Source organism: Sphingomonas mali NBRC 15500, assembly GCF_001598415.1.
Lineage (GTDB): Bacteria > Pseudomonadota > Alphaproteobacteria > Sphingomonadales > Sphingomonadaceae > Sphingomonas > Sphingomonas mali.
On sequence record NZ_BCYX01000001.1, the window covers coordinates 1 to 114,859 of the forward strand.

The following is a 114,859-nucleotide window of genomic DNA, read 5'->3' on the forward strand; positions in this document are numbered from 1 at the left end:
GGGAGGGTGAGGGTCTTCTTACTTCTTCTGTTTCGGCACACGCTTGGAAGAAGAAAGAAGACCCTCACCCAACCCTCTCCCGTAAACGGGAGAGGGCTTAAAACGGGGAGGGCTTTATGTTCATCGGTCACTATGCGCCGGCCTTCGCGGCGGCGACATCGCCCAAATCGCCGCGGCTCGGCGCCTTGTTCGTCGCCGCGCAATTGGTCGACATCGCATTCTTCAGTTTCCTGATCCTGGGCGTCGAGAAGATGCGGATGCTGCCCGGCGCGACGGTGATGAACGCCATGGACCTGTACGACATGCCCTGGACGCACAGCCTGGCCGGCGCGATCGGCTGGGGCGTACTGTTCGCGATTGTGGTGCGGTTACTGCGCGGCAGCTGGACCGCCGGCCTGATCGGCGGTGCGGTGGTGGTCTCACACTGGCTGATCGACCTGCTGGTCCATCGCCCCGACCTCACGCTCGCCGGAAGCCCGCCCAAGCTCGGGCTTGGCCTTTGGAACCATCCCTGGATCGAAATCCCGCTGGAGCTCGCCTTCGCGTTCGGCGGGCTGTGGTTCTTCGTCAGCCGGACGCGAGCGATCGGCACGATGGGCAGATGGTCGCCTTGGGCGCTGGCTGTCGGCATGGCGGTGCTCCAGGCAGTCAACTGGACCACGCCGCAGCCAAGTGAGGCCGGCCCTGCCCCGGCGTCCACTGGCTGGCTGGGATTGTTCGCTTATGCCGTGCTCGCTCTGCTCGCCTGGTGGGTGGCGCGGACGCGACGTTTGGCGTAGCCCATCCCCAAAATCGGGGAGAACCGGATGTCGCTGGTCGCAGAGCTCAAGGGACTGAATCGCAAGCAGGTCCATTCGATCTGGGCAAGCTATCTCGGCTGGACGCTCGATGCGTTCGACTTCTTCCTGTTGGTCTTCATGCTCTCGGCGATCGCCAAGGAATATGGCACCGACATCAAGACGGTGTCGGAAGCGACCTTCCTGACGCTCGCCGCGCGACCGTTCGGCGCGTTCGTGTTCGGGTGGATGGCCGATCGATTCGGGCGGCGGCCGATCATGATGATCGTGATCCTGTTATTCTCGCTCTTCTCGTTCGCCTCGGCCTTCGCCTGGTCACTGGCCAGCCTGTTCGTGATCCGCACCCTGTTCGGCTTCTGCATGGGCGGCGAATGGGGAATCGGGGCCAGCCTGGTGATGGAGTCGATCCCCATCAAGCTGCGCGGTCCCGTCTCCGGCCTACTGCAATCGGGCTATCCGACCGGCTATTTCCTCGCGAGCCTGATCTATTTCCTGCTGTTCGACACGATCGGCTGGCGCGGCATGTTCATGGTCGGCATCGCCCCCGCTATCCTGGTCTTCCTGATCCGGATGCATGTCGAGGAGAGTCCGGCTTTCGAAAAACGCCGCCACGAACGGCCGGCCAACCCACTCCGCGAGCTCAGGAAGCATTGGAAGATTGCGCTCTATGTCGTTGTATTGATGACGGCGTTCAACTTCTTCAGCCACGGCACGCAGGACATGTATCCGACCTTCCTCGAGAAACAGCACAAGTTCGATACGCACATGGTCGGCCTGCTGGCGATGGTCGGTAATGCTGGTGCGATCGTCGGAGGCATTTCAGTCGGAATTTGGTCTGAGCGAATCGGCCGCAAACGCGCGATCATCATCGGCAGCCTGCTGGCGTTGCCCGTGATCCCGCTCTGGGCGTTCAGTGCGACTCCATTGATGCTCGGACTCGGCGCCTTCCTCATCCAGATCGCGGTGCAGGGCGCGTGGGGTATCGTGCCCGTGCATCTCAACGAGCTATCGCCGCCCCTGGTGCGCGGCATGTTTCCCGGATTCGCCTATCAGCTTGGCAATCTGATCGCATCGCGCAACCTGCCGATCCAGGCCTCGATCGCGCAGAGCCATGGCGGCAATTTCGGGCTGGCCATGGCGATCGTCGCGGGCATCACGGTGGTCGTACTGGTGGCGTGGACCGCGATCGGGCCCGAGCGCACCGACGTGGATTTTCTGACGGAGAAGACGAATTGAAGGCGACGATCTGGCATAACCCGCGCTGTTCGAAATCACGCGAGACGCTGGCGATCCTGCAGGCGACGCCCGGCATCGAGGTCGAGATTGTCGAATATCTCAAGCACCCGCCGTCGCGGGACGAGTTGGCCGCGCTTTATGCCGCGGCCGGGATGACCCCGCGCGAGGGGCTGCGCAAAGCCGAGGATGGCGCCAAGGCGCTCAAACATGCCGACGACGATGCGATCCTCGACGCGATGGCCGCCGATCCGATCCTGATCGAACGCCCGCTGGTTGAAACGCCCAAGGGCGTGCGGTTGGGACGGCCACCCGAAAAGGTCCGCGAGATCCTCTGATCGCAGAACGTTCAGGCCTCATTTAGGCGATCGGGCGCACGCTTCGGGCTATAAAGTCAGGGAGGGAAGCCATGACGCCGTTGTTGCTCGCCGTATTCCTGATGGCTGCCGACGGTCCGCCGCCGGTCAATCCGCAGATCGATTATCAGGGATTCCAACGACTCGCGGCGCGAGTCTCGCCCGAGCGCGCAAAACGCCGCATCACGCTCATGCGCTTCATGCAGATGGCCGCGACGGGCGGGGCGATCATTCTCGACGCACGATCGGCCGATGCATTCGCGCAGGGGCATATCGCTGGGGCGATCAACCTGCCGCTGACCGATTTCACCGCGCCGGCGCTCGCCGCAGCCCTGCCTGACCGTAACCAGCCGATCCTGATCTACTGCAACAACAATTTCTCGAACGACCGGCCACCCGTGATGCTCAAGTCGGCCGCGGTGTCGCTCAACATCCAGACCTATATCAACCTGGCCGCTTACGGGTATCGCAACGTCTACGAACTCGGCGAGACCGTGGATTTCGATGACCCGAAAGTGAACTGGATAAAAGGCTGACGCCGGGCGCGCGCAGCCGATCGGCCACACGCGCCCGCGATCGTCAGTTCGAGGTGGTCGTGACGGTCGTCTTCGTCTTGACCGTCGCTGGCGCCGCCCTCCGGACGACGTGACGTCTGGTCACCACGCGCTTGCGCGGAGCCGCCTTGGTAACGACCTTGGTTGCCGGCGAGACCGTTTCGGTGGTTATCGTCGTGCTGGTCGGCACGGGCGGTGGCGGCGCGGCGATGACTACCGGTGCCGGCGGCGGCGCGTTGCGCGCCGCATTGGCGTCGGCTTCAGCAGCAGCAGCGCGGGCATTGGCGTCGGCCGCCGATCGCGCGGCGTCCGCGGCAGCGGCCTCGGCCGCCTGCTTGTCGTCTCGGGCGCGCGCGAGTTTGGCGCGCTGCGCCTCGCCCAGCGCCTGATCGGCGAGCGTCGACGCGCGGTTGGCGTCGGCGATCGCGTCGGTCTTCTTATCGCGCGCCAAATCCTCCTGCGCGGTGCGCAATGCCCCTTGCGCCTCGGCGAGCAACCGGGGCACCTCTCCCGCGGCGCCGACCTTACCGGCGGCATCGACCTTGGCCTGCGCGGCGGCAACGGCCTCTCGCGCCCGGTCCTTCTTCCCCTGCCCAAATGCCGGCGGCACGGCTATTAGTGCGACCCCGGATACGCACGCCAGAATGGTTGGGAAACGCATGTTACTCTCCTGTTCATGGAACCGCCGCACAACGATCGTTACGATGGGGTTGTTCCGAAACGGTCTGGATGGGTGACGGATGCGGCCGAGGCCGCTAAGGGCGTGCGGCATGACCGGAATCACGCCCGAAATCGTCGCCGAACACGGCCTGTCGCCCGAGGAATATGAGCGCGTCCTGCACGCGATGGGGCGCGAACCCAACCTGACCGAACTGGGTATCTTCTCGGTCATGTGGTCCGAACATTGTTCGTACAAATCCTCGCGTATCCATTTGAAAAAGCTGCCGACCAAGGCGCCCTGGGTGATCCAGGGTCCGGGCGAGAATGCCGGCGTGATCGACATCGGCGACGGCCAGGCGGCGATCTTCAAGATGGAGAGCCACAACCACCCCTCGTACATCGAGCCCTATCAGGGCGCTGCGACCGGAGTCGGCGGCATCCTGCGCGACGTCTTCACCATGGGCGCGCGGCCGGTCGCCAATTTGAACGCCCTGCGCTTCGGCCGCCCCGATCATCCCAAGATGCGCCACCTGATCGCGGGCGTGGTCCACGGCATCGGCGGCTATGGCAATTGCGTCGGCGTGCCGACGGTCGGCGGGGAGGTCAATTTCCACGCCGCTTATGACGGCAACATCCTGGTCAATGCGATGACCGTTGGCGTCGCCGAGACCGCCAAGATCTTCTATTCGGCGGCGTCGGGCATCGGCAATTCGATCGTCTATGTCGGCTCCAAGACGGGACGCGACGGTATCCATGGCGCCACCATGGCGTCGGCCGATTTCTCCGAGGATTCGGAGGAAAAGCGGCCGACGGTGCAGGTCGGCGATCCGTTCACCGAGAAATTGCTGATCGAAGCGTGTCTGGAGTTGATGGCGTCCGACGCGATCGTCGCGATCCAGGATATGGGCGCCGCCGGGCTGACCTCGTCGTCGGTCGAGATGGCGTCGAAGGGTGGCGTCGGGATCGAACTCGACATGAACGCGGTGCCCTGCCGTGAGACTAGCATGACGCCCTACGAGATGATGCTGTCGGAGAGCCAGGAGCGCATGCTCATGGTCCTCAAGCCCGGCCGCGAGCCCGAGGCGGAAGCGATTTTCCGCAAGTGGCAGCTCGATTTTGCGATCATCGGTACGGTGACAGATACCGGCCGGATGGTATTGAAATTCAACGGCGAAACGGTGTGCGATATCCCGCTCGGGCCGCTTGCCGACGACGCTCCCGCTTATGATCGGCCGTTCGTACGCACCACGCCTCCGGCCGATCTGACCGACGAACCCGAATGCGAAGATCTGACCGGCGATCTGATCAGGGTGATGGCGTCGCCCGACATCGCCAGCCGCCGCTGGATCTGGGAACAATATGACCACATGGTCGGCGCCGACACCGTCCAGCGTCCCGGTGGCGACGCCGCGGTGGTTCGCGTCCATGGCACCAACAAGGGCCTGGCGATCACCACAGACTGCACGCCGCGCTATTGCCTGGCCGATCCGTTCGAGGGTGGAAAGCAGGCGATTGCCGAGGCTTATCGCAATATCTGCGCAGTGGGTGCGAAGCCGCTGGCGACGACCGACTGCATGAATTTCGGCAACCCGCAGCGGCCCGAGATCATGGGCCAGTTCGTCGGCTGTATCGAGGGCATGGCCGAGGCGTGCACCGCGCTCGACTTCCCGATCGTGAGCGGCAACGTGTCGCTCTACAACGAAACCAAGAATGACGATGGCAGCGGATCGGCGATCCTGCCAACGCCGGCGATCGGCGGCGTCGGCCTCCTGCAGGATTATACCAAGAGCGCGACGATCGCGTTCAAGCACACCGGCGACGCGATCCTGGCGGTCGGCGAGCGCGGCGGTCATCTCGGCCAGTCGATCTGGCTGCGCGAGATCCATGGCCGCGAGGATGGCCCCCCGCCCCCGGTCGATTTGAAAGCCGAGCGCCGCACTGGTGAGTTCGTCCGCTCGGCGATCGAGCGCGGGCTGATCAGCGCGTGCCATGACGTCTCCGACGGCGGCATGGCGGTGGCGCTGGCCGAAATGGCACTGGCGAGCGGGATCGGCGCGATGATCAACGAAGCGCAGCCGTTCGGCGTGGCGGGATCGTTCTTCGGCGAGGATCAAGGCCTCTATCTGGTCACCGTGCCCGACGAGGCGCTGGCCGAATTCCTGGCCGACGCCGCTGCCGCCGACGTCCCGGCCGATCCGATCGGACGGACGATCAAGGACCGGCTGATCTTCGAACTCGATGAAGGCGATTGGTGCGTCAGCATCGCCGACTTGCGCAACGCGCATGAAGGCTTTTTCCCCGAGTTGATGGGCGACACAATCGTCTGATTGGGCGTCTGATTGGGCGCCTGATCCGGCACCCGATCGGCGGCTGGTCGCGTGGGACTGTTGTAGTACAGCAGGTTGGTGATAGCGTCGGCGTCATGGCATCGCCCGACGCTTCGTCTTCGCACCCCAATGCGGCTCCAGCGGGCTATTCGGGAACCCCGCTGGCGAAGAAGTTGTCGCTCGCGCCAGGCATGCGTGCCTGGTTCCATGCCGTGCCCGATAGCGTGCGCGCGGAGATCGATCTCGCCGCGATCGGCGTTATCGACCTGGATGCTCCGCTCGAGGGCCTCGACGCCGCGCACCTGTTCGTCACCGAATGCGCCGAGTTGGAACGGCTGATCGCCCAGCTGCGCACCATGATCGCCCCGGCCGGACAGATTTGGGTGTCGTGGCCCAAAAAGGCCGCCAAGGTTCCGACCGACATCACCGAGGACGTGATCCGCACCGTGGCACTGCCGACCGGGCTGGTCGACGTGAAGGTGTGCGCGGTCGACGCAATCTGGTCGGGGCTCAAATTGGTGATACGCCGCGAATTGCGGTGAAACAGGGAGAGGGATGATGGGAACCGGCCGTAAGATTCTGCTGGCGACATTGGTCGCCGGCACGCTCGATATCCTGTCGGCGTGCGTCTACACGCTGATTGCCGGGCGAGCGCCGATCAACATGCTCAAGGGGCTGGCGAGCGCCATCCTGGGCGACGGCGCGGTCAAGGGCGGGCCCGGCGTGGCTTTGGTCGGGCTATTGCTGCATTTCGCGATCATGGCGGTGATGGCGGCGTTCTTCGTGATCGTCGCCGATCGTACGCCAATCCTCAAGTCACGCTGGCTGATCGCGGGTATCGCTTACGGCATCGGACTATGGGCGGTGATGAGCCTGATCGTCTTGCCGCTGCGCTTCGGCTGGCACCCGTTCACGGCGTTGGGGCTGGCCGAGCAGTTCTTCAGCCATAACGTTCTGGTGGGCATCCCGATCGCCTGGTTCGCGAAACGGTGATCGACCCGCCGGCGAGCGACGGCGCGGCCGTGCCGCTACGGCTGCGCACGCTCGACGCAGTGCGTGGGGTCGCGGTGATGGGCATCTTGCTGCTCAACATCATCGATTTCGCGATGCCCGGCTATGCCGAGATCGACCCCAGCTTCTACGGCGGGTCGACCGGCGCAAATTGGTGGGAATGGGCGATCGCCTATGCGATTGGCGACGGCAAGTTTCGCGGGCTGTTCACGATGATGTTCGGTGCCTCGACCCTGCTGATCGCCGACCGCGCATTGCTGAGCGGCCAGCGGCCGGCCAAGGTCCATTATGCCCGGATGGCGACCTTGTTCGTGTTCGGCATGGTCCACGCTTATCTGATCTGGGCGGGCGACATTCTAGTGCTCTACGCGCTGACTGGGATGATCGCGTTCGTCGGTTGGCGCGTACGGCCGCGGATGCTGGTGACGATCGGCATGTTGCTGCTGGCGTTCAAGTTGGCCGATGGACTGGTCGCCTATCAGCATCTCGAGACCGCGCGCGTGGCCTCGATCCAGCCAAATCCCGATCCGACCCTGGCCGCCGACTGGCGCGCGTTCCGGCAGCAATCCGACCCGCAGCGCGACGGCATCGCGCGCGAACTGGCAGGCTATCGCGGATCCTATAGTGACGCGCTCAAGGTGCGGACGCAGACCGCAATCTTCTTCCAGACGATCGTCAACCGCATCGCCTTCATCGACACGCTGGCGTTGATGCTGATCGGCATGGCGCTGTTCCGCTGGGGATTCTTCTCCGGCGCCTGGTCGCGGCGCGCTTATTGGCTGACGGCGGCCGCCGTGCCGCTGGCCTGGGCGGCCTATGTTCCGCTGGTCGGCTGGCTCGATGCGACGCATTGGGCGCCGCTGACGATGATCGCGACCGAGGCGATCCAGCTCAGCTTGCTGCGGCCCTGGCTCAGCCTGGGCTATGCCGCCTTGGTCATCCTGTTCGTGCAATCGGGGCGCCTGCCTTGGCTGGCGGATCGCTTCGCCGCCACGGGAAGGATGGCGTTTTCCAATTATCTCGGCACCTCGATCGTCTGCACCTTGATCTTCAATGGCTATGGCCTGGGCTGGTACGGCTATCTGCAGCGCTGGCAGTGCCTGATCGTCGTCGCCGGGATGTGGCTGTTGATGCTCGCCTGGTCGAAGCCGTGGCTCGATCGATTCGCCTATGGTCCGTTCGAATGGCTGTGGCGCAGTGCGGCGCGCGGACAATGGCAACCGTTCCGACGCACGGGGCAAGTTGCAAACGTGTCGCAATAGTATTGCGAATCGATCTCACTATCGCTAACTCGATCGCAACGAGCGCGAGGGATAATCGGTCTCATGATGGTGTGCGTCTGCAATGCGATCCGCGAACGCGAAGTGCGCGAGGCCGCGCGCAACGGGTCGATGACGGCGTGTCAGGCCTATCGCTCGCTCGGCCGTCAGCCGAAATGCGGTCAGTGCGTGCCGTTCGCGCGGTCCATTATCGATGATGAGCGCGCTGCTGCGTAGCGTTCGCAACTCGAGAAAAACCGCAGAAATCCGCCATTTTTTGGACTTTTTCCGACGGAGCCGGCAGTCTATAGTCGCGCCCGAAGAACAATGAAGGGCAAGACTATGAAGGGCGATCCGCAGGTCATCGATTTCCTGAATACCGCGCTCAAGAACGAACTGACCGCGATCAACCAATATTGGCTGCATTACCGCCTGCTCGATCATTGGGGCGTGCAGAAGCTGGCCGAGTTCGAGCGCCACGAATCGATCGACGAGATGAAGCATGCCGACTGGCTGTCGGAGCGCATCCTGTTCCTTGACGGCCTGCCCAATTTCCAGCTGCTCGGGCGCCTCCGCATCGGCGAGACGGTCGAAGAGGTGTTGAAGTCGGACCTCGAGCTCGAAATGGAGGCGTTGCCGCTGCTGCGCGACGCAATCGAACATTGCGAGAAAGTGCGCGATTATGTCAGCCGCGACCTGTTCCGCCGGATCCTCGACAGCGAGGAGGAACATGTCGATACGCTCGAGCGCCAGTTCGACATGATCGAGCGGATGGGGCTGGAGAATTACATCCAGCTCAACGCGAAATCAGCGGAAGAAAGCGAAAGCTGACCGACAGTCAGATGGCGCGGCGGCCGAAGGCGGTGGGGCGGCGTTCGACCAGCGGGTTGGCCTCGCGTTCGAGCATCGCGAGCGTCGCTTCGAAGGTCGGGCGCAGCTTGACGACATGTTCCAGCGCCTGGTCGGGCGCATCGCGCGTTTCCACGCACTGGCGCCCGATGACTTCGATGGCTTCGGCGATCGCCGCGAGTTGCTCCGCCCCGAACTGACGCGACTCGCCCTTCAGCGTGTGCGCCGGCAGCACGATCGCGGCGGCATTGCCGGCGCGCATCGCGTCCTCGATCGCTGCGACCGATTTGACGCCATCTTCCTTGAAATAGCCGAGAATGCGGACGAACCCGGCGCCGAGCTCGCTTCGGGCCGCCTGAAAAGCGCTCCAGTCCACTATTTGCCCGCTATCGATCGTCACCACGTCCTCCACCCGTATCGGCACGCCCCCGCTGCCCCGATGTGTCCGATGTAGCTGGCGCAGGTAAACGACCGGTTGACGGAATTCGCAGCCGTCAGCCTCTAAGATCTTGGAGCCGTGCAACTTTCACGAAATTATGTTCAATCCCGATCAAATGGATTCTTCGGCGCGCGCAGCGTCAACCGAACGGGGACTGCGCCGAAGCCAAGATCCCGGCGCATCGAGTTGACCAAATAGCGTTCGTAGCTTGCGGGAAGCTGATCGACGCGCGTGCCGAAAATAACGAAACTGGGTGGGCGCGTCTTGATCTGGGTGACGTAGCGCATCTTGATCCGCTTGCCGCCGGGCGCTGGCGGAGGATTGGCGTCGATGGCGCGTTCGAACCAGCGATTGAGCTCGCCGGTGGAGACGCGCTTCGACCAGGCCTCACGCGTTTCGAAGGCAGCGCCGAGCAACTGGTCGATGCCCTTGCCGGTCGCGCCCGACACGGTGACGACGATGACGCCCTTCACCTGGCTCAGACCGTCCTCGAGCGCTTTCTTGACGCCATTGAACAGCGACGAGGCATTTTCGGCGATGTCCCATTTGTTGAGCGCGATGACCAAGGCGCGCCCTTCCTGGAGGACGCGATCGGCGATTTTGAGGTCCTGGGCCTCCAGCCCCAAGGTCGCATCCAGCAGCAGCACGACGACTTCGGCGAAATCGACCGCGCGCAACGCGTCGGCGACCGATAGCTTTTCGAGCTTGTCCTGCACCTTGGCGCGCTTGCGCATCCCGGCCGTGTCGATCAGCCGCACCGCGCGCGGGCCGTTCTTCGGATCGTGCCAGGTCCAGTCGATCGCGATCGAATCGCGGGTGATCCCCGCTTCTGGACCGGTGATCAGGCGATCCTCGCCCAGCATGCGATTGATCAATGTCGATTTGCCGGCATTGGGACGGCCGACGATCGCCAGCTTAAGCGGCGCGTCGGGGCTGTCGTCTTCCTCTTCCTCGAACTCTTCCGGCTCGGGAACGAACGGGACCAGCGCCTCGAACAGATCGGCCATGCCTTCGCCATGCTCGGCCGACACCTGGACCGGATCGCCGAAACCGAGTGCGAGCGATTCGATGATGCCGGCCTCCGCCGCGCGTCCTTCCGCCTTGTTGGCGACCAGGATGACCGGTGTGGTCGAGCCACGCAGCCAGCGCGCGATTTCCTCGTCGAGCGGAACGATCCCGGCGCGGGCGTCGATCAGGAACAAGGCGACGTCGGCCTGTGCCACCGCCGCCTCGGTCTGTTGCCGCATCCGGCCGGGCAAGGTCGCGGCTTCGAGATCCTCGTAGCCGGCGGTGTCGATCACGCGAAACTCGAGGCCGAGCAGGTTCGCGTCGCCCTCGCGCCGATCGCGGGTAACGCCGGGCTGGTCATCGACCAGGGCAAGCTTCTTGCCGACGAGCCGGTTGAACAGCGTCGACTTGCCGACATTGGGACGGCCGATAATGGCGACGGTGGGTAAGGACATGCAGGGCGCTGTAGGGCGTGTGCACGCCAGCGGCAACGCCCTGAACGGGGCGACGCTTACGCCGCCCCGTTCCGATCACTCAGCGATAGGCGGAAATTCGCCCGCGCCCGTCCAGCACGTAGAGTGTGTTGTTGGCGACCACCGGCCCCAGGCCGAAGCCGTCCTTGCCGGGAATCGTCTGGCCGACGGTGCCGTCGCTCGGCGAGGCGAACACCATGTCGCCCAGCGAATTGACCAGCACCAGGCGGTTGCCGGCAAGGACCGGACCGTACCAGGTCAGCGGGTTCTTCTTCTTTTTCTTCTTTTCGACCTGGAAGGCGCGCAACTGGCTGATCCAGCGGATCTTTCCGGTCGAACGCTGCAGGCAATAGAGCTTGCTTTCGTCGGTGACCACGAACAGCCACTCGCCCGCCAGCCAGGGCGTCGAAATACCGGCGAAATTCTGCTCCCACAGACGCTGACCGGTAGCGAGATTGGCGGCAATCAGACGACCGCCCTGCCCCAATGCGTAGACATTGGTGTCGTCAATCACCGGATCGGCGTCGATATCGGCAAGACTGGACACCGAGGTCGAAATGCTGGTGCGCGACAGAGCGTCGCCCCAGATGGCGCGGCCATTCTCGACGCGATAGGCGTTGAGCTCGCCCGACGAAAAGCCGGCGACGACCGTCTGGTGCGCCACTGCCGGCGCAGCGACGCCGAATACGCCCTGGGTTTCGAGACTGCCCGAGGCCGACCAGACTTGCTGCCCGTTGGCGGTCGACAAGGCGTAGAGCTGATTGTCCTGGCTCAACGTGTAGAGCTGGTCGCCGACGACGGTCGGCGATCCGCGCAGCGGCGGCCCCGGCTTGGCGCGCCATACTTCGGAGCCGGTCTTGGCATCGAACGCCACAATGTCGCCCAGGCCATCGGTCGCATAGACGCGGCCATTGTCGTAAGTCGCGCCGCCGCCGAACCGTGCCGCCTTGCTCTTCTCTGCCTTGGCGATCGGCACGGTCCACAAGGACGCGCCCGAATTGGCATCGAAGGCGTGCAGCGCGCCGTCGACATCGACCGCGTAGAGCTTGCCGTCACCGATCACGGGGGACGCCGCCAGCCGCTGCCGGTTCGATCCCGCCGGGATCGTCACCGTCCACACGCGGGAAACGGATCCGCCCAGCGCCAGATGGCCCATCGACTTTTCGGGATTGCCGCCGGGCTGGGCCCAGTCGGTATTGGCGACAGGTGCCGGCAACAGGACGTCGAGCCCCGAAATCGCCGGATCGACCTTGGCGTCGCTTTCCGACACCAGGATCGGCACGCGATCGCCGAGCACGGGAGTCTTCTTTCCGCCGCCCTTGAATGCGCCGCACGCGCCGAGCGCGGTCAGCGCCACCAGCGCAATCGGCATCCTCCACTTGGTCGTCATGCTGCTTACTTGCCCTTCTGAACGTTCGTACCGGTATCGAGAGCCTGGGTCGCCTGAACCGCACGTTGACGGATGCTGTCGGGAACCTTGTCGCTCTCCGCGATCAACTTGAACATCGCGCGCGCTTCCGCCAACCGGTTGAGCTTGAGATCGGCCATCGCGATCATCTCGCCGGCGCTGCCGAGCCAGGCCGAGTCCGAGGTCGCGAGCGGCTTCAGCCGGTCGATCACCACCTGCGGCGCGAGCGCGTCGAATTCGGTATGGGTCTGGCGGATCGTGGCGAGGTCGCGGATCGGCTGCCCGACACTGCTATCACGCGCGACTTCGCCATATTTCGCCGCGGCTTCCTTGGTCTTGCCGGCTGCGAGCAGATCGTTGCCTTGCAGCATCTTGGCCAGCGCGCGATAGCCCGGCGCGCTCTCGCCGGCGAGCTTGTCGATCGGCGCCTTAGCCGCCTGGGTATTGCCGCTGGCGATCGAGTCATAGGCCTGTTGCAGTTCGATCGCCTGCTTTTCGGCAGCGCCATGGCTCCATGCCCGCCAGCCGAGCACGCCGGCGAAAATCGCCAATGCGGCCACGATCAGACCAATGATCACGCGACCATAATTCTTCCACACGCCCACGATCTGATCGCGGCGGAGTTCCTCATCGACCTCGCGCAGGAAAGCTTCGTCGGTTTTCGGCGTCACAGCCAAGGGGTAGGCTCCAATTGGGGGCAAAAATAAGTCGGCGGACCTTAGGGACCGCGTTCGGCTCTCGCAATGGCCGTGATCGGCGACTGTTCCTAGGGGGGTCCCTTAGCGGCGCGCCACCCAAAAGCAACGCGCCTTGGGCGGTCAGGTCTTGGGCAGATAGGTCTGCTCGACCCCCGGGAACGTCCGATTGCGTACCTCTTCGGCATAGCGTGTCACGGCATCGGTGATGCGGCCGGCCATGTCGTCAAACTTCTTCACGAAACGCGGCGTGCGCTCGAACAGGCCGAGCATGTCCTCGGCGACCAGCACCTGACCGTCGCAGGCCGCCGATGCGCCGATCCCGATCACCGGAATGTCGGTGGTTTCGGTGAGCGAGCGCGCGATCGGTTCGATCACCCCCTCGACCACGACCGAGAAGGCACCGGCCTCTGCAACCGCCCGGGCGTCGTCCTTGATCTTGGCTTCTTCCTCCTGGCTACGGCCGCGCGCGCCGTAACCGCCGAGCGTGTTGATCGCTTGAGGCGTCAAGCCGATATGCGCCATCACCGGGATGCCGCGCTCGGTCAGGAAGCGAATGGTCGAAGCCATCGCGGCGCCGCCTTCCATCTTGATCGCGGCGCAACCGGTCTCCGCCAGCACGCGGCTGGCGCTGGCGAAGGCCTGTTCGGGTGAGGCTTCGTAGCTGCCGAACGGCATGTCGACCACGACGACGGCATGATAGCTGCCACGCACCACCGCCGCGCCATGCGCGCACATCATGTCGAGCGTGACCGGCAGCGTCGAGGGCAGGCCATAGACGACCTGCCCGAGCGAATCGCCGACCAGCAGGATATCGCAATGCGGATCCAACAGCTGGGCCATGCGGACCGTGTAAGCGGTTAGCATCACCAGCGGTTCCTGCGTCTTTCCCTCGAACTTGCGGCGCTGAATGGCCGGCACGGTGAGTCGCTTCATCGGCGCCGGCGTCGGGTTGGCGCGGCTGGTCGAGGTGTCGATCGTGAAGGTCGTGGACATGGCGGGCTCCCTAGCCAGTTCCGCATCGCATCGCCAGCGCCCACCAACGCGAACGACAGCCGCGCTTGACTTAATGTTATATATATTTAACATGATGGCGACTGATTCGTACATGAGGTCAAAAATGCCGTTCAAGGAAAAGATCGCCTGGATCTCGGTCGTCACGACCGCGATCGTCTGGGGCGGCTATTTCACCTTCGCTTTCCGGACGATGATGACGGGAGGCGTGCCGCACCCCTCTATTTACATGGCCGCGTTCACCGCGGCACTGATCCTCCAGGCCCTGCTGGCCGCGGCCGCCACGATCGTCGTCGCGATCCTGGCGCCGAAGGATGCCAACGCGCCAGCCGACGAGCGGGACAGGGAAGTCGCGCGCCGCTCGTACGCCATCGCCTATCCTGTGCTGATCAGCCTGATCGTCTGCGTCACCGTGACGGTCTATTTCGGCGCCACGCCCTGGGATCTGGTCAACGGCATGATGGCCGCGATCGTGATCGCGGACATCGTCCACTATGGCGCGCAGATCGTCGGCTACCGGCGGGGAGCATGACCATGGCCTATCGCGAAAAGACCGCCTGGCTGACGCTCGTCTGCATGATCGTCGCTTATGTCATCTATTTCTCGCTGGTCCTGTCAGGGCAGGTCGGACCCAGGCTGCTCGATATCGTCTGGACGTTCGGCATCGTCGCCTCGATCCAGGCGATCGTGGTGATCGTCGGCCATGTCGTGCTGGCTGTGAGTAGCGACGCCGACGAACGTGCTAGGCCCGACGAACGCGACCGCGCGATCGCCCGGCGTGGAGGAAGCGCCAGTTATTACGTCCTGCTGGTCGGAACGATCATCGTCGGCGTGGTGATGCCATTCAGCGATCCGGCACCCAAGATCGTCAACAGCGCGTTGCTGGCGATCGTGCTGGCGGAAACCCTTCGCCATGTCCTAATCGTGACGAGCTATCGGAGGGGCTGGCATGGCTAAGCCGCTTCCCGGCCGGGTGGTCAATCAGATCCGCTTGCTGCGCTTCATGGCGAATGAGATGACCCAGGCCGAACTGGGCGAGCGGATCGGCATGACTCGCCAGACGGTGGCGGCGATCGAGGCCGGCAAATATTCACCCACGCTCGAGGCCGCGTTCCGCATCGCTCAGGTGTTCGGCAAGCCGCTGGATGAGGTGTTCCAGTGGGAGGGCTGAGCGCCCTCCCCCGACGTCACCTTCCTATCCAGCCTTTCTTCGCCGCCATCCCCGAAAACCAGATCGCGAACAGGCCGACTACGGCGATGAACACCGGAAACGGCACCACCTTCGCCGCACCTTCATGCGCGATCAGGTCGGTCATCGCGAACGTATAGCCGAACTGGACGATCACCGCGATCAGCGAGATCCAGAACAGGATGATCGCGCGGCGTTCGCGCAGCAGCAAGGCAAGGCCGCCGAGCAATCCGCCGAACGTGGCGACGGCGTAGACATAATTGTACCAGCTGGGCAGTGAGCGGTAGAGCGCCTGGTGATAGGGCGTCTGTTCCCACATCGCCGAGGCGGCACCCAGGCGGAACTGCTCGACGCAGAAATAACAGCCGATCGCGTTCCACAGCACCAGCAGGATCGCGACGATCCAGAACCAGACCGGCGGCTTGACGGTTTGAGCCATGTTTCCCCTCCCTATTTAGGTGGTGGAGACTGCGCCCGGATGCGCGCGCTGGCAAGCTTAGCCGATACCGGCCGTTTGCCAGGCGTCAGGCTTGAACCCGGCGGCCAGCACGCCATCACCTTCGACGATCGGGCGCTTGATCATCGATGGCTGCGCCAGCATCAGCGCGATCGCCTTATCCTGGTCGAGATCGGCCTTGTCGGCATCGGACAGCGCGCGGAAGGTCGTGCCCGCGCGATTGAGCACGGTTTCCCAGCCCAATGCGCTCGTCCAGCGACGCAGCGACGCTTGGTCGACGCCCAGCTTCTTATAGTCGTGAAAGGCATAAGCGACGCCGCGACCGTCGAGCCAGGCGCGGGCCTTTTTTACCGTGTCGCAATTGGGGATGCCGTAAAGGGTAAACATGGCGCGTTCCTATGCCCGTCGCGCGATGCGCCAAAGCGTAAAGAGCCCGATGCCCGCCCAGACCACGTTGAGCACCGCCGAGGGGATCGCGCCGTTATAGCCGCTATTGACGACGAAGCACGCCGCGCCGACCAGGTTCATCCACTGATAGAGCCGCGATTGTCCGCCGACCCGACCCGCGGACAGCAGGAGATAGGCGACCAGGATCAGCACGGCGCCGGTCCAGCCGATCGTTTCGATAATGATGCGTTCCGCCGTCATGCGATCCGCCGATGACGCGGTTCGTCGCTTCCGTCCAGCCGTCACCGTTAAGTCGGCATTCAGGGCCGATTGACTGATATGCTGTCATAAGACGATATAACGGTAAGGGAGGATCGGCATGGGACGGCTGAGCTCGGCGACGCTGACATTGTTGCTGGCGGGGAGCGCGTTTCCCGCCGCCGCGCAGGATCGCGCCGACGACAATGCGGTGACGCAGGCGGAGGACGGGTTCGGCTTCAGCGTCGGGCGCGAGACGATCGGCATCTACACGTCGAGCAACGCGCGCGGCTTCTCGCCGACCGCGGCGGGGAACGTGCGGATCGACGGCATGTATTTCGACCCCGCGATCGCGCTGTCGAGCATCATCAACGATTCGACCAGCATCAAGGTGGGTCTGTCGGCGCAGGGCTATCCGTTCGCCGCGCCGAGCGGGATCGTCGACCAATTGCTGCGCCGTCCCGGCGACAAGGCGGCCGCCTCGATCGTGCTCAACGCCGACAGCTACAGTTCCTATGGGTTGGAAGTCGACGGATCGCTGCCGGTCAGCAAGCGGCTGTCGGTCGGCTATGGCGCGATCGTCGGGCGCACCGCATTCCCCGACGGCACCGACAATTTCAATCACAGCCAGGGGCTGATCGTCCGCTGGCGGCCAGCGCCCGGCGTGGAGATCATGCCGTTCTGGACATTGACCAACGATTACAATGACGAGGCCGGGCCGTTCTACGTGCCGGCGGGCAAATATCTGCCGCCAAAGCCCCCCGCGCATAGCTTTGACGGCCCCCAATGGGCCGATTTCCGCTATACCGGGACCAATCAGGGACTGCTCGCTTCCTATGCGCCGGGCAAGACGTGGCTGCTCCGGGTCGGCGCGTTCCGGTCGGTGTTCGATCAGAAGAAGAGTTACGCCAATCTGTTGGTCGACCTGCAGCCTGACGGGACAGCGGACCGCCTGCTCATCGCCGATCCGCGCGCGAAGAACGTATCGCTGAGCGGCGAGGTCCGGCTGACGCACAGCATCGTCGACGGGCCGCGACTCCATGTGATCCATCTCAGCCTGCGCGAACGCGACGCGCGCCACCAGTTCGGCGGATCGGACGACGTCGATCTGGGTCCGACCCGGATCGGTGTCGAGGAGGATTCACCCAAGCCGAATTTCATGTTCGGCGCGTCATCGCGCGACCGCATTCGCCAGGCGACCCTGGGCGTGGCGTATGACGGGCGCTGGCGCGACATTGGCGAGATCAGCTTCGGCCTCTCGCGCGCCGATTACCGCAAGACTACCTGGCTCCCGGGCGTCGCGCCGATCGTGTCCCGGTCGCGGCCATGGCTCTACAACGGAACGGCGGCGGCCTATCTGTCCAAATCGGTGTCGCTCTATGCCGGCTATGCCCGCGGACTGGAGGAAAGCGGCGTCGCGCCGCCCAACGCGGCCAACCGCAACCAGCCGCTCAACGCGATCCTGACCGAACAGAAGGATGCCGGCATTCGCTGGACGGTGACGGGGAACGTCAAGCTGATCGCCGGGCTATTCGACCTGCGGAAGCCCTATTTCGGGTTCGATGCAGCCAATCGCTACACCCAGGTCGGCACCACCCGCAGCCAGGGGGCGGAAGTGTCGGTGTCGGGCAATTTGACCAGGACGCTCAACGTCGTCGCGGGCGGGTATTTCCTGCGCGCCCGGGTCACGCGCGATCCCACCGCGCTCGGCACGATCGGCGCGCGCCCCGTTGGCTTGCCGGGGCACCTCGTCAATTTGAACCTCAACTGGAAGACGCCGGTGCTCGACGGGCTGTCGCTCGACACCACCTTGCTCCAGCGCGGCAAGGTGCCGTCGACCACCGACAATCTCGTCTCGTTACCCGCGCGCGCGCAGCTCAACCTTGGCGGTCGCTATCGGTTCAAATTGATCAACCGCGATGCGACCCTGCGCATGCAGGTGACCAATATATTCGACAATCGTCCCTTCAACGTCGCCGGACCCGGCATCTATGGCGCAGCCGCGGGACGGTACCTCACCGGCTATCTGGCGGTGGACGTCTAGTCCACTGCCCCGCTCCATCGGCGCGAAGCGTCAGGAGACGCGCGCAGCGGCGACGGGTGAAGACGCCGCCGTGGGCCGCGAGCGCGCCAGGAAATAAAACGCGGTGACGTGAGTAATCATCAGCAGCGGCACATAGAGGATCGGGATCGCATAGGCCGCGCCCAACTCCCCCGCATGCGCCGGGAGATCGGCCTGGATCGCGTGGCTATAGGCAAGCACGAGATCGACCAGGCCGACAAGGTTGAACGCGACAACGAACAGCCAGAAGACGGGCCGGATCCGAACCGTCGCTAGCGCGAGCATCGCGAGCAGGCCGGTGGCAAGGTCGCCATAAGCGGCGGGGATGGCAAAATGCGCCGGCAGGCCGTCGCCGACCACGCCCGGCACGATGAAGGCGAGCCCGAAGAAGCGGAAGCTGTGGAGCGTCGCGATCGCACGGTGCGCCGCCACGCGATCGATCGATTTGAGCCAGGGCAGGACATAGGCGCCAAAGCACAGCAGCCACGCCACGTACCCGACGAAGAGATGCGTCTGAAAGATATGGGTTATCGACATGGCGATCTCCGGTCCTGAGTCGATTGCGGCGGGGTCGACCGCCGCTGTCCGGTTGAGGTGGAGGTCGCATCTATGGTCGCTTTGCACGAGCGACTATGGGCGATAATCTCGACGATCTATGAAGCAGAACTTCACAGTCCGGCATGGTGCGCTCGACGGGGTCGAGACATTTCTGAGCGTCGCCCGCTATCGCAGTTTTCGCCGCGCTGCCGCTGCGCTCGGTGTCACGCCGTCGGCCGTCAGCCAATCGGTGCGGACGCTCGAAGCGCGGATCGGCGCGGCGTTGCTGACCCGGACCACGCGCAGCGTCGGCCTGACCGAAGCCGGCCAACGCTTCCTCGACCGGGCTGGGCCCGCCTTTGACGAGCTCGTCGCCGCCAGCGAAGCGGCGCGCGATCTGGGGCAGCGCCCTACCGGATTGTTGCGCCTCGCCGTACCCCGATCCGTGGTGCCGTTGATCCTTGAGCCGGTGATCGCGTCATTCTGCGAGGCCTATCCCGAGATAGAATTGGAGATCGCCGCGAGCGACGAGATGGTGGATATCGCTGCTCGCGGTTTCGATGCCGGCATCCGCCTCGGCGAACTGATCGCGGCCGACATGATCGTGGTGCGGCTAACGCCGCCGTTCCCGTTCCACGTCGTCGGCAGCCCCGATTATCTGCGCGGGCACAAGCCGCCGGCCCGAGTGGAGGACCTCCGCGATCATGCGTGCCTGCGCCTGCGCCGTTGGAACGGATCGATCGCGCCTTGGACCTTCGCCGTTGGTAACGATGTAATCGAAGCGGCGGTGTCGGGGCCGCTGATCGCGCACGATTACCCCACCCTTCTCGGTGCCGCGATGCAGGGCCTGGGGCTCGCGCAAGTCCCTGGCCCGATCGCCGAGGCAGCGATTGCGGATGGCCGGCTACAAGCGTTGCTGACGTCTCAGGCGATCATGACGCCGGGCGTCTTCCTTTATCATTCCGGCAAACGTCAGATGCTGCCGAAACTCCGCGCATTCATCGATCACATGAAAGCGCCTCGACGCATGGCGGCGGAGGGCGGTTAGTCGCGGAACGAAAGGGCTGCCCCAATCAGCTGTCGATCCGGTAATGGATCGGCTTGAAGGTGCCGCCGTTCGAATCCGGCGCCGAACAGGCGGTCAGTCCGATGACGAGGTCGATCTCCGCCCGGAAGGTAATATGATCCCCGGCCTTGCTCCGCGGCGGCAGCACCTTCAGTTTCCCTGTCCGTCCATCGACCGGCACGTTCATGAAGCAGTTGAACGCGACCGGGATGCGGTCAGGCCCGATGCCATAAGGCGCCAGTGCCTCGGCGAGATTGCCGAAACAGCCGCGATGCGGCGGCAGATCGGGATAGAAATGGTGGAAGGTATCGATCGAACACGGCGTCAGCAGGAAATCGTGGCACCCGACCGTATCCTCGACGATCGTCAGCATCGCGCGCGAGCGGTTGGAATATAATTCATGCCCGGTCGTCAGCGCGATCGTCTCGGCATAATCGAAGGTGCGGCCCGATGAGATCACCTCGTCCACATCCTCGGCGTTGAACGCGAGCAGATCCGCCACTTGCTCGCCCCTGGGATCGATCACCGTCAACAGCGCGCCGCGAGGCAACGGGAAAGCGGTGCCGCTCCGTTCCGGAATGACGATCTCGCTGCTCATTTCGCCTCGCCGCGATATTCGAACGGAGGCTCCCAATCCTCATCCACCGCGCGGCCCGAATATTGCCGCGCCTCGCTGACCTCTCCATGACGCGCCAGCATCGGATTGCGCGACCCGGCAAGATTGTCGTCCCGCACCAGGATCTTCTCGCGCAGCCCTTCATATTTGCCGGCCTCGCGCAGCCGCTCGAATTGGTCGTGGAGGTTGAAGACGAGGGTCGGCTGCTCGAACCGGCGAGCCGGACGGCTAGCCTTGGGATGAAGGCCGACGATGAAGAACGCCTCGCCCCCGAAGCTCAGCGAGAAATGCGGGTTGCCGGGATCGGCGCTGACACGTGAGTCATAGGCCTGACCGCGCCAGACGTCCTTGTCGTGGAGCGACTGGACGCGATCCCATAGCGCGCGTTCGAACGCTTCTTCGTCGAGATTGACGGGGCCCTGGAAAACGACGGCGAAGCTCTGGAATATCGCCGGATCGTCGCGATACGCCCCGGTGAAGCGCAACAGCGCCTCATGGATGCGCAAATCGTCCCAGGCGCTGTCGATATTATCGCAGGCAAGAACCGTCAGGCGACCGCGCGCCAGCGCCGATTTCGCGCCGACACAGGGAAATGACGCGGCTTCGACATGAGCGAAAAGTTTGCGTTCCAACGCGTCCTGAGCGGTGTGAGTCCAATGAAACATGGGGGTAGTGAAGATCCTTCTGGAAATCGCTGGTCAAGGGATGCTCAACCGCCGGCCGGTCCGAGCACGGATGGCAGGTCTACTGGCGCCCGGCCGCTTCACCGTCAGTGCGACAGCGCATAGTGACCGAACGCCCATCCGCCCGGTAGGTTTCGGGCGATCTGATGTCGCTCAATACGATTACCGTGTGCGGTCCGCTGGTTTACCCAGCCAGCCGACATAGCGGCGGATCAATGGCTCGCCGTCGCCCCCTGCGCGCGCAACTCGAGATATTTGCGCGTGATGGCTGGCAGGCTCTCGTCGCAGAACCGCGCCATGGCGAGTTCCTCGTCCAGCGTTCGTTGCAGTAGCGGCAAGGCACTGCCGAACCCACCCGTCTCCGCGACGGTGATCAACGATTTGTAGCTCGCCACCTCGAAATTCTCGAAGGCGAAATTGGCGAAACTGTTCTTGAGGATTTCGTCGGGTGCCAAGACATGGCCCAAAGCGGCGAGGTTGCCGACCAGCCCCAGGGCGGTATCCTTTACCACCGACGCCTTCTCGTCGAGCGACTGCAGGATCTCGTCGAGCCGTTCGATCTGTCCCTCGGTTTCGACACGATGCGCCTTCAGCCGCTGCGCCACTTCGGGATAGTGGCTCAAATGATCGATCTGACGGTCCATCAACGCCAGCGCCTGGTGCTCCAAAGCGTGGGCGTTGCGCAGACCCACGACAAACACGTGTTGAACCACGTCGGCGCGTTCGAGTGTCTCAGCCATCATCTACTCCATCATCTGTAAAAAGGGGTTCGTTATTCGGCGGGTTCGCTGAGCAGCGTGGCGTCCGCCATGTCGGTCGCTCCGCCGAGATCTTCGTCGGTCATCCGGCCGGCACCCGGACCGGCCCCGAGGTCCGCGCCCGTCGTCGGATTGTGATCGGACCGCGATGCGGTCCGCTGCATCAGAGCCGCGGCCGCCTTCGCGTCGCCGTCGCCCAGTTCGACGCTGGCGTCGCCGCTACCGCCGTCGAGCGGAACGCTGCCGGCGACATCATCGACGCGATCCCACTGCTCACCCTCGTTCCAGGCGCCGTCGACATCGCCGTCACCCTGCGAGGTGTTGACGTACATGCTGGCATATTTGGCGAGCCCGGGAAGCTTGCCCGGCGGGAAGTTGTTCTCGATCGCGTACAACGCTTTCTCGAAGCTCTTCTGATGCGCGATCTCGCGCGTCATCAGGAAGCCCAGCGCATCCTTGATCCCCGGATCGTCGGTGATGTTGATCAGGCGCTCATAGACGATCTTCGCCCGGCTTTCCGCGGCGATGTTGGACCGCAGGTCGCACGTCGGATCGCCTCGGCTGTCAATATAGGCGGCCGTCCACGGCACGCCGGAGGAATTGGTCAGCGCCGGCCCCCCACCATAGAGGATCGCCTGGGTGTGGCTGTCGCCGCCCTTGGTCAGCGACAGATAGAGCTCGGCCTCTTCCATCGCGCCCTCGGCCAGTTGCGCCTTCACGCCTTTGTTGAGCATCGCGACGATCGACCCGATCACCTCGAGATGGCTCAATTCCTCGGTCGCGATGTCGAGCAACAAATCCTTACGACCGGGATCGTCGTCGCCAAGACCTTGCGTGAAATAGCGCATCGCCGCCGCCAATTCGCCGTCCGGCCCGCCGAACTGCTCAAGCAGCAACGAGGCGAGCACCGGGTTAGGTTCGGACACGCGCACTGTATATTGCAGGCGCTTATTATGCATGAACATGGATCGTACTCCTTGGTTGACTGGCAACCAGCCAAGAGCACGGACGTTCCGCGTTTTTTCGCGAGGCTAACGTGGGTTATAGCGATATTTCAAATGGATGAACCAACCGGGGACATATGGCTACCGGTCAGCCGAGACTGGCTGAATGCCGGGCAAGATCGACATAAGCGCCCCGGCTCAGGCCTCGATCGCGACCACATCGCGAAAATAGACGACGCCAATCGTGTTGCGCGCCTCGTCCTCGACCTCGATCTTGTGGTGGAGCACCAAGTGACCGCGCGCCTTGACCGATTCCGCAGCGAAATTGCGCGCCTCATCGGCCGCGCGCCGCATCGCCATCGAGGTGTCGGCCAATTCGGCCCCCTCCTCGTCCAACGTGATCTCGTCGTTATAGACGTTGAAATAATACCGGCTCATCGCGATGGTCAGAAAGCCGCTGCTGCGATTTGGTTTCATATCTTGCTCAGAATCAATGTGTTTCCGCTCGGCGGCTGCTGAAGGTACGTGTCCCGCGGAACGGAGGCGCGACCCGCCCGAGCGCGGATCAGGCGGCAATTTCTCGGAGCAGGGCCGCCAGTGTCTCGTCCGTTCCGGCCAATTCGTTTCGGCTCTGTGTCAACGCCTTCTCGGCGTCGTTCAGCCCGAGCGAGTGAGCGAGCGCGATGGCAGTTTCATAGCTGACACGCTCGGCCTGCACGCCTTTTCGGAACGCGCCGATCAGCGCGATATCGAGAAGAGGACCTTGCTCGATCATCGTCGTGTCGCGATGCGCGTCCTCCAGGATAGCGCGCAGCCAGATATTCTCTGCCCCCGCTATGTCTATGCGCAAGGAGGTCGCGATGGCCTGAAGGCGGCCCGCACGCTCGCGTCCCTGCCCGATCTCGGACTGCATCACCGCGGCAAACCGGTCATGCGCGATCCGGTCGGCGATGCCGCGGACCCGATCGGCCCAGACGCATTCGCCGTCATGAAGGTCCTGCACGGCGAGAACGAAGAGGGCGAGAGAAGTGGTGGCGAATTGGGTCATGCCTTTCCGAACGCGGCTGGCTCGGCCGGGTTGCGTCAGCGGATCACACCCTCGTCACCCGCAACGCGATCCAGGGCTTGCCAGGCAGCGCAACCTTCGGCCGCGTCGGGTCCTGCACGTCGTAGTCGTTCTTGCGCGCCATCTTGAACACGCCGTCGACGGGGGTGATGGTCATGTTCCAGGTGTCGATCACGTCGATCCGGTAGCTCTGTAGCGCCTCTTCGCCACGGCCGGGCAACACGACCTCCCATTCGGTCGGGCGGTCGGCGCCGAAATAGCGAAGGTAATAATGATTGGCCTTGCCGCCGAGATGATAGTTCCACCACGCCTGGATCGGCTCGATGCCGGGGACCGGCCCCTCCTCCATGATCTTGCGCAGAAAGGCGAGCCGCGGCGGACTGGTGCCGACCAGCTTGCCGCCCTGTCCCAGCCACGAGAAATCGGCATTGTGGTTGACGTCGAACGTCTCGCTATGGCCGACATAGGTACCGCCGATCAGTCCGTACCAGAAGCGTTCGACCATCTCCTCGCCGGTCAATTGGCCCCAGCGTTTGTCCGAATTCCCTTCATAGACCACTTCGTCGAAGATCACCGGCTTGAGCGCGAAGGCACGGTGCAGCTCGGCGCGAATGTCGTCGAGCACTGCCGCACCGTTCTGGATGCTGGCATGCGTGATCCAGGGCTTGCGCGCGTCATAATAGGTGTTGATCTGGTGGATCGAGCGCAGCCGGTCGTGGGGATCGGCGGCGACCAGCACCTGGAACAGATGATCCCAATCGTCCATCGTCTTGGTCTTGATGGCATCATATTCGTTACCCATCGACCACCAGACGTTGCGATAGGCGCCGAACCGCGCGGCGACGTAGCGCAGGTAACGCTGGTCATCGGCGCGTGTCATGTCGGAATAGCCGCGCTTGGTATCGTATGGGTGGTAGAGGATGACGTCGGCCTGGATGCCGAGCGCGCCCAGCCGGACGATCCGATTCTCGTAGCGGCGGAAATAGGCCGGGTCGAAGCGCGCGGGATCCCAGGCCTTCGGCCCGTCGCCCGTCCGCACGAACGGATTGGTCGCGACCGATTCCACGTTGGGAAAGACCAGCATGCGCATCTTGTTGAACGGCGCGCCGGCAAGCGTCTTCAGCGTCTCCGCGCATCGGGCGTCGGATTGCAGCGCCCAGGAATAGCTGGTCGTGCCGATCTGGCGGAACGGCGTCCCGTCGGCATATTCGAAATGATAGCCGTCCTTGGTGACGCGCACCGGGCCATGGTTGCCGGCGCTCGGCGCGATCGCCTCGAACGCGCCGGTGCGGCCGCTGAGCGTGGGCGCGTCGCTCTCGCTGGTCCAGCGCCAATCACCGATCTCGGGCGGGCTGAAGCGGATGCGATAGACGCCGTTGCCATCATAGAAGCCGGGCACGCGGATCGTCCGTCCACCGTCGGTGAAGGTCGCATGCAAGGTGACGTCGTCGAAGGGATTGTCGGTCTGCGGCCCGTCAAGCGCGATCTCGTACACGCCCCAGCGTTCGACACGCTTACTGGCCGAGCGCTTCGTTGCCGCCGATATCGGACCCGAAGCGGCAACCGCTCCCAGCACCATGGCATTGGCCAGCACCGCGCGCCGCGAAAGTCCCATCGCCTCATCCTCTCCTGGCGACCGAATTGTGGCTTCGGCCGGGTTTTCCGAGAGGTATCGGGCGCCTCCAGCCGAGTCAATTTGGGATTATAATATGATCAATTGCCGCGATGGCACGATCGACAAACCCGGTACCAACGCGCGAAGACTTGCGTCGCTCTGCACCGATGCTACACTCAGAAAATAATATTATCATACGCTTTAGACGGAGAGCATGCCAATGACCACGGGGGGCTCCGCGACAGGAGGCTGGCGGGACACGATCCTGGCGGGTCTGGCCAATTATATCGACGCCGGATCGATCGTTGCGGGCTCGGTGGCGCTGGCATTGTGGCAGGAAGCGTACGGGCTCAGCAACACGACGCTCGGCGTCCTCGGGGCATTCGGGCCCAACGCGATATCGGCCGGAATCGGCGCGCTGATCGGCGGGCGGCTGTGCGACCTGCTGGGCCGCAAGAAGATCTACCAATACGATATGCTGTTCTACGCGTTCGGCATGCTGTGGCTGGTGTTCGCGATCAACGCCTGGATGGTCGTGCTGGGATTCTTCCTGGTCGGCCTGGCGGTGGGTGCCGATATCCCGGCGTCCTGGTCGCTGATTGCCGAACAGGCGCCCGACGATTCGCGAGGCAAGCATAGCGGCGTCGCACAGGTGCTATGGTATCTCGGTCCGACAGTCGTGCTGCTGATGTTCCTCGTGCTCTCCCCGCTTGGGCTATTGGGCGCACGGATCGTGTTCGCGCATCTCGCGATCCTGGCGATCGCCCTGACCTTCCTGCGCGCGCGGATGCACGAATCGAAGCGGTGGCTCGACGCGCAAACCCAGCCAGCCAAGGACCAGCGCCGTGCCAAGCTCAGCGATTTGCTGACCTGGCCGAACCTGCGTTCGATGGGTTTCCTGATCGGCATGTACGGCATGTGGAACCTTTGGGCGGGGACCAACGGCTTCTTCTTTCCGTTCATCCTGCGCACGGTCGGCAATCAGAGCCAGTTTACCGCGGTGGCGGTACAGACGCTGAGCTTCTTCATCGGCATGATGTCGATCTACCTGATCTTCATGCAATTCTCCGACCGGGTGAACCAGCGGATGCTGTTTGGCATATCGGCGGTGATCCAGGTGGTCGGCATGTCGTTGCTGGCGATTTTCCCGCTCACGCTACCGATCGCGATCATCCACGTTTTCCTGATGGCGTTCGGTCAAGGTTTTGGCGCGCAAAGCTTTTTCCAGCTATGGAGCGCCGAAATGTTCCCGACGTTGCTGCGCTCGACCGCGCAGGGGGTCATGTTCGCGATCATCCGCGTGTCGCTCGGCATTTTCAGCTTCTTCGTACCGGCCCTGACCGCGACCGGCTTCACCACGCTCGCCTGGATCCTGGTGAGTTTCCTGGTGGTCAGCGGACTGATCGGATTCCTCGGCGCGCCGCGCAACGAGGGCAAGTCGCTCGAGGAAATCGAGGCAGGGATGAAAGCCGCGCGCTGACGCGCGCGAAGGAGGGGAGAATGAGCTGGGCCAAAGCGGCGATCGCGGCGCTGGCGCTGGCGACGGCGACCACCTTTCCGGCAACGGCGCAGGAGCGGACGCCGTTGCTCAAGGTGTCGGACAACGGCCGCTATCTCCAGGCCGGCGGAAAGCCTTTCTTCTGGCTGGGCGACACCGGCTGGCTGCTCCTCTCCAAGCTCAATCGCGAGCAGGTCGAGCAATATTTCGCGACGCGCGAACGCCAGGGCTTCACCGTCATTCAGGTCATGGTGCTCCACCGGCCGGAAATGGCGAACCCGCTGACCGGACCGGCCTTGGTCGATGGCGATGTCGCGCGGCCCCGGGTCACGCCCGGTAACGATCCTTCGAAGCCCGGTGAGTACGATTATTGGGACCATCTCGATTGGGTGGTCGACCGGGCTGCGGCGCATGGCCTGTACGTCGCGTTGGTGCCTGCCTGGGGCACGTTCGCGGAAATGCGCAAGCTGACGGTCGACAATGCGCCGATCTATGGCCGCTTCCTCGCCGAACGCTATAAGGACAAGCCCAATATCGTCTGGATCAACGGCGGCGATACCCATGCCGACATGGCGACGTTGACCTGGCGTGCGCTGGGCGAGACGATCAAGTCGATCGACCACACCCATTTGATGACTTTTCACCCGTTCGGGCGGACCGATTCCTCCTGGGTGTTTCATGACGCAGCCTGGCTCGATTTCGACATGTTTCAGTCGGGGCACCAGGACTATGCGCAGGACACCCAGCGCTGCGCCTATGGCGAGGACAATTGGCGCTATATCGAGGACGATTGGAAGCGCCGCCCAGCCAAGCCGACGATCGATGGCGAACCGAGTTACGAGAATATCCCGCATGGCCTCGATTTCGTGCAGTTTCCGATCTGGCAGGCAGCCGATGCGCGCCGTTACGCCTGGTGGTCCGTGCTGGCTGGCGCGTTCGGACACACCTATGGCGAGAACAGCGTGATGCAATTCTACACGCCGGGCGAGAAAGCCGCTTACTGGCCCAAGATTTCCTGGCAGGACGGGTTGCAGGCGCCAGGCGGCGGGCAGATGCGGTTCCTCAAGGACCTGATCCTGTCACGGCCCTATGTTGAGCGCGTGCCGGACCAGTCGCTGATCGTCGGCAACGGCACGCGCTATGATCGCGTCGCGGCGACGCGCGGCACCGGCTATGCGATCGCCTATAGCTATACGGGCAAGCCGTTCCGCGTGCAGATGGGCAGGATCAGCGGCAAGCGCGTGCGCGCTTCGTGGTACGATCCGCGTACCGGCCAGACACGGGCGATCGGTACTTTTCCCAATCACGGCAGGCGTCTGTTCACCCCACCCGGCACACCGGCGCCGGGCAACGACTGGGCGTTGCTGCTCGATGACGCGGCGGCGGTGGCTGTAAAATAGGGCTGCTATTCCCTGACACCGTACGCAACATTCGCGTTCGAATCCGACTGCGGCGCGCTTCCGGCTGAAGCCACCAAACAAAAAAGACGGAGGAAGCAGCCGAAACTGCTTCCCCCGCCCAGGGGAGGAAACGGGTTGCGAGGTTACATCTTGATCCGGAAACCGGCGTAGAAACGGCGGCCGATCGGATCGTAGATGGTCGAGGGATTGAAGTTGCCGACATTGCCGTAAAGCGGCGGCATCTTCACATCGAAGGCATTCTTCGCGCCGAGATAGAATTCCCAATTCTTCTTGACGTCGAAGCGGACCTGCACGTCGGTGTAGACCCTGGCGCCGAGCGTGAACAAGCTCTTGGGCGGCAATGATCCATCGGCCAGAACATAGGTGGTCTGGAAGTTTTCATAGTCCAGCATCTGCTTGCCGATATACTGGTTGGTGACCGTCACCCCGAACATGTCGTTCGACCAGTCGAGGGTCAGGACGGCCTTGTCCCGCGGGTTGCCGAACTCGCCCATCGTGTTGTCGTATTTGTCGCCCTGGAGCGGAACGACGCCATTCTTGAGCAGATGGGTCCAGCTGCCCTCGAACGTGGCCGTCCCGCCAAAGACCGCCTGACGATAGTTCAGCGTGAAGTCGAGGCCGCGCGTGAATGCGCCGCCGCTATTGACCAGCGTCGTGAAGATTTGCTGGACCGACCCGATGCTGAACGCGCCCGACGGCTGATCGCGCCGAGTGATGAACTGGCAGAAGTCCGAAATGCCCTGCACGTAACATTTATTGAGGATGGTCGTTGTCGACAGCCGGCTGATCGCACCCTGCAGCTGGATGTCGAAATAGTCGGCCGTGAAGGTCAGATTCCGCAAGGCATTGATCGAGCGCGGATTGATCACGACGCCGGCAGTGAAGGTCTTGCCGGTTTCCTGCTTGATGTTCGGGTTGCTGCCCGACACGCTGCCAACGCCACTCTGGTCCGACGGCGTCAGCGTGAACTTGCCGTTGGCGTTGATGTTCGCGACGACGGACGGGACGGCGAGGCAATTGGCGGCCGTCGCCCCGGTCGACGTCAGGGTAATGCCCTGACACGGATCGGTGATTGAGGTGATGCCCGACGACGCGGCCGAGAACAATTCGCCGATGTTCGGTGCGCGGACCGCATGCGCATAGACCGCACGGAAGCGGATATCCGAGGTCGGCGCCCATTCACCCCCGATGTTCCACGCCGAGAAGCTGCCGACGGTCGAATAGTCCGACAAGCGATACGCACCGCGCAAGGTCAGTGCCTTGAAGAACGGCAGGTCCGCCAGGATCGGCGCGACCACTTCGCCATAGGCTTCCTTGACGTTGAACGAACCCGACGTGTTCAGCAACTGAACGTACCCGTTCTTCGCCTGATTGCTCAGCGGGTCGAAGATGTCGCGGCTGGACTCGGTGCGATATTCGGCACCGACCGAGATCTGGAGCGGACCATAAGGCAGCTTGAACAAATTGCCGCCCAGGTTGAGCGATGCGACCTGCATCTCCTGCTTGGAGTCGCGGATGAGGTTGGTCTGCAGGTATTTCGCCGCGGCCGCCGAAATCTTCGACGAGCCATCGGGATTCAGACCATAAATGTCGACCGGGACGCATCCCGCCGCACGTGCATTGGCATCGACGCAGACGGCCTCGGTGAGGTTGCCGTTCTTATTGTAGTCGAAGATGTCCGGCATGACCTGGAGCGCGTTGGCGAGGTTGTAGAGGTTCGCCAGCCCGGTCATTTCCTGGTGCTGTTTGGTGTAGCTGTACTGGTAATAGCCATCGAGGCTCCAGCTGCCGCCAATGTCCCAGGATCCGCCGGCGGCGATCCGGAAATTGTCGCGCTCGGTCGGCGTCTTGCGTGATCCGAACGCGGTCGTCCGGATCAGCATGCTCAAGTCTTTCGACCCGATCGCATCATTGGTCGAGCGGTCGGTCGCGGCGTTGAAGACGGCGGTCGGCACCAACGGGTTATTGACGATCACCGTCGCCCCCGTGGTCGGATTGGTCACCGCATATTGGATCGGATAGAAACCGCCGGTCCCCGGGAACGCACCCAACGCGCTGTCGGTGCGCATTGGCGACGCTTCGCGCTCGCCGTTGGTGCGCACGTTCACATAGGTCGTCTCGAGGAAGACGTTGACCTTGTCGGTCACGTCGAAATTGGTGCGCTGGGCGAAGGTCAGTCGCTTCGACGGCGGCGCGATCTGGCCGTATTGCGCGGCGTTGAAGCCGTCGGTCGCCGCGTTGTAATTGTGGAACGAGCCGTCCGGGGCGATGATCTGGTTCGACTTGCCGCCGATCACGAAGGCGCCGCCCGGGCCGACGCTCGACGGAACATAGGCGCGCTTGAACAGATCCTGCGCCGCCTTGAGGTTGAGATCGGACTTGCCGGCGACGCGTTCGGTCGTGCCCAGGCTCAGCGCCGAAAGGCGGCTGAAATCACGATCGGCCGCGAAAACGGCGCTTGCCTGGTTCCAACCGACATAGGCCATCACGTTGCCGCGATCGCCGGCGAAATTGGTGCCGAAGGTGACATTGGCGTCGAGCTCGTGATTGTCGCCCTTCTGCGAGATGCCGTCCTGGACGTTGAGCTGAACGCCGGTGAACTTCTTCTTGTAGATGAAGTTCACCACGCCCGCGATCGCGTCCGATCCATAAACCGCCGAGGCACCGCCGGTCAGCACGTCGACGCGATCGACGAAGGACGGCGGAATCATCGACACGTCGACCTGCGCCGTGCCGGGTACGCCCGCCACGGTTCGCCGGCCGTCGATCAGCACGAGGGTGCGGTCGGGGCCGAGGTTGCGAAGGTTGATGGTCGCGAGGCCGGGGTCGGTATCGTTCCCGGTCGTGTTACGGCTCTTGCCCGGAATGCCGACCGCGGGATTGATCTGGAGGATATCCTGGACGTTGGTCGTGCCCTGCTTGCGCAGGTCTTCGCTGGTGATCACCTGAAGCGGCGACGGCGACGTCAGCGTCGGGCTCTTGATGCGGCTGCCGGTGACGACGATCTCGCCCTGTGGCGCATCCGTCGTATCCTGGGGAACGTCCGCGGTCGGTGCTGGCGCCGGAGTCTCCTGGGCGAATGCCGGGACCGCGATCATCGTCATCAGGCTCACACCGGCGAGCAGTGCGGCATGCGCAGCACGCCGTTCGAATCCTGGCTTCTTCAGATATACCTTCATTGTCCCACTCCCTATTTTCGACTTTTTCTTCGAAATCACACCAGCTTCCCGGATCTCCGCCCGGCGTTACGTCTCGCTCGATCCGGCCGCGCGCACCGCGCCGGCCACCGCCGCACGCCAGCGGGCAAGCAGGCCTTCGCGCTGCTCCGCCGACATTGTCGGATCGAAAAATTCCTTCTGTTGTTCGCCGCTTGCCGGCAGCTTCATGCCGATCCCGTCCGCCGCCAGCCGCGCCACGCCGAGCGCGCTCGCTTCCGGGATGGCGGGTCGGATTGTGCGCCGTCCGGTCAGATCGGCGAGCAATTGCATCAGCAGCGCGTTGCGCGCGGCACCGCCGTCGATCGACAATTCGGTAATCGCGGTGCCGAAATCGGCATCGAGCGCCGCCACGACGTCGCCGATCTGCAGCGCGATCGCTTCCAACGTCGCGCGCGCGATGTGCGCCGGCTGAGTAGCGAGCGAGAGCCCGGTGATCGTTCCGCGCGCAGCGCTGCACCAATGCGGCGCGCCGAGCCCGGCCAGCGCGGGCACGAAGACCACGTCGCCACTGTCCGCGACACTCTCGGCCAACGCCGTCAGTGCCGCTTCGTTGGGCAGCCCGAGCATGGTGGTGGCGAAGGCCGCGGCATGGCCGGAGACCAGGATATTGCCCTCGAGCGCATATTGGACGCGATCGCCGCGACTCCATGCGATGGTGCTCGACAGGCCATGCGCCGAGCGCAGCCGTTCCCCGGTCGCTGCCATCAGCGAACTGCCGGTGCCGATCGTCACCTTGACCCGCGGCGATCCGTCGGCACTGTGCTCGAACAAGGCTGCGTGGCTGTCACCCATCACCGCCAGGATCGGCGTGCCGTCGCGAAGCGCGGTCAGTCCCGGAGCGACGGTGCCGAACTCGCTGTCGGACGGCATCACTTTGGGCAACAGGCCGAGCGGCACGTCGAACAGGCGGGCGAGTTCGGCGTCCCAGTCGAGCGTGTCGATGTTGAAGAGTTGCGTGCGCGAAGCGTTGCTATGGTCGGTCGCGTGCACCGCGCCACCGGTCAGGTTCCACAACAGCCAGCTGTCGACCGTGCCGCAACGCAGGTCGCCGCGTTCAGCCCGCGCCCGCGCATCGGGAATCGTGTCGAGCAGCCAGGCGATCTTCGCTGCCGGAAACAAGGGATCGATCCCCAACCCGCTGCGCGCGACGATCTCCGCCTCATGCCCCGCCGTGCGCAAAGCGGCGCAGCGATCGGCCGAGCGGCGGCATTGCCAGATCACCGCGGGGCCGACGGGGCGGCCGGTCTCGGCGTCCCACAAAATGATCGTCTCGCGCTGGTTGGAGATCGCGACGGCGGCGATCGAGGCCGGATCGACCGCCGCCGCCAATTCGGCGATCAGAGCGGCAACGCCTTCCCAGATGTCCGACGCCGATTGTTCGGCCCAGCCCGGCTGCGGGTAATCGACGCGCATCGCCCGCGACCGCGACAGGCGCACCGAACCGTCGGACGCGACGAGCAGCGCCTTGGTGTTGGTCGTGCCCTGGTCGATCGCAAGGATGAGCCGGTCGTCCATCAGCTTTTCCCGGCGACCAATTCTTGCGCGGCGGCGGCGATGCCGGCGGCATTGAGCCCGGCATGGTCCATCAGCCAGGTCGCCGACCCGGTCGGCGCAAAACCCTGAAAGCCGAGCATCCGCATCGGCACCGGCCGATGCTGCGCACAATATTCGGCGATCGCGCCGCCCAGCCCACCGCGCGCCAGACCCTCTTCCGCGGTGACGATCGCGCCGGTCGCGGCCGCAGCGGCGAGCGCGTCGGTATCTAGCGGCGAGACGGTCGCCATGTTGACCACGCGCGCGGCGATGCCATGCCGCGCCAGTGCGGCCGCCGCATCGAGCGCGCGATGAACCAGCGTGCCGCTCGCGATGATCGCGACGTCGCCGCCCTCGCGCAGCGTTTCCGCCTTGCCGATCGCGAAGACCGCCCCGCTGGGCCGCTCGATCGCCGGGACCGGCATGCGGCTGATCCGAATGAAGATGGGGCCGTCATGCGCGGCGGCGGCCTTGATCGCCTCCGCCGTTTCCCATGGATCGGACGGCACGATCACGGTCAATTTGTCGATCGCGCGCAGCCAGGCGACATCCTCGATGCTGTGATGCGTCGCGCCGAGTTCGCCATAGGCGACGCCACTGGAAATTCCACAGAGCTTCACGTTCGCCTGGCTATAGGCGCAGTCGACCTTGATCTGCTCCATCGCGCGCGCGGTCAGGAAACAGGCCGCGCCACTGACGAACGGCACCTTGCCGCCGTTCGCCAGGCCGGCGCCGACCCCGACCATATTCTGCTCGGCGATGCCGACATTGACCAGCCGATCGGGAAAACGATCGCGAAACTTGCCGAGCTTGGACGACCCGACCGAATCGTTGCACACCGCGACGATGCGATCGTCGGCGGCAGCGAGCTCTTCGAGCGCGCGGACATAGGCGTCGCGGCAATCGAACATGCCGGGAAGATTGGCCGGGGCGTTCACTCGCTCTTCTCCGCTTCGAGCTCGGCGATCGCCTGGGCAAGCTGATCCGCATTGGGGACGCCATGGTGCCAGCCGGCCTGGTCGCGCATGTAGCTGACGCCGTTGCCCTTGAACGTGTTGGCGATCAGCACGCGCGGCTTGTCGCGCGGCTGCGCGGCATCGTCGAACGCCCTGAGCAGGGCGATCACGTCATGCCCATCGACCTCTACCACGTCCCAGCCGAATGCGCGCCACTTGTCGGCGAGCGGTTCGAGCGCGTTGGTCTCCTCCGTCCGCGCGCCCTGTTGCAGGCGGTTGCGGTCGACGATCACGGTGAGGTTGCCGAGCTTGCGATGGCCGGCGAACATCGCCGCTTCCCACATGCTGCCTTCCTGCAACTCGCCGTCGCCGGTCAGCACGAACACGCGATAGCCGGCGCCGTCGATCTGCCCCGCCACCGCGACGCCGACGCCGACCGGAAAACCGTGGCCGAGCGGCCCGGTATTGGTCTCCACCCCCGGCAGATAGACGCGATTGGGATGGCCGTTGAGCCGCGATTCGGGCTTGAGATAGGTGTCGAGTTCGGCCTCGGGAAAGAATCCCGCCCCCGCCAGCGCGGTATAGAGCGCACCGGTACAATGCCCCTTGGACAGGATGAAGCGGTCGCGATCGGGCGCGTTCGGATTGGCGCTGTCGATGCGCAGAATATCGAAATAGAGGGACGCGACGATGTCGCTGGCCGAAAGGTCGCCGCCGGGATGGCCCTGGCCGGCATCGACGATCATCCTGAGCAGCCGCTGACGCATCCAGTTGGCGCGCGCCCGGACGTGCGCGGCGCGCTCTTCCAGCGTATGAGCGTTCGCATCGGAAGACCGAAGCGCCTGATGGTCCATTGATTAACCTCTCCTGCGAAGGGTTATAAGTGTGATTATATCCGAACACAAGCCATTTGCTTACGTTTGCTTTCGTTTTTGCGGCCAAAAGACGAAGAGATTGACAAAAAGCGAAAACCCGACCTATCGAACTCGAAACTGGAAGCGAGCCAGCAGAAGACCATGGAGAGCCATGCCGATAAGGTCGCGTCGGGTGTCGAGCCCGGCGACAACAAGGAAGACCGGCCGGTGAGCGGGGGCTCGCGGTCGCGGCTGCTCGGCGAGGCGCGACGCGCTCGGATCCTCGACTGGCTGCAGGAGGAAGGCAGCGCGCGCGTGCGCACCCTGGCCGAAGCATTCGAGGTGTCCGAAGTGACGATGCGCCAGGATCTCGAGAAGCTCGAGACCGATGGCCATATCGTGCGCGAACATGGCGGCGCCTTCCTCAAGTCGGTGACGCAGCAGGTGCGCTCGATGGCGCTCCAGCATCTCGAGAATATGGACGCCAAGCGCCGGATCGGCCGCGCCGCCGCGGCGCTGGCGAACGACGGCGAGACGGTGATCCTGGACTCGGGCTCGACCACTACCGAGGTGGCCGCGCAGCTGATCGGCAAGCGCGACATGACCGTGATCACCAACGCGCTCAACATCGCGCTGATGCTGGGCGCCGAGCCGGGGTTCGAGGTCCATATGACCGGCGGCCATTTCAAGGCCCCTACCCTGTCGCTGTCGGGCGAGCGGTCGGCAGACTATTTTCGCGGGCTGTTCGTCCAGAAACTCTTCCTGGCAACCGCCGCCCTCGATCTCGAGGCAGGGCTGACCTATCCGGCGATGTCCGACATCGCCGTGAAACGCGCGATGATCGGCGCGGCGCAGACCGTCATCCTGGTCGCCGATTCGAGCAAGATCGGGCAGCGCTCGTTCACGTCTTTGGGCGGATTGGAACTGGTCCGCACGCTCGTAACCGACGAGGCGATCCGCGACGAGGACCGCGCGGCAATCGAAGGCATTGGCGTGGAGGTCATCGTCGCCTGAGCCTTTGGATACGCCGTATTCGTAAGTTTTCGAAACAATTAGGTGAGGATCGAACGTGAGCAAGCAACGGTACGGCGCCGGCATCTGGCATTTCGCGACCTATGTCGACCGCTACGCGACCGATGGCTACGGACCGCCACGCACGCTGATCGAAATGATCGATCTCGCCGGCCAGGTCGACGATCTGTCGGTGGTCGACATCAATTACCCCTTTCCCGGCGGCGAAACCTCGTTCGACAAAGTCGAGGAAGCGCTCAAGCGCAACAACCTCTCGGTGATCGGCATCACCCCGGAAATCTACACGCGCCAGTTCGCCAAGGGCGCCTTCACCAACCCCGATCCGGGCGTGCGCAAGCTGGCCAATGAGATGGTCAACGACGCCGCCAATGTCGTCCGCCGCTTCGGTGCCGATTACGTCAAGCTCTGGCCCGGCCAGGACGGCTGGGACTATCCGTTTCAGGTCGACCATAAGCAGCTGTGGCGGCACAGCATTGAGGGCATCGGAGAGCTTGCCTCGCAGAATCCCGACCTCAAGTTCGTGATCGAATACAAGCCGCGCGAGCCCCGCGTGCACATGAGCTATGACAGCGTCGCCCGCACCTTGCTCGGGATCGAGAAGATGGGCGTGCCCAATGTCGGCATCCTGCTCGATTTCGGCCATTCGCTTTACGGCGGCGAAAGCCCGGCCGACGCGGCGCAACTCGCGATCGACCATGGCCGGCTGTTCGGCATGGACGTGAACGACAATTTCCGCAGCTGGGACGACGATTTGATCGCCGGATCGGTCCACCCGATCGAGCTGTTCGAATTCTTCTACACGCTGCGCAAGAACAAGTGGGAAGGTGTGTGGCAGCTCGACCAATTCCCGTTCCGCGAGGATTGCGTCGCCGTCGCCAATACCGCGATCGACTTCCTCAAGATTGTCGAGCGCGCCCTCGACAAGCTCGATTTCGCGGCGATGCAGAAGGCACAGGACGAGCATGACGCGGTAACCGCGCTCAAACTTGCGCGCGAGGCGTTGTTCACCTCTTATTGAGGGGTGACGACGCCGCGCATCGCCGTTAGAGAAATAATATGATTATTTCTTCGGCCACAGATTTCCGGGAAGCGGCGCGGCGACGTTTGCCGCGCTTCCTGTTCGATTATGCCGATGGCGGCGCCTATGCCGAGGTGACGTTGCGCCGCAATGTCGAGGATCTGGCCGGCATCGCGCTGCGCCAGCGCGTGCTCAAGGACGTCGCGACGATCGACCTGAGCACCAGCCTGTTCGGCCGGCAGGTCGGCCTGCCGGTCGCGTTGGGGCCGGTCGGGATCAGCGGCATGTACGCACGGCGCGGCGAGATCCAGGCAGCGCGCGCCGCCCGGGCAGCGGGCATCCCGGCTTGCCTGTCGACCGTATCGATCTGCTCGATCGAGGAGGTAGCGCGGGTCGCCGATCCGTTCTGGTTCCAGCTCTATGTGATCCGCGACCGCGCCTTCATGAAGGACCTGATCGCGCGGGCAAAGGCGGCTGGCGCCAGCGCGATGGTCTTCACCGTCGACATGCCGGTCCCGGGTGCGCGCTATCGCGATGCACATTCGGGCATGTCGGGACCCAACGCGCCGCTGCGCCGCATGCTGCAAGCGATGGGCAAGCTGGCCTGGTCCTGGGACGTCGGTTTGCGCGGGCGACCGCACACGCTCGGCAATTTGCTGCCCGTGCTGGGCAAGGATAGCGGGCTCAACGATTATATGGGCTGGCTCGGCGCCAATTTCGATCCGTCGATCCAATGGCGCGACCTCGACTGGATCCGTGCCGAATGGGACGGTCCGCTGATCATCAAGGGCATCCTCGACCCCGAGGATGCGCGCGAAGCGGCGGCGATCGGCGCCAACGGCATCGTCGTCTCCAATCATGGCGGCCGCCAGCTCGACGGCGTGCTGTCGAGCGCGCGCGCTTTGCCTGCAATCGCCGACGCAGTCGGTGACTCGCTGACCGTTCTGGCCGACGGCGGCGTGCGCAACGGACTCGATGTCGTGCGGATGCTGGCGCTGGGCGCGAAGGGCGTGCTGCTCGGGCGGGCCTGGGTCTATGCGCTGGCGGCGCAAGGCGAGGCCGGCGTCGCCAAATTGCTGGAATTGATCGCCAGGGAAATGACGGTCGCGATGACCTTGACCGGGGTCAACCGGATCGACGCGATCGACCGCTCGATCCTGGCCGAGCCCATCAAGTAACGAGGAAACAGATGAAGCTTCTCGAGGGAAAGACGGTGCTGGTCACCGGCGGATCGACCGGCATCGGCCGCGCCGCAGCGATCGGTGCTGCGCAGCATGGCGCGGACGTCGCGATCAACTATGTGTCGAGCGACGACAAGGCGCATTCCTGCATCGCCGAGATCGAGGCGCTCGGGCAGCGCGGCATTGCGATCAAGGGCGACGTCGCGCTGCCCGAGACCGCAACCGATTTCGTCGCCCGCGCGGTCGCCGAATTCGGCCGCGTCGACGTGATGGTATCGAACGCCGGTATCTGTCCGTTCCACGCCTTTCTCGACATGCCGGTCGAGACGGTCGAGCGCACCTTCCGCGTCAATCTGCACGGCGCCTATTTCATGGTCCAGGCGGCCGCCAATCAGATGGTCAGGCAGGGCGATGGCGGCGCGATCGTCGCGGTGTCGTCGATCTCGGCATTGGTCGGCGGCGAGTTCCAGACGCACTATACCCCGACCAAGGCCGGCGTGCATTCGTTGATGCAATCCGCCGCGATCGCGCTCGGCAAGCATGGCATTCGCTGCAATTCGGTGCTGCCCGGCACGATCCTGACCGAGATCAACAAGGACGACCTCGCTGATGCGGAAAAGCGCAAGTACATGGAAGCGCGCACGCCGCTCGGCCGGCTCGGCATGCCCGAGGACCTGGCCGGGCCAATCGTCTTTTTGGCGTCCGACATGGCGGCTTATGTCACCGGCGCCGCGCTACTGGTCGATGGCGGCATGTACGTGAACCTGCAATAACGCTGCCGTGACCATCTGCATGCCCGCCCCCGACGAAGCGGTGCTCGCGCGCCGCGGGGAGATCGTTGCCGCGATGCGCGCGATCGTGGCGGGCGAAGGAGTGATCGACAAAGCCGACGAACTGCGCCCCTATGAATCCGATGCGCTGACGGCCTATCGCCAGCCGCCGATGGTGGTGGTGCTGCCCGAGACGACCGAGCAGGTCGCGGCGATCCTGCGCTGGTGTCACGCCAATCGTGTCAAGGTGGTGCCGCGCGGCGCGGGCACCTCGCTGTCGGGCGGCGCGCTGCCGCTGGCCGACGGCGTGCTGCTCGGCATGGCGCGGTTCAATCGCATCCTCGAGGTCGATTATGCCGACCGTTTGGTAGTGGTGCAGCCGGGTGTGACCAACCTGGCGATCACCCGCGCGGTCGAGGACGAGGGCTTCTATTACGCGCCCGATCCGTCGAGCCAGATCGCCTGCACGATCGGCGGCAATGTCGCGGAGAATTCGGGCGGGGTGCATTGCCTGAAATACGGCCTGACGACCAACAACGTGCTCGGCGTCGAATTCGTCACGATCGAAGGCGAAGTATTGCGGATCGGCGGACGCGGGCTGGAGCCGGCGGGCCTCGATCTGCTCGGCGTGATCGTCGGGTCCGAGGGGCTGCTCGGCGTGGTGACGGAAGTGACGGTCCGCATCCTGCCCCGGCCCGAAACGGCGCGCGCCTTGCTGATCGGCTTTCCCGAGGTAGAGGGCGCCGGACGCTGCGTCGCCGACGTGATCGCCGCGGGGATCATCCCCGCGGGCATGGAGATGATGGACAAGCCCGCGGTCCATGCCGCTGAGGCGTTCGTCCAGGTCGGCTATCCACTCGACGTCGAAGCGCTGCTGATCGTCGAGCTCGATGGTCCAGCCGCCGAATGCAACCATTTGCTCGAGGAGGTCGAGAAAATCGCGCGCGCCAACGGTGCGATATCGATCCGCATTTCGGCCGACGATGACGAGCGCGTCGCCTTCTGGGCGGGGCGCAAGGCCGCCTTCCCGGCTGCCGGACGGCTGGCGCCCGATTATCTCTGCATGGACGGCACGATCCCGCGCCGCCGCCTGCCCGATGTGCTGACGCGGATGTGCGCGCTGTCCGGGCAATATGGCCTGGGCGTGATCAACGTGTTCCATGCCGGCGACGGCAATCTGCACCCGTTGATCCTCTACGATGCCAACAAGCCCGGCGAGCTCGAGCAAGCCGAGGCATTCGGCGCCGATATCTTGCGATTGTGCGTCGAGGTCGGCGGCGTGCTGACCGGCGAGCATGGCGTCGGCGTCGAGAAGCGCGACCTGATGCCGGTGATGTTCTCGCCCGTCGATCTCGCACAGCAGCAGCGCGTCAAATGCGCGTTCGACCCCGAATTGCTGCTCAACCCCGGCAAGATGTTCCCCGAACTGCACCGTTGCGCCGAACTCGGTCGGATGCACGTGCATCGCGGCGCCCTGCCGTTCCCTGATTTGCCGCGCTTCTGACGATGGCCGACCCGATCCGCCCCGACAGCGCCGATGCGCTTGCGGCGATAGTCGCCGAGGCCGCGCGCGACGGGGCGCGGCTGCGACTGCGCGGTGGCGGCAGCAAGGATGCGATCGGCGCGCCAACCCCCGACGCGCGGATCGTCGACATGCGCGGCTTTTCCGGCGTGGTCGATTATGATCCGCCGGAATTGGTGCTGACGGTGCAAGCAGGAACGCCGCTTGCCGAGGTCCAGGCTTTGGTCGCCGACAAGGGTCAGATGCTGGCGTTCGATCCGTTCGATCACGGCGCGATACTCGACGGCGCGGTTGGCGGGGCGACGATCGGCGGCATCGTCGCGGCCGGCGTGGCGGGTCCGACCCGGGTCAGCCGCGGTGCGGCGCGCGATCATCTGCTGGGCTTCGTGGGGGTGTCGGGACGCGGCGAGCGCTTCGTCGCGGGCGCGAAAGTCGTCAAGAACGTCACCGGCTACGATCTTCCCAAGCTGATCACGGGAAGCTGGGGCCGGCTTGCCGCGATCACCGAACTGACCCTCAAGGTTCTACCCGCGCCGCGCCTGCGGCTGACGCTCGGGGTCACCGGCCTGGATCCCGCCGCCGCGATATCGGCGATGGCACGGGCGATGGGGTCGGCCGCCGAAGTGTCGGCAGCGGCGCATCTGCAGGACTGGAACGGCGCCCCGCTCACCGCGATCCGCCTCGACGGCTTTCCCAGTTCGGTCGAGGCGCGCGCGGCGCTCCTCACGCGGCTGGTCGACGGCATCGCGCCGCTCGCTGACGAAGAGGCCGCACGCCTCTGGCCCGCGATCACCACGGCGGCACCATTGCCGGCGGGCGTGCCCCTGTGGCGGATCATCGCCCCTGCGGCGCAGATGCCGAACGTTATCCCCGCGATCAACGGCGCGTGGCTGCTCGACTGGGCCGGCGGCCTGCTCTGGCTCGCGAGCGCAGACGATCCGCAGGCGATCCGCGCCGCTGCCATGCAAGCGGGCGGACATGCCATGCTCGTGCGCGCGGACGCCGAAACGCGCGCCATCGTGCCGGCGCTTCATCCGCAACCCAACATGCTCGCCGCGCTGGAGGAGCGCGTACGCCGCGCCTTCGATCCGGCGGGCGTGTTCGAGACAGGGCGCTTCTAGGTGCAGACGCAATTCTCCCCCGAGCAATTGGCCGATCCGGCAATGGCATCGTCCGAAGGAGTGATCCGCAAGTGCGTCCATTGCGGATTCTGCACCGCGACCTGCCCGACCTATGTCCTGCTCGGCGACGAGCTCGATAGCCCGCGCGGGCGGATCTACATGATCAAGGACATGCTCGAGAACGAGCGCGCCCCGAGCGCCGAGGTCGTCAAGCATGTCGACCGCTGCCTATCCTGCCTGTCGTGCATGACGACGTGCCCGTCGGGCGTGAACTATATGCACCTGGTCGACCATGCCCGAGCCTATATCAACGCGGGCTACACGCGCCCGTGGCACGAGCGGATGCTGCGCAGCATTCTGGCCTGGGTGCTTCCCTACCCTGCCCGATTCCGGGCCGCCCTGCGGCTCGCGCAAATCGGGCGGCCCCTGGCGCCGCTATTCGCCAAGGTAGGCGCGCTACGTCCCCTAGCAGCGATGCTCGCGCTGGCGCCGCGGCGGATTCCGTCCGCGCCGCAGAAACACGTTCTAGCGTCCACGACGCGTCAGCGTATCGCGCTGCTGCAGGGATGTGCCGAGCCGGTGCTGCGCCCAGAATTCCGCGCCGCGGCGATCCGCTTGCTCGATCGCGCGGGCTACGATGTCGTGCTGACACCCAGCGAGCAATGCTGCGGGGCGTTGGTGCACCATATGGGGCGCGAGAAAGCCAGCCTTGAAGCCGCCCGACGCAATGTCGACGCCTGGACGCGCGAGATCGAGTCCGGTGGTCTCGCGGCGATCGTCGTCACTGCATCGGGCTGCGGCACGACGATCAAGGATTACGGATTCATGCTGCGCGACGATCCCGCTTATGCCGAGAAGGCGGCGCGGGTCTCCAGTCTGGCGCGCGACATCAGCGAAGTGCTGATCGACGCCGAGCTGCCGCTGGGCGACGGCCGCGGTCTGACGGTCGCCTATCATGCCGCTTGCTCGCTGCAGCATGGGCAAAAAGTGACCGACGCGCCGAAGCGATTGCTGGCCGGCGCCGGTTATGCCGTCCGCACGCCGATCGAGGCGCATCTCTGCTGCGGGTCGGCGGGCACCTACAACATCCTCCAGCCCGAAATCGCCGGCAAGCTCGGCGACCGCAAGGCGGCCAATCTCGCGCGGCTCGACGCCGACGTGATCGCCACGGGCAATATCGGCTGCGCGATGCAGCTCGCTCCACGCCTCGGCATTCCGGTCGTCCACACGATCGAGCTGCTCGACTGGGCCACCGGAGGCCCCGTTCCACCGCAACTTGCAGGCCGCGACGCCCCTAAGAGCGGTTGACTTTAATAGTCATATTATACAATCCAGACGAACGATGCCGCTAAGGGCGTCACGGGGGAAGGATTCGGATGGGCCTGCCGAAGATCAAGCATGTTCGCACGTTCACCGTCCGGGGCGGCGGCGCCGACTATCACGACCAGGGCGATGGCCATTGGATCGACGACCATATTTCGACGCCGATGGCGCGCTATCCCGAATATCGCCAGTCGCGGCGGAGCTTCGGGATCAACGTACTGGGGACGTTGGTAGTCGAACTCGAGGCCGATGACGGCACGATCGGTTTCGCGGTGACCACCGGCGGTGAGCCCGCCGCGTTCATCGTCGAGAAGCATCTGTCGCGCTTCCTCGTCGGCCGCAGCCCGGCCGACTATGAGAAGATCTGGGACCAGATGTACTTCGCGACCCAATATTACGGGCGCAAGGGACTGGTGGTGAACGCAATTTCGGGCGTCGACCTCGCGCTCTGGGATCTGCTCGGCAAATTGCGCGGCGAGCCGGTCTATCACATGCTCGGCGGCGCGGTGCGCGACGAGCTGCAATTCTACGCCACCGGCTCGCGACCGGATATCGCCAAGCAACTCGGCTTCATCGGCGGCAAGCTGCCGCTCCATCATGGCCCGGCCGAAGGGCTGGAGGGAATGGAGAAGAACATCGCCCTGCTCGCCGACATGCGCAGTAAGTGCGGCGACGATTTCTGGCTGATGTACGATTGCTGGATGAGCCTCGACATCGACTATGCGACGCGGCTTGCGCAGCGCGCCTGGCACGAATGCGGACTGAAGTGGATCGAGGAGGCGCTGAGCCCCGACGATTATTGGGGTTACGCCCAGCTGAAGAAGAACGCGCCCAGAGGCCTGCTCGTCACCACCGGCGAGCATGAGGCGACACGCTGGGGCTTCCGCATGCTGATGGACATGGAATGCTGCGACATCATCCAGCCCGACGTGGGCTGGTGCGGCGGCGTCACCGAACTGATCAAGATCGCCAATTACGCCGATAGCCGCGGCGTGATGATGGTGCCGCACGGATCGTCGGTCTACAGCTATCATTTCGTGATCACGCGTCACAATTCGCCGTTCGCCGAGTTCCTGATGATGCACCCTGGGCCCACCGAAATCGTGCCGATGTTTGCACCGCAGTTGCTCGGCGAGCCTGTCCCGGTGAACGGCAAGATCCGCGCGAGCGAACTCGACAAGCCCGGTTTCGGCGTCGAGCTCAATCGCGAGATCGCGCTCCACCGTCCCTATCCAAACTAAGGAATAACAATGAAGCTCTGCCGTTATGGTGCCGTGGGCGCCGAGAAGCCCGGCCTGATCGATGCCGAAGGCCGCATCCGCGACCTGTCGGGCCTTGTCGCGGACATCGGACCGAACGAGTTGGGCAAGGACAGCCTCGCGAAGCTCGCGGCGATCGATCCCGCGAGCCTGCCGCTGGTCGAAGGTGACGTCCGCTATGGCGCCTGCGTGGCGGGCACCCGTCAGTTCATCGCGATCGGCACGAATTTCGCCGACCATGCAGCGGAGTCGAACCTGCCGGTGCCCGAGGAACCGGTCGTGTTCCAGAAGTGGGTGAGCTGCATCCAGGGGCCGAACGACCCCGTCACCATTCCGAAGGATTCGAAGAAAACCGACTGGGAAGTCGAGCTCGGCGTCGTGATCGGCACCGCCGCTTCCTATGTCGACGAAGCCAATGCGCTCGACCATGTCGCCGGCTATTGCGTGATCAACGACGTGTCCGAGCGCCACTGGCAGATCGAGCGCGGTCTGACCTGGGATAAAGGCAAGGGCTTCCCGACCTTCGGGCCGATCGGCCCATGGATGGTCACCGCCGACGAAGTGGGCGATCCGCAGAACCTGGCGATGTGGCTGTCGGTCAATGGCCGCAAGATGCAGAACGGCAGCAGCAAGACGATGATCTTCACCGTCGCGCAGATCGTCGCCTATTGCTCGCAGTTCATGACCCTGTTGCCGGGCGACGTCATCACCACCGGTACGCCGCCGGGCGTCGGCCTCGGCCAGAAGCCCGAGCCCTGGTACCTCAAGGCCGGCGACGTGGTCGAACTCGGCATCGAGAAGCTCGGCGAGCAGCGGCAGGAGTTCGTCGCCTGGGATGCGACCAAGTGAGCGTCTATGCCGGCCGCTTTGCCGGGCGCGCGGCGATCGTCACCGGCGGCGCGTCGGGCCTCGGCAAGGCCGTCGCCAAACGCATCGTCGCCGAGGGCGGCACGGTCGCATTGTGGGACCTCAACCCCGAGGCGCTGGCGGCCGCGAAGGACGAGGTCGGCGCTGCTGATATCCAGGCGCTCGACGTCTCCGATCCCGCCGCGGTCGAGGCTGCGGCCAAGGCCAGCGGCGCGGCGCTCGGCAAGGTCGACGTGCTGGTCTGCTCGGCCGGCATCACCGGCGCGACCGTTCCGGTTCACGAATTCCCGATCGACAGCTGGCAGCGGGTCATCGACATCAACCTCAACGGCCTGTTCTACTGCAACCGAGCGGTGGTGCCGCTGATGCTGGCGAACGGCTATGGCCGCATCGTCAATATCGCGTCGGTCGCGGGCAAGGAAGGCAATCCCAATGCCAGCGCCTATTCGGCATCCAAGGCGGGCGTGATCGGCTTCACCAAATCGCTCGGCAAGGAACTCGCCGAAAAGGGCGTGATCGCCAACGCGCTGACGCCGGCGACGTTCGAAAGCCCGATCCTGGCGCAGTTGCCGCAGAGCCAGGTCGATTACATGCGCTCGAAAATCCCGATGGGCCGGCTGGGCGAAGTGAGCGAGTCCGCCGCGATGGTCTGCTTCATGGCGAGCGAGGAATGCAGCTTCACCACCGCATCCACCTTCGACACGTCCGGTGGCCGCACGACCTTTTGACATGACCGAGCGGCCGCCCTTCATCGACGCGCACGTCCATCTGTGGGACCTGTCCCACATCCGCTATCCGTGGCTGATGCCGCCGTTCGCGGAGGACGGCCCGAACGGCAGCGTGGAGCCGATCGCCAAGGGTTACGGGCTCGACGATTATCTTGCCGATGCACGCGGCTGGGACGTACGAGGCATCGTCCATGTCGATGCCGGCGCCGATCCGGCGGACGCGCTGAAGGAGACCGATTGGCTGCAGGCGACGGCCGATGCGCGCGGCATGCCCAACGCGATCGTCGCCTTCGCCGCGTTGGACGACCCGAAGGTCGAGGCGTTGCTCGCCGCGCATGCCGGGCGCCGGTCGGTGCGCGGCATCCGCCATATCGTCAACTGGCACCCCGATCCGGTGCGCACCTATACGCCGCGCGATGTAACCCGGGACGAAGCCTGGGCAGCGGGCTTCGCATTGCTCGGCAAATATGGCTTGAGCTTCGATCTCCAGGCCTATCCCGGCCAGTTTCCCGCTCTAGCGCCGTTGCTCGAACGGCATCCCGACGTACCGGTGATGATCAATCATGCCGGCATGATGGTCGGGGAGAGTGGCCGTGAGGAATGGCGCGCGGGGATGCGCGCACTTGCCGCGATCCCGCATGTCGCGGTCAAGATCTCGGGCATCGGCTTCGCCTTCCGCCCGTGGACGATCGAGCAGATGCGCAGCTATGTGCTCGAGACGATCGAGCTGTTCGGCACCGACCGCGCGATGTTCGCCAGCGATTTCCCGACCGACAAATTGTTCGGCGGGTTCGACCAGCATCTTGATGCCTATAATGCCATCGTCGCCGATTTCAGCGACGACGAGCGCCGCGCCTTGTTCGCGGGCAACGCCAATCGACTATACCGCCTCGGCCTGACGCTCTGATCATGCGCATCGTCGATCTGCGCGCCGAATACACGATCGATCTGCTCGGTACCGATGTCAAGCGCCCGCGCCTGTCGTGGCGGATCGAAAGCGATCGGCCGGGTACCGTACAGGCGAGCTATCGCCTGCGCGCGGCCGACAGCGCCGAAGCGCTTACGGACGGCGCATTGCTGTGGGACAGCGGCGAGGTTGCGGGCTATGCGACCGTCGATATCGCTTATGGCGGCCCTACCCTTGCCCCCATGCAGCGCGTCTGGTGGTCGGTCGAGGCGACGGACGAGATCGGCGCCGCCGCATGCTCGGCGCCGAGCTGGTTCGAGACCGGCCTGACCGGGCACAATTCCTGGCACGCCGATTGGATCGAGGCGGAGGACGACAATGCCGCCGCCGACCGCGCCGCCGGGCTCGCCTGGGTGTGGAGCGAGACCGCGCTCGACGATCGCCCCCACGCCTTCCGCCTCGATTTCGAGGCGCCAGACGATCTGGTCCGCGCGGAAATATTGCTGGCGGGCAAGGATCATCTGCGCGGCGTCTGGATCAACGGCGCGCCGGCCCCGCTCGATCGGCATTTCGACTGGGACACCTACCTCCCCTTCTGGGGCACGCTCGCGCCTTATGCCGGCGACGTTCGGCCCGGTCGCAACAGCGTCTGCGCGCTGGTCGAGGCGGACACGACCGGCTTCTTTCCCGTCGACGGTGGCGCCTTCGCGGCGTTGATCCGGCTTCATCGCGCCGACGGCAGCGTCGAGCGCCTGGTCAGCGGGCCGGCCTGGAAGGTGCGCCCGAGTCCGCCCGCCGATTGGACGGGCGCCGATGCCGATACCTCGGACTGGGCTACCGCGCAGCCAAGCGGCGCGAATGTCCGCAACGATCCGCGACCTTCGGAGCCGGGGATGCTGCTGCGGACCGAGTTCGACGCGCGGGGACCCGTGGTCGCGGCGCGGCTCTACGCGACAGCGCTCGGGGCCTATGACGCACGGATTAACGGTCAGCCGGTCTCGGAGGCGTTGCTGGCGCCCGAAGTGACCGTCGCGCACGATCATATCCTTTACCAGACCTACGATGTGACCGACCTGATTGCTCCCGGCGCCAACGCGCTCGCCGCGATGGTCGGCGACGGCTGGTATGCCAGCCCGTTCGGCTGGCGGATCGAGCGCTATGGCTTCGGCCCCGCGCCGCGCCGGCTGCGCGCGCAACTCCGCATCGATTATGCCGACGGCAGCAGCGAGTGGATCGCCACCGGACCCGATTGGCGGATTGCGCCCTCACCTGTCCTGAAGTCCGAAATTTATGACGGCGAAACCTATGACGCTCGGCTGGAGCGCGCGGGTTGGGACCAGCCGGGGTTCGACGACAGTGGCTGGGCACAGGCAAAAGTCGGTGAAGCGCCCAAAGCGCGGCTCGTCGCGCAGACATCGCCTGCGCTGAAGGCTACAGGGACACGCCGCGCGATCGCGGTCAGCGAGCCGCAACCGGGGCGCTACATCTTCGATTTCGGTCAGAATTTCTCGGGCTGGGTGCGCATCCGGGCGACCGGACCGGCCGGCGCGACCGTCACCGCCAAATTTGCTGAGTTGCTCAACCCCGACGGCACAGCGGATCTGTCCAACCTCCGCCTCGCCAAGGCGACCGACAGTTTCACGCTCGCCGGGTCTGGCGAGGAAGTGTTCGAACCGCATTTCACCTATCACGGCTTCCGCTATGTCGAGATCGCCGGATATCCCGGCGTGCCGACGGCGGACGACATCGAAGGGGTCGTCGTCCACAGCGCATGTCGCGAAACCGGCAGCATGACTTTCGCCGACGCGCCTTTGCTCCAGACGATCTGGCACAACGCTTTGTGGAGCCAGCGCTCCAACTTCTTCTCGGTGCCGACCGATTGCCCGCAGCGCGACGAGCGGATGGGATGGATGGGCGACATCCAGGTGTTCCTCGACGCCGCGGCGTTCAACATGGAGGTCGATCCCTTCATCCGCCGCTTCCTGCTCGAAGCGCGCGCCGCGCAGCGGCCGGACGGCGCCTATCCGATCGTGGTGCCGCAGCCTCTGTCCTTCCCAGATGTGGTGACCGCGGGCTGGAGCGAGGCGGGCATCATCCTGCCCTGGCAACTCTGGCAGCGTTACGGCGACACCGCCGTGATCGACGAGAATTGGGCGGCAATGGAAGCCTGGATGGACTTCGTCGCGCGAAGCAATCCCGATCATATCTGGCGCAACGACCGCGGACTCGACCTCGGCGACTGGCTGTCGGTCGATGCGATCAAGCCCGACGACGAGACGACGCCGCGCGTGCTCTGCGCGACCGCTTATTGGGCCTGGTCGGCGGCATTGATGACAGAGATGGCAGAGGCGACCAGCCGTTTCGCCGATGCCGACCGGTATCGCGCTCTTCGCGAGAAGATCGGGCAAGCCTTCGCCGCCGAATTCGTCGCAGCCGACGGCACCGCCGGCAATGGCAGCCAGGCCAGCCAGGTGCTCGCCTTGTTCATGGATCTGGTGCCCGGCGACCGACGCGACGCCGCAGCCGATGTGCTGACCGCGGATATCCGCAAGCGCGGCATGAAATTATCGACTGGCTTTCTCGGAACGCCCTACATCCTCGACGTGCTGGCCGATGCCGGCCGCCTGGAGGAAGTCGCCGGACTGCTGCTCCAGACCGGCTATCCCAGCTGGGGCTATATGCCGGAGAAGGGCGCGACCACGATGTGGGAGCGGTGGAACGGCGACACCGGCGACCTGTCGATGAACAGCTACAACCATTATGCGTTCGGCGCGATCGTCGGGTTCTTCTATCGCCGCCTGGCGGGTATCGCGCCCGCCGCACCCGGCTTCCGCCGCATCGCCGCGCGGCCATTGTGGCTGCCGCAGATCGGCCGCGTGTCGGCGCGCTACGACTCACTGGTCGGCCCGATCGAGACGAGTACGGACGGCAATGCCGAGCAGTTGACGCGGTTCGCGCTGTCGATCCCCGCCAACACTATCGCCGAGGTCGAACTGCCTGCGGGCGATTGGCGTGACAGCGGCCATGGCCTCGATGCGCGTCCCGCGATCAGCGCGCTCACCAATGATGGCCAATCGATCCGCTTCGAGGTCGGCGCCGGACGCTACGATTTCACGATATAAGCCCTGAGAGGAACTACCCGTGGCCACGCTAGGACTCATCCACAATTCGCCGATGCTGGCACCCGTGTTCAACGAGATCGCCGCGCGGGTGATGCCCGATGTCCGGCTGCTCCACTTCGTCGATGAGAGCACGATCAAGAACACGATCGCGGCCGGCCACCTCCAGAAGGCGACGATGCGCCAGGTCATCCGGCTGGTCGGCTCGGCATTCGACGCGGGTTGCGATGCGGCGCTGGTGACCTGCTCGTCGATCGGCCGCGCGGTCGACATGGCCGCCGAACTCTACGACCAGCCGGTTCTGCGCGTCGATCGGGCGATGGCGGAAAAAGCCGTCGCGACCGGCAAGCGGGTCGGCGTGGTGGCAACCCTGTCGACCACGCTCGAGCCCACCGCAGAGCTGGTCCGCCGTGTCGCCGCCGAGCAGGGCAAGCAGATCGAGATCGTCGAGCATCTCTGCCAGGGTGCGTTCGACGCGGTGATGGCGGGCGACGGCGCGACCCACGACCGTATCGTCGCCGAAGGGCTGACCGAGGGCATGAAAGGCGTGGACGCGATCGTGCTGGCGCAGGCGTCGATGGCGCGTGTCGTCGCCAGTCTGCCCGAAGGCGCGGTATCGGCACCGGTCTATTCGAGTCCGGAGCTCGGCATGGAGCGAGCGCGCGACGTGCTGGCGAGCCTGGGCCGTTGAAGAAGCGCTACGCGGTCGTCGGGTTGCTCGCGCTCCTGTCGATCATCACCTTTCTCGATCGGATGGCGATCGCGGTTACCGGCACGTCGATCCAGAAGGATCTGAACATCGGCGCCGAGCAATGGGGCTGGATCCTCGGCGCTTATGTCATCGCCTACGCCGTGTTCGAAATCCCGTCGGGAGCGATGGGCGACGCGCATGGTTATCGCCGGGAATTGACGCGGATAACGATCTGGTGGTCGGTGTTCACCGCGGCGACCGCGGTGTGCCGCAACTTCTGGCAGCTCATGGGCGCCCGCTTCCTGTTCGGACTGGGTGCGGCGGGCGCCTATCCCAATATGTCGGGTGTGCTCTATCGCTGGTTGCCGGCGCGCGAACGCGCGCGGGGGCAAGGGGTGATCTGGGCAGCAAGCCGGTTCGGTGGCGCGCTGGCGCCGCTGTTGCTCGTGCCGATCAACAAATATTTCGGCTGGCACGCCGTGTTCATCGCGCTGGGCGCGATCGGGTTCTGCTGGGCGATCGCGTGGCGAAGCTGGTTCCGCGACCGACCCGCCGACCAGCCCGGCATCGCGCCGGAGGAAGTGGCCGACATCGGCAGTGACGATAGCGGCAGTCACCTCGGCACCCCTTGGCGTCGGCTGCTCGGCTTGCCGCAGCTCTGGCTGATCACGGCCGCCTATTTCTTTTACGCCTTCGGCAGTTGGTTCTTCTTCGGCTGGTTTCCGACCTGGATGGTCAAGGGCGCGCATTTCACCGAAGCCGAAATGGGCCTGTACGGCGCGATCCCGTTCCTGCTCGGCGTGGTCGGCAATCTCGCGGGTGGCGTGCTGTGCGACCGGCTGGCGACCCGGATCGGTATCCGGCGCGCCTACAAGATCATCGCCAGTATCTGCCTTACGCTGACCGCGATCCTGCTGGTCGCGCTCAGCCTCGCCGCCACCAAGACCGCGGTCGTATTGCTGTCAGGCTCCGCCTTCATGGTCATGGACCTGATGCTGCCGAGCGCCTGGGCGATGTGCATGGCGATCGGCGGGCGCTACGGCGGCACCGCGAGCGGGGTGATGAATACGGCGGGCAATATCGGCGGCTTCGTCTGCTCGGTTGCGTTCGGCCATGTCGTGGCGTCGACCGGCAATTACGCGCTGCCGCTTCAGGGCGTGGCAGTGATGGTGCTCGTCGCTGCCGGTATCTTCACGCTTGTCGACTGCACCAAAGGGTTCGATCACAAGATCGCGCCCGAAAAGGATCTGGTGGCCGCATGATCCGCAAGCTCTCTATCGCCATTGCCGGCGTCGCGTTGATCGCCGGCGCCGTTCCGGTCGCGCCATCATTCGCCAAGCCGCCGGCAGCCGCGCCTCTTCCCGTTGCCCAAGAACGGCTCTGGCTGGGATCGGCCTGGTATCCCGAGCAATGGCCGGAAAGCGCCTGGCCCGAGGATTTGCGGCTGATGAAGGGTGCCGGCGCCAATGTCGTCCGCATCGGCGAATATGGCTGGAGCCGGATGGAGCCGAGCGAGGGCCAATATGATTTCGGCTGGCTGGTCCGCGCCGTCCGGCTCGCCGCCAAATACGACATCAAGGTCGTGGTCGGCACGCCGACCGATACGCCACCCGCCTGGCTGACCGAGAAATATCCCGACACGTTGCAGGTCGACGGCAGCGGCAAGCGGCTGGGCCATGGCGGTCGGCGGCAATTCTCCATCTCGTCGCAACGCTATCGCGTACTCGCTCGCGACATCGTCACGCGGATGGCACAGGCGCTGAAGGACGAACCCAACGTCATCGGCTGGCAGGTCGGCAACGAACCGACTGACGAAAGCTACGACCCGGAGGCGCGCGCAGCCTGGGTCGCGTGGCTCAAGGCGCGTTATGGCACACTCGACGCGCTCAACGAGGCGTGGACGACCGCTTATTGGTCACAGACCTATAGCGCCTGGGATCAAGTGCCGTTCAATACCGACAAGGGCAATCCCGGCTGGATGCTCGAGCTCAAGCGCTTCATCACCGCGCAATGGGGCGAGTTCCACCGCAACCAGCGCGACGCGATCCGCGCGGTGGTCGGACCGAAGCCGTTCATCACCGTCAATCTGGGCGGCCTTGGCTGGGCCGACCGCTTCGATCGCTATGCGATCAACCGCGACCTCGATCTCGCCTCGTGGGACGATTACGTCGGCACCGGCCATCTCAAGCCCTATCGCAACGGCGCCACGCATGATCTGGTGCGCGGCTGGAAACGGCGCAATTTCTGGGTGATGGAGACGCAGCCCGGCTTCGTGAACTGGGCGCCGGTCAGCAACATCCTCTATCCCGGCGAGACGCGCGCGATGGCCTGGCAGGCGATCGGGCATGGTGCCGACGCGGTGCTCTATTGGCAGTGGCGCAACGCGCTGAACGGCCAGGAGACGATGCATGGATCGGTGGTTGGGCCCGACGGCAAGCCATTGCCGATCTATCCCGAGATCCAGGCGCTGGGCCGCGAATTCGCCAAGGCCTCGCCGATGCTGGCCGGCACCAGTCCGGTATCCTCCGTCGCATTGCTCCAGGATTATCCGAGCCGCTGGGCGATCGATTTCCAGCTCCACCATCGCGATTACGATCAGATCGAGGTGCTGCTCGATTATTATCGGCCGCTCAAGGATGCGCTGGGAGCCGTTGACATCGTCGAGGCGGCCAATGCGCCGCTCGACGGATACAAATTGGTCGTCGCGCCCAGCCTCAACGTCATCACCGATGCGATGGCGAAGCGGCTGGCCGATTACGTCCAGCGCGGCGGGCACCTGATCCTGGGTCCGCGATCAGGGATGAAGGACGCATTCAACCGCCTCGATCCGCAGCGCCAGCCCGGTCCGCTCGCCGAGTTGCTGGGCGGGCGCGTCGAGCAATTCTACGCGCTGGACGAGAAGGTCGCGGTCGGCGACGGCAGCGCCTCGATCTGGGCCGAGCAACTGACGCCGACGTCGCCCGACACGCGGATTCTGCTGAGCTATGGCAAGGCCAATGGCTGGCTCGACGGCAAGGCCGCTGTGATCACGCGCAACGTTGGCAAGGGCAGCATCACTTATGTCGGCGCCTTGGTCGACGACCATGTGATGGACGAACTGATCGGCGCGGCGGTGCGAGATGCCGGGGTGACGCGCGACTTCGCCGTGCCGGCGGATGTCGAGCTGATGACGCGCCAAGGCCAGGGGCGATCGATCGTCATCCTGATCAACCATGGCAGCGAGAGTCGGACCGTGGCGCTGCCGGAGACGATGGGCGACGTGCTGGCCGGCGGCCAGATGCGGTCGGTGACGTTGCCGGCGCAGGGTGTGGCAGTGCTATCGCGGTCGGTGCGGGGGAAGCCCTAGTTCCTCCCCGGCACGGGGAGGGGGACCATCGCGTAGCGATGGTGGAGGGGGCCCGCGACCGACTCATCGCAAGCGAAGAGGTTAGCGGATCGTGGGGCCCCTCCACCACGCGGCTATGCCGCGCGGTCCCCCTCCCCGTTCCGGGGAGGAATTTAGGAGCCGCTATCCTCCGAGCCTAACCGCTTCGAAAAATCCCTCGCCGCCCATCTGGCCGCCCTTCAGCACCAGTTCGAGCCCGTCTATCACCGGATCGGCGGCATGCGCGCGCACCAATGGCGCACCGCGCTCGATCGGGGCAGCCCAGGTCAATGCGTCGATACCCAATTGGGCGACGCCATGGCTCGACGTATCCCCACCGGCGAACAGGACGCGGCGCAATCCGGCCTGCCGTATCGCGGCACTCGCGACACGGCCCAGCGCGGAGCCCAACCGATCGCCTGCTGCCGGGGCGACCGCTCCGAGCGGGCCTTCCGCCGAATGGATCACCGCGCGGCCACCCTCGCTTAACGCGCCCCCGGCCGCCTGCACCAACCGTTCCTCTTCCGTGCTCTCGCCGCGCAGCAACGCGTCGACATCCGCGCGGATCGTGGTGAAGCCGTCGGTCGTGCTGCGCCCGATCTGCGCCGCCGTGGCCGGCGAGCAGCTTCCGCTCACTACCAGTAGCCGGTCGACCTCCTGCGCGCGTACGCTGCTCGGCTCGCCCGTGACGATCCCGACCGCCCGCCACGCCAGCACCAGCGCGCGCGTGACACCCGAACTGCCCACCGCGAATTTCACCTTGCGGCCGAGCAGGACCGCACCGGTCGCGACGAGATCGTCGACCGACAGTCCGTCGAACAGGATGCCTGCGGCGTCGCCCGCTTCCGCAAAGGCGGCGTCGGCTTCATCGGCGTGGATGCGATCGATCGGCACCAACGCGATCCGCGCGTCGGTTTGCGCCGCGAGATGCAGGACAAGATCCGCCTCGTGCATCGGCGTCACCGGGTGGCGCGACATCGTCGGATGGCGGTCGATGCGAAACACCTCCGCCCCCGCCGCCGCGAAGAGATTGCCGAACGCGACGTAGCGGCGAAGATGCGGCGCGCCGACAACGATCGCCGCCGGACCACCGAAAGCGGCAACACCGAGGTCCAGCGCGCGCCCGATCGAGCCGGTGTGCGGACTGGAATCGAATGTCGAACAGGTCTTGTAATGGATGATCGCAGCGTCGCCGAGGCTGGCGAAAGCGCGCGGCAGATGGTCATCCATCCAGTCGGGCGAGCGGCTGCGGCTGTCACCGGCAAGGCCAATCGCCCGCGCCTCGGGGAAGCGTGCACGCAATGCGGCATCGGGATCGCGCAGGAACAGGACCGCCGGTACCCCGCCCTCGGCGCATTGCTCGAGGACATCGGTCGATCCGGTAAAATCGTCGCCATAGAAAGCGTAGAGTGGCGTCACCCCCCGAAGGCCTCCAGCGCTGCGGCCAGCTCGGGCGCATCGCGCGCGGCGTCTTCCACCGGTACCCCCGCCACTGCCGCTTCCCATGCCTGACGCAGCGCGCGCACGCCCGCGGCCGGGCCGCCGGGATGCGCCATGATCCCGCCGCCCGCCGCGAACATGCAGTCGACCGAACCGAGCGCGGCGAACGTCGGCGCGGCCTGTCTGGCCGACTGGCCCGAGGAGAAGACCGGCATGATCTCGCAGCCGGGGTGCGGCGGATCGAACATCGGCGTCAGACACTCGCGCGCCGAGGCAATGACGCTCTCGTTGCTCTCGCAGAACTTGTTGTCGATGCCGTTGACATGGGTGTGGTCGATCCCGGCCAGACGCCACAATTTCTGGAAAGCGATATAGCTCATGCCGATCGCCGGCGAGCGGCCGAGCATGCCCCAGCCGTTGCGATGGCCGTGGATCGGGAGCTGGGAATGCGCGCGCAGCACCTTCATCGCTGGCAAGCCGATCGAATTCATGCTCGCCATGACGCAAGTGCCGCCCTCGGCGATGACATGGTCGTGGCGCGAGAGCATCTCGTCGATCTCGCCGGTCAGATTGGCGGCATACATGACCCTCTTGCCGGTGCGTTGGGCATGGTCGTTGATCACGCGCATCACGGCCGAGACCCGCGCGTCGAACGGGCAATGCGGACCGTCCGCCTGGAGCTCGTCATCCTTGATGAAATCGATCCCGGCCTCGACCAGGGTCCGGACTTGCTCGGCGGTCGCCTCCGGGGAGAGGCCGACGCTCGGCTTGATGATCGTGCCGATGATCGGCCGGTCGAATACTCCCGCCAGCCTGCGCGTGCCGGCGACGCCGAATTGCGGACCCTGATAGCGATTCAGGAATTCGGGCGGCAGCGTCACGTCGATCAACCGCAGCCCGGAAAACGCCTTGAGCTCGCTGAGATTGCCGTTGATCGTCGCCAGCAGATTGGGGAGCGACAGCCCCATGTTCGATACCGGCCAGGACAGAGTCACGCGCGCGGCGCGGCGCTTGGCGTCGCCCGATTTGGGCAGCCCCGACCCCGGGAGCGACGGTGCAGCGACCTCGCCCAGCTCGATCAGGTCCTCGACCCGTGCCGCATGCGCCTCGCGCAGTTCGTCGGTCTCGCCGGGCACGCGTACGAAGGTGCCGGTCGATTGCTCGCCGGCCATCGTCGCCGCCGCCTGCTCCAGCGGGAACGCCGTCTCGATCCAATAGGTCGCGCTGATCCGGGGTTCGGTCATCAGGCAGTCTTGAAATAGGTGTTGTAGCGTTCGGTATCGACGTTGAAGTACGGCACGAACACCAGATCGCGGCCCTCGACCTGCGCGCGATACGACTGGTTCTGGCCCGGCATCGGCTCGAGCGCGGCCGGCAAGGCAATGGTCTGGTCGCCGATCCCGGCCCAGGGATTGAGCCCGACATACATCACCGCGCCGCGCATCACCGCCGCAAGATTCGGGTTCTGGTCGTCGATCGGCAAGGTGCGCAACGGCTGCGGCAACGTCAGTTCGACCACGTCGCCCGCTTTCCATGTCCGGCTGACCGTTGCCAGCGTGCCGGGCGCAACCGCTTGGGGCGCGCCGTTGACGCGGAGCGATGCTCCTTTGGTCCAAGCCGGAATGCGCAGCTTCAGCGCGAAACGGCCATTGCCGGGCTTGCGCACCGTCAGGCGGATATGGTCGGTCGCCGGATAATCGGTTTCCTGCACGACCTCGACCGCGCCGCCGGGACGATCCCAGCGGACTTCGGAGCCGGCATACATGTTGACCATCAGCGCATTGTCGTCGTGGAAATAGAGGCCCTGGACATAGTCAGCGACGCCCTGGACCAACGTGCCCGAGCAGCATGGCCATTTCTTCTGGTAATAGAGCTTCTCGGCGTCACCGCCGTAGTTCGAATAATAAGGATAGTCGCCGTCGCTGTCGGGCAGTCGCGTCGCGAGCATCGTGTTGTAGAGCGTGCGCTCTAGCCCGTCGCCATAGACCGGCGCACCGGTGAAGCGGGTGAGGTAACGCGCGAGCTTCATGTCGGCGAAGCTGCCGCACGGCGTCTCGAAATGCGCCTTGGAGGATTTGAGGCTGGCGGCGAGCTTGCCTTGATGGAGAGGCACGAACTGCTCTTCCGGTCCCCAGCCGCCGCTGGCGAAACGCTGCGGCTCCATGAAGGTCCAGGCATTCTCGAGCGCCTTGCGGTATTTGGGATCGCCGAGATGGAGATAGGCCTGGCCGCCCGAGCTCAGCGCGATCGTATGGCTATAGGCATGCTTGGTCGGCAGCACGTCCTGGCCCGCCGCAAGCGGATCGAACCATTCCTTGTTGAGCAGATAGTGCACCGCCATCGCGCGATATTTGTCATCGCCGGTGATATCGGCGACGTGGAACAGATTCTCGGGCAGGACATAGGTCTCGTCATAGGGCGGGTCGACCTTGCCGACCCGGTCGCGCGACACTGGCGAGATATACGGCATGCATTTGTCGATGATCATCGGCAGCAATGTCTTGGCCTGCTCGACCCCGCTCAACCGATAGGCATCGACGAGTCCGACGACATATTTGTCCATGACATAGGCCGCCCACTGTTCCTGCGCCTTGGGTCCGGCATAGGGGTTCTTGGCGGCGATCATCGCCTTGCCGAAGCCATCCACCAAAGCCGCGACCTTGGCGTGAACCGCCTTGTCCCCGGTGGTAGCGCCGATCCGCGCGAGGCCCGAAACATATTGGCCGAAGGCGAGACCCGGCACGAAGCCATCGGCATCATACCAGCCGCCCATGTCGGGGCCCGGCGCCGGCAGACCGGCATTCTGACGGAAGACCTTGAGCAGGCGATCATTGTCGAGCGCGAGGTAATGCGCGGCGATATGGTCGTAATGTTGCTTGATCCGGCCACCGGTCAGGCGGACGGCGCCGTACGGGAATTCGTGCACCGCTTCCTTGCCGCGCAACACCGCCTGCTGTGCGGCGAGCGCCATCGGCGACGCGGCGAGCGATCCCGCAACCGCCGTCGCGCACGCCACGCAATGGACGAATTCGCGGCGAGACACGTCGGCCTTTTTCAAGCCTGTCATGACAATCCTCTCTATACACCGGCGGTCCGCGAACAGCGCAGCCAAGCCGGCCCCGCTCTTGTGTTATAATAGTATCATTTACACCGCAAGGCGGCGCAGCCGGGTAAAGGACTATTTCGTCGTCTTGCGCTTGCGCGGCGCGCTCGCGCGCTCGAGCCGGTCGAGACCATGGGTGATGATCGCACGCATCGCCTGTGCCGCGCCGGCGCCATCGCCAGCCTCGATCAGATCGACGATGCGGGTATGGCCCTGCACGCTCTCTTCGTGCACCTCCGCCTCCCGCACCGGCGAACTCAGTCGGAACGAGGCGAGCAAAGCAGTTTCGATCACCGCCGCGAGCGACCGCATCAGCACATTGCCCGAGGCGTAACCGACGGCTTTATGGAAATCGAGATCGGCATGGGCGAAGTCGCTCGCGCTGCTCGTCGCTTCCGCCATACGGCTGAGGCAGCCGCGCAGGATCGCTATGTCTTCCGGCGTCGCCTGTTCGGCCGCGGCCGCGGCCGCCGCCGGCTCGATCGCCATGCGGATCGCGGCGACGTCGCGGATGAAATCCACATCCAGCCCCTGGGCAACCTTCCAGGCCAGGATGTCGGCGTCGAAGAAGTTCCAATGTACGCTGTCGAGCACGGTAGTGCCCACGCGCGTCCGCGCGACGATCAGGCCCTTCGCGGTCAAGGTCTTGAACGCTTCGCGCAGGACGGTGCGCGACACGCCGAAACGCGCCAGCATCTCGGCCTCGGACGGCAATTTCGAACCAGGCGCGAAGACACCCGACAGGATGTCGCTGCCGATCGAGCGTGCGACCTGGTCCGCGTTCGACAAGGTCGCGTCGGCGACCCTTCCGAAATCAGGACGGGATTGCATCGTCATTGGTCTCCTCCGATCGCCCGGTGCCGGAAATCCGATCGGGGTCGTAAACCGTATGACAATAAGGGCCGGAACTCGGTGCGCGCAAGCGGCAGCCGCATGGCGGTCCGGATGCCGAGGACCCGATGACCGTCACCTCAGCTCGATCTCGTCGGCGAACACCACGCGGACCGGACCGAGCAGCCCCGAATCCACCAGCGGCTCGTCCTTGGCGTAGAAGGTCCAGGGCGAGAAAGTGACGCGACCGCCCGACGGCTTGGGCTGCCCGGCTTTGTACCAATCGGGGAACGCCGTGATCTTGCGCGCCATGATCGGTGTCTTCTTGCCATCGGCGCCGACGCGCTCGCCGATCGCCCAATCGCCATCGACATATTTGCCCTCTTCGGGCAGCGCGGCGTCCGCGATCATGCGGTTGACCCAGAGATCGGTGACCGCGACCGAGACCTTGTTGGCGCCGGCATGGACGACATCGGTGATGTCGACGCGATACGGTTCCTTCCACACCACGCCGAGATCCTTGCCGTTGACCGTCACCCCGGCGAGCACTTCGACACGGCCGAGGTCGAGGAAGACACGACGCCCCTTGCGCAACGCCGAGGCGGGAATGGCGATCTCGCGCTCGTAGGCCGCCGTGCCGGAAAAATGCCGGATGCCGCTATCGGCGTTGTGGCTGAGCGATTCCAGGCGCGGCAACGTGGCGGCGGCGGGCGCGCCCCTGCCCGGTTGAAACCGTACCGACCATGGTCCCTTCACGGCGATCGGATCGGGGACCGCGGCGGTGAAGCCCGCGCCGGTGTCGGTCGTGTAGTTGCCGCTCCGCCAGGCAAGGGCGTCGAGCTTCCCGTCGCCGCGCCGCGTCAGCGTTACCGACGAGGCGCCAGTCACGGGAAGCGACGGGCCCTTGGCCGCTTCCCCGGCAATCTCGGCCGGCGTCAGTGCGCGCGGCACGGTCGCGAGCGGAGTCGAATTGCCCTCGAAGAAATAGGTCACGCCCGTCGGCGATGGCGCGTCGCTGCCGCCAGCGAACACATGGCGTCCGCTCTTCAGGCCGGTGCGCACCAACTTGCCGTTGAGATAGAGGCTCGGCACGCCCTTGTCATAGACCAACGCGACATGCGTCCAGCCGCTGATCGGCGTGCGGCTGACCAGCACCGCCGGGACGACATCGGGCGAGACACGCTCGATCACCATCGCGCCGTTGCGGCCGATCGCGAGCCCGGCCACCGCCGTCCCCTCGCCGTATAGATCGCGGCCCGAGCGGGCATTGATCAGATAATTCTTGCCGGTTTCGTTGATGCGCCCGTCGATCTTCTCGTCGGGCATTACGCGGAGATCGACGTCTGGCTTGGCCCACAACGAAAGCGTGAAGCTATCCGAGGGCGCGGGCGCCGCCTTGACCGGCGCGGCGTCGAGATCGGCAACCCGCTGGCCGTCGCGCGCGATCCATTTGATGCCTCGCTCCGCGCCGGCCGGATCGAGCATGACGAAGGTGGAGCCGGCCGGCGCCAGGTCGAACGACACGGTCGTCCTGTCGGCACCACTTTCGAACAGAGCCGGGCGGGCGATCTTGCCGTTCTCGGCATCCCATAAGGCCGGCACGGCATTACCAACGCGGAAGGTGCATCGCACGGTTTCCGCGCGGCGCTGACGGTTGGCGACGAAATACATGTCGCTCGCGGTCAGTCGGCGATGGAGCCATACCACCTGTCCGTCGGGACTATCGGTCCGGCATTGCGCGTCGGGCGCTACCTTCATGCCGGCCAGCGCATCTCCGATGCTGGTCCCGGAAAGCACCCTGCCCTTGCCCACGGGGCGTGCCGGCGCCGCTGAGGGGCCGCTGCCCCAGAGCGCCGCCACCGCCGCGTCGAAGGCGCGATCGCCCTCGGACCTGCCGACGAGCGTGAGCGAATGTTGCGGCCTGGGACCCAGAATCGTCGCGCCTTGCTCGACCAGCGCGCGGAGGCGTTCGGCCAGCGCCGGGGTCATGCTCGACAAGGTCGCCGGCAGCACCAGCAAGGGGTAGCGCGCGCCGTTGGGCAGCACGATCGCGCCGTCTTCGACATGCGCGCGGGTCAGCAGCACCTCGGCATTCACCAGGTCGTAATTATAGCCCGGCGGCATCTGCGGATCGAAATATTGCCCGATCTTCGGATTGGTGTCGGGCGACACGTCGGGCCGGACATATTCCGCCTCGTTGGGGCTCTCCTCGCCGACGAAGTAAAGCACATCGGCGACATAGGTGCCCTGGCGCAGCAGATATTGGCTGCGCGCAAGATACTCCATCCACGGCTTCGATTGCGCGAACCAGGTGTTCGAGCGCTCGAGGTTGATCCCCCACGGCCCCATGCTCATCCCCGGCACGGCGTTGGGATCGGGCTGGTGCGCGTAGCGGTGGAAGAAGACCTGGTTGAACCCCTGCGCGAACATCTGGTCGCCCAACAGCTTCATCGCATAGGGATAGTCCTGCCAGCGGCTGGTCTCCGCTTCGCCGGTGAAGGCCTCGGCGGCGATCACCGGCTTGCCGTAGACGTGCGCCGCCGACGACACCATCTTGACCGTGCGGTTGTCGGTCCACGGCGTGCGCGTCCAGAACTCGGTCATCGGCACTTGCGCGCGGCCCGATACCTGGAGCTCGTCGAACGGGCCCGGCCCATAGCCCTCGACATGAAACCGCAGGCCCGCCGCGTTCGCATTGGCCTGCATCCGTCCATAATAATTGTCGGCCATCAGGTCGGCGAGCGTGCGGCGGAAATCGAACAGGAAGCGGTTGGAGGTGTCGAGATCGCCAACGATCCGCCCGGTCAGCGCCGGCAGATAGGGCAGCATCGAATAGCCGTTACGCTTTTGGAAATCGGCGGGCAGCGCGGCGGTCCAGTTCTGCAGCCCAGCCTCATAGCTGTCGATCTCGAGCATATCGAAGGTCGAGCCGGCGAGCGGTCCCGACGCCTTGACCAATCGGTCGACACTGTTCTTGAACTGAAAGTCGGTCGCCGCGGCGTCGAGCTTGTCGACTTCGAGCCCACGTCCCGAATCCGAGGCGGAGACGTTGAGGTGCCCGGTCGTGGTGTGTCCGAAACGCAGGATCGTCCAGCGGCCGCGCGGCGGCGTCCAGCGCAACGTCCCCGAGGCGTCGATACGCGCAGTGACGTCGACGATCTTCTTCGGATCGATCGCATAGCGGGCCATCGGGTCGGACGGCCGGGCCTCGGCCGCGGGCAGCATATGAAACAAATGCTCACCCTTATTGCCCCAATCGTCGATCCGCGGCGTGGCATAGAATAACGCTTCGGCGAGCCTGAGCTTGCTTTTGGGCGTGATGCGGAAATAGCGCGCGGTGACGGCAGGAAAATTGATGCTGCCCGGCGCTTCGATGCCGCGTTCGTGCTGCACCGGCGCGGAGACCTCGCCTACTTTCTTCCAGCGAGCACCATCGTCCGATGCCTCGATCGTCGCGCTGAACGCATGCGCGTCCACGTCCCCGCAGAGCGTCACTGCCTGCGCGGTGAAGGGCGCCTTCATCTCGATCACCAGTGGCGAGTCCGGCGTGATCTCCACCGCGGTGTGGAGATCGCGATCGGTCAGCCCGCTCGCCGCCACCGGTCCCGCCACGCGCATCGACGCGATCGCGTCGCGATAGACGCTCTCGTCACCGTCGCTCGCGGGAAAGGCGAGCACCGCCGCGTCCCGGTAGAAATCCTTCTTGGTATAGGGTTGCGGCAGCTTGATCGCGACGGGCTTGCCCCCAGCGATCGTCGTCTCATTCCAGACGATCTGCTGCATCGAGCGGTCGGGCGTAATCCACGGGCCGCCCGACGACGACCAGCCCGGCGCATTATGCAGTCCGACCTTCAGCCCCAGCGCCTTGGCCCGCTCCATCATATGCGTCATCAGGTCGAGCCATTGCGGACTGAGATAGTCGACCGGGCCCTTGGGCACATCGCTGCTGCCGTCGAACATCATCGCGCCGCCGAGCCCGGCGTCGCGCATCGCCGCGAGATCGGCGTCGATCCCTTCCCTGGAGACGTTGCCGTTCATCCAGAAGTAGAGCGTGTTGGGTCGGGCATCCGCCGGCGGATTGCGGAAGGTCGCCGGATCGGGATCGGCTGGCGCTGCCGCAGGCACCGGGGCGGGCACCGGCGCATCTTTCGCCCAGGCTGCCGCTGCCAGCGCAGCCATGGCGCACCCAGCCGCGAATCGCCCGATACCAGTCATTCCCGTCCCTCTCCCGATTGCCGCGATCACCTGCTGCCGCGACTGCGCAAACATCATATAAACATATTATTTGGCGCAAAGCCATGATTTCGCTAGGATGGTTGCCGTCGCGCCGGCAAGCTGGCGCGATGGATAGAACAGATAGCCAATATCAAAGGGATAGGATGTCGGGTCGCGGAATCATTGCCTTGCTGGCGACGGCCTTACTGGCGAGCGCGCCAGCCGCATCGGCGCCACAGCAATCGCCGCCCCCCTTTCCCGAACGCGCGACCGCCTTTGCAGCCCGTCCGGCGATCGCGGTCGGCACCGCCTGGTATCCCGAACAATGGCCCGAGGCGCGCTGGGACGTCGATCTCGCCATGATGAAGGCGACCGGGTTCAACACCGTGCGCATCGGCGAGTTCGCCTGGAGCCGGATGGAGCCCGAGGACGGCCGTTTCGACTTTGCCTGGCTCGATCGCGCGATCGCGGCGGCCGAGCGCCACGGCATGATGGTCGTGCTTGGCACCCCCACCGCGGCGCCACCCGCCTGGCTGACGCAGAAATACCCCGACGTGCTGCGCGTCGACGAGAACGGTACGCGGGCCGGCCATGGCGCACGCCGCCAATTCTCGTTCGCGAGCAAGCGCTATCGCGACTTCAGCCGCCGGATCGCGACCGAGATGGCGAAACGCTATGGCCACAATCCCGCGGTGGTCGGCTGGCAGATCGACAATGAGATTGGCCCGCCGTCGTTCGACGATGAAGCGCTTGTCGCCTGGCATGCTTTCCTCAAGGCTCGCTATGGCTCCATCGCCGTGCTGAACAAGCGCTGGGCGACCCAATATTGGAGCCAATATTACAACGATTTTGGGCAGGTGCCGCTCCACGCCACCGGCCAGCAGAACCCTGCCCTGCTGCTCGATTTCAAGCATTTCGCCACCGCGACCTGGATCGATTACGTTCAGAATCAGGTGCAGGCTATCCGCCCGCTGATCGATCCGCGGATGTTCGTCACCACGAACACGATGTTCTGGAATGCCGGCTTCGACCATTTCGCGATGCATCGCGGCCTCGATATCGCGGCGTGGGACAATTACATTCCCGACGGGCGCCCCGATTGGGTGGCGAACGGCGCCAATCACGACCTCGTCCGCGGCTACAAGCAGCGCAATTTCTGGTTGATGGAGACGCAGCCCGGGCGCGTCGACTGGGTCCCGGTCAACCGCGCGCTCGATCCCGGCCAGGTGCGCGAGATGGCGTGGCAAGCGGTCGCGCACGGCGCCGACGCGATACTCTACTGGCAATGGCGCCCGGCCGCCAACGGCAAGGAAACCTATCATGGCGCGATCCTGGGCCAGGATGGCGAGCCCAATCCAATCCAGCCGGAAATCGCCAAGACCGCGAACGAGCTGGCCAAGGCCACTCCGTTGCTCGCCGATACCGTACCCGCCGCGCGCATCGCGATGATCTTTTCCTATGACAGCCGCTGGGCGATCGACCTGCAGCGCCATCATCGCGACTTCGATCCGGTCAAGGCGTTCACCGACTTCTACCGCCCGTTGCGCGTGCAGTCGCAAGGCGTGGCGATCGTGCCGGCGGAGGCCGATCTGTCGCGCTACCCCTTGGTCGTGGCCCCTAATCTGAACGTGGTAACCGAAGATCAGGCCAAGGCGCTCGACCGCTACGTCCGCGCCGGCGGGCATCTCGTGCTCGGGCCGCGATCGGGGATGAAGGACGACACCGACGCTCTATGGCCGCAGCGCCAGCCAGGGCCGCTGGCCGATCTGCTCGGCGCGCGGGTCGAGCAATTCTATGCGCTCGATCAGGACGTCGGCATTACCGGCAGCGTGGCGGGCAAGGCAAGGATCTGGGCCGAGGCACTGACGCCGACCGCGGGCGACGTCCGCACGCTGGCGACCTATCGCGACGCCGGCGGCTGGCTCGACGGCAAGCCGGCGATCGTCACGCGCTCGGTCGGCCGCGGCAGCATCACTTATATCGGCGCCTGGCTCGACACCGCGACGATGGCGAAGCTTGCCGCCAATTTGCTCGCGGACGCGAAAGTCGTGCCGATCGTGGCAGGCGCCGATCCCGACCTCGAGATCGCCAAGCGCGCCGGCGCGGGCAAGCGCCTGCTGATCGTCATCAACCACGGTAATGTCGCGCATCCAGTCGCTCTGCCCGCCGGTGCCTCGCCGGTTGGAGGGGACTGGGCCGGCGGCCAGATTGCTGCGCACGGCGTGGCCTTGTTCGAAATCGCTCGCGGAGGAAAATAATGAAACGTCGCCTTACCCTCGCATTGCCGTTGATCGGACTGCTCGCCGTCGCCGCTGCCGGAACGCCGGAGCGCTGGGTGCCCGGCTGGGCCGCGCCGGCAATCGGCTACGAGCCCCAGATCAAGGAAGCGCTCGGCCGCCCGTTCAAGGACGAGAGCGTCCGCCAGGATCTCCGTGCCGGGATCGCCGGCCGGGCGATCCGGGTGCGCTTCTCGAATGAGTTATCGGATGTCCCGCTGCGCATCGGCGCGGTGTCGGTCGTGCGGCTCGACGCGCAGGACAAGCCGATCGCGGGCAGCCTGCGCTCGCTGACCTTCTCGGGCGCGCCCGATACGGTCATCCCAATTCGCGCGCCGATGCTGTCCGACCCGATCGACTATCCGGTCACCGCCGGCGAGCGGCTCGCCATCACGGTCTATTATCCGGAGGAAGCGGCGCCGCCCGCCCATGCGCAAATGGTTGATGTGGCCCCCGGGAACGCCACCGCCGCGCTCACGCTGACCAACCCCCAGCGCGCGCGCGCGCCGGGTGTGGTCAGCGGACTGGAGGTCTCCAGCCCGGTTGCGACGCGCGTGCTGGTGACATTCGGCGATTCGATCACCGAGGGTGCCGGCGCGTCGAAGGCGATGAGCTGGCCCGACCAACTCGGCCGCCTGCTCGCCGCCAATCCACGGGGGCGGTGTTGGGCTGTCGCCAATGAAGGGATCAGCGGCAACCGCCTGCTCAGCATGGGCCGAGGACCCGATGCCTTGTCGCGCTTCGACCGCGACGTGCTCGCGGTGCCCAACGCCACTCATGTCGTGATCCTCGAAGGGATCAACGACATCGGCAAGGTGCGCGACCCCAAGGACTGGCAACCTCCCGCCGCCAATCTGATCGCGGCGTACGAGCAGATGCTCGCGCGAGCGAAGGCACGTGGGCTCAAGGTAATCATCGGCACGCTGCTGCCGTACGAAGGCGCGGGTTATGCCGACGCCGCGGGTGAGCAGCGGCGCGAGACGGTCAATGCGTGGATTCGGGCCAACGCCAAGAGGTTCGACGGCGTGATCGACTTCGACGCGGCGATGGGCGAGCCGGGAAAGCCGACGGTGATGCGGCTGGCGGAGCAGATCGGCGACCATCTGCATCCGAATGACGCAGGCTATGCGCGGATGGCGAAGACCGCGCTGCCGGTCATCGTGGGTCAGGGCTGCCGGTAAGCAGTTAGCTGAACGCCAGTCTTTTCGCCGTCACCCCGGGCTTGTTCCGGGGTCCAACCCTCCCCAAACGGAATCCTTCGGGTGTTGCACGTTGGATGCCGGAACAAGTCCGGCATGACGGTTGGATGGAGTGTCGACCTCACTTGCTACGTTGATGGCCTAGTTTCGCGCGACCGCCGCGGCGCCGATGTCCCGGCGTCAGCGTTCGACGCGGATCAGGTAGCTGGTCGTTGCCGGATTGCCGATCGGGAGTTCCCAGCCCGGCTCGATCATCTTGCCCGATATCTCCTTGCCGATCGGTCGCGCCGCGCCGTCGAGCGGTTGCGCAAATACACCGATTGCACCTTCCAGGTCCTTGAGCGTCACCCAGCCGTTGATCGGCTCGATCAGGGTCGGCGCGGTGCCCCAGACGGTCAGGTTGGAGCCGCGCTCATCCCATTTCTGGCCGCTATTCTCGACCCGCCCCGTGGTGGTCAGCAGGATGCGGTTGGACAGGTTGAGCGGCTTGCCGTCGAGCGACGACAGAGTGATCACCGCGAACCGGTTGCGGATCTGTGCCGACAGGTTGCGCGTCTCGACCTTGTTGGCACTGATGAAGCCGACCAAGGCCTGACTGCGCGGACTGTTGACGCTGACCAGGCCGTTCTTGCCGCCGTCGGTGAGCCAGCTGAGCTCACCGGTATCCGACACGATCGGGTTCATCGGTCCGAGCGGCGCCGGCAGGCTCGGCTTGCAGTCGAGGCACGAGACGCGCGAGCCGTGGACCAACGGAATGCGGACGTCGAAGCCCGGCGTGTAATAAGGCATCGCCGCGCGCGGCAGCCGCGCCGCCTCGCTGATCTGGTCGGTCGAATAGGACCGCGTCAGCATCGTCTTCGCCGCCGACACGTCGCCGCGCAGGAAGATAATCGCACCGACTGGCATCTGCGCCATCGCCACCGGATCGAGCGTCATGTCGAAATGGTCGGTGATCATCGGCGTCCACTCGCCCGCGACCTTGGTCTCGAACGTGTAGAAGAACACCGCGTCCCAATCCTGCAGCGAGGCATAGGAGGCCAGGATTGGAATCATCTCGGCGCCGTAATCGGTCGGGAACGGCTCGTTGACCTCGCTGACCGTGAACGGCTTGCCCGCGACCGCGCTGCGCGCCAGCTTGAGGATCGTGGACAGCTCGGGCGAATTGACCATCGGCTCGTTGCGCTGGCCGTAAATCGCCGGGTGCTGCCAATAGACGTGCGCGTCGACGATGTCGGACTTGATGAGCGTGCGCAGCAGCGGCTGGTTGGCCATGAAATAGGTGTGATCGGCCATCGGGATGATCGGCACTTTCACGCCGACCTCGTCCTTCAGGAAGCGCTTCATCTCGGCGTGGAAATCGACTTCGACCGAGGTGAGGAAGGCGATCTCCGCATCGAGCCGCAGCCGTGGCGCATCGGGATGATCGCCGCGCCGCATGAACGGCACCGGCTGGCCGTCGGCGATTCCCGCCATGCGGTGCAATTCGGCGATCTCGGCGGGCTTGCGGTTCTTCACCAGCCAGTCGTTGTACATCCTGACCAGCAGCGCCTCGTAATGCGGCGTCATGTCGAGCTGGTAGTTCGGCCCGTCCTTGGTCCGCTCGCCACGCAGCCAGTTGCGCGCCCAGAATTCGAGCAGCGAGTTCTCGTTGACCACCTCGACCAACGCCACCGCCGGGTCGTCGGCATAGCGCAGCCCGGTATAGGCGTTGCGATGGCCGAGCAGCTGCTTGGCGTAATCCTTTTGCAGCGCGACCAGCTCCGGCCCGAAATAGGTGAAGCCCTTGGCATTGTTGATCAGGTCGACGTCGGGGACGTTGTCGCCCGATTTGAACACGCGGCCGACGTTCAAGTTGAAGTCGGCATAGATGCCGTTCTTCTTGAGCTCGGCGATCCAGTAATCGAGCCGGTCGAGCTGGTCGGCGTTGAAATGCCGGCTGTCGGGCAGATCGCCGCGGATCAGCCCGCGCGGCGGATGGGTGAACGGCCCGGCGGTCGGTGAGATGCTCGCACCTTCGTTGCGGATCGGCAGGGCGGTGTCGGGCCGGTCGAGGAAGTGCAGCCGGACGCAATTGACGCCGATCCGCGCGAGCGCCGCGGCATAAGTTTCCGCCGCCTTGTGATCGGGAAGCTCGGCCGATCCCTTGGCCCAGCCGGTCATATTGAAGCCCCAGCACCGGAATCGCTTGCCGTCGCCGCGATAGAGGTGGCCATCCTGGACACGGATGAAGCCGTGGCTCCCGGCGGGGCCGTCATGGACGAAACGCGCATCGGCAGGAGAGTCGACCCGCACCTCGTGATCCACGGTGAAGGGCTGAAGCGCCGGCGTGTCGGACTGTGCGCCGACCGCGCTCGCGCCCAACAGTGCCGACGCGATCGCCGCCCAGCGGCCCCAGCGTACCAGTCGCGCTCGCTTGTCCATCACAGCCCCCGTTGCTCGTCGATATGGCGTAGTGCGGCCGCCCCCGTGCCGGCGGCCGTTCAGTCGGTGATCAATGCGTTCGGATGCGCAGCGCGTAGGGGAAAGACCCGTCGGCTGCGGGGGGCAGGCTCACCTTCAGCCCCTGGGGCGTCTGCTGCCAGCTGATCTTGCCGCCATCGAGCAGGTCGATGCTCCTGATCGGCGCATCGAGATAGGGCGTCCCGGCGTACAGGGTCTTGATCAGCACCTTCCCGTCTGCTGGCCGTGCCAGGCCGAGCGCGTAGACGACATTGCCCTTGGTGGTGAAGCGGATGTCGGCCGGGGTGAAGCCCTTGATCGCCGATTGCTCGACCTGGCCGCCGACGCGCACCTGGCCCGACTTGGTCGGCCCTTCGCCGAAATATTTGAACGGCCGCGTGCCGTAGATCGCCTCGCCATTGACCTTTAGCCAGCCGCCCATGCCCTTTAGCACCGAGACGATCTCGTCGGGAATCGTGCCGTCCGACTTCGGCCCGACATTGAGCAGCAGATTGCCGTTCTTGCTGACGATGTCGATCAGGTCGGCGACCAAGGATTGCGGGGTGCGATAGCTGTCGTTCTTGGCATAGCCCCAGCTCTTCAGGCTGACCGACGTGTCGGACTGCCAGGGCGTCAGCCGGAGCTGGTCGGTCTTGCCGCGCTCCATGTCGAACAGCGCGCTGCCTTCAGCGAACTGCCCGCCCTTATAGGCGATGATCCCCGGCGCGCCCCAGCTCGCGCTGCGATTGTAATAATAGGCCGCGGTGTCGCGCATCCGCGATTCGAACATCGGCGCGGCGGTCCACCAGTCGAAATAGATCAGTTCGGGATGATATTTGTCGATCAGCTCCGACGTGCGCCCCATCCAATCGTCGGTGAACGCCTTGCTCGGCGGCATCCATTCCTGGAGCTGGTTGCCGTCGGGCCAGTTGGTCGGGCCGTCGGCGGGCAGGCCCATCGGCGCGGCCGGTCCGTAGAGTCCGGCATATTTCGGGTCGTTCACGTCGGAATCGAACGTGCGGCCCATATAATACCACCACCAATGTTCGGCGCGGTGCGAAGACAAGCCGAAATGCATGCCGCGGGCACGTGCCGCCTTGGCGATCAGGCCGACCACGTCGCGATGCGGGCCCATCTCGGCCGCGTCCCATTCGGTCAGGTCGGACTGGTACATCGCGAAACCGTCGCAATGTTCGGCGACCGGGACGACGTAGCGTGCTCCCGCCTCGGAGAAGAGCTGGACCCAGGCGGCGGGATCGAACCTCTCCGCCTTGAACATCGGGATGAAGTCCTTGTAGCCGAACTTCGATTGCGGGCCGTAGGTCGCGACCTGATGCTCGTAGGCGGCGTTGCCCGGCACGTACATGTTGCGCGAATACCATTCGTTGGCGAAGGCCGGGACCGAATAGACTCCCCAATGGATGAAGATGCCGAACTTCGCGTCGCGGAACCAATCCGGCGTGCGATATCCGGCGCGCAGCGAGTCCCAGTCGGACTTGAACGGCCCCCTTGCGATTCCCGCTTTGACGTTGGCCAGTTTGGTGGCGAGCTTGGCCTGGTAGCCCGGAATTTCGGCCGACGCTGACGACACCGCCAGGGCCAGCGCAGCACATGCCGACACCCCGCGTGCGATGCTTCTTGTCAGCGTGCCCATCGCTCTCTCCTGCTCAAAACGCGCGCGGCTGATGCCCGTCGCCATGGTCCATGACTTAAATGAGCGTAGCCCGGCGGATCAAGCTTTATTATCGTATCATATTACATTATCCATCACCCAGCGCCGGCGATGGGCGGGAGAGGATTATGGGAATCGGACGTCGGGAATTCCTGGCGGGTGCTGCCGCAGGAAGCTTCGCGGTCACGCTGAGCTGGCCGGAAACGAGCGAGGCGGCGACCGGCGATACGCTGCTCGACCAGTTCCGGTCGCCGGCGCCCGATGCGCGCCCGCACACCTGGTGGCATTGGATGAACGGCAACGTCACCGCCGAAGGGATCACACTCGACCTAGAGGCGCTGGCGCGCGTGGGAGTCGGCGGCGTCCACATGTTCGATGTCGGCTGCGGCATCCCGCAGGGGCCCGCCAAGACGCTGAGCCCCGAATGGGTGAAGATGATCCGCCACGCCGCCGACGAATGCGGCAGGCTGGGCCTGACCCTCGTCCTGCACAATTGCCCGGGCTGGTCGTCGAGCGGCGGCCCCTGGATCACCCCCGAACGCGGGATGCAGCAGCTCGTATGGAGCGAAGTGACGGTCGAGGATGGCGCCGCGATCGACCGCGTGCTGCCGCGCCCGTTCGCGCGCCTAGATCATTATCGCGACGCGATGGTGATCGCCTATCCCGCACTTCCCGGCGACCGTGCGGTCGTACGCGGCCAGATCGTCCGCGCGACGCTCAACGGCGCGCCTGCCGATGTGCGGCTGATCACCGATGGCGACGGGTCGACCGCGCTCGACGTCAAACCAGGCGACTCGCCGTCACAAATCGTGGTCGAGTTCGCCACCCCCTACCGCTCCCGCTCGATGCTGCTGCAGGCGGCACCGCAGGAGGACAACGCCAACTTTTCTCCTTCGGCCGCCTTCACCGTGGAAGTGTCGGACGACGGCACGCTTTGGCGTCCGCTTGCCCAGGCGCCGGTTCCGACATGGCGTGTCCACACCACACCCCCAATCATCGCCAATTTCGCGGAGACCGCGGCGCGCTTTTACCGGGTGGGTGTGCCGGCTGCATGCCGCCTCTCGGAACTTCGCCTGTCAGCCGATCCGCGTGTCGCCGACCTCGGCGCCAAGGGCGGCTGGGGGCGCTACGCCAATATCGGCGAAACGCCCGGCGCCCCCGCTCCCGCCGCCACGATCGATCCGGCGCAGGTGATCGACATCAGCCACTTCATGGACGCCGACGGCCGGCTACGCTGGACGCCGCCGAAAGGCGCCTGGAGCATCCTCCGCTTCGGCCACACCGCGACCGGAGCGCGCAACGTCTCGGCCGCGACCGCGGGCATCGGGCTGGAATGCGACAAGTTCAGCGCCGACGCGCTCGACTTCCATTTCGCCACCTATTTCCGCGAATTGCTTCCCGCGCTCGAGCGGCTCGGCCAGCGCCAGCTCGCGGGCGTGCTGATCGACAGCTACGAAGTCGGCATGCAGAACTGGACCGCGGCCATGCCGCGCGAGTTCGAGGCGCGGCGCGGCTATGCACTGACCCGATACATGCCCGCACTGACCGGCCGGCTGATCGGCGATCCAGAGACCACCGAACGCTTTTTGTGGGACATGCGCCGTCTTCAGGCGATCCTGATGGAAGACCTCTATTACGGCCGCTTCCACGATCTTTGCCACCAGCACGGGTTGCTGTCCTTCACCGAGCCCTATGGCAACGGGCCCTTCGACGACCAGCGTCCGGGCGCCAAGGTCGACAGCCTGATGGGCGAATTCTGGGTGCGCGGCGGCGCCGCCGCTTATTCGGTCAAGGTCGCCGCGACCACCGCGCATGTCCAGGGCAAGACCTTTGTCGGCGCCGAATCCTTCACCGGCCGCCCGGCGCAATCGCGCTGGCAGGAGCACCCCTATGCGATGAAAGGCCTGGGCGACGAGATGTACTCGCTCGGCCTCAACCATTTCGTGTTCCACCGTTATGCCCAGCAGCCGCATCCGACCGCACGGCCCGGCATGACGATGGGGCCCTGGGGGTTCCATTTCGACCGGACCAACACCTGGTTCGAGGGAGCCGGACCGTGGCTAAGCTACGCCACGCGCTGCCAGCACATGCTATCCTCGGGCAATTTCGTCGCCGATATCCTGTTCTTCACGGGCGAGAATTCCCCGGTGCAATGCCCGGTCGACATCGAGGAACCGATCGCCGCTACCTTGTCGGGTCCGCGGCCCAGGCTGCCGCATTCGGTCCCGGCGGGACACGATTACGACGTGTGCGGCGCCGACGTGCTGCACGAACGCGCGCGGATCGAGGGTAATCACATCGTGCTGCCCGACGGCATGCGCTACCGTGTCCTGGTGATGCCCGATGACCCGCGCATAACGCGCGAGACATTGGCCAGGATCGACGAACTTGTCCGCGCGGGCATGTGGCTGGTCGGCGCGCCTGTCGAACGCTCGCACGGGCTGCGCGACTATCCGAACAGCGACGCCGAGGTGAAACGGCTGGCAAGCGGCTTGTGGGGTGACCTCGACGGCAAGGCGCGGACATCGCGCGCCTGCGGCAAGGGGCGTGTCTTCTGGGGCGTGCCGCTCAAGCGCGTGCTGGCCGAAGCCGGGCTCGCGGCGGATGTCGCGATCTCGACGCGCGCCAGTGACGCGAGGATCCACTGGATCCACCGCCGCACCGCCGACGCGGAGATCTATTTCGTGTCCAATGCACGGCGGCGCCCCGAAGAGCTGGTCGCGACCTTCCGCGTCGCCGGCCGCCAGCCTGAATGCTGGGACCCAATGACCGGGGAGACCTATCCCCTGCCGGTATACGAACAGGGGGAGAGCCTTACCCGCGTCGCGCTCCGCCTCGACGAGGCAGGCTCATGCTTCGTCGTGTTCCGCAAGCCGAGCGCCACGTCTGGCGCGGCCGCGCTGCGCGGACCAACGACCGAATTGCTACGGACCGCAGCATATCCCGCCGCCCCGCGCGAAGAGGCGGAGGGACGCTTCACCATCTCGGCCTGGCTCAAGCCCGAGGTCGAACTGTGGCCGATCAGTCCCGACATGGCCATGCCCAATCCCGAACCCGACCTGACTACCCCGCGCGCCGTTGCGCTCGCCCGTGGCGGCAGCGTGGAGACGCTGGGAATTGCCGGTGCCAGCTTCCTGATCGATCCGCCCGCCGGAAGGACGATCTACGGCGCGGGTAACGCCACCCTCGCGCTTTCGGCGGGCCGCAACGGCGTCATCGCCTACGCCAATGAGGGCGACAGCTATCGCGCGCTGCTGGCCGCGCCGACACCGATCGCCGGATGGACGCACCTTGCGCTGACTGCCGACAATGGCAGCACCGCATTGTTCCTCGACGGGAAGCCTGTCGCGACCGGCATACCGACCAAGGCGCGACTCCACGCGCTGCTGAACGCGACGATCAACCAGCCGCGATTGTTCGAAGGCGATAGTGCCGGGCTGACGCTCCGTCGCGCGGTGCTCGATCGGTCGGCGATCGGCCGCCTCGCCGCCGAACAGCCCCCTGCTCCCACCGCGCCGCCCGCGAGCGAAGTCGTGCCGGGCGGCCTGCTCCTGTGGCAGCAGGGAGGTTACACACTGGGCGACCGGAAAATCGCCGCCGGCGCGATTCCCGCGCCCATCGGTCTCGCCGGTCCGTGGCAAGTGTCCTTCCCGCCCGACCTCGGGGCCCCAGCAGCGATCACCCTCGACCGTCTCGCGTCGCTGCATCGGCATGCCGACTTCGGGGTGCGGCACTTTTCCGGCACGGCGACCTGGCGGACGCGGTTCGCGGTGCCCCCTTCGGCCTTGGGTGGCGACCGGCGGCTGTACATCGATCTCGGCCGCGTCGAGGTGATCGCGCGCGTCACGCTCAACGGCAACCCGTTGGGCGCGTTGTGGAAGCCGCCCTATCGCATCGACGTCACCGACGCGGTGCGGGCCGGCGACAATCTGCTCGAGGTGCACGTTACCAACCTCTGGCCCAACCGGCTGATCGGCGACGAACATTTTCCGTCGGAGAACGCGTACACGGTCAACGCGTTCGGCTGGGATGGCGGGATCGAGCGGTTACCCGATTGGTACCGCGAAGGCCGCCCCAAGCCGCCCGGTCAGCGGATCGCGTTCACGACCTGGAAGCATTATTCGGTGGACTCGCCGCTGCTCGAATCCGGCCTGCTCGGCCCCGTCCTGCTACGGAGCGCCCGGTTCATCCGATTGGGCTGAGCGCACCGCTCTCCAAGGCTTCGACCGGGCCACCGCCAAGCCGCGCGTGTCGTTGGGCCATTTGCCGCTGACCGCGCAATAGAAGTGATAAAGCGCGCCGTCGTGATAGATCACGGCGGGCTTGTGGGCGAATTTCTCGTCGATCGACCCCGGGGCGCCGATGTCGATCAGCACCTCGTCGACTTTCTCGAAGCTGGTCGGCGTGCGACCGAGTGCGAGCAGTTCACGGCATGGGCCGTCATTGGCGCGGCCGAAATAGAATAGCCCCCATTCGCCATGATGCTTCACCACCACAGGATCGCTCGCGAAGCGCGCATCCGGGGCGCCATTGGGGCCGTTGCGGATCAGCGGATTGCCCGGGTGGCGGGTCCAGGTCTTGAGGTCCTTCGACGTGGCGAGCCCGGTCTGCTCGACCCACGGCGTGCCCGTCGTCTTCGCGTTGTAGTAGAGATAGAACGTGTCGCCTTCCTTGACGAGATAAGGCTTGTAGAGCCCCCCGCGCTCCCACTCGGCGCCGTCTTCCGGTCGCAGGATCACCGGCCCGCGGTGCCAGTGGAGAAAGTCGTCGCTCCAGGCGAGCCCGATGACCGCCGCGCCCTGCTCATATCCTGCGCCCGGATAGGCATGCCAGGCCGCGAGATACCGCCCGCCGATCTTGACCAGCCGCGCCGGGGATTGGAGTTCGTTTTCGCGCAGGATCGAAGCGCAGGCGACATTATAGCGGGTGACCGGATCATTGGGATCACGCGAGAGGATCATGCCCTTGCGCGTCCAATGGAGCAGGTCGGTCGATTCACAGATGCCAGTCTGATAGCCCTCGCCGTCGAACCCGACATAGGTCAGATAGAACTTGCCATTAGCCGAGAAGACGAACGGGCAATCGACGGATTTGGCGTCGAATTCCCCGGCGATCCCCGATCCGCCCAGAACCAGCTTCGGATGTTTGTACGGCGTGCGATAGTCGGCGACCGGATCGATGGCCGCCCGCGCGAAGCCGGGAAGCGCTACCGCGCCGGCGGCCCCCGCCGCCATGCCGAGAATATTCCGGCGGTCGAACTCGGCCCTCTCCATCATCCTGCTCCTGCGTCGCCGCCGTTACACCCGGCCGTTGCAGAATCACGCTATCGCCGCGCTCAATCAGGGCCAAGTTATTTGTCATACGAATTGTTGTTTTCTGGCGGCTCGCGCGGTTGCTTTATGCGCGTCCGGCGTCATAGTCGGGCGGGGAAACAGAACATGGGGACGAACGCTATCCACTTCCGGTCCTTGGCCGATGGCTGACCGCGACATGCGCGAGCCGGGCAACGTCCGCTCCGCCGCTCGGCGCAGGCCGGCAAGCCCGATGGAAGCCGAGATCAGCTTCCACAAATTCAACCGCAAGGCGCGATCGAACCACGACCAGGTCGCCCGCGCTTTGGGCATCGAGATCATGTCGGGCGTCTATCCGCCGGGCACGCGATTGCCGCACGAGGCCGATGTCCTCGATCGCTTCGGCATCTCGCGCACCGTATTGCGTGAAGCGCTGAAGACGCTGACCGCCAAAGGCCTGATCGCCTCCAAGTCGCGGGTCGGCACCAAAGTGCTCGACGCGACCCATTGGAACCTGTTCGACGCCGACGTGCTGTCGTGGAAGGTGGCGCAGGGGTTCGACGAGAAATTGAGCAACGACCTCGCCGAGATACGGCGCGCGATCGAGCCGCGCGCGGCCGCGCTCGCCGCCAAGCATGCCGACCGCGATGTTATCGCGCAGCTTCGCCGTTGCATTGCCGACATGCGTGCCGCGACCGACAGCCGGCGGCATTTCGCCGAGGCCGACCTCGAATTCCACCGCGCCGTCGGGGCGGCGTCGGGAAACATGCTGATGCGCGCGCTATCGGCGGTGATCGAGACCGCTTTGGTCGAATCCTTCACCCTGAGTTCGCCGGTCCGCAACCTCGCCCAGCACGAGACCGTGGTGCGCAAGCACGAACGTATCGTCGACGCGATCGAAGCGCGCGATCCCCAGGCCGCCGCAGCGGCGATGGACGCGGTGATCGTCCGCGGCGTCAGGGGCGTGGACGGCGCGCTGGTTACCTGAGGAAGACCGCGGTCCTTCTCAACGCTTCCCCGGCGAAGCGTATTTGCTTTGCTCGCGTTGACGAGTGCTAAATCGTCCACCCGCCGTCGATGATCTGCACCTGCCCCGTCGTGTAGGTCGCCCCCGCCAGATAGACGACCAGATCGGCGATTTCCTCCGGCGCGCCGATTCGGCCGATCGGTTGACGCGCAATGAACGCGGCACGCGCGCCGTCATAATCGCCGCCGGCCGAGAGACGATCGTGCAACGACGGCGTCTCGACCGTTCCCGGACAGATCGCGGTGACGCGGATGTTGCTGCCGACGAAATCGGCCGCGATCGACTTGGTCAGCCCGACCACCGCCGCCTTGGTCACGGTGTAGGCGAAGCGGTTGGGTACGCCCTTCACGCTCGACGCCACCGACGACATGTTGATGATCGCGCCGCCGCCGCGCTCGACCATGCCGGGCAGAACCGCCTGGCAGGTCCGCGTCATCGCGACGACGTTGAGCCGCCACGCGAAATCAAGATCGGCGTCGCTCGTCTCGAGCACCGTTCCGCCATGGACGACGCCCGCGCAATTGAACAGGATGTCGATCGTCTCGCCGGCGAGCGCAGCGACCGCTTCGGGGTCGAGCACGTCAAGCCGGCGAGTCTCGATCCGCTCGCCGGCCAACCCCTCCAGCCCCGCTTCGTTGACGTCGGTCGCGATGACGCGCGCGCCGGCTGCGGCAAGTGCCAGCACCGAAGCGCGGCCAATGCCTTGTGCGGCGGCGGTGACGAGGGCAGTCTTTCCGGTCAGGTCGATCAACTTCTTGGTCCTCAAGGCTGGGGGATTGGAGTGCCGGGCGTATTGCCGGCGCTATAACAGGCTTCGACCAGCGCCATAGTCCGCCAGGCGTCATCGACGCGAGTGGCAAGCACATCGTCCTCGCCCGCGGCGAAACGCTGGAGATTGGCCATCGGGCCGATGAACGCGTCGGGGAACCAGGCGCCCGAAAGCGCGACCTGCTCCCACGGCCCGCCACGCGGGGCGAGCCAGAGTTCGTCGGGCTCGCCCGCCGGGTAATCGAGCAGCACGCCGAGCTTTGCCTGGGCCGCACCGTCGGTGCCCTCGACCCGGAAGCTCGCCTCCTGGTGACGGCGGCCGAAATCGTGATGGTGGTTGATCGACAGGGGCACCCGGAGCCTGTCGCCATAATCGAGCAGGATCGACGTTCGCGTGTCGACGAGTTCGCTCGACGGATGGCCGAAACTCCGCGCGAAGACACCTTGCGGGTTGCCGATCAGAGCGCGGATCGTGTCGAGATAATGGATCGAATGACTGACGATCTCGACTCGTGGATTGGGTTTGAGATGCGGAAACAGATGCCAGGGCGTGACGAGGTTGATCCGCACCTCGACCTCGAGCAGCTCGCCGAGCCGGCCTTGTCGAATCGCATCGGCGATTGCGAGCATCATTGCCGAATATCGTAGCTGGAAATTGACCGACGCGGTGAGCCCGCGCGCCTGCGCCGTATCGCGGATCGCGGTCGCTTCGGCGAGGTCGAGCCCCATCGGTTTCTGCAGCAGCACCGCCGCCCCTTCGGGCAGAGCTTCGAGGATCGCATTGTGCGCGACCGGCGGCGCGGCGACATCGAACACGGCATCGGCCCGCGCCGCTTCCTTGATCGACGCGAAGACGTGCGGCACGTCCCATTGCGCCGCAAGCGTCCGGGCACGGTCCTGATCGAGATCGAACAGGCCGGCGACCTCGAATCCAGCCTTGCGATAGGCCGGCAAATGCGCGTCGGCGACGATGCCGCCGGTACCGATGATCACGATCGGCCGCGGCGCCGACGGCATCGGCCATTGCTGCCGGAGCGCGGTCATGACGTCACCCTCGCCTGTGCCTCGGCGAGCAGATCGGCGGTCGCGCGATCGGTCGTCACCGCCGCCGTCATCAGGTCGTCGACGATATGGCTGATCCGCGCCAGATCGGCAGTCAGCGGCATTTCGCGGGCATGTTCGTGCAGCCATTCGAGCCGGTGGTAATAGGGCATGGACGCGTTGATATCGGGGTCGGCCCAAGTCGAACGCCGGACGCCGATTGCGCCTTTGGTCGTGGTCAGCCGATCCATCGGCGCGGTGGCGCAATGGCGGAGGAAATCCCAAGCGAGTTCTTTGTTCGTCGATCCCGACCCGATCGCCAGCACCCAGAAGACGTTGAGCGATACGCTGCGTCCGCCCGGTCCGGCCGGCAACGGTGCGACGTCGACCAGCCCACGCACCCGGCTGTCCGCGGCGGTGTCGGCATAGGCAGCGAAGCCGAACCAATTGGCCATCAGCGCGATCTTTCCCTCGGCGAACAGGCCGCCCGACTGGACGCTGTCGAGCGACCGGCAGTTCGGCGCGATCGCATCTTGGTCGGTCGCCAGCGCTCGGAGGAAATCGAGCGCGGCGTGCGCAGCCGGCGAGGTGAAATCGGGCCGGCCGTCAGCGTCAAAAACTTCGCCGCCGCGTGACCAGACGTGAATGCAGAAATCGTAGAAGCTGTTGTGACCATCAGGAAACAGCGCCAGCACGGTGCCGTAGCGGCCACTGGCGGGATCGTGATGCTGCTGCGCAAGCGCGTGGAATTCCTCCCAGGTCACGGGAGGTTCGGTGATCAAGTCCTTGCGATAGATCAGGCATTCCGGACCGTCATGATAGGGCATGGCCCAAAAGCCGCCGTCGAACCGCTGTAGCCCGGTCAGCGATGGACTCCAGGCCTCGGGAAAATCGGCGATCGGTGCGCGCGCCATGTGCGGCGTCAGATCCTCGAGCAGATCATCGGCGACCGCCTCGGCCAACCAGTCGGTGTTTAGGAAGGCGATGTCCCATGCGCCGGTCGCAAGCCCGCGCTCCCCGATCGCGCTTTCGTGCAACGGATTGAGGTCCATCGGCACCGCTTCGAGCTCGGCCTCGACGCCGTTGGCTCGCGCGAAATCGGCGAATTGCGCGGCAATCGCGCTTTCGAACGGGCTGAAGCGGCGAACCGCAACGCGGAGCTTCGCCATCAGCCTGCCTCCGCCACGACCGGCGCTTCGGGCGCGGTATCGACCGTGGCGCGGCGCACCCGCCGGCGGTCGCCGCCGACCGTGTAGATCGCCGCCGCGGCGATCACCACCGCGCCCTCGATCAGTCCCTGATAGCTCGCGCCGAGGTCGAGCACGTTGAACCCGTTGGTCAGGGTGAACAGCAGCAGGGCGCCGATGACGGTCTTGAGCACGCTACCCGCGCCGCCCAGCAGCGACGTGCCGCCCAGGATCGCGGCGGCGATCACGGTGAGCTCGGTGCCCTGAAGCGCGGTCGGGTTGATCGCACCCAACCGGCAACCGAACAGCACGCCGGCGAACCCGGCCGCTGCGCTCGACAGGACGAAGGCGCCGAGCTTGTAGGCGTGGACGTTGATCCCCGACAGCCGCGCCGCCTCGGCGTTGCCGCCGACCGCGTAGATGCGCCTCCCGATGACGGTGAAGCGCAATACCGCCCAGACCGCGAGGGTGAACAGTGCGAGATAGACGACTGGCGCCGCGACGGTGAAATCGCGACCCGCGAGCAGCGCCAACGCGGCGACGACAATGCCCGCCAACGCGTCCAGCGGCCGCCTCTTCCACACCGCGAGCGCCAACAGCATTGCCGCGAACAGCAGAGCCGCCCAGAAGACCGGTACGCGCGTGCTCTCGAACGCCAGCATTTGCTGGAGCACGTCGGGGCGCTCGACCATCAGCGAACGTCCGTCGGTCAAGACCAGCACCAGCCCCCTGACCGCGGTGAGCGTGCCGAGAGTGACGATAAAGGCGTTGATCCCGACGAACTGCACGATCGCGCCGTTGAAGATGCCGACCGCGATCGCGGTGACGATCGCGGCACCGACAGCCAGCGGGAAGCCGATGCTCGGCGCCAGGCCGACCAGCACCGCGGCGGCGAGCGCCGCGACCGAGGCCACGGACAGGTCGAACGCGCCGGTGATCAGCATCACCGTCATCGCCACGCCCATGATCCCGACCAGCGACGCCTGGTAGACGATGTTGCCGAGATTCTGCGGCGACAAATAATTGGGCAAGCCGCGCGATTGCGCGATCGCCGCGAGCAACACGAGCAGGATCAGCAGCGCGTAATAGACGCCCGCTTCGCGCAACCCGAAGGTTCGGCGCCAGTCGATGGATCGGGTCATGCGGCGATTTCCGTTCTGGATTGAGTTCCACTGGCAAGCTGGATCAGTCCGGCCTCGTCGGTCGTCGCCGGATCGGCCTCGGCGACTATCGCGCCGTCGCGCAGCACCAGGATTCGATCGGTGACCGCGAGCAATTCCTCGAATTCGGAGCTCACCAGCACTACCGCCAACCCCTCATCGGCGAGCCGCCGGATCAGCCGCAGGATGTCGGTGCGCGCGCCGATATCGATGCCGGCGGTCGGCTCGTCGAGCAGCAGCACGCGGGTGTAGGGAGTCAGCCATTTGGCGATCACCACTTTCTGCGCGTTGCCCCCCGACAGTTCGCCGACCAAAGCATCGGCGTCGGGCGCCTTGATCGCGAGATCGTCGATCGCGGCCGTCGCCGCAGCGCGCTCGCGGGCCGGTGCGACCAGCCAGCCATTATGCGGCAGCGCGATGTTCTCGGCGATCGTCATGCCGGGAATGAATCCCTGTGCGGCGCGATCCTCCGGCACCAAAGCGATGCCCGCGGCGACCGCTTCGGCCGGATCGCGACCCGCTTCCTCGCCGCCGAGCCGGACGGTGCCCCGCGCTGCGGGATCGGCACCGAAGATCGCGTGGAGCAATTCGCTGCGACCCGAACCGAGCATGCCGGCGATACCGACGATCTCCCCGGCAACGACCGAGAAACTCGTCGGCGCGAGCTTTCCAGGCGAGGCGAGGTCGCGGACGTCGAGCAAGGCATCGCCCGTCGGGCGCCGGCGCTCGACCCGATCGAGCGCCGTGACCGAGCGCCCCGCAATCGCCGTGGCGATCGCCGCTTCGTCGAGGTCCGCTGTCCGCGCATCGAGCACCGCGCGGCCATCGCGCAGCACGGTGACCTCGTCGGTCAGCGCAACGATCTCATCGAGGAAGTGCGAGACGAACAACACTGCCTGCCCCTCGGCGGCCAGGCGGCGGATGGTGCGATAGACCTGCTCTCGCTCGCCGCCCGCGAGCGAGGCGGTCGGCTCGTCCATGATCAGCAAGGCAGGGTCGCTCATCAGCCCTTGCGCGATCGCGGCCATCTGGCGCGTACCGATCGGCAAGTCGCCGACGATCGCATCGAGATCGAACGAGTCCCCCAAAATATGCGCCACCGCCGCCGCCCGTTCGCGCGCGACACGATCGATGCGCCATCCGCCACGTTGCTCGAGCAGCATGTTCTCGATCACCGACAAGGTCGGGACGAGCGGGATATGCTGATAGATGGTGGCGATGCCTCCCGCCCGCGCGGCGCGTGGACTGGTCCAGCGCACGGGCTCGCCACGCCATTCCACGCTGCCGCCGCTCGCCGGGATCGCGCCCGCCAGCACCTTGATCAGCGTCGACTTGCCGGCGCCGTTGGCGCCGAGCAGCCCATGAACCCTGCCGGCGCGCACCGTCAGGTCGACACCGCGCAAGGCTATGGTGCCGTTGGGCCAGATCTTCTCCAGCCCGCGCAATTGGAGGAGCGGCGCGTCTACCATTGCCCAACGCAGTCGCCGATCGTCGCGCGCGTGACTGCCGGGATCGGATAGGTGCGAAAGCGCGGCGCGGTACCATTCCTGTCGTGGAGCGCCGCGAACGCCAGGGCGCCGAGCGCCTCCGGCTTGAAGCAGACCGTGCCGTCGACCGCGCCGGCCTTGATCGACGCGATGCCCAGCTTCGAGCCCCCTACTCCGATCAGCCGCGCCCGCGAGCCGCCGGCGCGGACCGCGCGCGCGCAGCCGATCATCATGTCGTCGGCCTCGTTGTAGAACAGGTCGATATCGGGATGCGCGGCGAGAATGTTCTGGCACGCCGCCTCGCCGCCCTCGCTGGTCCAATTGCCGGGCTGCGATGCGACGACGACATAGCGCGCGCCCGCCGTGTCGAGCGCAGCGCGGAATCCGCGGGCGCGCTGCTCGACTTCGGGAAACCCGGCCGCGCCCTCGATGATCGCGATCCGCGCCGGCCGATCGCGCGGCAGCCAGCGCAAAGCCAAGCTCCCCGCCGCGCGCCCCGCCGCCACTTCATCCTGCGAGGCGAGCGCGACGAGGCCCGGATAGACGTCCTCGACCGAGCGCGTCTTGGGGTCGCCGACCAACGCCGCGACCGCCGCGATCGGCACATTCTGCGCGTTGGCACGGCGCACCCAGCCCTGCGCGACTACCGAATCGAGCGGCATCACCGCGATGCCGGCGACGCGCTGCGCGATCAGATCGTCGATGTCGTTGGCCTGTTTCTGGACGTCGCCCTTGGCGTCCAGCACCACCGCACTTGCTCCGGCGCGCGCCGCTGCGTCGCTGAACCCCTTGGCGATCGCCGCGGCGAAGGGATAGCTCAGCCCGACGGTCGACAGGCCGTAGCGCGGCCCGCCGGCGCTGCTGCTAGCAACCACGCCCGCCTCCTCCCGCACCGCCCGCCGGACACCGGCTAACGACGCCGCCGCCACTGCGGCGACCACCATGCACAAGGCAATCGGGATCGGGCGCAGCCGCATAGTTCAGTCCGCCGGACGGCGCGCAACGAGATAGAGATGCTCGCACGCGAGCACGGTCTCACCGCGCTGGTTGCGGATGTCGACCGCCTCGGTGACCACACCGTGCGTGATGCGCTTGGGATGGTCGCGCTTGTCGGCGATGCGCGTGATCGTCGTGATCGTGTCGCCGATATGCACGGGGCGGATGAAGCGCAGCCGGTCATAGCCATAGGACATTGCATGCGGGTTGATCGTCGTCGCGGTCAGTCCGATACCGATCGCGAAGACCATCGTGCCATGAGCGATGCGCTGACCGATGTCCTGCGTCGCGCACCATTCGGCGTCCATATGGTGGGGGAAGAAGTCGCCGGTATGGCCGGCATGGACGACGAAATCGGTCTCGGTGATGGTGCGGCCGAAGCTCGTGCGCTCCGACCCGATCTCATAGTCCTCGAAATATTGCTCGACGATCATTGGCCAAGTTCCCGGTCGATGGATAAGCGGTCGGCACCGAGACGGGGCGCCGCGCGCGGAGAGGCGAGGATCGCGCCGTCGACGCGGATCGGGCAGCGGGTCAGCGTCAGCGCCGCGCCATCGGGCGAGTGCACCTGCTGCGTCGCGTCGAGCGCAGCAAAGGCGGGTTCCGCTAACAGCGCCGGCCAGCCGAGCACCGGCGCCGCCCAGATTCCGGCGGGTTCGAGTAATGCCAGCCAGTCGCCGGTCGCGCGCGTCGCCAGATGGTCGCGGATCAGCGCCTTGATCGTGTCGCGATCGGCGAACCAGCGATCCGCCGGGAATTCCGCCAGCCCGGGCAGATCGATCACCGCGCCCAACCGATCGACCGGCGTCATCGCCAGCGCGAGATAGCCATCGGAGGTGGCGTAAATGCCATAGGGCGCGGCGAGATAAACATTGCCGTTGGCCACCTCGCTGCGAGCGGGCATCGCCCCGCCGCGATTGAGATGCACCGACAGATGCTCGAACTGGAGATCGACCGCGGTCTCGATCAGGCTGACATCGACGCGCCCACCCTCGCCCGTCACGCCGCGCCGCACGAGCAACGCCAATATACCCTGGCAGAGCTGAGCGCCCGCCATCATGTCGGTGATCGACAGCCCCGCCGGCACCGGCGCGCCGCCGGCGTCGCCCGACAACCAGGCGATGCCCGACAGCGACTGGACGAGCAGATCCTGTCCGGGGCGATCGCGCCACGGCCCGTCCGGACCGTAGCCGCTGACGCCAGCATAGATCAGCCGCGGGTTGAGCGCGGACACCTGGTCCCAGCCGAGCCCGAGCCGGTCCATGATGCCCGGCCGGAAATTGTGGATCAGCACATCGGCCCGCGTGATCAGCGCTTTCACCGCGGCGAGATCGGTCTCGTCCTTGAGGTCAGCGGTATAGCTTTGCTTGCCGCGGTTGATCGCGTGGAACAGCGCGCTGTCCTGATCGAACGCCGTGTCGGCTAAGAACAACGAGCGGCTGGCATCGCCTCCGTCAGGCCGCTCGACCTTGATCACCCGGGCGCCGAGGTCGGCGAGGCGCAACGCGCAGGACGGGCCGGCGAGGAATTGGCTGAAATCGAGCACGATTATGCCATCGAGCGGCAATGCGCCGGGGGTTCCATTCCCGCCTTCGTCCCGCACCGCCGCTTCCACTCAACCAGCTCCTAAAAAGTATGACTATATTATCTTTGACGAACTGCTATTGGCGGCTGAATGGCGAGTCAACCGTTTCCCGAACGGGTGACGATCAAATCGATGGAGTAAGGCGCGACTATGCGCGGCATGACCTGGAACCATCCACGCGGCTACGATCCGCTGGTTGCCGCATCGATCGAATGGAAGGCGCTGACCGGCGAGACGATCGAGTGGGATCGGCGCTCGCTCCAGGATTTCGAAAGCTATCCGGTCGAAGAGCTCGCTCGAGGCTACGACCTGATCGTGATCGACCATCCGCATGTCGGCCAAGTGGCCACCAGCGGCTGCCTGTTGCCGCTCGACGAAGCGATCGATCAGGCAACGCTCAGCGGGATCGCCGAGGGGTCGATTGGCGGGTCGTATGAAAGCTATACCTGGGCGGGGCATCAATGGGCACTGCCGATCGACGCCGCGGCGCAGGTCCAGGCCTGGGTGCCGTCGCGGATTGCGGCACCGGTGACCGACTGGCGCGCGCTTGCCGCACTCGCTGCGGATGGTCGCGCCTCGCTGCCGCTCAAGCCGCCGCATAGTTTGATGAGCCTGTTCACCTTGTGTGGGCTCGCCGGCGTGACGCTCTATGGCGCAGGCGACGACCTCTTTCCCGCCGGAGCCACGCACGCTTATGATCTGCTCGCGACGCTCGCCAGACAGGTCGACGAGCAGGCTTATGCGATGGACCCGATCGACATGCTCGAGGCGATGGCCGATCCTGCCGGCAAGCTTGCGGTCGCGCCGTTGATTTACGGTTATGTCAGCTATGCGATCGACGGCTTCCGGCCGGAGACCGTGCGCTTCGACGACATTCCGGCGCTCGATCACGGCCCCACGGGATCGGCGCTCGGCGGCACTGGGATGGCGGTGTCGGCCCATGGCAGCAATCCGCTCGCCGCGGCGCGCTTCGCCGCCTGGGTCGCCAACGGCAAGGCGCAGCGCGATCTGATCGCGCGGCATGGTGGCCAGCCCGGCCATGCCGATGCGTGGGACGCAGACAGCGTCAACGCCACGACCAACGATTTCTACCGCGCCACGCGCGCGACGCTCGACCGCGCCTGGGTCCGGCCGCGACATGACGGCTATATGTCGTTCCAGCACGCCGCCTCCGAACGGATCAACGCGGCGCTACGCGGCGGCGAACCGGCGGCAGACGTCATCGCGGCGCTCAACCAGCTCTATCGCGCGAGCCGATGAGCGCGCCGCTCGAGGGTCTCCTCGTCATCGACATGGCCCAGTTCCTGTCGGGCCCGTCGGCGGCGCTGCGCCTGGCCGATCTCGGCGCGCGGGTGATCAAGGTCGAGCGTCCCGATGGCGGCGACATCTGCCGTACGCTCTATCTCAGCGACACCGATCTCGCAGGCGACTCCACGCTGTTCCACGCGATCAACCGCAACAAGCAGAGCCTCGCCGCCGATCTCAAGAATCCGGGCGACGCACGGCGCGTCCACCGGCTGATCGACCAAGCCGATGTCGTCATCCAGAATTTCCGCCCCGGCGTCGCCGAACGACTAGGCTTCGGACCAGCGACGCTCCGGGCACGCAATTCGCGGCTGATCGTCGGCAGCATCTCGGGTTATGGCCAGGATGGTCCCTGGGCCGCTCTTCCGGGCCAGGATCTGCTCGCCCAGGCGGTGTCGGGCGCGATGTGGCTGAGCGGCAGCGCATTGGACGGTCCGGTGCCGTTCGGACTGTCGGTCGCCGACATGCTCGCCGGCCATGTCCTGGTCGAAGGGATATTAGCCGCCTTGGTCCGGCGCGGGATCGGCGGCGATGGCGCGACGGTCGAAACCAGCCTGCTCGAGGCGATGGTCGATCTCCAGTTTGAGGTTCTGACCACGCATCTCAATGACGGCGGCCGGCCTCCACAGCGCGCGGCGGTCAACAACGCCCATGCCTATCTGGCGGCCCCGTACGGCGTCTACCGTACCAGCGACGGCTGGCTCGCTCTGGCGATGACGCCGCTCGACGTGCTTGGGCGGTCGCTCGACCTCCCGCTCGCGGGCCGCGATGCCTTTGCGGAACGGGACGAGATCAAGGCGGAAATCGCAGTACTTCTGGCGCGCTGCACGACCCAGGCAGGGATCGAGCGGCTGCGCGCCGACGGCATCTGGTGTGCGCCGGTCAGCGATTGGCCGACCTTGCTCGCACAAGAGGCCTTCACGCGGCTCGACATGCTGCAGCGCCTCGAGCGCGGCACCACGTCGATCGCCACTACGCGCGCGCCTGTTCGCGTGAATGGCGCGCGCGTGGGCACTTCGGCCGCAGCGCCGCGCATCGGCGAGCATAGCGACACCATCGTCCGCGAATTCTCACTCGACGGCTGAGCCGCGCTCAAAAAAAGGGACACGAACCGGTGGTTCGTGCCTAGTCGGAGGTCAGGGGAAGTACCGGCCGGATTCTCCGCTCCCCCTTGAGCAGAGAATCCGGCCGGGTGGGGTATTTTAGACCGATCAGTATTTCACACGTACGCCGACCATGAACTGGCGGTCGTCGATCGTGAACTGACCCGGCTGCGTCGCGACCTGATAATATTGCTGGATCTGCGTACGCTGGATGTTCTGCGCGTCGAACGTCAAGGTGAAGTGCTTGCCCACATCCACGTTCAGCGAGGCATCGAGCCAGCCATACCCCTTGGTATAGACGGGGAACACGTACGAGACGGTCGATCCTCCCGGCGGGGTGTAACCGCCGGCCAGGATGCTCGACAGGAAGCTCGACCGATAATTGTAGGCGACGCGGGCCGAAACGCCGTATTTCTCGTAGATCGCGGCAACGTTGAAGCTGTTCTTCGACAGCTGCGTCAGCGGTGCGGTGAAGCCGACCAGCGAGCTGGGCGCCTTACTGTCGGCATAAGTGTAATTGGCCTGCAGGCCGAGGCCCGCCAGCGCGCCCGGCAGGAAATCGAAGAATTGCTGATAGCCTACTTCGACGCCCTTCACCGTGCCGGGATCGGAATTGACTGGCAGCGAGACCGTATAGCCGGTGACGCCGTCAATCGTTTGGCCAGGCGTGGCGCGCGTAAAGATGAAGCCCTTCACCCGTTTGTAGAAGCCCGCGACATAGAGCGAACTCGACTTGCCGAAATACCATTCGAGCGACACGTCGGCGTTGGTCGAGGTGATCGGGGACAGGTTCGGATTGCCGCTCGACGCCGCCAGCTGACCCGGCACCACCGTCACCGCAGGTGACAACTGGCTGAAGTCGGGCCGTGTCAGCGTTTCGGAGCCAGCCAGACGAAGCTGCAGATTGTGCGTCAGATGGAAGCGGATATTCGCGCTCGGCAACCACTTATTATACGCGTTGTCGACGATCACCGGATCGACCGCCTGGGGGCTGTCCACCACATAGGTAACAACCTTCGTAACCGGATCGGTGACGGCATGCCTGCGCAGCTGGAAACCGTTGATGCTGTCCTCCGTGCGGACCCAGCGCACGCCGATATTGCCATCAACAACATCGTTGAAGTTGAACTTCGCCATGACGTAACCGGCATAGCTCTTCTCGTCCGCGGCGAAGCCGGCGAGCTGATTGCTGATCGAGTTCGGGTCCGGCGCGGTCAGGCCAAGCGCACTCACCACCCCGCTGAAATTGTTCTTCAGATTGGCGGGCAGCGCGTACGGATAGGTGCGCTGGAAATCCAAGCTAGAACCAGGGCCCGAATAGAAATCGCCGAACTGATTGGCAGTGAAGAGCGAAGGGTACAGGGTCGGATTAGGCGCCTTTGTTTGCCCGACAAAGCGGACCGGGTTTTGCTGCGCCACGGCTCGGTCGGAATAGCGAAAGCCGACATCGATCGCCGACAGGAATCCGCCGTCGAATTTATACTCGCCGTCCAGACGACCGGCCCATTCGTGCCCGACATAATGGTTCTCGTTACGCGTCAGACCACCAACCGTGTAATTCGAGAGATTCGCCAGATCGAAACCGGGCGTTGATGAAGACGGCGGATTGGTGGCGGCATATTGCGTGAACACCGGCGCATGCGTCACCAGGTCGAGCTCGGTGTACCATAGATCGCTCTTCGATTTGGTATAGGTACCGTCACCGGTGAGCGTGAAGTTCCCGCTGGTCCACTTACCCTTCAACGAGACCTGCTTGTTGACGTCGAGCAGGTCGCGCTCGGTGCCCCCCGCGGTGATGACCTGGTTGCTGTAGCTGGCTTGGCTAACGTCGTTGGTGCCGCTGAAATAGCTGGCACTGCCCGGGATGAAAGCCGAACCCGCCGTGGGGATGTTCACGGAATATTGCTGCTGATTGGTGCGGAAGCGTTGATACTGCCCCTCCAGCGAGAATTCGAGATTGGACGCCGGACGCCATTGCAGCGCGGCGTTGGCACCGATGCGTTGACGGTTGCCGTTGATCAGCACCTGATAATTGCCGTTCGGTGCGAACACCGTGCGGGTGGGATCGATCTGACTGGCTAGCCCAGGCACGCGCGGCGTGGGCGCCCCCGTCGAGTCGAGGTCCTGGCGGTAGGACCGCTCTTGATACGAAATCGCGGCGAGGACGCCGATCTCGCCGATCCCGGTCTGCCAGCGATCGGACAACAATAGCGAAGCCATCGGCTCCGACTTCTTGATGCGGTCGGCGTAGTTGTTGCGCACCGTCGCACTGAGCGTCGCGCCGCTAAAATCGAACGGCAAGTGCGTGCGCACGTCCACGGTTCCACCCAGGCCACCTTCGATGAGGTCTGCTGTCGGCGACTTGTAGACGTCGATGCGGCCGATCAGTTCGGCCGGAAGATCCTGAAAATTGAACGTGCGGCCGCCGCCGGCAGTGAAGGTCTCACGGCCGTTCAGCGTGGTCTCGACTTGCGGGAGGCCGCGAATGGCGATCGAGCCGCCTTCGCCAACGTCACGCGAAACCTGCACGCCGGTAATACGCTGCAACGCCTCGGTCGCATTGTTGTCGGGGAGCTTGCCGATATCCTCAGCCACGATCGAGTCGACGATCGACGAGGCGTTCCGTTTGACGTTCTGCGCCGACTGAAGACTGGCCCGGACGCCGGTGACGACGATGTCGACGGGCGGTGCTGCATCGGCAGTCTGCGGAGCTGCGTCGGTAGCCTGCGGCGCAGGCGTGCCCGCGTCCTGCGCATGAGCGGCGCCGGCGGTGAGGCCGATGATCATCGCGCCGAGCGCGACACCGCAACGAATCTGACCGGAATAGTTCATTCCTCTCCTCCCAAGCGCGATTTCGGCTTATTTGCCGCGTTCGATTTATACTACTAATATGCGTAATATTGTATGATTATATGCTTGTCAATCACCTGCGGAGGGCGGTTACCGCCTAGTCAACTCCGATCTAGGAATCTGATATCTATAGGTATTTATCGGAGTACCGGATGGGCTTGATGCCGCCGGTCAAGCCGGCTAATTATGTCTGAGTTATTGGAGACTCAAAAATGATCCGGTCCCTCCTCCAGTTCGACGACGGCCAGCGCGGAGTCGCGGCGATGAGCAGCGATGGCGTGCGGCGTGTGACTGGCGCGGCAACGACGCTCGCACTCGCCGGGGAAGCGCTGGCGGCAGGCGTTTCACTCGCCGATCTGGCGGCCGCCCGTTTAGGCGATGCGATCGATCTGGACAGCGTGACCTTGCTCTGCCCGATCGACCATTCCGACCCTGCGCACTTGCTGGTCAGTGGCACTGGTCTCACCCATCTCGGCTCGGCCGAGGGGCGCGATCAGATGCACCGCGCCGCGATCGAGAATCCGGCACCGACCGATTCGATGAAGATGTTCCTGATGGGGGTGGAAGGCGGCAAGCCCGAGACCGGCTCGATCGGCGTCCAGCCCGAATGGTTCTACAAGGGCGACGGTGCAATCCTGGCCGCGCCCGACGCGCCGCTCGCCATGCCCGATTTCGCACTGGACGGCGGCGAGGAGCCCGAGATCGCCGGCATCTATCTGATCGCGCCCGACGGCACGCCCGTCAGGATCGGCTTCGCGCTGGGCAACGAATTCTCCGACCATGTCACCGAGCGCGGCAATTATCTGTGGCTCGCGCATTCGAAGCTGCGCGCCGCGGCACTCGGTCCCGAATTGCTACTAGGCGAGCTGCCCGAAGATATTCGCGGCACCAGCCGCATCCTCCGCGACGGCGTGGTGTTGTGGGAAAAGCCGTTCGTCTCGGGCGAGGCGAACATGTCGCACAGCATCGCCAATCTCGAGCACCATCATTTCAAATATGCCGGCTTCCGTCGTCCCGGCGACCTGCACGTCCACTTCTTCGGCACCGCGACGCTGTCGTTCAGCGACGGCGTAATCGCCCAACCGGACGACGTGTTCGAAGTGTCGGCGGCGCCGTTCACCCTACCGGTGCGCAACCGATTGGCCAGGGCGCCCGCGGATCCTGTCGCGGTGCGCATATTGTGAGCATTGTCACCCGAAGCGCGACCGCATAGGCTGGCACGGTCGATGGATGACGACCGTCCCCCTCCCGCGCCACGCATCCATGGTACGATCGCGCGCAAGCTCGGTATCGAGATCGTCGGCGGCATCCGCAAGCCCGGCGACATCTTGGACGGCGAGATCGAGGCGAGCGAGGAGCTCGGCATCTCGCGCACTGCCTATCGCGAGGCGATCCGTATCCTCGCCGCCAAGGGACTGGTCGAAAGCCGGCCCAAGGCGGGGACGCGAATCACGCCACGCAATCGCTGGAACCTGCTCGATCCCGATATCCTGGCCTGGACCTTCGAGGGCGAACCCGACGCCCAGTTCATCGTCGACCTGTTCGAGCTGCGCGAGGTGATCGAGCCCGCCGCCGCGGCATTCGCGGCGCAACGGCGCAGCGACCGCGATTTGGCTGAAATGACCGAGGCGCTCGACGGGATGCAGGCGTTCGGCCTGGCCGACGAGCGCGGACGTGCCGCCGACCAGCGTTTCCACCGCGCCATCCTGGCCGCCGCGCGCAACGAGCCGCTGACCGCGCTTGCCAGCACGGTCGGCGCGGCGGTGAGCTGGACCACCAAGTTCAAGCAGCGCCGCCGCAGCTTGCCGCGTGACCCGCTCCCCGACCACCGCCGCGTCCATGCCGCGATCGCGGCGAAGGATGCCGATGGCGCGCGGCGCGCGATGACCGACCTGTTGCGGCTGGCGCTGACAGACATGGAGTTGCCTGGGAGGGAGTGACAAAGCTCCCCTCCCTGCAAGGGAGGGGAAATTGGAGTGTCAGTGATTGTCGCGCGGCAGGCCCTTGGTCTGGGCAATGCGCTGATAAGCCTCCGCCCCTTCCAGGATGGCGCCACTGCCGAGCTGGCCAACCACCGCGCGCTGGATCTCCTGCCACGGAGTCTGCGATGCGGGATAGCGATAGCCTCCCGCCGCCTCCAATGCGCGCCGCCGCTCGGCAAGCTCGGCCTCGTCGATCAGCACATCGGCGGTTCCGCGCCTGAGGTCGATTCGCACGCGATCGCCGGTCCGGAGCAGAGCCAGCGCACCGCCCGCCGCGGCCTCTGGCGAGGCATTGAGGATCGAAGGGCTGCCGCTCGTGCCGCTTTGGCGGCCGTCGCCGATGCACGGCAACGCATGGACTCCATCGAGGATCAGGTGCGCGGGCGGGCGCATATTCACCACCTCGGCCGCGCCGGGATAGCCGATCGGCCCGGCCCCGCGCATCACCAGCAAGGTCCCGGACGTGATGTTGGACGCGGGATCGTCGATCCGCGCATGATAATCCTCCGGCCCGTCGAACACCACGACCGGCCCCTCAAATGCGTCGGGATCATTGGGGTCTGACAGATAGCGCTCGCGGAATTCGGGCGAGATCACGCTGGTCTTCATGATCGCGCTGTCGAACAGATTGCCCGACAGGACGACGAAGCCGGCGTCCCGCATCAGCGGATCGTCGAAGCGGCGAATCACCTTCTCGTCTTCGATCGCGGCGTCGCGGCAATTGTCGCCGATGGTGCGACCGTTGGCGGTCATCGCGTTCTCTGCGATCAACCCGTGCTGGATCAATTGTGCGACCACCGCGGGAACGCCGCCCGCGCGGTAATAGTCTTCCCCGAGATACTCGCCGGCTGGCTGGAGATTGACCAGCAGCGGAATGGCATGGCCATGATCCTGCCAGGTCTTCAGCGGCACATCGACGCCGATATGGCGCGCGATCGCGGTCAGGTGGATCGGTGCGTTGGTCGATCCGCCGATCGCCGAATTGACCGCGATGGCGTTGAGGAAAGCCTCCTTGGTCAGGATGTCCGACGGCTTGAGATCCTCCGCGACCATCTCGACGACGCGCTTGCCGGTGCGATAAGCGACTTCCTGGCGGTCGCGATACGGCGCCGGGATCGCCGCCGATCCGGGCAGTGCCATGCCGAGCGCCTCGGCCAGCGAGTTCATCGTTGTCGCCGTGCCCATCGTGTTGCAATAGCCGGTCGAGGGAGCCGATGAGGCAACGAGGCGGATGAACTCGGCATCGTCGATCTCGCCTGCCGCGAGCAGCTGCCGCGCTTTCCAGACGATCGTGCCCGACCCGGTACGCTCGCCCTTGTGCCAGCCGTTGAGCATCGGCCCGACCGACAAGGCGATCGCCGGGATGTTCACCGTCGCCGCCGCCATCAGGCAGGCGGGCGTCGTCTTGTCGCAACCGATCGTCAGGACCACGCCGTCGATCGGATAGCCGTAGAGCGTCTCGACCAGACTGAGATAGGACAGGTTGCGGTCGAGCCCGGCGGTCGGACGCTTGCCCGTTTCCTGGATCGGGTGGACCGGGAATTCGAGCGCGATGCCGCCCGCCTCACGAATCCCTTCGCGCACGCGCTCGGCGAGTACCAGATGATGGCGGTTGCACGGACTGAGGTCGGATCCGGTCTGCGCGATGCCGATGATCGGCTTGCCCGATTGCAACTCCTCGAGACTGAGGCCGAAATTGAGGTACCGCTCGAGATACAGCGCGGTCATGTCGACATTGTCGGGATTGTCGAACCAGGCGCGGCTGCGGAGCTTGGGCATGTTGTCGATGGGCATTCAGGGCTCCAGGGGGAATTGGGCGAGGCACGAGGCGGCCGCGAATTTCGTGAATCTCAATACATTATGCATGCCGCCCCTCCTTTCGATACCGAGCGGATTGACCGCGGCATGAGCGATATATAATCAGACAATTAGCCAAGGCACAAGCTTTGCGGTCGTACGAAGGAAGAGGAAGATGGCAGGTCCCGCGGCAACTACCCCGCGTCAGCAGGTCGAAATGCAGGCCGGCGGCAGATACGGGCCGGCGCTCGCCTTGCTCGCCAGCCTCTTCTTCATGTGGGGGTTCATCACGGTCATCAACAACACGTTGCTGCCGCACCTCAAGAGCGTCTTCGAACTCAATTACCTGCAAACCACCCTGATCGAATCGACCTGGTTCGTCGGCTATCTCGTCGCCTCGATTCCCGCGGCCAAGCTGATCGAACGGATCGGCTATCAAAAGGCGCTGACGGTTGGGCTCGCGGTGATGACATTGGGGTCGCTGGGGATGATCCTGGCGGCCAGCCTGCCTTCCTATGGTGTCACGCTCGCTTCCCTGTTCATTGTGTCGTGCGGAATCGCGTTGCTCCAGGTCGCCGCCAATCCTTACGTCGCGGTGATCGGCTCGCCCCAGACCGCGGAGTCGCGGCTCACCCTGGTCCAGGCGTTCAACACCACCGGCGACGTGCTGGCGATCGTGTTCGGCCGTTATCTGATCCTCGCCCGCACCACCGCCGGCACTTCGGCGGAGGGTGTCCAGCTGAGCCACGCGCAGCGCATGGCCGACGCGCAGGCGACCGAATTGCCGTATCTGATCGTGGCGATCGTGCTCGCGGTGCTGACCGTCGTCATCGCGCGTGCCAAGCTACCCGCGCTTGGCTCCGCGACGCAGCGCGCCAATGCCGAGGAGCGCAAGCATTTGTCGCTGTGGAAGCACCGCAACCTGATCCTCGGCTGCGGCGCGATCTTCCTCTACGTGCTGGCAGAGATCGGCGTCGGCAACCTGTTCATCAACTTCGCATCGCAGCCCCATATCGCCAACATCACCCACGAGCAGGCGGCGTTCTACCTGACCTTCGTGTGGGGCGGGATGATGGTCGGGCGCTTCGCCGGTGCGTGGATCATGCGCTATTTCGCGCCGGAGAAGGTGCTCGCCGTGTTCGCGGTCGGAGCGCTGGTGTCGGCGCTCGTCGCGACCTTCGTGCCTGGCCCCACGGCAATGTACGCGCTGATCGCCGTTGGCCTGTTCCACTCGATCATGTTCCCGACGATCTTCGCGCTTGCGATCCGCGGCCTCGGGCCGCTGACCGAAGAGGGATCGGGATTGCTGATCATGTCGATCGCCGGCGGTGCGTTGGTATTCATCCAGGGCAGCGTTGCCGATAATTTCGGCATCCAGCTCGCCTTCATCGTCACGGCGTTGTGCGAGATGTACGTCCTGTATTACGCGCTGTGGGGCAGCAAGGTGACCAACCCGGCCTGACGGCCGGGCAGCCTCAGCAGCCCGCCCCCTCCGCACGCGCGGCCCAGCGGATCGCGCCGCTGATCATCTTCTGGTGGAGCGGCTCCGAATAGGTCTCCGCTTTGTGGCCGAGTGCAGAGAAGAACACCCGTCCGCGACCGACGCAGCGCGTCCAGATGATCGGATGGAGCTTGCCCATCCGCACGCGCTCGGGAAACGGATCGTAGCTGCTCTCGTCGAGCGTCGCGAGGATGTGCGTATCGTTGCCGGTCGGGACCCGATCGAACGAATACCATTCCTCGGTCCGCACCCATTTCGTCGGCAGGCCGCGCGTCGCCGGATTGCTGCGATCGATCACGTCGATCGTTCCCTGCTGGAATTGCTTGGGATGCCCGGTATGACCGATGAACTGCGCGCCGATCAACGTGGTCGGATACCAGTTCCAGTCATATTGCGGGTCGCCGCCGGCACCGTGGAGCAGCACCACACCACCGCCCTTTTCGATCCACGCCTTGAACGCCGCCCGCTGATTGTCGTCGAAGATCGTCCCGCTGGTGCTGCTGAGCACGACCACAGAGAAACGCGCGAGGTCGCGCGGGTTCATCACCGCAGCATTCTCGGTCTCGAACACGTCGCGATGCTGTTTGCGGACAAGCTCGACGAGCACCGTCTTCGCGGCGGCGATCTGATCGGGATCGCGAAAGCCGTTGGTCTTGGAGAGCACCAGCACCGCGCCTTTGCGCATTGCTGGGATCGCCGGTGGCACCGTGTCCATGACCGGCGTCGGCCAGTTGCGCGGATCGCGCACCCACGTCGCGACGGGCGCCGGAGTCGTAGCCTGGAGCGCGATCACGAACACCAGCGCAGCACGTAACATCATGGCCTCATCCCTCCGTTTTTTCCGGTTGTCCGCGAGCGATCACCACTCGAACGCATCGCCGGTGGTACGTTCCGCGATCAGGAAGGCGTCCGCCACGAGCTGGAGTGGCCGCAAGTCAACATCGCTTTTGCCGGTCGCAACCAGGTCCGCGAAGCGACGGTAGAGGCCGGGATATTCGGCGTCCGCCGCATTGCGGGGTTGCTCGTCGGGCAGGCGCAGGATCGAACCGCCCATCGACAGCACCATCGTACCGGCATCGGTATCGACCTCGATGTCCCAGGTCTGTGGGCCGGTCTGCAGGAAATCGAATTCGGCCGACACCGGTACGGTGCCTGCCGACATCCCGAGCGTCGCCTTGAGCGGCCCCTGCCGGCCGGCAGGAACGGTGATCGTCGCGGTGTCCACTCGCCAGGGCTCGGGCAGGATTCTGGTCGCGATCGAGAGGGCGTTGATGCCGGGATCGAACACGCCGAACCCGCCCGCCTCCAGGATCCAATCCTGTCCCGGATGCCAGCGGCGAATGTCCTCGCGCCACGCGATCCGGACCGCATCGATCCGCCGCCCGGCGAGCCAGGCGCGAGCCGGCTCGACTCCGGCCGCCTCGCGCGAATGCCATGTGGCGAACAGCACCACGCCTTTCGCTTGCGCCATATCCGCCAGCGCCACCGCCTCCGATAGGGTCGCTGCCGGCGGCTTCTCCATCATGACATGCAGTCCCGCCTCGATCGCCGCGGCCGCCTGATCGAAGCGGCCGCGCGGTGGCGTGCAGAGCGATACCGCGTCGAGCTCGATGTCACCGCCGAGCATCGCCTCGATGGTCGGAAAATTGGCGACGCCATCGAGCGTGGCGTTGCGGCTGGCGATCGCGACAAGATCGTAGTCCGGGTTCGCGCCGAGCGCCGGCAGATGCTGATCCCGCGCGATCTTGCCGAGACCCACCAATCCGATCCGCAGCTTCTTCATGCCCGCTCCGTGTCCAAATAAATACTCATACATATTCCTATCGACCGGCCGTACTGCTAGCAACCGCATATCGGCAAGGAGTAGATATGGGCCGACGGGCCGGCGCGTACCGGGGAGGATCGGCCTCCACTGCTTAGGAGAACCGCGTGCGCATCCGTACTCTCGTCTATCTGGTCGTCATGCTTCTGGTCCCAGTGACCGCGCATTCGCGCGAGGAGTCGGATGTTTGTGCCGCGGTGCCGACGATGCCCCCGGAAGTGAAGGTCTTTCAGGTTGCCGCGGACGCCGCCCGCGCGGCAGGACGCAAACCGGATTTGCCCGCTCCCGCGGTGGGTGCCGCTTATGCCGCCTGGCAGCAGAAATTGTTCGCGGTCGATTTTCCCGGTGTCTGCCGATACCGAACCGCCAACGCCGCTTTACAGCCTGCGACGAAGCGCCGCATCGTCTTCTTTGGCGACTCGATCACCGAACGGTGGATGACGCTGCGCCCGGGCTTCTTTGCCGGTGATCGGGTGGACCGCGGCATCGGAGGGCAAACCACGCGGCAGATGATCGGCCGGTTTCGCGCCGACGTGATCGAGCTCCACCCCGCCGTCGTGCATATCCTGGCCGGGATCAACGATCTCGCTGGCGCGACAGGTCCGACCAGCCTGTCCGAAATCGAGGGCAATCTCGCCTCGATGGCCGAGCTGGCGCGTGCTCACAACATCAAGGTCGTGTTGAGCACGGTCCTTCCGGCACGCACTCTCGGCGGCCGGCCAGGATATGACCCGGCACCGGACATCGCGTCGCTGAACGCATGGCTGCGCGCTTATGCCGCGCGCGAGGGCTTCGGCTTCGTCGACTATAATGCGGCACTCGATGACGGTGCGCGTGGGCTATCGTTGGCCAATTCGGCCGATGGCATTCATCCAACCGCCGCCGGTTATGCGATCATGGAACCGCTCGCGGAGAAGGCCTTCGCCCGCGCCGTTCGCTGACACAACTCAACGTCTCTTGCCATTAATCATACTATACGATTCGACGGGGCGCTTCTATATCGCCGGCACCTTATCGGAGTCGGATATGCCTCAGCCCTTCATCACCCTGATTGACGGCAGCAAAATTCCCCAGATCGGCCTTGGCACCTATCAAGCTGCGGCAGACCGTACGGCAAAGATGGTCGAAACGGCGCTCGGCATCGGATACCGCCACATCGATACCGCGATGATCTATCGCAATGAAGCCGGCGTCGGGGACGGCTTGCGGGCCAGCGGAGTGCCGCGTGAAGACGTGTATATCACGACCAAATTGTGGAACACCGACCAGGGCGGAGAAGCTGCACGAACGGCGTTCAACACCAGCCTCGATCTGCTGAAGCTGGATTATGTCGACCTTTACCTGATTCACTGGCCGGTGCCCGCGCGCGATCTCTACGTCGAATCCTGGGAGACGCTGATTCAGCTTCGCGACGAAGGGCTGGCACGCGCCATCGGCGTCTCCAACTTCATGCCGGACCAGATCGATCGCCTGATCGAAACGACCGGCGTCGTGCCCGCCGTCAATCAGATCGAATGCCACCCGGCCTTCCAGCAGTTGTCGGCGCGCGCGGAGAATGCGAGACGAAAGGTCGCCGTTCAATCCTGGAGCCCGTTGGGACAGGGTGAACTTCTCGGCAACACCGTGCTCAGGACATTAGCGGAGAAGCACGATCGTACCGTCGCGCAGATTATCCTGCGCTGGCATGTGCAGAATGACCTGATCGTCATCCCCAAGACCGTCAACGAAGATCGCATGCGCGAGAATCTCGATATTCTGGCCTTCACGCTCGACACCGATGACCTGGCGAAGATTGCGACTCTCGACGACCCTGAAGGACGGATGGGACCCGACCCGCTGACATTTGAGTGAACCCACCGGCCGGCTCCGCCGATCGGTGGAAGGCGCCCCCCCGCGCTCATCGCCTCGGTCAGCAGCAGTCTCTCGCTCCGGTTATCCCCGTCGTCCGGCGGCCTCCAGAATGAGCCGGGTGATCTCCCCCGGATGGGAGATCAGTGAGAGGTGACTTGCTTTCACTTCGATGGTCTTCGCCCCCATGCGCTTGGCCATGAAGCGTTCTAGATCAGGGTTGATCGTCCGGTCTTCCGTCGAAACGGCATAGAAGCTCGGTTTCGACCGCCACGCCGCGTGCGTGGTCTTTCCCGTCAGCAAGGCTTTTTGGAACGGTTGCTGGACAGCGTAGAGGATTCTGGCTTTTTCTTTCGGCAGATCGCCCGCGAAATCGCGTAGGAACGCTGCTTCGCTGAGACGTCCTTCATCGCCGTCATAGACGATCCCGGCGGATGCCGGGGGCGTCGGAAAAGTCTTCGCCAAGGCCGTATAGTCCTCACCGGCATCCGGCGCCCGCGCCGCCACATAGACAAGCGCCGAGACGTTCGGATGAACGCCGGCCTCCGTGACGATCATTCCGGAGAATGAATGCCCGACAAGCACGGTCGGGCCGTCTTGCCGATCCAGCACGCGCTGCGCCGATGCGACCGCTTCAGGCAGCGTCGTCAGGGGATTTTGCACGGACGTGGCGTTGAGCCCAGCCGCCTGTAAGCGCGCGATCACCTCGGACCAGCACGACCCGTCGGCGAATAACCCGTGCACGAGGACGACATTGCGTGCCTTTGTCGGAACGGGGATCACGGCCGCGCCGCGGGTGGCAATCAGCGAAGCGGTAGCACCGGCAGCCAAGCTGGCAGAGAAGGTTCGCCTGTTCATCATGTCGGTTACTCCTTCACGACCGGCGCTGGTGGACCGCGGGAGGGCGATGCGAGACGATCGCCGTCGCTCGAATGAAATCGACTATACCGTCACCGGAACCGTCAGCAAACTGCTGCTATTGAATTAGCTGGGTGAACTCCCGCCCTCGGGCCAAGGAATTTACAGAGACAATCGATAAGGGATCCGCGTCCCGAAGTGCGGGTCGATGGGGTCGGCGTTCGCGAGGCTCGCGGCGAGGTACGACCATGACGTTCGCATTTCCTTGCCGAGGCGGACCTCGCCTGCAGGCTGGCGATCCAGCAAGCGCCATCGGCCTTTTGGCGATCGGCGCCGGCCGGACCCCGCTCACATCGTCCCTTCCTTGCGCATTCGGGCGCTGAGCGCGCGTTCGGCTGCGCGGGCATAGGCGCGGCAAGCTCCGGGCGCGGTTTGAAATCTTTCCTTGGTGCCGTACTGGTCGGGATGCGCCGTGATGAGAATATCGCAGCGCATCGCTGACATCGCCGCATAGCTGCGGCGAAAGCCTGCAACCAGGGGGCGGCTGGAAGGCGAGGTGAAGCGGTAGTCGTCCGCCGAAACCGGGTTGAGGCTCGAGGCGAAAACGACCGACTTGCACTGCCGCGCCTGGCACGAACGCCAGGTCCAACTCATGCTGCCCATCGTATGGCCCGGCGTGGCGCGCGCGGTAACGACAGTGTTGCCGAGCCGCAGCGTTTCGCCATCGCGAATGATCCGCACCGAGGACACCGCCGGAAAGCGGCTGTCATAGGCGCGCTGTGGATCGTCGTCGGCGAGGCGCCCGGATCGCAGACCTTCTGCTCCTCGCGGGCTCGCGACGACCGCTGCGCCGGTATCGCGAGCTAGCGCCGCGATACCGCCGGCATGATCGAAATGCGGCTCGGTGCTGAGGATGTATTTGATGTCGCGAGGACGGAAGCCGAGCGTCGCGACATTGGCGAGGATCGTCGGCTCGGCCTGTGGCAACGCCCCATCGATGAGGATCAGGCCATCGCCAGTATCGATCAATGCGACGCTGAGCCCGCCAAAGCCCACAAGATAGCTATTGCCAAAAATGCGGACAGGGGGACGCGGAGCCAGCCATTCCGCGGCCCGTTCCGGGGCGATCGGTCTGGTCAGTGGATCGTCGCGGTCTGCCGCGGCGGCGGATCCCACGAGGGCAAGGGCAACGATAGCGGCGAGTTTGGCGAGCATGTCCTGTTCTCCTTCGCCGCATTGATGCCGCCGGGCGGGGTGAACGACAAAGCATCTTCTCTGGACAGAGCCATGAGCTGAATTCAGGATCGGGTATGGATCGCGCCCGACTACCGCTCAATGCCTTGCGAGCGTTCGAGGCAGCAGCGCGCCACCTCAATTTTACACGCGCCGCGATCGAATTGTGCGTCAGCCAAGGGGCAGTCAGCCATCAGGTTGCGCAACTCGAACGTCGTCTGGGGACGCGCCTGTTCGATCGGCTGCCGCGTGGATTGGCGCTGACCGACGACGGCCACGCATTGGTGCCCGTTCTGGCGGAGACGTTCGATCGGATCGGCGCGACGCTCGATCGTTATGCCGATGGAGGTTTCCGGGACGCGCTGAACATCGGCGTCGTCGGCACTTTCGCGACGGGTTGGCTGCTCGAAAGGCTGGACGGCTTCGCGGCGGCGCATCCGCACATCGAACTCCGCGTGTCGATCAACAACAATCGGGTCGATCTTGCCGGCGAAGCGCTCGACTATGCGATCCGGTTCGGGGACGGCGCTTGGCATGGAACGCATGCCGAGCCGCTGCTCGAGGCGCCGCTGACCCCATTATGCTCGCCCGCCGTGGCGCGGCGATTGCAAGTGCCGGCCGACCTCACCCGCGAACGACTGCTGCGATCCTATCGCGCCAGTGAATGGACCCGATGGTTCGAGGCTGCAGGCACCACGCCACCAACGCTGCGCGGTCCTCTGTTCGACAGTTCCGCGCTCATGGTTGGCGCGGCAATGACCGGCCTGGGTATCGCCCTTGCGCCGAGGACCATGTTCGCGCAAGAAATGGCTGCGGACCGTCTCATCCAGCCTTTCGCTGTCGAGGTCGATGCCGGTCGCTATTGGCTCACGCGGTTATTATCCCGCAAGAGCCGAGCGGCCACGCGAATCTTTCGTGATTGGCTGTTGGACGAAATTACGGCGTAATCTGGCGTAGTTTTGACAAGGCCAGACTGGTCACCTCACTCCCACTCGATCGTCCCAGGTGGCTTCGAGGTATAATCGTAGGTGACGCGGTTGATGCCTCTGACTTCGTTGATGATCCGGGTCGCGACGCGCGACAGGAATTCGCCGGTGAAGTGATAGGCGTCCGCCGTCATGCCATCGACCGAAGTCACCGCGCGCAACGCCAGTACGTTGTCATAGGTGCGGCCGTCGCCCATCACGCCGACCGATCGTACGGGGAGCAGCACCGCGAACGCCTGCCAGATCGCGTCATACAGGCCGGCGTTGCGGATCTCCTCGAGATAGATCGCATCGGCCTTGCGCAGGATGTCGCAGCGCTCCTTGCTCACTTCGCCCGGGATACGGATGGCGAGGCCGGGTCCAGGGAACGGATGACGGCCGACAAAGATATCGGGCAGGCCGAGTTCGCGGCCCAGGGCGCGGACTTCGTCCTTGAACAATTCGCGCAACGGCTCGACGAGCTTCATGTCCATCCGCTCGGGCAGGCCGCCGACATTGTGATGGCTCTTGATCGTCACCGACGGGCCGCCGGTGAACGACACGCTTTCGATCACGTCGGGATAAAGCGTGCCTTGCGCGAGGAAATCGGCGCCGCCGATCTTTTTCGCTTCGTCCTCGAACACATCGATGAACGTCTTGCCGATGAACTTGCGTTTCGCTTCGGGGTCGGTGACGCCCGCCAGTCCATTCAGGAACAGCGTCTCGGCGTTCACATGGACGAGCGGGATGTTGTAATGGCCGCGGAACAGGCTGACGACCTGGTCAGCCTCGCCCGCGCGCATCAGGCCGTGATCGACGAACACGCAGGTCAGCTGGTGCCCGATCGCTTCATGGATCAGCACTGCGGCGACCGCGCTGTCGACGCCGCCCGACAGGCCGCAGATCACCCGCTTGTCGCCAACCTGGGCGCGGATCTCGGCGATCTTGGCGGCGCGGAATTCGGCCATCGTCCAGTCGCCGGTCAGCCCGCAGACATGGCGCGCGAAATTGGCGATCAGTTTTGCGCCGTCGGGCGTGTGGACGACTTCCGGGTGGAATTGCATCGCGTAATAGCGGCGAGTGTCGTCGGCGATCACCGCGAACGGCGCGCCGGCGCTGGCCGCGACGGGGCGGAAGCCGGGAGCGAGCGCGGTGACCTTGTCGCCATGGCTCATCCACACCTGATGCGTCTCGCCTTCGCTCCACAGACCGTCGAACAGCTCGCAACCATCGTCGATCTCGATAAAGGCGCGGCCGAACTCGCCGCTGTCGCCGAGCTCCACAGTGCCGCCCAGCTGATGCATCAGCACCTGTTGGCCGTAACAGATGCCCATGATCGGCAATCCGCTGTCGAGGATCGACTGCGGCACACGCGGACTATCGTCGTCCAATACGCTCGCCGGGCTGCCCGACAGGATGACCCCGCGAGGCTTCATTCGCGTGAAGGCGTCCGCGGCGGACTGGAAGGGAGCAATTTCCGAATAGACGCCCGCCTCTCGCACGCGGCGTGCGATGAGCTGCGTCACCTGGCTGCCGAAATCTACGATGAGGATCGAGTCGCTGTGCTGGGTCATGGCGCCCGATAGCGACTGATCCCTTCGAGCGCCAGTTAGGGCGCCCCAAAACCGATCCTGCCCCTCCGTATACATCCGGATGCAATTTCCGCTTCACAAAACTGCAGGAAATGTGTCATGATTCTGTAACATCGCGATCAAGCGGTGGTTTTGGAAGGATGCAGACATGATCAAGACGGTAATTCTCTCGTTGCTTGTCGCGGCGCCGCTGACGGCGGTTCCGGCAGCGGCGGCCTCGAATGACGGCCAGACCACGGCGCTCGTCACGGCACGCGACGCCGATGTACGTTCGGCCGAAGCGCTTACCCGCGTCGCGCCCAGGGATGGCGGCGCCTATATCGAGCTGGCCCAGGCCTATTTGCGCGCGGACCGCACTGCGGATGCCGCTGCTGCCTATCGCCGTGCGCTCGTGCTCGACAACGAGATGATGGAAACCAAGACCGGCGATTCGATCTGGTCGCGCAATGTCGCGCGCGCCGCGCTGGTACGTTTCCCCCAGATGTCCTCGCGCTGATTCAGCGGGGCGCGCCCGGTCTCCGCTCAGGAGGCCGGGTAGCGGCTTTTCGCGATATGGCCCGTCGTCCATTCGACGATGCGGCGGGCCACGGCTTAGTTGAAGGCTAGGCCCTCGAACTTGCCTGACCGCGTCCAGTCGTCGAGATACCGGAAATAAGCGAAGGCGCCGAGCGGATAGCCGACCGCGAGCGCCGCTGCCGGGCCCGGATCCTTGCCCTCATTGTTATAGTAACCAGGCGTGCAGTCGGGAGCGTTGCGCAACGTTCGCCCCGGTCCGGTCAGCAACAGATCGACCCAGGCCTCCTGCGCTTCCTGCGTCACCTCGACCTCTTTGGCGCCGATCTCTTCTGCGTGGCGAACGACCGCGGCAATCGCGCGCGCGGACTCGGTCAGATTGTGCGGCACGTTGGAGATCAGGTTCGCGCCCTGTGTCGGCGTCACCACGAACATATTGGGGTAATCATGGACGTGGATGCCGTGCTTCGAGCGCATGCCTTGCGCCCAGCTGTCAGCGAGTTTCACCCCGTCACGACCGATTACGTCGAAGCCGAGCAAGCTCTGCAGATTGGTCCCGACATGGAAGCCGGAGGCATAGATGATGCAATCGACCTCGTAATGCTTGCCGGCGACGACGAAACCGGTCTCGTCGATCCGCTCGACCCCCTGCCCGTCGGTGTCGATCAGATGCGTGCCGGGCGTGTTGAACGCCTGAAGATAAGCGTCGTGGAAGCACGGACGCTTGCAGAGCTGGCGGTACCAGGCCTTCAGCTTCGCCGAGGTTTCCTTATCCTCGACGATCGCGTCGACGCGATCGCGGATTTCCTCCATCTTCTCGAAGTCGGAATCCTCCCACACCGACATGATGTCGGCCAGGCTGCGCTTGTCCGGCGGCAGGGTCGCCACCCGGGCCTTGATCCGGCGCGACAGATCGGTCCAGCCGTCCTGGACCCAATCCTCCTCGATCATGTTACCGGGCGTCTGGTTGGCGGTAAAATTCTCCAGCCAGCGGCGTTGCCAGCCCGGCGTGGCGATGCTCGCGAACCATTCGGGGTCGATCGGTACGTTGTTGCGCACGTCGACCGAGGATGGCGTGCGCTGGACGACATAAAGCTCTTTGCACGCCCGCGCGAGATGCGGGACGGCCTGGACCGATGTCGCGCCGGTGCCGATGATCGCGACGCGCTTGTCGGCGAGGCCGGTCATCAACGCACCCTTGGCGTCGCCGCCGGTATAGTCATAATCCCACCGGCTGGTGTGGAACGACTTGCCCTTGAAGCTGGTGAGGCCAGGAATGCCCGGCAATTTGGCGACGTGAAGCGGACCGGTGCCGATGCCGACATATTTGGCGGTGAAGCGATCGTCGCGATCGGTGGTGATGACCCAGAGCGACCGCTCCCCGTCCCAGGCGATCTCGCGGATCTGGGTATGGAACAGCGCCTTGTCGTAGAGATGATATTGACGGCCGATCCGCTGGCATTGTTCGAGGATTTCCGGTCCATGCGCGTATTTCTCGGTCGGCATGTGCCCGGTTTCTTCGAGCAGCGGGATGTAGATCATCGACGCCGTGTCGCATTGCGCTCCGGGATAGCGGTTCCAATACCAGGTGCCGCCGAAGTCGCCGCCCTTTTCGATGATGCGGAAGTCGCCGATCCCGGCCTCGGCGAGCCGCGCCCCCGTCACCAGACCGGCGAACCCGCCACCGACAAACGCGAAGGTCACGTGATCGGTGACCGGGTCGCGCTCGGTGAATGGCGTGTGCGGATCGGCGGCATAATGCGCCAGATTGCCCTCGAGGTTGAGATATTGGGCGTTGCCATCGTCGCGCAGGCGCTTGTCGCGCTCGGCGATATATTTCGCGAGCAGCGTCTTTTTGTCGATCGGCTTCTTGAGCGGGGTCTGGTCGTTCATGACCATACCCTATCTTTGAAAAACGGTCCGGCGCAAGATGCAAAGCGCCGGACCGTGAACCTCATTTAGTCGATCGGCTTCACATCGAGGCCAGTCCATCTGGCAATGAACGCCCAATCGATCGCAGTCTCGTCGATGATCTTGTCGGTCGGCTTGCCCGACCCGTGTCCGGCACGCGTCTCGATCCTGACCAGGTGTGGCTTCGGACCTAGGTCCATCGATTGGAGCATCGCGGTGTACTTGAAGGTATGCCCCGGCACGACGCGGTCATCGGTATCTGCCGTCGCCGCCAGGATCGCCGGATAAGGCTTGCCCGCTCGGATATTGTGATAGGGCGAATAGGCGTAGAGCGTTTTGAAATCGGCCTCCTTGGAGGGATAGCCGTAATCGTCGACCCAATAGCGTCCGGCGGTGAAGCGGTCGAACCGCAGCATGTCCATCACGCCGACCTGGGGCAAAGCGGCCGCGAACAGATCGGGCCGCTGGTTGACGACCGCACCGACCAGCAGACCGCCGTTGGAGCCGCCCTGGATCGCGAGCTGATCCTTGCCGGTATAGCCCTTGGCCTTCAGATATTCGCCCGCCGCGATGAAATCGTCGAATACGTTCTGCTTGTTGGCGAGCCGCCCGGCGTCGTGCCACGCTTTGCCATATTCGCCGCCGCCGCGGATATTGGCGACCGCGAGCACCCCACCCTGCTCGAGCCAGGCAACGCGCGTAGCCGAGAAGGCCGGGGTCATCGAGATGTTGAACCCGCCATAAGCATAGAGCAGCGTCGGCGCGGGGCCGGTCACGCCCTTTTTGCGCACGATGAACATCGGCACCGTGGTCTTGTCCTTCGACGGATAGAAGACCTGGCTGACCTCATAACCGGCAGGATCGAACGCGACCTTGGGCTGAGCCCAGACGCTCGTCTTCCCGGTCGCGACGTCATAGCGATAGATCGTCGTCGGCGTGGTGTAGCTGGTGAAAGTGAAGAAGGTCTCGGGATTGTCGGCCTCGCCGCCGAACCCGCCCGCCGCGCCGATCCCAGGCAGCGTCACCTCGCCGTCGGGCTTGCCGTCGAGCGTGAAGCGGCGGACCTCGCTCTTCACATCGACCATATATTCGCCGATCAGCTTGCCGCCGATCAGGCTGGCGGTGTCGAGCACAGCCTTGTCCTGCGGGATGACCTCGACCTCGGGCGGGATTGCCGAGCGCGCGTAGAGATTGGTCATCACCACCTTGTTGCGCGGCGCGTCCTTGTTGGTCAGCCAGTAGAAATTGCCGCCCTGGTTACCGATCAGCCCCCACATATTGGCCATGCCGGTGAACAATTTCCGCGGCGTCGGGTTGGGCGCTGTCAGGTCGATGACCGTCACGTCGTTGCGGTTGTCGGTCCCCTCCGTCGTATAGATGACCAGCCATTTGCCGTCGTCGGTGACGCCGGCGCCATGGCCCCATTTGGGATGATCGGGAGTCGCATAGACCAGCGCGTCCGCCGATTGCGGCGTGCCGAGCTTGTGGAAATAGACCGCCTGATTCTCATTGGTCGACTGGAACTTCTTGCCCTCTGGCGGTGCCGGGAAGCGCGAATAATAGAAGCCCGATCCGTCCTTGGCCCAGGACAGGCCGGAGAATTTGACCCATTCGACATCGTCGTCGAGCACCTTGCCGGTGTCGACGTCGAGCACCTTGACCGTGCGCCAGTCGGTGCCGCCGTCCTGGATCGCATAGACGAGCTTCTTGCCGTCTTCACTCGGCGCCCATTCGCCGAGCGCGGTGGCGCCGTCCTTCGACCAGCCATTGGGGTCGATCAATACCCTGCCCTGCCCGTCGACGCCGTCACGGACGAACAGCACGGCCTGGTTCTGAAGACCGCTATTGTGCAGGTAGAAATAGCGTCCGCCCTTGCGCTCGGGCTGGCCGAACCGCTCATAGTCGATCAGCTTCTTCAGACGCTCCTTGAACACGTCGCGGCCGGGGAGCGTCGCCAGATAGGCGTCGGTGACCTTGTTTTCGGACTCGACCCAAGTGGCGACCTTCGGATCGGTGCGGACGTCGTTTTCGAGCCAACGATAGGGGTCGGCGACCTTCACGCCGAATTGTTCGTCGACAGCGTCGCCGCGCTCGGTGGCGGGATAGGTGATGGTGGTCATATCGGTTTTCGGGGAACTCGTCTGGGCAAGAGCGGGCGCGGCAAGCGCGATCAGGGTCAGCGGCAAGATATGGCGCATTCAGGGCTCCGCAAGCTAGCGTGGGGCATTCTGTGTATCAGGCGGCACACCGCGTTCAATGGCTGGAAATGGCGCCGTTTCGGACCCATAACGGCCTTTAGGTGTTGTCCGCCCTGTAACAAGGAGAAGAATAAATGATCCGCTCCCTCCCGATCGCCGCGATCATATTGTCGTCGATCGCCCTTCCCGCGACGGCCCAAACCGTGTCCGAACAACGCCGCTGGGAAGCCGCCCAGCGCCGCTATGACAATGAGACCGCGATTTACGACCGCGCACGCGCAGATTACGAAGCGGCGCAGCGGCGCGACCGCCGCTACGGCTATAATAATGGCGGCTATAACGACCCGCGCTACAACGGCCCCAATGACGGCCAATATGCGACCGATTATGACGCCTCGCGTTATTATCGCGACGACCCGCGCTATCAGGAGCGCACGCTTAGCTCGAACGACCAGGTCTATCGTGGGTCTGACGGCCGTTATTACTGCAAGCGCTCCGACGGCACGACCGGGCTGATTATCGGCGGCGCCGCCGGCGGTATCGTCGGCAACGTCATCGATGGCGGCCGCAACCGCGTCGCCGGTACGCTGATCGGCGGCGCGCTGGGCGCGCTCCTCGGCAAGAAGGTCGACCAATCGAACAGCGAGTATCGCTGCCGCTGAGCCGCACGGCGTTGAGTTGACGCCGAGACGGCGCGGAATCCATTTCCGCCACGTCGGAACTAGGAAGGCCGCACTCCCACAAGGGGTGCGGCCTTTCTCCTGTCCTCTTCACAAGCTCTTCTCTGCCTATTGACAAAACAGGTCGTCCGGTCTGTTTTGTCGGCGACAGGTGAGAGGAAGCGGGGAAATGCCAGACACAGACGATCGGCCCGAGGAGCGCCGCGCGGGGGTCGGCGACTTCGACTTCCTTCACGGCGCGTGGCGCGTGCGGCACCGGCAGCGTCGCGAGCGGCTGGCCGGGTGCAACGAATGGATAGAGTTCGGCGGCACGATGGAAGCCGGTCCGATCCTAGGCGGCCTGGGCAATCTCGACCGCAACGTGATCGACCTACCCGACGGACGTTACGAGGCCTGCACGTTGCGGCTATTCCATCCCGACACCCGGCAATGGTCGCTGCACTGGATCGACGGGCGCGATCCCAAGATAGATCCGCCGCTCTACGGCGCATTCAAGGATGGCCTCGGTACGTTCTTCGGCGACGACAGTTTCCGTAGCCAGCCGATCCGGCTGCGCTTCCTCTGGGAGCGGCCGATGCCGACCACCGCGCGCTGGAACCAGGCTTTTTCGGCCGATGCCGGCACGACCTGGGAAACCAATTGGATCATGGAGTTCAGCCGCGCATGAAACGCTTTCCTTTTCTGTCACTCGCCGTTGCCGGCATTGCGGCGCTCGCCACCCCAGCCCCCGGCATCGCGGCCGACGACACGGCCCTGCATCCGGTCATTGAGCTGCGCCAGTACAAGATCATGCCCGGCAAGCGCGACACGATGATCGCGCTGTTCGAGCGCGAGTTCGTCGAAAGCCAGGAAAGGCTTGGGATGCGACTGGTCGGCCAGTTCCGGGATCGCGACGATCCCAGCCGGTTCACCTGGATCCGCGCCTTCCCGTCGATGGAGGCGCGCGGCAAGGCGCTCAACGACTTCTATTTCGGGCCGGTCTGGCAGGCACATCGCGGCGAGGCCAACCCGCTGCTGGACGACAATGACGACGTCCTGCTGCTGCGACCGGCCTGGCCCGGATCGGGATTCGGTCCGCCAAGCGGGCAACGGCCGCCACCCGGGGCCAGCGGCAAACCGGCTGGACTCATCGTGGCGACGATCGAATATCTGTGGAAGCAACCGGACGAGGGATATGCGGCCTATTTCCGCGACACACTGGCACCCGCCTATCGCGCGGCGGGCCTACCGGTACTCGCCGTTTATGGCCCCGAGACCGAGCCCAACAATTTCCCGCGCCTCTATGTGCGGCAAAACGAACGGCTGCTGGTGTGGTTTACGCGGGTTTCCAGCCCTGCCGCCTATCAGGCCGCCCAACGCAAGTTACGCGCAACGGCGGTATGGCGTGAGTCGCTTCGGCCGGCTTTAGCCAATTATCGCGAGCGCATCCCGCAAGTTCTCATGCTGTCGCCAACGCCGCGGTCGCTGCTGCGATGACCCAAACAAAAAAGGCCCCGCTTTCGCGAGGCCTTTTTTAGGTCGGTCGATGCCGATCAGGCGGCGACGTCGTAGTCGTCGTCCGTCATCACCGGGCCCGAATCCTGACCCTTGGCACTCACGTCGCGATCGACGAATTCGATGATCGCCATCGGCGAGGCGTCGGAAGCACGAATGCCGGCCTTGATCACGCGGGTATAGCCGCCGGCGCGCGAGGCGTAGCGGGGGCCGATCACGTCGAACAGTTTCACCAGCTGCGCGTCGTCGAGCAAGCGCGCATGCGCCAGACGACGGTTGGACAAGCCACCCTTCTTGGCCAGCGTCACCAGCTTCTCGACATACGGACGAAGTTCCTTCGCCTTGGCGACGGTGGTGGTGATCTGCTCGTGCTTGATGAGAGCGGCCGCCATGTTGCGGAACAGGGCGAGACGATGCGCGGAGGTACGCTGAAGCTTACGACCGCCAACCTTATGACGCATTTGATAGTCCTTTCAGTTCGTTAAGGGGCCGTTTCAGGTACCCCAGACCAGGTGGCGACGCGGACCACCCCCAAATCGTCACCCCCGCGAAAGCGGGGGCCCATCTCCCGCCGTCGAACCCAGACCTTTTTGAAGGAGCTGGGTCCCCGCTTTCGCGGGGATGACGGCGGATGGGCGTCAGCCCATAATCTCCTGCTCGAGCTTCTTGGCCATCTCTTCGATATTCTCAGGCGGCCAGCCCGGGATTTCCATCCCGAGACGGAGACCCATGCTCGACAGCACTTCCTTGATCTCGTTGAGCGACTTGCGGCCGAAATTCGGCGTGCGCAGCATCTCGGCTTCGGTCTTGCCGACCAGATCGCCGATATAGATGATGTTGTCGTTCTTGAGGCAATTCGCCGAACGCACCGACAGTTCGAGCTCGTCGACCTTCTTGAGCAGGTAACGATTGATCTGCTGGGTATCGCCCGAGACGCCGGTATCCGACGGTGCCGCGGCAACGCCGATCGGCGCCGAGCGGGTGATCGCCGAATCGTCGAAGTGAACGAACAGCGCCAGCTGGTCCTGCAGGATGCGCGCAGCGTAAGCGAGCGCGTCCTCCGGGGTCACCGTGCCGTCGGTTTCGACCGTCAGCGTCAACTTGTCGTAATCGAGTTCCTGCCCAACGCGGGTGTTCTCGACCTTGTACGACACCTGGCGCACGGGCGAGTAGAGCGCGTCGACTGGGATCAGACCGATCGGCGCATCGGCCGGACGGTTGGCGACCGCGGCGACATAGCCCTTACCGACATCGGCGGTGAGCTCCATGTTGAGCGTCGCGCCCTCGTCGAGGTGGCAGATCACCAGATCGGGGTTCATCACTTCGATGTCGCCCGATACGGCGATGTCGCCGGCCTTGACCTCGGCCGGGCCGGTGGCCGCGAGCTGGAGACGACGCGGACCTTCGCCCTGCATCTTCAGCGCGATCTGCTTCACGTTGAGCACGATGTCGGTCACATCCTCACGGACGCCGGCAAGCGAGCTGAACTCGTGCAGCACGTTCTCGATCTTGATCGAGGTGACCGCCGCGCCCTGAAGGCTCGACAGCAACACGCGACGCAGCGCGTTGCCAAGGGTGAGACCAAAACCGCGCTCGAGCGGCTCGGCAACGAAGGTCGCCTTGCTCTTCCCGTCACCGCCCTTCTTTTCGAGCGCGTTGGGCTTCTTCAATTCCTGCCAGTTCTTTGCATTGACAGACACGGGGGCTTCCCTCTGTTGGGCCGGGGGTGGGGGTAACCCCTGCGGCCGTGGGCGAATGCCGGCGCAGCGCGATCAACCGCGCGCCGGCCAGACGAATTCAGACGCGGCGACGCTTGGACGGGCGCACGCCATTGTGCGGGATCGAGGTAACGTCGCGGATCGAGGTGATCTGGAAGCCGACCGCTTGCAGCGCACGAAGCGCCGACTCGCGACCCGAACCCGGACCCTTGACCTCTACTTCGAGCGTGCGGACGCCGTGCTCGGCGGCCTTGCGGCCAGCATCCTCGGCGGCAACCTGCGCCGCGTACGGGGTCGACTTGCGCGATCCCTTGAACCCCATCATCCCGGCGGACGACCAGCTGATCGCATTGCCCTGGGCATCGGTGATGGTGATCATGGTATTGTTGAAGCTGGCGTTCACATGGGCGACGCCGGCGGTGATGTTCTTGCGTTCGCGCCGACGAAGGCGCTGCGGTTCACGTGCCATTTTTCTATCCTAACCTTCGAAGCTGGAAGTAGCGGTGCGGACGAGCGCGCCTGCTTACTTCTTCTTGCCGGCGATCGGCTTGGCCTTGCCCTTGCGAGTGCGCGCATTGGTGTGCGTGCGCTGGCCACGGACCGGCAGACCCTTGCGATGGCGCAGGCCGCGATAGCAGGCCAGATCCATCAGGCGCTTGATGTTCATCGCGGTCTCGCGACGAAGATCGCCTTCGACCATGTAGCCGGCGTCGATCGCTTCGCGGATCTGCAGGACTTCCTGGTCGGTCAGGTCCTGAACGCGGCGCTCGGGCGCGATGTTCAGCTTCGTGGTGATTTCCTTGGCCTTGGCCGGGCCAATGCCGTGGATGTACTGGAGCGCGATTACTACGCGCTTGTTGGTCGGGATGTTGACACCCGCAATACGTGCCATGAAATTTATTCTCCTAGCTCCACGGAGCACGGCATGGCTGCCACGTACCCCATCTCATCGCGATGCCCGAAACGCACGACAGCGGCGGACGCAGGCAAGCGCCGCCGGTCAGCCGGTGTATCGGAAGGGCGTTCACTTAGGGTCGAGTCGCTACAGTGTCAAGCGCGGGTGCGGGTGGAATGCGCCAGTCGCCCACTACCGGATGTCCGTGGCTGCATAACGATCGTCATCGCCTCGTCCCCGTCCATAGCTGAGATCGCCGGTGTCGGGAAGCGTATCGGCGGGTTGGACGAACGACGCGTCGACGATCTCGGCGCCGCGATCCGCTCCGTCCGCCGATGCGGCAAGGTTGGCATAGAACGGGTTCATCTCGGCCACGGTCTGATTGCCCGCCAAGATGCCGGTTCCGACTGCGGCCAGGATGCCCAAGCCGAGCCCGAACGCCCAACGATTGCCACCATCGACGCGCACCGGCCATCCTCCTTTCCAATGCCCGCAGGCATCGAACGCGAGAAGGCAGATCGGCGTTCCCGTTATTTCTTGTCGTCTGGGCCGATGGGAGCAGGCGGCGGGGCCTCCGCCGCGGTCTTGAGTCCGTCCAGCTGGGTGCCGAACACGCCGTCGACGAGCGGCGCGAGCTTCTCGAACCCGGTCGGCGAATAGCCCCCGGCGACATAAGTCATCTTGACCTTGGTTGCCTTGTCGCCCTCCGGCGACAGTTCGAACGTCAGGGTCGCGACGATCGCCTCACCCTGGAGCGGACCGAACGCGCCTTCC

100 protein-coding genes (1 of these 100 cut by a window edge) are annotated in these 114,859 nt (G+C 64.9%); 48 read left to right on the forward strand and 52 right to left on the reverse strand.

What is annotated here, in order from left to right; translation table 11 throughout:
• Positions 1-116: 116 nt before the first annotated feature.
• The 4 genes from SMA01S_RS00005 to SMA01S_RS00020 all read left to right on the forward strand — a co-directional run bounded on the left by SMA01S_RS00005 (position 117) and on the right by SMA01S_RS00020 (position 2,922).
• Positions 117-779, forward strand: a complete 663-nt coding sequence (locus SMA01S_RS00005; RefSeq protein ID WP_066815380.1) for a hypothetical protein — start codon at positions 117-119, stop codon at positions 777-779.
• Between the two features lie 27 nt (positions 780-806).
• Entirely contained in the window at positions 807-2,033 is a 1,227-nt protein-coding gene (locus SMA01S_RS00010) for an MFS transporter (protein WP_066815382.1), read from the forward strand.
• Positions 2,030-2,368 (forward strand): arsenate reductase (glutaredoxin), encoded by a 339-nt coding sequence (gene arsC / locus SMA01S_RS00015; RefSeq protein WP_066815385.1) that lies wholly within the window; start codon positions 2,030-2,032, stop codon positions 2,366-2,368. Before SMA01S_RS00010 ends, arsC begins: the two co-directional genes overlap by 4 nt.
• Before the next feature lie 71 nt (positions 2,369-2,439).
• Positions 2,440-2,922: a rhodanese-like domain-containing protein gene (locus SMA01S_RS00020; RefSeq protein WP_066815388.1), complete on the forward strand. Its 483-nt coding sequence runs from the start codon at positions 2,440-2,442 to the stop codon at positions 2,920-2,922.
• A gap of 43 nt (positions 2,923-2,965) precedes the next feature.
• Here the strand turns inward: SMA01S_RS00020 and SMA01S_RS00025 are convergent, their stop codons facing one another.
• A complete protein-coding gene (locus tag SMA01S_RS00025) occupies positions 2,966-3,601 on the reverse strand; it encodes a hypothetical protein (protein ID WP_066815389.1) in 636 nt (211 codons plus the stop codon).
• 109 nt (positions 3,602-3,710) lie between these two features.
• Here SMA01S_RS00025 and purL point away from each other — a divergent pair, with 109 nt between their 5' ends.
• The 6 genes from purL (at position 3,711) to bfr (ending at position 9,028) form a co-directional block, all read left to right on the forward strand.
• Positions 3,711-5,927, forward strand: a complete 2,217-nt coding sequence (gene purL / locus SMA01S_RS00030) for a phosphoribosylformylglycinamidine synthase subunit PurL (RefSeq protein ID WP_066815391.1) — start codon at positions 3,711-3,713, stop codon at positions 5,925-5,927.
• A gap of 95 nt (positions 5,928-6,022) precedes the next feature.
• Positions 6,023-6,469 carry a DUF3052 family protein gene (locus SMA01S_RS00035; protein ID WP_066815394.1) on the forward strand — a complete coding sequence of 149 codons (447 nt, stop codon included), beginning with the start codon at positions 6,023-6,025 and terminating at the stop codon, positions 6,467-6,469.
• Positions 6,470-6,485: 16 nt separating this feature from the next.
• Positions 6,486-6,920, forward strand: a complete 435-nt coding sequence (locus SMA01S_RS00040) for a hypothetical protein (protein ID WP_066816761.1) — start codon at positions 6,486-6,488, stop codon at positions 6,918-6,920.
• Positions 6,917-8,200: a DUF418 domain-containing protein gene (locus tag SMA01S_RS00045; RefSeq protein ID WP_084249940.1), complete on the forward strand. Its 1,284-nt coding sequence runs from the start codon at positions 6,917-6,919 to the stop codon at positions 8,198-8,200. The genes SMA01S_RS00040 and SMA01S_RS00045 overlap by 4 nt, the downstream gene beginning before the upstream one ends.
• A gap of 63 nt (positions 8,201-8,263) precedes the next feature.
• Positions 8,264-8,434, forward strand: coding sequence for a (2Fe-2S)-binding protein (locus tag SMA01S_RS00050; RefSeq protein WP_066812205.1), 171 nt, complete (start codon positions 8,264-8,266; stop codon positions 8,432-8,434).
• A gap of 105 nt (positions 8,435-8,539) precedes the next feature.
• Positions 8,540-9,028 (forward strand): bacterioferritin, encoded by a 489-nt coding sequence (gene bfr, locus SMA01S_RS00055; RefSeq protein ID WP_066812207.1) that lies wholly within the window; start codon positions 8,540-8,542, stop codon positions 9,026-9,028.
• 7 nt (positions 9,029-9,035) lie between these two features.
• Here the strand turns inward: bfr and SMA01S_RS00060 are convergent, their stop codons facing one another.
• From SMA01S_RS00060 to panB, 5 genes are all read right to left on the reverse strand, one after another.
• Positions 9,036-9,470: an Hpt domain-containing protein gene (locus SMA01S_RS00060; protein ID WP_439654293.1), complete on the reverse strand. Its 435-nt coding sequence runs from the start codon at positions 9,468-9,470 to the stop codon at positions 9,036-9,038.
• Between the two features lie 116 nt (positions 9,471-9,586).
• A complete protein-coding gene (gene der, locus SMA01S_RS00065) occupies positions 9,587-10,948 on the reverse strand; it encodes a ribosome biogenesis GTPase Der (RefSeq protein ID WP_066815396.1) in 1,362 nt (453 codons plus the stop codon).
• A gap of 79 nt (positions 10,949-11,027) precedes the next feature.
• Positions 11,028-12,356: an outer membrane protein assembly factor BamB family protein gene (locus tag SMA01S_RS00070; protein WP_066815397.1), complete on the reverse strand. Its 1,329-nt coding sequence runs from the start codon at positions 12,354-12,356 to the stop codon at positions 11,028-11,030.
• Between the two features lie 5 nt (positions 12,357-12,361).
• Positions 12,362-13,045, reverse strand: coding sequence for a tetratricopeptide repeat protein (locus SMA01S_RS00075; RefSeq protein WP_066815399.1), 684 nt, complete (start codon positions 13,043-13,045; stop codon positions 12,362-12,364).
• A gap of 147 nt (positions 13,046-13,192) precedes the next feature.
• Complete coding sequence (gene panB / locus SMA01S_RS00080) at positions 13,193-14,065, reverse strand: 3-methyl-2-oxobutanoate hydroxymethyltransferase (RefSeq protein ID WP_066815401.1); 873 nt, start codon at positions 14,063-14,065, stop codon at positions 13,193-13,195.
• A gap of 124 nt (positions 14,066-14,189) precedes the next feature.
• Here panB and SMA01S_RS00085 point away from each other — a divergent pair, with 124 nt between their 5' ends.
• The 3 genes from SMA01S_RS00085 to SMA01S_RS00095 are packed head-to-tail and all read left to right on the forward strand — an operon-like array spanning position 14,190 to position 15,254.
• Positions 14,190-14,615, forward strand: coding sequence for a hypothetical protein (locus tag SMA01S_RS00085; RefSeq protein WP_066815403.1), 426 nt, complete (start codon positions 14,190-14,192; stop codon positions 14,613-14,615).
• A gap of 2 nt (positions 14,616-14,617) precedes the next feature.
• A complete protein-coding gene (locus SMA01S_RS00090; RefSeq protein WP_066815405.1) occupies positions 14,618-15,040 on the forward strand; it encodes a hypothetical protein in 423 nt (140 codons plus the stop codon).
• Positions 15,033-15,254, forward strand: coding sequence for a helix-turn-helix transcriptional regulator (locus tag SMA01S_RS00095; protein ID WP_066591376.1), 222 nt, complete (start codon positions 15,033-15,035; stop codon positions 15,252-15,254). Before SMA01S_RS00090 ends, SMA01S_RS00095 begins: the two co-directional genes overlap by 8 nt.
• A gap of 16 nt (positions 15,255-15,270) precedes the next feature.
• On the opposite strand, the gene SMA01S_RS00100 is transcribed toward SMA01S_RS00095, so the two are convergent.
• From SMA01S_RS00100 to SMA01S_RS00110, 3 genes are read right to left on the reverse strand one after another with little or no spacing between them, the layout of a single operon-like run.
• Positions 15,271-15,711, reverse strand: coding sequence for a hypothetical protein (locus SMA01S_RS00100; protein WP_066815408.1), 441 nt, complete (start codon positions 15,709-15,711; stop codon positions 15,271-15,273).
• Between the two features lie 57 nt (positions 15,712-15,768).
• Positions 15,769-16,116: an arsenate reductase gene (locus SMA01S_RS00105; RefSeq protein WP_066815411.1), complete on the reverse strand. Its 348-nt coding sequence runs from the start codon at positions 16,114-16,116 to the stop codon at positions 15,769-15,771.
• 9 nt (positions 16,117-16,125) lie between these two features.
• Positions 16,126-16,377: a CBU_0592 family membrane protein gene (locus tag SMA01S_RS00110; RefSeq protein ID WP_066815417.1), complete on the reverse strand. Its 252-nt coding sequence runs from the start codon at positions 16,375-16,377 to the stop codon at positions 16,126-16,128.
• Between the two features lie 118 nt (positions 16,378-16,495).
• On the opposite strand from SMA01S_RS00110, the gene SMA01S_RS00115 reads away from it, so the two are divergent.
• Entirely contained in the window at positions 16,496-18,418 is a 1,923-nt protein-coding gene (locus SMA01S_RS00115; protein ID WP_066815420.1) for a TonB-dependent siderophore receptor, read from the forward strand.
• Positions 18,419-18,448: 30 nt separating this feature from the next.
• Here the strand turns inward: SMA01S_RS00115 and SMA01S_RS00120 are convergent, their stop codons facing one another.
• The gene (locus tag SMA01S_RS00120; RefSeq protein ID WP_066815427.1) at positions 18,449-18,973 is read right to left on the reverse strand and encodes a DUF8737 domain-containing protein; all 525 of its coding nucleotides are present in this window, start codon (positions 18,971-18,973) and stop codon (positions 18,449-18,451) included.
• A 118-nt stretch (positions 18,974-19,091) separates the two neighbouring features.
• On the opposite strand from SMA01S_RS00120, the gene SMA01S_RS00125 reads away from it, so the two are divergent.
• Positions 19,092-20,021, forward strand: coding sequence for a LysR substrate-binding domain-containing protein (locus tag SMA01S_RS00125; protein ID WP_066815430.1), 930 nt, complete (start codon positions 19,092-19,094; stop codon positions 20,019-20,021).
• 25 nt (positions 20,022-20,046) lie between these two features.
• Here the strand turns inward: SMA01S_RS00125 and SMA01S_RS00130 are convergent, their stop codons facing one another.
• The 7 genes from SMA01S_RS00130 to SMA01S_RS00160 form a co-directional block, all read right to left on the reverse strand.
• Complete coding sequence (locus tag SMA01S_RS00130) at positions 20,047-20,637, reverse strand: DUF1989 domain-containing protein (protein WP_066815432.1); 591 nt, start codon at positions 20,635-20,637, stop codon at positions 20,047-20,049.
• Positions 20,634-21,320, reverse strand: coding sequence for a guanitoxin biosynthesis heme-dependent pre-guanitoxin N-hydroxylase GntA (gntA, locus tag SMA01S_RS00135; RefSeq protein WP_066815438.1), 687 nt, complete (start codon positions 21,318-21,320; stop codon positions 20,634-20,636). The genes SMA01S_RS00130 and gntA overlap by 4 nt, the downstream gene beginning before the upstream one ends.
• 230 nt (positions 21,321-21,550) lie before the next feature.
• Positions 21,551-22,078 carry a ferritin-like domain-containing protein gene (locus tag SMA01S_RS00140; RefSeq protein ID WP_157093720.1) on the reverse strand — a complete coding sequence of 176 codons (528 nt, stop codon included), beginning with the start codon at positions 22,076-22,078 and terminating at the stop codon, positions 21,551-21,553.
• A gap of 32 nt (positions 22,079-22,110) precedes the next feature.
• Positions 22,111-23,061, reverse strand: a complete 951-nt coding sequence (locus tag SMA01S_RS00145; protein WP_066815442.1) for a manganese catalase family protein — start codon at positions 23,059-23,061, stop codon at positions 22,111-22,113.
• A 177-nt stretch (positions 23,062-23,238) separates the two neighbouring features.
• Positions 23,239-23,517, reverse strand: coding sequence for a DUF6894 family protein (locus SMA01S_RS00150; protein WP_066815443.1), 279 nt, complete (start codon positions 23,515-23,517; stop codon positions 23,239-23,241).
• An 88-nt stretch (positions 23,518-23,605) separates the two neighbouring features.
• Positions 23,606-24,088 carry a DUF892 family protein gene (locus SMA01S_RS00155; RefSeq protein ID WP_066815444.1) on the reverse strand — a complete coding sequence of 161 codons (483 nt, stop codon included), beginning with the start codon at positions 24,086-24,088 and terminating at the stop codon, positions 23,606-23,608.
• A gap of 43 nt (positions 24,089-24,131) precedes the next feature.
• Positions 24,132-25,721 (reverse strand): DUF5060 domain-containing protein, encoded by a 1,590-nt coding sequence (locus SMA01S_RS00160; protein WP_066815445.1) that lies wholly within the window; start codon positions 25,719-25,721, stop codon positions 24,132-24,134.
• A 220-nt stretch (positions 25,722-25,941) separates the two neighbouring features.
• Between SMA01S_RS00160 and SMA01S_RS00165 the strand changes: the two genes are divergently transcribed.
• Together SMA01S_RS00165 and SMA01S_RS00170 are read left to right on the forward strand one after the other, a co-directional pair.
• Positions 25,942-27,201, forward strand: coding sequence for an MFS transporter (locus SMA01S_RS00165; RefSeq protein ID WP_066815446.1), 1,260 nt, complete (start codon positions 25,942-25,944; stop codon positions 27,199-27,201).
• Positions 27,202-27,221: 20 nt separating this feature from the next.
• Positions 27,222-28,619 carry a glycoside hydrolase family 140 protein gene (locus SMA01S_RS00170; RefSeq protein WP_066815452.1) on the forward strand — a complete coding sequence of 466 codons (1,398 nt, stop codon included), beginning with the start codon at positions 27,222-27,224 and terminating at the stop codon, positions 28,617-28,619.
• A 143-nt stretch (positions 28,620-28,762) separates the two neighbouring features.
• Here the strand turns inward: SMA01S_RS00170 and SMA01S_RS00175 are convergent, their stop codons facing one another.
• From SMA01S_RS00175 to SMA01S_RS00190, 4 genes are all read right to left on the reverse strand, one after another.
• A complete protein-coding gene (locus SMA01S_RS00175; RefSeq protein WP_066815455.1) occupies positions 28,763-31,819 on the reverse strand; it encodes a TonB-dependent receptor domain-containing protein in 3,057 nt (1,018 codons plus the stop codon).
• A gap of 66 nt (positions 31,820-31,885) precedes the next feature.
• Positions 31,886-33,373 carry an FGGY family carbohydrate kinase gene (locus tag SMA01S_RS00180; protein WP_066815457.1) on the reverse strand — a complete coding sequence of 496 codons (1,488 nt, stop codon included), beginning with the start codon at positions 33,371-33,373 and terminating at the stop codon, positions 31,886-31,888.
• Positions 33,373-34,329, reverse strand: a complete 957-nt coding sequence (locus SMA01S_RS00185; protein ID WP_066815459.1) for a transketolase family protein — start codon at positions 34,327-34,329, stop codon at positions 33,373-33,375. Before SMA01S_RS00185 ends, SMA01S_RS00180 begins: the two co-directional genes overlap by 1 nt.
• Positions 34,326-35,201, reverse strand: coding sequence for a transketolase (locus tag SMA01S_RS00190; RefSeq protein WP_084249942.1), 876 nt, complete (start codon positions 35,199-35,201; stop codon positions 34,326-34,328). Before SMA01S_RS00190 ends, SMA01S_RS00185 begins: the two co-directional genes overlap by 4 nt.
• A gap of 162 nt (positions 35,202-35,363) precedes the next feature.
• Here SMA01S_RS00190 and SMA01S_RS00195 point away from each other — a divergent pair, with 162 nt between their 5' ends.
• The 15 genes from SMA01S_RS00195 to SMA01S_RS00265 all read left to right on the forward strand — a co-directional run bounded on the left by SMA01S_RS00195 (position 35,364) and on the right by SMA01S_RS00265 (position 54,085).
• Positions 35,364-36,215, forward strand: coding sequence for a DeoR/GlpR family DNA-binding transcription regulator (locus SMA01S_RS00195; RefSeq protein WP_174543057.1), 852 nt, complete (start codon positions 35,364-35,366; stop codon positions 36,213-36,215).
• Between the two features lie 55 nt (positions 36,216-36,270).
• Complete coding sequence (locus SMA01S_RS00200; protein WP_066815464.1) at positions 36,271-37,251, forward strand: sugar phosphate isomerase/epimerase family protein; 981 nt, start codon at positions 36,271-36,273, stop codon at positions 37,249-37,251.
• A 38-nt stretch (positions 37,252-37,289) separates the two neighbouring features.
• Complete coding sequence (gene lldD, locus SMA01S_RS00205) at positions 37,290-38,429, forward strand: FMN-dependent L-lactate dehydrogenase LldD (protein ID WP_066815466.1); 1,140 nt, start codon at positions 37,290-37,292, stop codon at positions 38,427-38,429.
• 11 nt (positions 38,430-38,440) lie between these two features.
• Entirely contained in the window at positions 38,441-39,205 is a 765-nt protein-coding gene (lra1, locus tag SMA01S_RS00210; protein WP_066815467.1) for an L-rhamnose 1-dehydrogenase Lra1, read from the forward strand.
• Between the two features lie 7 nt (positions 39,206-39,212).
• Positions 39,213-40,706 carry an FAD-linked oxidase C-terminal domain-containing protein gene (locus SMA01S_RS00215; protein ID WP_066815469.1) on the forward strand — a complete coding sequence of 498 codons (1,494 nt, stop codon included), beginning with the start codon at positions 39,213-39,215 and terminating at the stop codon, positions 40,704-40,706.
• Between the two features lie 2 nt (positions 40,707-40,708).
• Positions 40,709-41,845, forward strand: a complete 1,137-nt coding sequence (gene glcE / locus SMA01S_RS00220) for a glycolate oxidase subunit GlcE (protein WP_066815473.1) — start codon at positions 40,709-40,711, stop codon at positions 41,843-41,845.
• A complete protein-coding gene (gene glcF / locus SMA01S_RS00225; protein WP_066816003.1) occupies positions 41,846-43,153 on the forward strand; it encodes a glycolate oxidase subunit GlcF in 1,308 nt (435 codons plus the stop codon). It begins immediately after the preceding gene.
• A gap of 68 nt (positions 43,154-43,221) precedes the next feature.
• Positions 43,222-44,409, forward strand: coding sequence for an L-rhamnonate dehydratase (rhmD, locus tag SMA01S_RS00230; RefSeq protein WP_066816006.1), 1,188 nt, complete (start codon positions 43,222-43,224; stop codon positions 44,407-44,409).
• 9 nt (positions 44,410-44,418) lie between these two features.
• Positions 44,419-45,276 carry a fumarylacetoacetate hydrolase family protein gene (locus SMA01S_RS00235; protein WP_066816009.1) on the forward strand — a complete coding sequence of 286 codons (858 nt, stop codon included), beginning with the start codon at positions 44,419-44,421 and terminating at the stop codon, positions 45,274-45,276.
• Entirely contained in the window at positions 45,273-46,022 is a 750-nt protein-coding gene (locus tag SMA01S_RS00240; RefSeq protein ID WP_066816013.1) for an SDR family NAD(P)-dependent oxidoreductase, read from the forward strand. Before SMA01S_RS00235 ends, SMA01S_RS00240 begins: the two co-directional genes overlap by 4 nt.
• A gap of 1 nt (position 46,023) precedes the next feature.
• Positions 46,024-46,929: an amidohydrolase family protein gene (locus SMA01S_RS00245; protein WP_066816016.1), complete on the forward strand. Its 906-nt coding sequence runs from the start codon at positions 46,024-46,026 to the stop codon at positions 46,927-46,929.
• A 2-nt stretch (positions 46,930-46,931) separates the two neighbouring features.
• Positions 46,932-50,051, forward strand: coding sequence for an alpha-L-rhamnosidase (locus SMA01S_RS00250; RefSeq protein WP_066816019.1), 3,120 nt, complete (start codon positions 46,932-46,934; stop codon positions 50,049-50,051).
• 19 nt (positions 50,052-50,070) lie between these two features.
• Complete coding sequence (locus tag SMA01S_RS00255; protein WP_084249943.1) at positions 50,071-50,739, forward strand: aspartate/glutamate racemase family protein; 669 nt, start codon at positions 50,071-50,073, stop codon at positions 50,737-50,739.
• Positions 50,736-52,001: an MFS transporter gene (locus SMA01S_RS00260; protein ID WP_066816022.1), complete on the forward strand. Its 1,266-nt coding sequence runs from the start codon at positions 50,736-50,738 to the stop codon at positions 51,999-52,001. Before SMA01S_RS00255 ends, SMA01S_RS00260 begins: the two co-directional genes overlap by 4 nt.
• Positions 51,998-54,085 (forward strand): beta-galactosidase, encoded by a 2,088-nt coding sequence (locus SMA01S_RS00265; RefSeq protein WP_066816025.1) that lies wholly within the window; start codon positions 51,998-52,000, stop codon positions 54,083-54,085. Before SMA01S_RS00260 ends, SMA01S_RS00265 begins: the two co-directional genes overlap by 4 nt.
• A gap of 162 nt (positions 54,086-54,247) precedes the next feature.
• Here SMA01S_RS00265 and SMA01S_RS00270 read toward each other — a convergent pair whose 3' ends face one another.
• The 5 genes from SMA01S_RS00270 to SMA01S_RS00290 form a co-directional block, all read right to left on the reverse strand.
• Positions 54,248-55,522, reverse strand: a complete 1,275-nt coding sequence (locus tag SMA01S_RS00270) for a four-carbon acid sugar kinase family protein (protein ID WP_066816028.1) — start codon at positions 55,520-55,522, stop codon at positions 54,248-54,250.
• Positions 55,519-56,787 (reverse strand): ribulose-bisphosphate carboxylase large subunit family protein, encoded by a 1,269-nt coding sequence (locus SMA01S_RS00275; RefSeq protein ID WP_066816031.1) that lies wholly within the window; start codon positions 56,785-56,787, stop codon positions 55,519-55,521. Before SMA01S_RS00275 ends, SMA01S_RS00270 begins: the two co-directional genes overlap by 4 nt.
• Positions 56,787-58,610 carry a beta-L-arabinofuranosidase domain-containing protein gene (locus tag SMA01S_RS00280; protein WP_066816033.1) on the reverse strand — a complete coding sequence of 608 codons (1,824 nt, stop codon included), beginning with the start codon at positions 58,608-58,610 and terminating at the stop codon, positions 56,787-56,789. Before SMA01S_RS00280 ends, SMA01S_RS00275 begins: the two co-directional genes overlap by 1 nt.
• A gap of 111 nt (positions 58,611-58,721) precedes the next feature.
• A complete protein-coding gene (locus tag SMA01S_RS00285; protein WP_245649084.1) occupies positions 58,722-59,483 on the reverse strand; it encodes a FadR/GntR family transcriptional regulator in 762 nt (253 codons plus the stop codon).
• 129 nt (positions 59,484-59,612) lie between these two features.
• The gene (locus SMA01S_RS00290; RefSeq protein WP_245649085.1) at positions 59,613-63,656 is read right to left on the reverse strand and encodes a glycosyl hydrolase; all 4,044 of its coding nucleotides are present in this window, start codon (positions 63,654-63,656) and stop codon (positions 59,613-59,615) included.
• 200 nt (positions 63,657-63,856) lie between these two features.
• On the opposite strand from SMA01S_RS00290, the gene SMA01S_RS00295 reads away from it, so the two are divergent.
• Entirely contained in the window at positions 63,857-65,950 is a 2,094-nt protein-coding gene (locus SMA01S_RS00295) for a beta-galactosidase (RefSeq protein ID WP_066816036.1), read from the forward strand.
• Complete coding sequence (locus SMA01S_RS00300) at positions 65,950-67,149, forward strand: SGNH/GDSL hydrolase family protein (RefSeq protein ID WP_066816039.1); 1,200 nt, start codon at positions 65,950-65,952, stop codon at positions 67,147-67,149. Before SMA01S_RS00295 ends, SMA01S_RS00300 begins: the two co-directional genes overlap by 1 nt.
• A gap of 198 nt (positions 67,150-67,347) precedes the next feature.
• On the opposite strand, the gene SMA01S_RS00305 is transcribed toward SMA01S_RS00300, so the two are convergent.
• Entirely contained in the window at positions 67,348-69,588 is a 2,241-nt protein-coding gene (locus tag SMA01S_RS00305; protein ID WP_066816042.1) for a hypothetical protein, read from the reverse strand.
• A gap of 70 nt (positions 69,589-69,658) precedes the next feature.
• Positions 69,659-71,260 (reverse strand): alpha-L-fucosidase, encoded by a 1,602-nt coding sequence (locus tag SMA01S_RS00310; RefSeq protein WP_066816785.1) that lies wholly within the window; start codon positions 71,258-71,260, stop codon positions 69,659-69,661.
• Positions 71,261-71,406: 146 nt separating this feature from the next.
• Here SMA01S_RS00310 and SMA01S_RS00315 point away from each other — a divergent pair, with 146 nt between their 5' ends.
• The gene (locus SMA01S_RS00315; protein WP_066816045.1) at positions 71,407-75,480 is read left to right on the forward strand and encodes a glycosyl hydrolase; all 4,074 of its coding nucleotides are present in this window, start codon (positions 71,407-71,409) and stop codon (positions 75,478-75,480) included.
• On the opposite strand, the gene SMA01S_RS00320 is transcribed toward SMA01S_RS00315, so the two are convergent.
• Positions 75,448-76,551 carry a glycoside hydrolase family protein gene (locus tag SMA01S_RS00320; RefSeq protein ID WP_245649086.1) on the reverse strand — a complete coding sequence of 368 codons (1,104 nt, stop codon included), beginning with the start codon at positions 76,549-76,551 and terminating at the stop codon, positions 75,448-75,450. The two genes, SMA01S_RS00315 and SMA01S_RS00320, sit on opposite strands and share 33 nt — an antisense overlap.
• Positions 76,552-76,753: 202 nt before the next feature.
• Between SMA01S_RS00320 and SMA01S_RS00325 the strand changes: the two genes are divergently transcribed.
• Positions 76,754-77,557 (forward strand): FadR/GntR family transcriptional regulator, encoded by an 804-nt coding sequence (locus tag SMA01S_RS00325; protein WP_245649087.1) that lies wholly within the window; start codon positions 76,754-76,756, stop codon positions 77,555-77,557.
• A 67-nt stretch (positions 77,558-77,624) separates the two neighbouring features.
• Here the strand turns inward: SMA01S_RS00325 and SMA01S_RS00330 are convergent, their stop codons facing one another.
• The 8 genes from SMA01S_RS00330 to SMA01S_RS00365 are packed head-to-tail and all read right to left on the reverse strand — an operon-like array spanning position 77,625 to position 85,850.
• On the reverse strand, positions 77,625-78,362 hold the full coding sequence (locus SMA01S_RS00330; RefSeq protein ID WP_245649088.1) for an SDR family oxidoreductase: 738 nt from the start codon (positions 78,360-78,362) through the stop codon (positions 77,625-77,627).
• Positions 78,359-79,408, reverse strand: coding sequence for a Gfo/Idh/MocA family protein (locus tag SMA01S_RS00335; protein WP_066816052.1), 1,050 nt, complete (start codon positions 79,406-79,408; stop codon positions 78,359-78,361). Before SMA01S_RS00335 ends, SMA01S_RS00330 begins: the two co-directional genes overlap by 4 nt.
• On the reverse strand, positions 79,405-80,574 hold the full coding sequence (locus SMA01S_RS00340; RefSeq protein WP_066816055.1) for an extracellular solute-binding protein: 1,170 nt from the start codon (positions 80,572-80,574) through the stop codon (positions 79,405-79,407). The genes SMA01S_RS00335 and SMA01S_RS00340 overlap by 4 nt, the downstream gene beginning before the upstream one ends.
• Entirely contained in the window at positions 80,574-81,734 is a 1,161-nt protein-coding gene (locus SMA01S_RS00345; protein ID WP_066816058.1) for an ABC transporter permease, read from the reverse strand. The genes SMA01S_RS00340 and SMA01S_RS00345 overlap by 1 nt, the downstream gene beginning before the upstream one ends.
• Positions 81,731-83,221: a sugar ABC transporter ATP-binding protein gene (locus SMA01S_RS00350; protein WP_066816061.1), complete on the reverse strand. Its 1,491-nt coding sequence runs from the start codon at positions 83,219-83,221 to the stop codon at positions 81,731-81,733. Before SMA01S_RS00350 ends, SMA01S_RS00345 begins: the two co-directional genes overlap by 4 nt.
• Positions 83,215-84,216, reverse strand: a complete 1,002-nt coding sequence (locus SMA01S_RS00355; RefSeq protein ID WP_066816064.1) for a sugar ABC transporter substrate-binding protein — start codon at positions 84,214-84,216, stop codon at positions 83,215-83,217. The genes SMA01S_RS00350 and SMA01S_RS00355 overlap by 7 nt, the downstream gene beginning before the upstream one ends.
• Positions 84,217-84,219: 3 nt before the next feature.
• A complete protein-coding gene (locus SMA01S_RS00360; RefSeq protein WP_066816067.1) occupies positions 84,220-84,669 on the reverse strand; it encodes a MaoC family dehydratase in 450 nt (149 codons plus the stop codon).
• Entirely contained in the window at positions 84,666-85,850 is a 1,185-nt protein-coding gene (locus SMA01S_RS00365; protein WP_245649089.1) for a CaiB/BaiF CoA transferase family protein, read from the reverse strand. The genes SMA01S_RS00360 and SMA01S_RS00365 overlap by 4 nt, the downstream gene beginning before the upstream one ends.
• Positions 85,851-85,970: 120 nt before the next feature.
• On the opposite strand from SMA01S_RS00365, the gene SMA01S_RS00370 reads away from it, so the two are divergent.
• Positions 85,971-87,080, forward strand: a complete 1,110-nt coding sequence (locus tag SMA01S_RS00370; protein ID WP_066816070.1) for an extracellular solute-binding protein — start codon at positions 85,971-85,973, stop codon at positions 87,078-87,080.
• Complete coding sequence (locus SMA01S_RS00375; RefSeq protein WP_066816072.1) at positions 87,077-88,210, forward strand: CaiB/BaiF CoA transferase family protein; 1,134 nt, start codon at positions 87,077-87,079, stop codon at positions 88,208-88,210. Before SMA01S_RS00370 ends, SMA01S_RS00375 begins: the two co-directional genes overlap by 4 nt.
• Positions 88,211-88,336: 126 nt before the next feature.
• Here SMA01S_RS00375 and SMA01S_RS00380 read toward each other — a convergent pair whose 3' ends face one another.
• Entirely contained in the window at positions 88,337-91,060 is a 2,724-nt protein-coding gene (locus tag SMA01S_RS00380; protein ID WP_066816073.1) for a TonB-dependent receptor, read from the reverse strand.
• 230 nt (positions 91,061-91,290) lie between these two features.
• Here SMA01S_RS00380 and araD1 point away from each other — a divergent pair, with 230 nt between their 5' ends.
• Together araD1 and SMA01S_RS00390 are read left to right on the forward strand one after the other, a co-directional pair.
• Positions 91,291-92,262, forward strand: coding sequence for an AraD1 family protein (araD1, locus tag SMA01S_RS00385; protein WP_066816075.1), 972 nt, complete (start codon positions 91,291-91,293; stop codon positions 92,260-92,262).
• 42 nt (positions 92,263-92,304) lie between these two features.
• The gene (locus tag SMA01S_RS00390; RefSeq protein WP_066816078.1) at positions 92,305-93,018 is read left to right on the forward strand and encodes a FadR/GntR family transcriptional regulator; all 714 of its coding nucleotides are present in this window, start codon (positions 92,305-92,307) and stop codon (positions 93,016-93,018) included.
• Between the two features lie 39 nt (positions 93,019-93,057).
• Here SMA01S_RS00390 and SMA01S_RS00395 read toward each other — a convergent pair whose 3' ends face one another.
• Entirely contained in the window at positions 93,058-94,854 is a 1,797-nt protein-coding gene (locus SMA01S_RS00395; RefSeq protein ID WP_066816080.1) for an IlvD/Edd family dehydratase, read from the reverse strand.
• 178 nt (positions 94,855-95,032) lie between these two features.
• Here SMA01S_RS00395 and SMA01S_RS00400 point away from each other — a divergent pair, with 178 nt between their 5' ends.
• Entirely contained in the window at positions 95,033-96,319 is a 1,287-nt protein-coding gene (locus SMA01S_RS00400; protein ID WP_066816089.1) for a sugar MFS transporter, read from the forward strand.
• Between the two features lie 13 nt (positions 96,320-96,332).
• On the opposite strand, the gene SMA01S_RS00405 is transcribed toward SMA01S_RS00400, so the two are convergent.
• Positions 96,333-97,178 (reverse strand): ThuA domain-containing protein, encoded by an 846-nt coding sequence (locus SMA01S_RS00405; protein ID WP_066816091.1) that lies wholly within the window; start codon positions 97,176-97,178, stop codon positions 96,333-96,335.
• Positions 97,179-97,217: 39 nt separating this feature from the next.
• Positions 97,218-98,141 carry a Gfo/Idh/MocA family protein gene (locus tag SMA01S_RS00410; RefSeq protein WP_066816093.1) on the reverse strand — a complete coding sequence of 308 codons (924 nt, stop codon included), beginning with the start codon at positions 98,139-98,141 and terminating at the stop codon, positions 97,218-97,220.
• Positions 98,142-98,287: 146 nt separating this feature from the next.
• On the opposite strand from SMA01S_RS00410, the gene SMA01S_RS00415 reads away from it, so the two are divergent.
• Positions 98,288-99,121, forward strand: a complete 834-nt coding sequence (locus SMA01S_RS00415; RefSeq protein WP_066816096.1) for a GDSL-type esterase/lipase family protein — start codon at positions 98,288-98,290, stop codon at positions 99,119-99,121.
• Complete coding sequence (locus SMA01S_RS00420; protein ID WP_245649090.1) at positions 99,003-100,031, forward strand: aldo/keto reductase; 1,029 nt, start codon at positions 99,003-99,005, stop codon at positions 100,029-100,031. The genes SMA01S_RS00415 and SMA01S_RS00420 overlap by 119 nt, the downstream gene beginning before the upstream one ends.
• Positions 100,032-100,112: 81 nt before the next feature.
• On the opposite strand, the gene SMA01S_RS00425 is transcribed toward SMA01S_RS00420, so the two are convergent.
• Both SMA01S_RS00425 and bla read right to left on the reverse strand, forming a co-directional pair.
• A complete protein-coding gene (locus SMA01S_RS00425; protein ID WP_066816100.1) occupies positions 100,113-100,889 on the reverse strand; it encodes an alpha/beta fold hydrolase in 777 nt (258 codons plus the stop codon).
• Positions 100,890-101,234: 345 nt separating this feature from the next.
• Positions 101,235-102,101: a subclass B3 metallo-beta-lactamase gene (gene bla, locus SMA01S_RS00430; protein WP_066816103.1), complete on the reverse strand. Its 867-nt coding sequence runs from the start codon at positions 102,099-102,101 to the stop codon at positions 101,235-101,237.
• 95 nt (positions 102,102-102,196) lie between these two features.
• On the opposite strand from bla, the gene SMA01S_RS00435 reads away from it, so the two are divergent.
• Positions 102,197-103,066: a LysR family transcriptional regulator gene (locus SMA01S_RS00435; protein WP_066816106.1), complete on the forward strand. Its 870-nt coding sequence runs from the start codon at positions 102,197-102,199 to the stop codon at positions 103,064-103,066.
• A gap of 35 nt (positions 103,067-103,101) precedes the next feature.
• Here the strand turns inward: SMA01S_RS00435 and guaA are convergent, their stop codons facing one another.
• On the reverse strand, positions 103,102-104,658 hold the full coding sequence (gene guaA / locus SMA01S_RS00440) for a glutamine-hydrolyzing GMP synthase (protein WP_066816109.1): 1,557 nt from the start codon (positions 104,656-104,658) through the stop codon (positions 103,102-103,104).
• A gap of 166 nt (positions 104,659-104,824) precedes the next feature.
• Here guaA and SMA01S_RS00445 point away from each other — a divergent pair, with 166 nt between their 5' ends.
• On the forward strand, positions 104,825-105,172 hold the full coding sequence (locus SMA01S_RS00445; protein WP_245649091.1) for a hypothetical protein: 348 nt from the start codon (positions 104,825-104,827) through the stop codon (positions 105,170-105,172).
• A gap of 95 nt (positions 105,173-105,267) precedes the next feature.
• On the opposite strand, the gene SMA01S_RS00450 is transcribed toward SMA01S_RS00445, so the two are convergent.
• Positions 105,268-107,082, reverse strand: coding sequence for a flavin-containing monooxygenase (locus SMA01S_RS00450; RefSeq protein WP_218016789.1), 1,815 nt, complete (start codon positions 107,080-107,082; stop codon positions 105,268-105,270).
• A 65-nt stretch (positions 107,083-107,147) separates the two neighbouring features.
• Positions 107,148-109,298, reverse strand: a complete 2,151-nt coding sequence (locus SMA01S_RS00455; RefSeq protein WP_066816110.1) for a prolyl oligopeptidase family serine peptidase — start codon at positions 109,296-109,298, stop codon at positions 107,148-107,150.
• A gap of 134 nt (positions 109,299-109,432) precedes the next feature.
• Here SMA01S_RS00455 and SMA01S_RS00460 point away from each other — a divergent pair, with 134 nt between their 5' ends.
• From SMA01S_RS00460 to SMA01S_RS00470, 3 genes are all read left to right on the forward strand, one after another.
• The gene (locus tag SMA01S_RS00460) at positions 109,433-109,960 is read left to right on the forward strand and encodes a glycine zipper 2TM domain-containing protein (RefSeq protein WP_066816111.1); all 528 of its coding nucleotides are present in this window, start codon (positions 109,433-109,435) and stop codon (positions 109,958-109,960) included.
• Between the two features lie 187 nt (positions 109,961-110,147).
• Entirely contained in the window at positions 110,148-110,645 is a 498-nt protein-coding gene (locus SMA01S_RS00465) for a hypothetical protein (protein ID WP_066816112.1), read from the forward strand.
• Positions 110,642-111,454 (forward strand): NIPSNAP family protein, encoded by an 813-nt coding sequence (locus SMA01S_RS00470; protein ID WP_084249947.1) that lies wholly within the window; start codon positions 110,642-110,644, stop codon positions 111,452-111,454. The genes SMA01S_RS00465 and SMA01S_RS00470 overlap by 4 nt, the downstream gene beginning before the upstream one ends.
• Before the next feature lie 56 nt (positions 111,455-111,510).
• Here SMA01S_RS00470 and rplQ read toward each other — a convergent pair whose 3' ends face one another.
• From rplQ to SMA01S_RS00500, 6 genes are all read right to left on the reverse strand, one after another.
• Positions 111,511-111,933: a 50S ribosomal protein L17 gene (rplQ, locus tag SMA01S_RS00475; RefSeq protein ID WP_066816113.1), complete on the reverse strand. Its 423-nt coding sequence runs from the start codon at positions 111,931-111,933 to the stop codon at positions 111,511-111,513.
• 177 nt (positions 111,934-112,110) lie between these two features.
• Positions 112,111-113,172, reverse strand: coding sequence for a DNA-directed RNA polymerase subunit alpha (locus SMA01S_RS00480; RefSeq protein WP_066583937.1), 1,062 nt, complete (start codon positions 113,170-113,172; stop codon positions 112,111-112,113).
• A 97-nt stretch (positions 113,173-113,269) separates the two neighbouring features.
• Positions 113,270-113,659, reverse strand: coding sequence for a 30S ribosomal protein S11 (rpsK, locus tag SMA01S_RS00485; protein ID WP_066583941.1), 390 nt, complete (start codon positions 113,657-113,659; stop codon positions 113,270-113,272).
• Positions 113,660-113,713: 54 nt separating this feature from the next.
• Positions 113,714-114,082 (reverse strand): 30S ribosomal protein S13, encoded by a 369-nt coding sequence (gene rpsM / locus SMA01S_RS00490; protein ID WP_066803677.1) that lies wholly within the window; start codon positions 114,080-114,082, stop codon positions 113,714-113,716.
• 195 nt (positions 114,083-114,277) lie between these two features.
• Positions 114,278-114,553 (reverse strand): hypothetical protein, encoded by a 276-nt coding sequence (locus SMA01S_RS00495; RefSeq protein ID WP_066816114.1) that lies wholly within the window; start codon positions 114,551-114,553, stop codon positions 114,278-114,280.
• Between the two features lie 62 nt (positions 114,554-114,615).
• Positions 114,616-114,859: the 3' portion of an SRPBCC family protein gene (locus SMA01S_RS00500; protein ID WP_066816122.1), read on the reverse strand. The gene runs 314 nt beyond the window's last position; only the last 244 of its 558 coding nucleotides appear in the window; its start codon lies off the right edge, out of view — the gene reads right to left on this strand; the stop codon is at positions 114,616-114,618.

What these genes read in the sequence shown, in the direction of transcription:
- SMA01S_RS00005 (WP_066815380.1), top strand. Translation starts at nt 117, where the DNA reads ATGTTCATCGGTCACTATGCGCCGGCCTTCGCGGCGGCGACATCGCCC.
- SMA01S_RS00010 (WP_066815382.1), top strand. Translation starts at nt 807, where the DNA reads ATGTCGCTGGTCGCAGAGCTCAAGGGACTGAATCGCAAGCAGGTCCAT.
- SMA01S_RS00020 (WP_066815388.1), top strand. Translation starts at nt 2,440, where the DNA reads ATGACGCCGTTGTTGCTCGCCGTATTCCTGATGGCTGCCGACGGTCCG.
- SMA01S_RS00025 (WP_066815389.1), bottom strand. Translation starts at nt 3,601, where the DNA reads ATGCGTTTCCCAACCATTCTGGCGTGCGTATCCGGGGTCGCACTAATA.
- purL (WP_066815391.1), top strand. Translation starts at nt 3,711, where the DNA reads ATGACCGGAATCACGCCCGAAATCGTCGCCGAACACGGCCTGTCGCCC.
- SMA01S_RS00035 (WP_066815394.1), top strand. Translation starts at nt 6,023, where the DNA reads ATGGCATCGCCCGACGCTTCGTCTTCGCACCCCAATGCGGCTCCAGCG.
- SMA01S_RS00040 (WP_066816761.1), top strand. Translation starts at nt 6,486, where the DNA reads ATGGGAACCGGCCGTAAGATTCTGCTGGCGACATTGGTCGCCGGCACG.
- SMA01S_RS00050 (WP_066812205.1), top strand. Translation starts at nt 8,264, where the DNA reads ATGATGGTGTGCGTCTGCAATGCGATCCGCGAACGCGAAGTGCGCGAG.
- bfr (WP_066812207.1), top strand. Translation starts at nt 8,540, where the DNA reads ATGAAGGGCGATCCGCAGGTCATCGATTTCCTGAATACCGCGCTCAAG.
- der (WP_066815396.1), bottom strand. Translation starts at nt 10,948, where the DNA reads ATGTCCTTACCCACCGTCGCCATTATCGGCCGTCCCAATGTCGGCAAG.
- SMA01S_RS00070 (WP_066815397.1), bottom strand. Translation starts at nt 12,356, where the DNA reads ATGACGACCAAGTGGAGGATGCCGATTGCGCTGGTGGCGCTGACCGCG.
- panB (WP_066815401.1), bottom strand. Translation starts at nt 14,065, where the DNA reads ATGTCCACGACCTTCACGATCGACACCTCGACCAGCCGCGCCAACCCG.
- SMA01S_RS00085 (WP_066815403.1), top strand. Translation starts at nt 14,190, where the DNA reads ATGCCGTTCAAGGAAAAGATCGCCTGGATCTCGGTCGTCACGACCGCG.
- SMA01S_RS00090 (WP_066815405.1), top strand. Translation starts at nt 14,618, where the DNA reads ATGGCCTATCGCGAAAAGACCGCCTGGCTGACGCTCGTCTGCATGATC.
- SMA01S_RS00095 (WP_066591376.1), top strand. Translation starts at nt 15,033, where the DNA reads ATGGCTAAGCCGCTTCCCGGCCGGGTGGTCAATCAGATCCGCTTGCTG.
- SMA01S_RS00100 (WP_066815408.1), bottom strand. Translation starts at nt 15,711, where the DNA reads ATGGCTCAAACCGTCAAGCCGCCGGTCTGGTTCTGGATCGTCGCGATC.
- SMA01S_RS00105 (WP_066815411.1), bottom strand. Translation starts at nt 16,116, where the DNA reads ATGTTTACCCTTTACGGCATCCCCAATTGCGACACGGTAAAAAAGGCC.
- SMA01S_RS00110 (WP_066815417.1), bottom strand. Translation starts at nt 16,377, where the DNA reads ATGACGGCGGAACGCATCATTATCGAAACGATCGGCTGGACCGGCGCC.
- SMA01S_RS00115 (WP_066815420.1), top strand. Translation starts at nt 16,496, where the DNA reads ATGGGACGGCTGAGCTCGGCGACGCTGACATTGTTGCTGGCGGGGAGC.
- SMA01S_RS00120 (WP_066815427.1), bottom strand. Translation starts at nt 18,973, where the DNA reads ATGTCGATAACCCATATCTTTCAGACGCATCTCTTCGTCGGGTACGTG.
- SMA01S_RS00125 (WP_066815430.1), top strand. Translation starts at nt 19,092, where the DNA reads ATGAAGCAGAACTTCACAGTCCGGCATGGTGCGCTCGACGGGGTCGAG.
- SMA01S_RS00130 (WP_066815432.1), bottom strand. Translation starts at nt 20,637, where the DNA reads ATGAGCAGCGAGATCGTCATTCCGGAACGGAGCGGCACCGCTTTCCCG.
- gntA (WP_066815438.1), bottom strand. Translation starts at nt 21,320, where the DNA reads ATGTTTCATTGGACTCACACCGCTCAGGACGCGTTGGAACGCAAACTT.
- SMA01S_RS00140 (WP_157093720.1), bottom strand. Translation starts at nt 22,078, where the DNA reads ATGGCTGAGACACTCGAACGCGCCGACGTGGTTCAACACGTGTTTGTC.
- SMA01S_RS00145 (WP_066815442.1), bottom strand. Translation starts at nt 23,061, where the DNA reads ATGTTCATGCATAATAAGCGCCTGCAATATACAGTGCGCGTGTCCGAA.
- SMA01S_RS00150 (WP_066815443.1), bottom strand. Translation starts at nt 23,517, where the DNA reads ATGAAACCAAATCGCAGCAGCGGCTTTCTGACCATCGCGATGAGCCGG.
- SMA01S_RS00155 (WP_066815444.1), bottom strand. Translation starts at nt 24,088, where the DNA reads ATGACCCAATTCGCCACCACTTCTCTCGCCCTCTTCGTTCTCGCCGTG.
- SMA01S_RS00160 (WP_066815445.1), bottom strand. Translation starts at nt 25,721, where the DNA reads ATGGGACTTTCGCGGCGCGCGGTGCTGGCCAATGCCATGGTGCTGGGA.
- SMA01S_RS00165 (WP_066815446.1), top strand. Translation starts at nt 25,942, where the DNA reads ATGACCACGGGGGGCTCCGCGACAGGAGGCTGGCGGGACACGATCCTG.
- SMA01S_RS00170 (WP_066815452.1), top strand. Translation starts at nt 27,222, where the DNA reads ATGAGCTGGGCCAAAGCGGCGATCGCGGCGCTGGCGCTGGCGACGGCG.
- SMA01S_RS00175 (WP_066815455.1), bottom strand. Translation starts at nt 31,819, where the DNA reads ATGAAGGTATATCTGAAGAAGCCAGGATTCGAACGGCGTGCTGCGCAT.
- SMA01S_RS00180 (WP_066815457.1), bottom strand. Translation starts at nt 33,373, where the DNA reads ATGGACGACCGGCTCATCCTTGCGATCGACCAGGGCACGACCAACACC.
- SMA01S_RS00190 (WP_084249942.1), bottom strand. Translation starts at nt 35,201, where the DNA reads ATGGACCATCAGGCGCTTCGGTCTTCCGATGCGAACGCTCATACGCTG.
- SMA01S_RS00195 (WP_174543057.1), top strand. Translation starts at nt 35,364, where the DNA reads ATGGAGAGCCATGCCGATAAGGTCGCGTCGGGTGTCGAGCCCGGCGAC.
- lldD (WP_066815466.1), top strand. Translation starts at nt 37,290, where the DNA reads ATGATTATTTCTTCGGCCACAGATTTCCGGGAAGCGGCGCGGCGACGT.
- lra1 (WP_066815467.1), top strand. Translation starts at nt 38,441, where the DNA reads ATGAAGCTTCTCGAGGGAAAGACGGTGCTGGTCACCGGCGGATCGACC.
- glcE (WP_066815473.1), top strand. Translation starts at nt 40,709, where the DNA reads ATGGCCGACCCGATCCGCCCCGACAGCGCCGATGCGCTTGCGGCGATA.
- rhmD (WP_066816006.1), top strand. Translation starts at nt 43,222, where the DNA reads ATGGGCCTGCCGAAGATCAAGCATGTTCGCACGTTCACCGTCCGGGGC.
- SMA01S_RS00235 (WP_066816009.1), top strand. Translation starts at nt 44,419, where the DNA reads ATGAAGCTCTGCCGTTATGGTGCCGTGGGCGCCGAGAAGCCCGGCCTG.
- SMA01S_RS00245 (WP_066816016.1), top strand. Translation starts at nt 46,024, where the DNA reads ATGACCGAGCGGCCGCCCTTCATCGACGCGCACGTCCATCTGTGGGAC.
- SMA01S_RS00250 (WP_066816019.1), top strand. Translation starts at nt 46,932, where the DNA reads ATGCGCATCGTCGATCTGCGCGCCGAATACACGATCGATCTGCTCGGT.
- SMA01S_RS00265 (WP_066816025.1), top strand. Translation starts at nt 51,998, where the DNA reads ATGATCCGCAAGCTCTCTATCGCCATTGCCGGCGTCGCGTTGATCGCC.
- SMA01S_RS00275 (WP_066816031.1), bottom strand. Translation starts at nt 56,787, where the DNA reads ATGACCGAACCCCGGATCAGCGCGACCTATTGGATCGAGACGGCGTTC.
- SMA01S_RS00280 (WP_066816033.1), bottom strand. Translation starts at nt 58,610, where the DNA reads ATGACAGGCTTGAAAAAGGCCGACGTGTCTCGCCGCGAATTCGTCCAT.
- SMA01S_RS00285 (WP_245649084.1), bottom strand. Translation starts at nt 59,483, where the DNA reads ATGACGATGCAATCCCGTCCTGATTTCGGAAGGGTCGCCGACGCGACC.
- SMA01S_RS00290 (WP_245649085.1), bottom strand. Translation starts at nt 63,656, where the DNA reads ATGGCTGCGCTGGCAGCGGCAGCCTGGGCGAAAGATGCGCCGGTGCCC.
- SMA01S_RS00295 (WP_066816036.1), top strand. Translation starts at nt 63,857, where the DNA reads ATGTCGGGTCGCGGAATCATTGCCTTGCTGGCGACGGCCTTACTGGCG.
- SMA01S_RS00300 (WP_066816039.1), top strand. Translation starts at nt 65,950, where the DNA reads ATGAAACGTCGCCTTACCCTCGCATTGCCGTTGATCGGACTGCTCGCC.
- SMA01S_RS00305 (WP_066816042.1), bottom strand. Translation starts at nt 69,588, where the DNA reads ATGGACAAGCGAGCGCGACTGGTACGCTGGGGCCGCTGGGCGGCGATC.
- SMA01S_RS00310 (WP_066816785.1), bottom strand. Translation starts at nt 71,260, where the DNA reads ATGGGCACGCTGACAAGAAGCATCGCACGCGGGGTGTCGGCATGTGCT.
- SMA01S_RS00315 (WP_066816045.1), top strand. Translation starts at nt 71,407, where the DNA reads ATGGGAATCGGACGTCGGGAATTCCTGGCGGGTGCTGCCGCAGGAAGC.
- SMA01S_RS00320 (WP_245649086.1), bottom strand. Translation starts at nt 76,551, where the DNA reads ATGGAGAGGGCCGAGTTCGACCGCCGGAATATTCTCGGCATGGCGGCG.
- SMA01S_RS00325 (WP_245649087.1), top strand. Translation starts at nt 76,754, where the DNA reads ATGGCTGACCGCGACATGCGCGAGCCGGGCAACGTCCGCTCCGCCGCT.
- SMA01S_RS00335 (WP_066816052.1), bottom strand. Translation starts at nt 79,408, where the DNA reads ATGACCGCGCTCCGGCAGCAATGGCCGATGCCGTCGGCGCCGCGGCCG.
- SMA01S_RS00340 (WP_066816055.1), bottom strand. Translation starts at nt 80,574, where the DNA reads ATGGCGAAGCTCCGCGTTGCGGTTCGCCGCTTCAGCCCGTTCGAAAGC.
- SMA01S_RS00345 (WP_066816058.1), bottom strand. Translation starts at nt 81,734, where the DNA reads ATGACCCGATCCATCGACTGGCGCCGAACCTTCGGGTTGCGCGAAGCG.
- SMA01S_RS00350 (WP_066816061.1), bottom strand. Translation starts at nt 83,221, where the DNA reads ATGGTAGACGCGCCGCTCCTCCAATTGCGCGGGCTGGAGAAGATCTGG.
- SMA01S_RS00355 (WP_066816064.1), bottom strand. Translation starts at nt 84,216, where the DNA reads ATGCGGCTGCGCCCGATCCCGATTGCCTTGTGCATGGTGGTCGCCGCA.
- SMA01S_RS00360 (WP_066816067.1), bottom strand. Translation starts at nt 84,669, where the DNA reads ATGATCGTCGAGCAATATTTCGAGGACTATGAGATCGGGTCGGAGCGC.
- SMA01S_RS00370 (WP_066816070.1), top strand. Translation starts at nt 85,971, where the DNA reads ATGCGCGGCATGACCTGGAACCATCCACGCGGCTACGATCCGCTGGTT.
- SMA01S_RS00375 (WP_066816072.1), top strand. Translation starts at nt 87,077, where the DNA reads ATGAGCGCGCCGCTCGAGGGTCTCCTCGTCATCGACATGGCCCAGTTC.
- SMA01S_RS00380 (WP_066816073.1), bottom strand. Translation starts at nt 91,060, where the DNA reads ATGAACTATTCCGGTCAGATTCGTTGCGGTGTCGCGCTCGGCGCGATG.
- araD1 (WP_066816075.1), top strand. Translation starts at nt 91,291, where the DNA reads ATGATCCGGTCCCTCCTCCAGTTCGACGACGGCCAGCGCGGAGTCGCG.
- SMA01S_RS00390 (WP_066816078.1), top strand. Translation starts at nt 92,305, where the DNA reads ATGGATGACGACCGTCCCCCTCCCGCGCCACGCATCCATGGTACGATC.
- SMA01S_RS00395 (WP_066816080.1), bottom strand. Translation starts at nt 94,854, where the DNA reads ATGCCCATCGACAACATGCCCAAGCTCCGCAGCCGCGCCTGGTTCGAC.
- SMA01S_RS00400 (WP_066816089.1), top strand. Translation starts at nt 95,033, where the DNA reads ATGGCAGGTCCCGCGGCAACTACCCCGCGTCAGCAGGTCGAAATGCAG.
- SMA01S_RS00405 (WP_066816091.1), bottom strand. Translation starts at nt 97,178, where the DNA reads ATGATGTTACGTGCTGCGCTGGTGTTCGTGATCGCGCTCCAGGCTACG.
- SMA01S_RS00410 (WP_066816093.1), bottom strand. Translation starts at nt 98,141, where the DNA reads ATGAAGAAGCTGCGGATCGGATTGGTGGGTCTCGGCAAGATCGCGCGG.
- SMA01S_RS00420 (WP_245649090.1), top strand. Translation starts at nt 99,003, where the DNA reads ATGACGGTGCGCGTGGGCTATCGTTGGCCAATTCGGCCGATGGCATTC.
- SMA01S_RS00425 (WP_066816100.1), bottom strand. Translation starts at nt 100,889, where the DNA reads ATGATGAACAGGCGAACCTTCTCTGCCAGCTTGGCTGCCGGTGCTACC.
- bla (WP_066816103.1), bottom strand. Translation starts at nt 102,101, where the DNA reads ATGCTCGCCAAACTCGCCGCTATCGTTGCCCTTGCCCTCGTGGGATCC.
- SMA01S_RS00435 (WP_066816106.1), top strand. Translation starts at nt 102,197, where the DNA reads ATGGATCGCGCCCGACTACCGCTCAATGCCTTGCGAGCGTTCGAGGCA.
- guaA (WP_066816109.1), bottom strand. Translation starts at nt 104,658, where the DNA reads ATGACCCAGCACAGCGACTCGATCCTCATCGTAGATTTCGGCAGCCAG.
- SMA01S_RS00445 (WP_245649091.1), top strand. Translation starts at nt 104,825, where the DNA reads ATGATCAAGACGGTAATTCTCTCGTTGCTTGTCGCGGCGCCGCTGACG.
- SMA01S_RS00450 (WP_218016789.1), bottom strand. Translation starts at nt 107,082, where the DNA reads ATGAACGACCAGACCCCGCTCAAGAAGCCGATCGACAAAAAGACGCTG.
- SMA01S_RS00455 (WP_066816110.1), bottom strand. Translation starts at nt 109,298, where the DNA reads ATGCGCCATATCTTGCCGCTGACCCTGATCGCGCTTGCCGCGCCCGCT.
- SMA01S_RS00460 (WP_066816111.1), top strand. Translation starts at nt 109,433, where the DNA reads ATGATCCGCTCCCTCCCGATCGCCGCGATCATATTGTCGTCGATCGCC.
- SMA01S_RS00465 (WP_066816112.1), top strand. Translation starts at nt 110,148, where the DNA reads ATGCCAGACACAGACGATCGGCCCGAGGAGCGCCGCGCGGGGGTCGGC.
- SMA01S_RS00470 (WP_084249947.1), top strand. Translation starts at nt 110,642, where the DNA reads ATGAAACGCTTTCCTTTTCTGTCACTCGCCGTTGCCGGCATTGCGGCG.
- rplQ (WP_066816113.1), bottom strand. Translation starts at nt 111,933, where the DNA reads ATGCGTCATAAGGTTGGCGGTCGTAAGCTTCAGCGTACCTCCGCGCAT.
- rpsK (WP_066583941.1), bottom strand. Translation starts at nt 113,659, where the DNA reads ATGGCACGTGAACCGCAGCGCCTTCGTCGGCGCGAACGCAAGAACATC.
- rpsM (WP_066803677.1), bottom strand. Translation starts at nt 114,082, where the DNA reads ATGGCACGTATTGCGGGTGTCAACATCCCGACCAACAAGCGCGTAGTA.